Raw genomic sequence first — 112,981 nt, 5'->3', positions numbered from 1 at the left:
GTAATGCCCTTGCTGAGCCAGGCCTCGATGGTCGCAAGATCGCGGATGCCGCCGCCGAGCTGCACCGGCATCTTGATGGTGGCGAGCATCGCTTCCACGGCCTGCGCATTGACCGGCTTGCCGGCGAAGGCGCCGTCGAGATCGACGACGTGGAGATATTCGAAGCCCTGGCTCTCGAAGTCACGCGCCTGCGCGGCGGGATCGAGATTGAAAACCGTGGCGCGCGCCATGTCGCCCTGTTCGAGGCGAACGCACTGGCCGTTTTTGAGATCGATGGCGGGAAAGAGGATCATGATGAAATAGTCCATAAACCAAGAGCGCTGTCGCTCCCTCCCCCCTTGCGGGGGAGGGTCGGGGAGGGGGGTAGCCGCAGGTGCCGTCGCTGGTGGACCCCCACCCCCGACCCCTCCCCGCAAGGGGGAGGGGAGCACTGCGGCCATACCGCTTTGACAGAAGTGCTCACGGCTTCCACTTCAAAAAATTCTGGATCAAAGCCAGGCCGAAGCGCTGGCTCTTTTCGGGGTGAAACTGGGTGCCGATCATGGTGTCGCGGCCGACGATGGCCGTCACCGGTCCACCATATTCGGCACGCGCCAGCACGTCGGCTTCGTGGACCGCGTTGAGCTGATAGGAGTGCACGAAATAAGCGTGCCGGCCTTTTTCGCCGAGCGGCAGGCGCTCCAGCACCGGATGCTCGCGCACCATCTCCAACGTATTCCAGCCCATATGCGGGATCTTGAAATTCTCTTCGCGCGGCGCGATTCTTTCGACGTCGCCTTCGATCCAGTTCAGCCCGTTGGTGGTGACGTGCTCCTTGCCGCGCGTCGCCATCAACTGCATGCCGACGCAGATGCCGAAAAACGGCCTGGCCTTGTCGCGCACGGCTTCGGTCATCGCATCGACCATGCCGTCCAGCGCATCCAGGCCCTTGCGGCAATCGGCGAAGGCGCCAACGCCCGGCAGCACGATGCGGTCGGCACGGAACACCGCTTCGGGATCGCGGGTGACGATGACCTTCTCGGGGGCAGCCATGCTGCGCGCGGCGCGCTCGAAGGCTTTCGCCGCCGAGTGCAGATTGCCGGAGCCGTAATCGATGATAGCAACGCTCAACGTGAAGCTCCCGGTTGCGGAAACAGGCCGATGATTTCCTCGCGCGCGGGCGGACGGGAAAACGACTGGCCGGGAATATTGCGCGTCGGCGGTGGCCCGCCACGCTCGACGCCGTTCGTGTCACCCATGAACTCGCGGCGTGTGGTCCAGCGCTCGAAGAAGCGGCGCTCGGCGGTTTCCTCATCCTCGGCGACGACGAGATCGAGCTGGAGCCATTTGCCGCGCGACAGCGTCCAGCGCCGGATGCTGGACGCCTCGAAGCCCATCAGCAAAGCGAACAGGAACATCACCACCAGCCGGGTGCCGGAACCGGCCCCGAGCATCGCCAGCGCGATGCCGCCCACGACCGACAGCACGATATAGCCGAGTGTTGCCCACCACAGCCGGTGCCAGATCAGCCAGATGAGGCTGGTCGCAAACGCCCAAAAATGAAAGCCATCGCGCACGAACCGGAACCGGTCCGGCGCGACGAGCGGCTCCGAGCCGGCGGCGCGGGGCGCGTGGATCGTATAGACCGGCATGATGGCTCTCCGCCGATGGCTGCAATCAGCCGCCGAGCTGCCCCTTGGTAGATGGCACTTCGCCGGCATTGCGCGGATCGATCGCGACCGCGGTGCGCAGCGCCCGCGCCAGACCCTTGAAGCAGGATTCGGCGATATGATGGCTGTTCTCGCCATATAGGGTCTCGACGTGCAAAGTCACGCCCGCATTGCCGGCAAAGGCGGTGAACCATTCGCGCACCAGCTCGGTGTCGAATTCGCCGATCTTCTGGGTCGGGAACGCCGATTTGAACACCAGGAACGGCCGGCCGGAGATGTCGATCGCGACCCGGGTCAGGGTCTCGTCCATCGGCATGTGAACCCCGGCATAGCGGGTGATGCCGGCCATGTCGCCGAGCGCCTGCTTGACCGCCTGGCCGAGCGCGATGCCGACATCCTCGGTGGTGTGGTGGAAATCGACGTGCAGGTCGCCGACCGCCTTGACGGTGATGTCGATGCGGGAATGCCGGGCGAGGAGGTCGAGCATGTGGTCGAAGAACCCGATTCCGGTGTGCGAATCGGACAGGCCGGTGCCGTCGAGGTTCACGGAGACCTCGATGGCGGTCTCCTTGGTCGTGCGCTTGATCGTCGCCTGACGCATGACGCCCTCTCCACCCAGTGAAAACGCGCCCTTTTAACAGGGTGATGACGGAGGCGCCACCACGGGCGGCCGGTTTCGGAACCTATGGTGAGCGAAAAGAGCATCCCCGCACGCCGTCGCTTCCTCCACCGCAAGCCGGAGAGGGAAAAAGTGCCGCATTTGCAACGCCGGCAGGCAGTGCCTAGATCAGGCGCTCACGAGGTACCCATGAACGCATCCTATTCGGCTTCCCATGACGGATCGTCCCCGGTCTGGCACGGCACCACCATCCTGACCGTCCGCAAGGGCGGCCGCGTCGTGATCGGCGGCGACGGCCAGGTCTCGATCGGCCAGACCGTCATCAAGTCCAACGCCCGGAAGGTGCGAAAGCTCGGCCGCGGCGACGTGATCGGCGGCTTCGCCGGCGCGACCGCCGACGCTTTCACGCTGTTCGAGCGGCTGGAGGCCAAGCTGGAGCAATATCCCGGCCAGTTGACCCGCGCCGCCGTCGAGCTCGCCAAGGACTGGCGCACCGACCGCTATTTGCGCCGGCTGGAAGCCATGATGATCGTCGCCGACAAGGACGTCTCCCTGGTGCTGACCGGCACCGGCGACGTGCTGGAGCCGGAAGCCGGCGTGATGGCGATCGGCTCCGGCGGCAATTATGCGCTGGCCGCGGCGCGCGCGCTGGTCGACACCGACAAGGACGCCGAGGCGATCGTGCGCAAGTCGCTGGATATTGCTGCGGATATTTGCGTCTACACGAACAGAAACGTGACGATCGAAGCGCTGGAAAGCTGAGACTCTACTTCCCCTCTCCCCCGCGCGAAGCGAAGCTTCGCTAGGTGGGAGAGGGTGGACGCGCGACAGCGCGGCCGGGTGAGGGGTGCCACCAACTCCGAGCCCAGTGACCCCTCATCCGTCACGGCCTTCGGCCGTGCCACCTTCTCCCACAAGGGGAGAAGGAAGAAAAAGCGAAGCCCTATGACCGACTTTTCTCCCCGTGAAATCGTCAGCGAACTCGACCGCTATATCGTCGGCCAGCACGACGCCAAGCGCGCCGTCTCGATCGCGTTACGCAACCGCTGGCGGCGGCTGCAGCTCACAGGCCAGTTGCGCGAGGAAGTGCTGCCGAAGAACATCCTGATGATCGGCCCGACCGGCGTCGGCAAGACCGAGATCGCCAGGCGTCTGGCCAAGCTCGCCGGCGCGCCGTTCATCAAGGTCGAGGCCACCAAATTTACCGAGGTCGGCTATGTCGGCCGCGATGTCGAGCAGATCATCCGCGACCTCGTCGAGGTCGGCATCGCGCAAACCCGCGAGCGCAAGCGCAAGGACGTGCAGGCCCGCGCGCAGCAGGCCGCCGAGGAGCGCGTGCTCGATGCGCTGGTCGGGCCGGGCTCGGGCCCCTCGACCCGTGAATCGTTTCGCAAGAAATTGCGGGCCGGCGAGATGAACGACAAGGAAATCGAGATCGAGACCACCGCCTCCGGCGGCGGCCCGTCGATGTTCGAGATTCCCGGCATGCCCGGCGCGCAGATGGGCGCAATCAATATCGGCGACATCTTCGGCAAGATGGGCAATCGCACCAAGACGCGACGCCTGACGGTGGAAGCGTCCCACGAGCTGCTGGTCAATGAGGAATCCGACAAGCTGCTCGACAGCGATCAGCTGACGCAGGAAGCGATCAGCGTCGTGGAGAATTCGGGCATCGTGTTTCTCGACGAGATCGACAAGATTTGCGTACGCGATGGCCGCAGCGGCGGCGACGTCTCGCGCGAGGGCGTGCAGCGCGACCTGCTGCCGCTGATCGAGGGCACCACCGTCTCCACCAAGCACGGCGCGGTGAAGACCGACCACATTCTGTTCATCGCGTCGGGCGCGTTTCACATCGCCAAACCCTCCGACCTGCTGCCCGAATTGCAGGGCCGCCTGCCGATCCGCGTCGAGCTGAATGCGCTGTCGCGCGACGACATGCGGCGTATTCTGACCGAGCCGGAAGCCTCGCTGATCAAGCAATATGTCGCGCTGCTGGCGACCGAAGGCGTGACGCTGGAATTCGGCGATGATGCGATCGACGCGCTGGCCGACGTCGCGGTGGCGGTGAACTCCAGTGTCGAGAACATCGGCGCACGGCGATTGCAGACGGTGATGGAGCGCGTGCTCGACGAGATCTCGTTCGTAGCACCCGACCGGCATGGCGAGACGATCCGCGTTGACGCGGCGTATGTGCAGAAGCACGTCGGCGATCTCGCGAAAAACACGGATCTCAGCCGGTTTATTTTATAGCAACCAAGTTGTCATTCCGGGGCGCGAGCGCATCAGCGCGAGCGAACCCGGAATCCCGATATGTTTAGCGCGCAAAACATGCTGAGGTTCCGGGTCTCCATCAGCCGGCTCCGCCGTCTGCTGCATCCCGGAACGACAGTGTGGGGCGGCCTTGCATTACCTCGCCCGCCTGATCCGCACATAGATCGCGCCTTCGCCGCCGTGTCCGATGCTGGCCTGCTCGTAGCCGACCACGAAGCCGCGAAACTCCGGCAGGCTTAGCCACAACGGCACCTGGCGACGCAGGATGCCGCGTTCGGATTCCGGGCCGACGGTGCGGCCCTTGCCGGTGATCACCAGCACAAAGGTGCAGCCGTCATGATGGCAGCGGTGCAGGAAGGCCTGCAGCGCAGAATGCGCGCGGGTCTGCGTCATGCCGTGCAGATCGAGCCGGGCGTCGATCTCCTTCTTGCCGCGCGACAGTTGCGAACGCTCGCGGCGACCGAGCGAGGCCAGCGGGGCAGGCGCGGGCAGCGCGGACTTGATCGGCGCCGCCATGGTGGAAAGCCGGCGCGGCTTTGCGGTCACCGGCTTTTCCACCATGGCCGGCGCTTCGACGACCGGCAGCGCAGCCTTCACGACGCGCTTCCTGCGCAGCGGTCTGGTCTGTTTCGCTACTCTGTTCCATAGCTCGCGCTCTTCCTCGCTCAGCGCGCGCTTGCGGCGCGACACGACGGGACCCGGCAATTGCGGTGGACGGCGCGCGCCTTTCATTGCCAGAAGAAACGATGGCGATGCGGACGCGCGCGACGGCGTTCGCGGCGCGGCGGCTTGGCCTCGGTCTTGAGCTCGGCCTTGATCTCGGGACGCGGCTCCGGCAGCGGCACGGCCTTGGTGGCAACGAGGGCCGCAACGGTGGCGGGCGCCACGATGGCAGCAGGGGCGGGCGGCCCGATGAAAGTTGCAGCCTTGTCCGGCTCTTTGGCAGGCGTCGTTTCTTTGCCGGTCGGCGGCGTGGCGGCGGCAGACGGGGCAGGGGCAGGCGCAACGGCAGGCGCCGGGGTCGTCGTGGCCACGGCAGGACCGGCCAGCTTTGCGGTGTCCGGCGCCGGCTCGCCTTGCGGATACAATTTGGCGATCAGCTCCGACGGCCGCGCCATCGGCAACGGCAGGCTGCGGCCGGCCTCCACCGGATCGAGCGCCTTCGGCACCAGCATTACGAAGCGCGCGGCCTGCTTGATCCGCCCGGAGACTTGCCCCGCCCAGGCGCCGGCGCCGAAATAGATGTCGGCGCGGGCCGGGCCGACGATCGCGGATCCGGTATCCTGCGCCACCATCAGCCGGCGGAACGGCGTCTTCGAGATTTCGGTCTCGATCGGCAATTCGCCCTCGATGAAGAACGGCGTGCCATAGACATGCAGCGCCTTGTCGACGGCGATCGAGCGGCCGGCCGTCAAGGAGACGCCCTGCGCGCCGACCGCTTCGGCCTCCGGCGGCAACTGCACTTCTCGGAAGAACACATAGGAACGGTTGGTGCGGCGCAGCTCGTTGGCGCCGTCCGGGTTCTCTTCCATCCACTGCCGGATGCGCTGCATCGACATCTGCTCGCGCGGGATGATGCCGCGGTCGATCAGTGCGCGGCCGACCGGCGTGTAGCCGAAGCCATTATGCGAATCATAGTTGATCCGCACCGAGCCGCCGTCCTCGAAATGAATTCGCGCCGAGCCCTGAATCTGGGTGAACAGCAGATCAGTCTGGTTCTTCAGCCAGGCGATCTCCAGCCCGCGGCCGGCGATGGCGCCGTCCTCGATCTGGCCGCGGTCGTAATAGGGCACCAGCTTGCGGCGGCCGATCTTGCGAAACACCTCGCCGCCATTGGGCATGCCCAGGCTCGCCTGCGATCTGCCGCGCACGAACAGGTTCGACGGCCGGCGATACACCGGCACGGGGTAGGCGTCGGATCGGGTCCGCGAGCCCTCGAGCACCGGTTCGAAATAGCCGGTCACAAAACCCTGCTCGTCGCCGAGCTTCGAGACCCGCAGCGGCAGGAAATGCTTTTCGAAAAAATGGCGTGCTTTCGCCGGATCGGAAATCGCCGCATCCCGGGCCGCCAGGCAGGGCTCGCGCAGCGAGCCGCCGAGCGCTTTGGAATCGGGCGGCGGGTTGCGCGGGCCGGCGATAGGACCGCAGCTCACCCGAAACGTCTTCAGCGCCTGGAGGTGATCGTCGTCGTGCCAGCCGGCGATTTCCGCAAAATCGACCGGCGCATATTGCGCGCCGGCGAGTTCGAACGGCCAGTTACGGCCGGAATGGTCCGTCCGCGCAGCGGCGGACGCGGGCCACGCCGCAGCTGCGCCGAACACGCAGAGCGCCGCCCATCGGGTGGCGTTACTGGCCGGCGTCGGTGCCAACAAGCTTCCAGTTCGGATCGCGCGAGGTGATGTCGCGGGCGAATGTCCAGACATCGGTGACATCCGTAACCTTCTCAGCGTTGCCATCGACGATGGCGCCGGTCTTGTCGCGGGTCACCGTGATCATCTGGGAGACGAAGCGCGCCGTGATCAGCGCCGAGCGGTCGCGGACCTCGGCGGCGGCCAATTCGGCCTTGTCGATCGCGACGAAGCGGGTCTCGGTCTTCCACTCGTTGGTCTCGCGATCCTTGATCACGCCGTCGAAGCTCTCGAACACTTCCGGCGAAACGAGGTCCTTGAGCGAACGGCGGTCGCCATTGGCGAAAGCCAGCACGATCATCTCATAGGCGCCCTTGGCGCCGGTGATGAAATGGCGGGGGTCGAAGGAGGGGTCCTGGGCGACGATGGCATCGAAGCCCATCGCCAGCGGAGTGCCGGGTTCGGCCACGCCCTTCCAGCGTTCGGCGGGCGACACGTCGGCTGTCGGCGCCGGGGCGCCGTGGTCGATGACGCTGCCCGGCATCGGCACGACATTGTTGTCGGCGCCGGCGGCATCGCGTGCCACGCGCTCGAAGGGCGGCCGTTCCTCGCCGGTGCGTTGACCGAGCACATTGCGCAGGCGGATGAAAATGAAGACCGCCAGCGCCAGGAAGATGATGGTATAAATATCCACGTCGCATCGCTTTCTGATCGGCGCCGGCATTGAGCCGGCGGAATGTCCCGCCCGCGGGCGGTCGTGAGGGAACGTCCAAAACGGCGACAGTTCCCGAAGAGGGCCTGCTTCATCTAGGCACGAAACCATGCCCAGCCAATGGCGCGTTCCGGCTCCACCCTGCGGCAAAGCGGCCGTTTTTCAGCGCCCGCCCGCCCGAAACGGCGTGTCACCGGTTTAACGCGTTTGCAGGCGATTGCGAATGGCTTTTTGCGGATGTGGCCGCCAGGGCTGCCGGTCGTCCTTGTCGAGTACCGCAGGCCTATGATAGCCACTCCGCCCGACAGGGCATTTACCGTTCGGAAGGCATTGCCCGGCCGGAACCCACCTCGCCCGACAGCGCTTCAGGAGATTTTCGATGACCAACGGCAATGGCACCCCTCCCGAGGCAGCCCAGGCTCCCCAGCTCAACGTGCTGGCGCAGTACACCAAGGACCTGTCGTTCGAGAACCCGAACGCGCCGGCCTCGCTGGCGCCGCAGGACAAGCAGCCCAACATCAACATCCAGATCAACGTCGCCGCCAACAACATCTCCGAGACCGAGTATGAAGTGGTGCTGTCGGTCGAGGGCAAGGCCGACAGTGCCGGCTCGGTGATGTTCTCGTTCGAGCTGGCCTATGCCGGCGTGTTCCGGATCGTCAACGTGCCGCCGGAAAACCTGCACCCGCTGATCATGATCGAATGCCCGCGGCTGTTGTTCCCGTTCGCCCGCGAGATCATCGCGACCTCGGTCCGCGACGGCGGCTTCCCGCCCTTGATGCTGGACCCCGTGGATTTCGTCGGCCTGTACCGGTCGAACATGGAGCGCCAGGCACAGGCCGAGGCCGGCCCGGCGAACTAACTTTACACTGTCGTTCCGGGGCGCGAACGGCGTCAGCCGAGCGCGAACCCGGAACCTCGGCATGTTCATCGTCCCATCTCGGGATTCCCCGCCACTCCAATTGGAGTGGCTGAGGTTCGCTCGAGCTTCGCTCTCGCGCCCCGGAATGACAGCCTAGGCCAAAAACTCACTCCATATCGGCTTCTCGCCGAGCGTCGCGATGAACGCGCGGTGATCGGCACGGTCGGTTTCCGTCACGCGCGGCAATAGCGGCGTCGGGCGCTGGCGGCGCGGAGCGTCGTTGATGCCGCCGGTCTGCTGCGCAGGAACGTCATCCGCCAGGATCAGTTGCGACTGCCGGGCGCCGATCAGGTCGATATAGACCTCCGCCAGCAATTCCGAATCGAGCAGCGCGCCGTGCTTGGTGCGGCGTGAATTGTCGATCGCGTAGCGCGAGCAGAGATCGTCGAGCCGGTTCGACACGCCGGGATGTTTCCGGCGCGCCAGCATCAACGTATCGACCAGCCGCTCGCGCGGGATCGGCGGCCGCTTGATACGGTCGAGCTCGGCATTGATGAAACCGATGTCGAACGAGGCGTTGTGGATCACCAGCGGGGCATCCCCGATGAATTCCAGAAAGTCGTCGACCACCTCGTGGAACAGCGGCTTGGTCGACAGGAACTCCGCCGACAGGCCATGCACGTTGAAGGCTTCCAGCGGCATGTCGCGCTGCGGATTGATGTGGCAGTGATAGGTCTGCCCGGTCGGCATCCGGTTGAGGATCTCGACGCAGCCTATCTCGACCAGCCGATCGCCGCGCAAGGGATCGAGGCCGGTGGTTTCGGTATCGAGAACGATTTCGCGCATGTTCAGCCAGTCCAACGAATCACGGCTGCCATCAGGGGCGCCGTCGCGGCATCCTAACAGCCTGGCTGAGAATTTCACGGATGCTGATCCGCACGGGCTCCAGTCCGTGCGATGTATCCACCACGAAATCCGCCCGCTTGCGTTTTTCGGCGTCGGGCAACTGCCGCGCCAGAATGGCGTCGAGCTTTTCCGGCGTCATGGTGCCGCGCGCCAGAATACGCTGACGCTGTTGTTCGGCATCGGTGGTGACGACGACGACGGCATCGACGCGCTGGTCGCCGCCCGTCTCGAACAGCAGCGGCACATCGACCACCGCGACCGCGGCGCCGGAGCGCTCGGCATCGTCGAGGAATTTCCGGTGATAGGCCGACAATAGCGGATGCACGATCTGCTCGAGCCTTTTCATCGCGGCGTCGTTGCCGACCACCTGCTCGGAGAGTTTCGCGCGATCGACCTTGCCGTCGGCCGTGGTGCCGGGAAACGCCGCCTCGATCAGCGGCGCGGCCTCGCCCTCATAGACGTGATGCACGGTAGCGTCGGCGTCATAGACCGGAACGCCGGCTTCCGCGAACAGTTTGGCGGTGGTCGATTTGCCCATGCCGATCGAGCCGGTCAGTCCCAGGACACGCATTGAAACTCCGATGCCTCAGATCGCGATCATGTCGTCGCTGCGCAGAAATTTCAGCAGCGGCAGCAGCGGCAGGCCGAGAATGGTGAAATGATCGCCTTCGATCAATTCGAACAGATGCACGCCGAGCCCTTCGAGCTGGTAGGCACCGACGCTTGACGTCACGACGTCACCCGCCGCATCGAGATAGGTCTCGATCGCGGAATCGTTCAGCGCGCGCATCGTCATGTGCGCGACCGAGACATCGCTGAACAGCGTGGCGCCGTCGCAAACCACGGCGATCGCCGAATGCAGCTCATGGGTCTGGCCAGCCAGCGCACGCAATTGCTGCGCCGCCTCGATGCGACCGGCGGGCTTGCTGAACAAGTGGGACCCCCGCGCGAGCGTCTGGTCGGCGCCGATCACGTAGCGGCCGGGGTGGCGCAGCGAGACGAAGGCGGCCTTGCGTTCGGCCAGCAAGGACGCGACCTCGCCGGGCGAAGTCAGGCCAGATGCTTTCTGGATCTCGCGCTCGTCGATATCCGCCGGCAGCGCCTCGAACGAAATCCCGGCATTGTACAGCAGGGTTTTGCGCGCCGCGCTTTGCGACGCCAGGATCAGCGGCTGTTGACCGCGCCAGATGGTCATTCGGCAAGCCTCTGGCGCTGACGGTCGGCGAGCAATTTCATGATCGCCGCCGCGGTTTCCTCGATCGAGCGGCGCGTCACTTCGAGCAACGCCCAACCATATTTGGCGCTGAGTTTTCGCGCATAGGTGACTTCCTCGGTGACCGACTGCCGATCGATATAGTCCTCATTGCCGGTATCCGCCCCCAGGCTGAGCAGCCGATTCTGACGGATCTGGATCAGCCGCTCCGGTGTCGCGTGTAGTGAAACGACCAGCGGCTTGACCAGTTTTTCGAGCTGCGGCGGAATCGGAATGCCCGGCACCAGCGGCACGTTGGCGGTACGTACGCCGCGATTGGCGAGATAGATCGAGGTCGGCGTCTTCGACGTGCGTGACACGCCGACCAGCACCACGTCGGCATCCTCGAGACCGTCGACGTGCTGGCCGTCATCATGCATCATCGAATAGTTCAGCGCATCGATGCGCTTGAAATATTCCGCGTTCAGCGTGTGCTGCGCGCCGACGCGGCCGGTGGTGGACGCGCCGAGATAGGCCTGGAACAATTGCATTACCGGGCCGATGATCGACAGGCTCGGCGAATTGATCTCCTGGCACTTGGCCTCTAACCGCCCGACCAGATCTTTCTCCAACAGGGTAAACAGCACGATGCCCGGCGCTTCCTCGATCTCGGTAAGTACGCGGTCGAGCTGCTTCTGGCTTCGGACAAGCGGATAGACATGCTCGACGGCGGTGACGTTGGCATATTGGGCGGCGACCGCGCGCGCCACGGTGATCAGCGTCTCGCCGGTCGAATCGGAAACCAGATGCAAATGAAAATAGCTGCCGGTGGTGGGCACCATGGCCATGTATGTCCTGTGGATCGCTGTGGATGAATGCCGGGTTTCCCGGACCGGCCAGAGCGGCTCCGGGATAACTCGGTTTTTTCTGCACAGGCCTCATGAAGGGGAAACGTTTCGGCGGTTGCCGGGATGATAATGGGGTTATGGGGATTTGTCGCTCGCTAAACCGTCCGCAAGGCGACCGAATCGGCTGCGGCGATTGAGGCTGCGATAATCAAGAGAGAGACGCGAAAATCGCGCCGCGATGTGCATAAGCCCGGGATAAAACGGGACAGCGTTGCGTGGGCCTAATCCACTGCTACTTAGACTCAAACCTAAGAATCTATAAGTATTGATTAAGGAAAGGGACGCTTGCGGATATCGCGTCGATCGGGTCTTTATCCGTCATCGCTGCAACGCGGATATCTCTCCGAATGTTCCAGCGACGACCATGCACCCGTAGCCGTTACCAATTGATTAAAAGTTGAAACATGTACGAATGGGCCAAGGCGCTGCACGTGATCGCCGTCATCGCCTGGATGGCCGGAATGCTGTATCTGCCGCGGCTGTTCGTCTACCACGTCGATGCGCCCCCGGGATCGCAGCAATCCGAAACGTTCAAGATCATGGAACGCCGGCTGCTGAAAGCAATCATCAATCCGGCGATGGTCGTGACCTGGATCGTCGGGCTATATCTGGCCTGGGCCGGGCAGTGGTTCTCGGCACCCTGGTTTCACGGCAAGTTGGCCATGGTGCTGGCGATGAGTGCCGTGCACGGCATTCTGACCGCGCGGGTGCGCGAATTCGCCGAGGACCGGAATACGCGCTCAACGAAATACTACCGCATTATCAATGAGGTACCAACGGTCCTGATGATTGGCATCGTGATCCTCGTGATCGTCAAACCGTTCTGAGCACAGGCCTCTCCACGTCGTCCCTGCGAACGCAGGGACCCATATCCACCGTCCTTTCGGTTGAGACGCAGGAGGCCATGGTGTTTCTACTTGGCGGCGGAGGTTATGGGTCCCTGCGTTCGCAGGGACGACCCGGAGTTAGACGCGCGGTCTCACGGCATCCGAAGCCCCTGCTTGCGACGCTTGCGTGAACCTCGCGAATTTTATATGTTGATGTTTCCCACCCCACGCAGGCGATGTGGTTTCGTCCCGGTTGTGTAACCTGACCGGCCGCCACATCAGGCTTGAAGCTTCTTCGGCACCTTCCTTGCTCAAGGCTTCTTCCTGAAGACCTGCGGACTTTCCTGATTTCGGCGTCCGCACTCTTCCGGCCACCTCGCACCCCACTCCTCCCCGACTTCCACAGGACCTCTCCCAATGCGGGAAATGAAACTCCAGGACCTCAAGGCCAAGACGCCAGCCGAGCTCGTCTCGTTTGCGGAAGAGCTTGGGGTCGAGAACGCCAGCACCATGCGCAAGCAGGAGCTGATGTTCGCCAGTCTCAAGCAGCTGGCGATCAAGGAAACCGACATCATCGGCGAGGGCGTCGTCGAAGTGCTGTCCGACGGCTTCGGCTTCCTGCGTTCGCCGGATGCCAACTATCTGCCGGGCCCGGATGATATCTACGTCTCGCCGTCGCAGATCCGCCGCTTCGGCCTGCGCACCGGCGATACCATCGAAGGCCATATCCGCAGCCCGAAAGAGGGCGAACGCTATTTCGCTCTGCTCAAGGTCAACACCCTCAATTTCGAGGATCCGGAAAAGTCCAAGCACAAGGTCAATTTTGACAATCTGACCCCGCTGTTTCCGGACCAGCGCTTCCGCCTCGAGCTGGAAGATTCCACCCGCCGCGACCTGTCGGCCCGCGTCATCGACATCGTGGCGCCGATCGGCAAGGGCCAGCGCGCGCTGATCGTGGCGCCGCCGCGCACCGGTAAGACCGTGTTGATGCAGAACATCGCGCACTCGATCACCGCCAATCATCCGGAATGCTATCTCATCGTGCTCTTGATCGACGAGCGGCCGGAAGAAGTCACCGACATGCAGCGTTCGGTGAAGGGCGAGGTCGTATCCTCGACCTTCGACGAACCTGCCGTTCGTCACGTCCAGGTCGCCGAGATGGTGATCGAAAAAGCCAAGCGTCTCGTCGAGCATGGCCGCGACGTCGTGATCCTGCTGGATTCCATCACCCGTCTGGGCCGCGCCTACAACACCGTGGTGCCGTCGTCCGGCAAGGTGCTGACTGGCGGCGTCGACGCCAATGCGCTGCAGCGCCCGAAGCGTTTCTTCGGTGCCGCGCGTAACATCGAGGAGGGCGGTTCGCTGACCATCATCGCCACCGCGCTGGTCGATACCGGCTCGCGCATGGACGAAGTGATCTTCGAAGAGTTCAAGGGCACCGGCAATTCCGAGTTGATCCTCGACCGCAAGGTGTCCGACAAGCGCACCTTCCCGGCGATCGACATCTCGCGCTCCGGCACCCGCAAGGAAGAGCTCATCACCGATCCACAGCTTCTCAAGAAGATGTATGTGCTGCGCCGCATCCTCAACCCGATGGGCACGATGGACGCGATCGACTTCCTCTTGGACAAGCTGCGCAACACCAAGAACAACTCGGAATTCTTCGAGTCGATGAATACCTGATCCGGCCAGGCGGATTGGTTGAAGGGCGTCCTGCGAAAGCAGGGCGCCTTTTTCTTTCAGCCAACACTGTCGTTCCGGGGCGCGGACGCCGCCAGGCGGATGCGAACCCGGAACCCCGGCATGGTTGGTACGCGGAACATTACGGGATTCCGGGTTCGCTCGGGCTGCGCCCTCGCGCCCCGGAATGACAGTTTGCGGTTGCGCTCTCGCTGCCAGGACGACAAATAAGCCATGCATCCCCGCGACCAGACCATTTTCGCCCTGTCCTCCGGTCGGCCCCCGACCGCCATCGCCATCGTCCGAGTATCCGGAGCCGAAACCGGCCGTGTGCTGGCCGGGCTTTCGAGGAAAATCGCCGTACCGCGCCTGGCGACACGCACTTTGCTCACCGACCCCTCCGGCGGCGAACCCATTGATGACGCTGTTGTTTTATGGTTTCCCGGGCCCGCCAGCGCAACCGGCGAGGACGTCGCTGAATTCCACATCCACGGCGGCCGGGCGGTATTGGCGGCGCTGTTCGCAGCGCTTTCCAGATTCGATCATGTCCGCCCGGCCGAGCCCGGCGAATTCACCCGTCGCGCGTTCGAAAACGGCAAGCTCGACCTCACCGAAGCCGAGGGCCTCGACGACCTCATCCATGCCGACACCGACCGGCAGCGGCGGCAGGCGCTGCGCCAGCTCAAGGGCCTGCTCGGTGATCGCGCCCGCGACTGGCGCCGCGAGATCATCGAGGCGTCGGCGCTGATCGAGGCCGGGATCGATTTTTCCGACGAAGGCGACGTGCCGACCGAGCTGATCGAGCCGGCGCTTGCGCGCATCCGTGTGCTGTTGCTGGACATCGAGAATGCTCTCGCCGTCGCAGGCCGCAGCGAGCGGCTGCGCGACGGGCTCGTCGTCGCCATCACCGGCCCGCCGAACGTCGGCAAATCCACGTTGCTCAACCAGCTTGCCCGCCGCGAGGTGGCGATCGTCTCGCCGCATGCCGGCACCACGCGCGATGTGCTCGAAGTACATCTCGACCTCGACGGCTACCCGGTGACGGTGATCGACACCGCCGGACTGCGCGAGGCCGTCGATCCCGTCGAGCAGGAGGGTGTTCGCCGTGCCCGCGCCCGCGCCGCCGAAGCCGATCTGCGGCTGTGGCTGGTCGATGCCCAGGCTGGACCGGCCGGCGAGGACGACCTGAAGCAATGGATGTCCGAAGGGCAGGCCGGTTTCTGGGTCATCCGGAACAAGGTCGATGATGTCGTGGATACAAGCGCTGTGCGATCGGAGACCGGCTGGCCGTGCCATTCGATCTCTGCGGCCAACGGTCGGGGCATTCCCGAGCTGATTACGGCCCTGGCGCAGTTCGCCGCGGCCCATTTTGCCGACGAATCCTCGCTGATCAGCCGCGCCCGGCACCGCGAATTGTTGCGCGAGACCGCCGATGCGCTCGGACGAGCGGTCGATCTGCCGGAGCAATCCGAGCTGATAGCGGAAGATTTGCGTGTTGCAGCACACCGGCTCGGGCAGCTTTTAGGGCGCGTCGATGTCGAGGACGTTCTTGACGTAATCTTTAGAGATTTCTGTATTGGGAAGTAGGGCGGAACACTGACGTTTCACGTGAAACAATAGCCTCGCAGCCGTCATTGCGAGGAGCGAAGCGACGCGGCAATCCAGAGGGCCGCAAGCTCTGCAAGAATTGGATTGCTTCGTCGCAAGGGCTCGCAACGACGGCGTACCGGCCGATGCTTCACGTGAAACACTAAGTAGTATCGCGGGCGACGTGTTTCACGTGAAACACCTCTAAACTTCCCGCTTCCCGGCCTTCCGATCCCGCGCTAGAAGTCCCGCCATGCAAAACGCTTGGGATGTCATTGTCATCGGAGGAGGCCACGCCGGCTGCGAAGCCGCTTCTGCCTCCGCACGTTTCGGTGCTAAAACCGCGCTGGTGACGCATCGCTTTGCCACCATCGGCGCGATGTCCTGCAATCCTGCGATCGGCGGTCTGGGCAAGGGTCACCTCGTCCGCGAGATCGATGCCCTCGACGGGTTGATGGGGCAGGTGGCGGACGCATCCGGCATCCAGTTCCGGATGCTAAACCGCAAGAAGGGTCCGGCCGTACGCGGCCCGCGGACCCAGGCCGACCGCAAGCTCTACGCCGCTGCGATGCAGGTCGCGATCCTCGCCACGCCCAATTTGACGGTGATTGAGGGCGAGGCCGACGATCTGCTCACTTCGAATGGCCGAGTGACCGGTATCCGTCTGGCCGATGGCCGCGAATTCTCGCCCGGCGCGGTGGTCATCACCACCGGCACCTTTCTCTGCGGGCTGATTCACCTTGGCGAGAAGAGCTGGCCGGCCGGAAGGGTCGATGAAGCGCCGGCGCTCGGCCTGTCCAAGGCTTTCGAGCGTATCGGCTTCACCCTAGGTCGCCTGAAGACCGGCACCCCGCCGCGGCTCGACGGCACCACGATCGACTGGGGCGCCGTCGAGATGCAGCCCGGCGATAACCCGCCGGAGCCGTTCTCGGTGATGACCGATCGCATCACCGTGCGGCAGATCGAATGCGGCATTACCCGCACGATGCCGGCGACGCACGACGTGATCCGCGCCAACGTGCACCGCTCCCCGATGTATTCCGGCCAGATCAAGAGCTCCGGCCCGCGCTATTGCCCCTCGATCGAGGACAAGATCGTCCGCTTCGGCGACCGCGACGGCCACCAGATCTTCCTTGAGCCGGAAGGCCTGGACGACTCGACGGTCTATCCCAATGGGATTTCGACCTCGCTGCCGGAAGAGGTGCAGCTCGCCATCCTCGCCACCATCCCCGGGCTGGAGCGAACCCGGATGGTTCGGCCGGGCTATGCGATCGAATATGATCACGTCGACCCCCGAGAACTCGATCCGACCCTACAGGCCAAGCGGATACCGGGCCTGTTCCTGGCCGGCCAGATCAACGGCACGACCGGCTATGAAGAGGCCGCCGCGCAGGGCCTCGTCGCAGGCCTTAACGCGGCGCGGGTCGCCAGCGGCGCGGAACCCGTCGTGTTCGACCGCGCCGACGGCTATCTCGGTGTGATGATCGACGATCTCGTGACGCGGGGGATCACCGAGCCGTACCGGATGTTCACCTCGCGCGCCGAGTATAGGTTGACGCTCCGTGCCGACAATGCCGACCAGCGCCTGACCGACATGGGCATCGCGCTCGGCTGTGTCGGCTCGGCCCGCATGACCCGCCACATCGTCAAAATGGCGGCGCTGGCGTCCGGCAAGGCTATGGCGCAAGGCTTGACGATCACGCCGAACGAGGCCGGCAAGCATGGTTTGGCGCTGAACCATGATGGCCAGCGCCGCACGGCGTTCGAGCTGCTGTCCTATCCGGATATTGACTGGAGCAGGATCCGCGCGATCTGGCCGGAGCTATCGGCGATCGATCCCGCGATCGCGGTGCATCTGGAAATCGATGCCAAATACGATGTCTATCTCAAGCGCCAGACCGCCGACGTCGAATCCTTCCGCCGCGACGAGGGGCTGCTGCTGACCGATATCGACTATGCGCTCGTGCCCGGCCTGTCCAATGAAGCCCGCGCCAGGCTTGAGAAGGCGCGCCCGCGCACGGTGGGGCAGGCGGGTCGGCTCGACGGCATGACTCCGGCCGCGCTGGCGATTTTGGCGGCTTATTTGCGCCGCGAACAACGCAAGCGGCCTTTGGCTTTGGGCGTCTGACAAGCGGACGTTTTGTGTAAAACATCCGGCCTCTCCTCGTCTTTGCGAGGAGACCTTGCGACGAAGCAATCCAGCTCTTTCGTGGATGAAGCCTCTGGATTGCCGCGTCGCGTCGCTCCTCGCAATGACGGCGGTAAAGACAGAGCGTCGCACGCTCAGTTGCGTCAGAAAGTGCGCAAAGTCGTGGATAGATTCTCTGCGTAAGCGTAAGACTGCGCTTCCCTCATCAGCAGACTCACATGGCCCAACGCTCGCAAAAACCCGCTCCGGCGCCCCGGCTCGATGCCGACAAGGCTGCTGCGCTGAAACTCACGCCTGTTTCACGTGAAACAGAGGCCCGGCTGGATCGCTATGTCGATTTGTTCGTGCAGTGGCAGTCCAAGACCAATCTGATCTCGCCCTCCACCTTGCCCAACCTCTGGACGCGGCATATCTCTGATTCGCTGCAACTGTTGAGCCTCGCGCCATCCGCGAAGATCTGGCTCGATTTTGGCAGTGGCGGCGGGTTTCCCGGAGTGGTTTTGGCTTGCGCGATGGGCGATGTCGAAGGCGGGCATGTTCACCTCGTCGAGCGCAACGCCAAAAAGGCGGCGTTCCTGCGCGAAGCGCTACGGGTGACGCAAGCCCCCGGCACGATTCATTTAGCCGACATTGGGGATAACGTGGACAGTTTTCCGCAAGGCGTCGATTGCATCACTGCCCGCGCGGTCGCTCCGCTACACCAACTCATCGGTTATGCGGAACCCTTGATGAACAAGGGCACCAAGGCCCTGTTCCTCAAGGGTCAAGATGTAGATGCCGAATTGACCGAAGCTACTAGATATTGGAATATTATGCCGCGCCTTCATGCCAGCCTTACCGGCGGACAAGGCTGGATTGTCGAACTCGACTCCGTCGAACGGAAGCACCCGTCCGCTCCAGCATCCGCTGGTTCAACCCATGGCACCGCCCAATGACCGTTATTGATGAACATTATCAAGAAATTAACGCATCAGCCGGGCATCCGCGCATTCTCGCGCTGGCGAACCAGAAGGGCGGTGTCGGCAAGACAACGACGGCGATCAATCTCGGCACGGCGCTGGCCGCGATCGGCGAACGTGTCCTGATCGTCGATCTCGATCCGCAGGGCAACGCCTCGACCGGGCTCGGTATCGATCGCCGCGACCGCAGTTGCTCGACCTATGACGTGCTGATCGGCGAAGTCGCGTTGCGCGAGGCGGTGGTCCCGACGGCGGTGCCGCGGCTGCATATCGCGCCCTCGACAATGGATCTGTCCGGCCTCGAACTCGAACTGGGCTCGACCCGCGATCGCGCCTACCGGCTGCGCGATGCGATCGCCGCACTCAACCGCGATGCGGCGGCCGGAGAGGACTACACCTATGTTCTGATCGACTGCCCGCCGTCGCTCAACCTGCTGACCGTCAATGCGATGGCTGCGTCGCATGCGATCCTGGTGCCGCTGCAATGCGAGTTCTTCGCGCTCGAAGGCCTGTCGCAATTGCTGCAGACGGTGGAGCAGGTGCGCTCGGCGCTGAACCCGACCCTGACCATCCACGGCATCGTGCTGACGATGTTCGACTCGCGCAACAATTTGTCGAACCAGGTAGTCGCGGATGTCCGCCAGTTCATGGGCAAGAAGGTCTACGATACCATGATCCCGCGCAACGTGCGGATCTCGGAAGCGCCAAGCCACGGCAAGCCGGTGCTGGTCTACGATCTGAAGTGTCTGGGCAGTGAAGCCTATCTCAAGCTCGCGACCGAAGTGATCCAGCGCGAGCGCGAGCTGCGCACCGCGATTTGAGCGCGGAGTAGGGTGGCCAAAGCGAAGTGTGCCCACCGCTCTCACGCACCACACGAATTGGTGGACACGGCGCAAGTGCGCCTTTGCCCACCCTACGAGTAACCGAGTTCACGTATCCAACGCGGAGTATCGCAGTGAGTCCAAGGGAGCTGGCCATGGCCGATGAAGCACGTTCGCGTTTGGGCCGGGGGCTCGCCAGCCTGATCGGCGATGTCGGCGGCGAAGCCTCGCATGTCGATCGGCCGCGCGCGCAGCGCAAGGTGCCGATCGAATTCCTGAAAGCCAATCCGCACAATCCGCGGCGCAGCTTTTCCGATGCCGAGCTCGGCGAGCTCGCCGCCTCGATCAAGCAGCACGGCGTGATCCAGCCGATCGTGGTGCGCGCCGTGAAAGGCGTGCAGGACCGTTTCGAGATCATCGCCGGCGAGCGCCGCTGGCGGGCCTCGCAGATCGCCGGCCTGCATGAAGTGCCGATCGTGCCGATCGAGGTCTCGGATTCCGACGCGATGGAAATCGCGATCATCGAGAACGTGCAGCGCGAGGACCTCAACGCGATCGAGGAGGCGCAGGGCTATCACGCGCTCGCCACCGCTTTTAAACGCAGCCAGGAAGAGATCGCCAAAACCGTCGGCAAGAGCCGCAGCCACGTCGCCAACATGATGCGGCTGACCAAGCTGCCGGAAGACGTGCAGACCCTGATCTCGTCCGGCCAATTGTCGAACGGCCATGCCCGCGCGCTGATCAGCCTGCCGGATCCCTCCGCCGCGGCGAAGCGCATCATCGCGGAAGGCCTCAATGTTCGCCAGACCGAAGCGCTGGCGCATGAAGAGGGCGTGCCGGAACGCGCACCGCAGAAGCCGCGCACGACGCCGGGCAAGGCGGCCAAGGATGCCGATACGGTTGCGCTGGAGAAGCGCGTCAGCGACGCGCTCGGCCTGAAGGTGTCGGTCGAGCACCGCGATCCCGGCGGCGTGGTGCAGATCAAGTACCGCGACCTCGACCAGTTAGATGAGATCATCAAGAAACTGGAGCTGGATTTGTAGTTCGTTACACAACTAGCGCGCAGCCCGGATGAGCTGACGCCGTCGTTCGCAGCGATGGCGGCGGCGACATCCGGGGATGGCGTTTCAGTTAACTCGGCCGGTCCCGGATATCGCTTCGCTCATCCGGGCTACGGACCAATCATGCCCGCCGTCGCGCATTCACCGCGATCGCCATCAGCGCGCGTTGCGCGATGACCGCGCCGAGCACGTTCTGCTTGCGCACGTCGAGGGAGGCAACGGCGAGCTGCTCGATCACCGCCAAGAGCCGTGCCTGCGAGAAATTGCGCAGCGCCGCTTCGACGGTGTTCTTCCTGGAAAAATGCAGCCGCGGAAATCCGCTCTCCACCGCCGCCGAGGCTGAGGCGCCTTGCTCCATCGACAGGCTGGCCTTGTGCAGCAGCGCGGCCTGGCGCTGTGCGGCCATCAGGATCACGCCCGGATAGGTCCCGGCGATCATCGCCTTGTTGAACTCGACTTCGACCGCGGCCGGATTGCCGGCGAAGGCGCCGTCGACGATCGGATCGATCTTCAGTTCGGAGGCATCCGCGACCACGGCCATCACGTCGTCGAGCGTCACCTCGACGGTGCCGTGGGCGTACAGTGTCAGCTTGCGCAGCTCGTTGCGCGAGGCCTGGCGGTCGCCGCCGAGCAGCGCCATCAATGAGGCGCGGGCGTCCTGCGCGATGCGCAGGTTCGAGGCGCGCAATTCGTCGTCGATCAGCTTGGCCAGATCGCGTTCGGTGTCGGGATAGCAGGCGATCGCCACCGCGGTCCTCGCCTTCTCGCAGGCTTTTCGCAGCGGCGATTCCGGGCGCAATTCGCCGGCCTCGATGATGATGCGGCAATCCTTCAGCGGGGAGTCGGCGAGCACATCGACGGCGCTGGCAAAACTCTTCGATCCCGCGCGGACGCGGATCGCGCGACGGCCGCCGAACAGCGGCACCGTCATTGCCTCCTCCACCAGTCGTGAGGGTTCGGCGGCGAGCTCGTCGCCGTCCATCCGTACCATCGAGAACGGATCGTTGGGATCATCGACGGCGGATTTCACCAGCGCATCGGCGCGCTCGCGCACCAGGCCTGCATCGGCGCCGTACAAAAGGATGATCGGCCGCGCCGGATCGGGCCGGGCGAGAAAGGAATCGATCTCTTTACCGCGCAGCGCGACCATCAGCAGGATCCGTGGGACTTGTAGGGTGGGCAAAGCCACGATCGCGCGCAGCGCGACGGGGCGTGTCCACCACCACGCAACGAGGGTGGGCACGGCGCAACTGCGCCCTTGCCCACCCTACGACTTGGGGCGATCACGTCCCGGCGAAGAAGAACGACGCCAGCCGGGTATTGATGTTGTCGGCGATTTCCACCGCGGCGCGGTCCTCGGCGTCGCGGAAGGCGCGAGCCCGGGCGAAACGCTGGTAGCCGGGAATGTCGTAGGTCACGCGGGCAAAGGTATTGCCGGTCAGGACCTGCTTGCCGGTCGCAATCTCGATCAGGGCGTAATTGGCGTCGATGCCGTAATTCTCGGAGGTTGGCAGCTGGGTGGTCGGATCGACGATCAGCGAGGTCTTGCTCGGGTTGAAGCGCAGCACCAGCCGGTACAGCGGAGGCACGCCGGTGGCCGAACCATACAGCTTGAACTGCAGCGCGTTGCGGATCGCGACGCCGGCGCGGGCCTGCGGCGAATTATTGGGATAGGTCAGCGGCGGGACTTCCACGGTGGCCAGCTTGTCGCGCAACGCCGGCGCGCCATCGCTGCGTTCGGCGTACATCGGCTGGAAGCAGCCGGCCGTCAGCGCCGCCAGGGTGGCTGCGATGGCGAACCGGGCGACGATGCGGGATCGGATCCCAAAGCTAGCCGACGACATTCACGATCCTTTGCGGCACGATAATCAGCTTGCGGACGGGCTTGCCGTCCAAAGCCTGTTTTACTGTATCGAGGGCCAAAACGGCAGCCTCAATTTCGGAATTCGACGCATCGCGGGCCACCACGACTTCGCCACGCTTTTTGCCATTGACCTGAACCGGCAGGGTCACGGTGTCTTCAACCAGCAAATCGGGCTCGATTTGTGGCCAGCGCGCTTCCGAAACCATGCCGGGCTGCGCCAGCACGGCCCAGCATTCCTCGGCCAGATGCGGCATCATCGGGGAAAACAGTTGAACAAGGATGACCGCCGCCTCGTGCAGCGCCCAGCAGGTGTCGGGGGCAGGCGTGCCCAGGCGGGCCAAAGCCTCGCCCAGCGCATTGGAGAATTCGCGGATATGGGCCAGGCAGACATTGAAATGCAGCTTCTCGATCTCGGTCGTGACCTTGTCGAGCGCGCCGTGCGCCGCCTTGCGGATCGCCAGCGCGTCCGCGCCGAATTCGGCCGGGCGGGCGGCGGGCGCGGATTTGCCGTGCTCGGCTGATTCGTTCACCTGACGCCACAGCCGCTGTACGAATCGCGAGGCTCCCTGAACGCGCTCCTCGCTCCAGATCACGTCGCGGTCCGGCGGCGAATCCGACAGCATGAACCAGCGCGCGGTATCGGCGCCGTAGGTGGCGATGATGTCGTCGGGATCGACGGTGTTGCGCTTCGACTTCGACATTTTCTCGATAGGGCCGATGACAATGTTTTCACCGGTCGCAATCAGCGTGGCGCGTTGGCCATTGCCGCCGATCTCAATATTGATCTCGGCCGGCGAGGCGAAGGTGCCGTCCTGCTTCTTGTAGGTCTCGTGCACCACCATGCCCTGGGTGAACATGCCGGCGAACGGTTCGTCGAAGCCGACGTGGCCGGTGGCCTTCATCGCGCGCGTGAAGAAGCGGCTGTACAAGAGATGCAGGATCGCGTGTTCGACGCCGCCGATATACTGATCGACCGGCATCATGCGGTTGACCACGTCGGGCGTGGTCGGCGCCTCGGTATTCCACGGATCGGTGAAGCGCGAGAAGTACCACGACGAATCCACGAAGGTGTCCATGGTGTCGGTCTCGCGCCGCCCGGCGCCTCCGCATTGCGGGCAGGGGACGTGCTTCCAGGTCGGGTGGCGGTCGAGCGGATTGCCGGGCCGATCGAACTCGATGTCCTCGGGCAGTTCGACCGGTAGTTTCTTGATCGGCACCGGCACGACGCCGCAGACTTCGCAATGGATGATCGGGATTGGGCAGCCCCAGTAACGTTGCCGCGAGATGCCCCAGTCGCGCAGGCGGAAATTTACTTTGCGCTCACCGACTGGAGCGTCGCCAAATACAGCTGCCTCTAACCGCGTCGATACCTCTTCCTTAGCCTCGGCAATCGTCATGCCATCAAGGAAGCGCGAATTGATCATGCGACCGTCACCGTCATACGCCACGTCGGTGACAACGAAAGTTTCCGGATCTAGGCCTTCGGGGCAAACCACTGGCGTATTGCCGAGGCCGTATTTGTTAACGAAGTCCAAATCTCGTTGGTCATGAGCCGGGCATCCAAAGATGGCGCCGGTGCCGTATTCCATCAGTACGAAATTTGCGACGTAGACGGGTAACTGCCACGATGGATCGAACGGGTGCAGCGCTTTTATGCCAGTGTCAAATCCCTGCTTCTCGGCGGTATCGATGGCAGCCTGCGCAGTTCCGGTGTGGCGGCAATCTTCAATGAAATCTTTCAGTGCCGGATTGATCTTTGCTGCCGCTTCCGCAAGCGGATGATCCGGCGACAGCGCTAAGAATTTGGCGCCGAACAGAGTGTCAGGTCGCGTAGTAAAGATATCGACGCTAACGGTCTCGTTCGCTGAAATAAGTCCGAGAAGCTGATCTTTCCCCTCGCTCAGAGCGAAGCGTACTCGCAGCCCTTCCGACTTGCCGATCCAGTTGCGCTGCATGGTGCGGACCTTGTCGGGCCAGCGGTCCAGCCCATCCAGCGCGCTCAACAACTCGTCGGAATATTTGCTGATCTTGAAGAACCACTGCGTCAGCTCGCGCTGTTCGACCTCGGCGCCGGAGCGCCAACCGCGGCCGTCGATCACCTGCTCATTGGCCAACACGGTCATATCGACCGGGTCCCAGTTCACCTTGGACTGCTTGCGCTCGACCAGGCCTGCACCGAGAAAGTCGATGAACATGCGCTGCTGATGCTTGTAGTAGCCGGGGTCGCAGGTCGCGAATTCACGCGCCCAGTCGAGCGACAGGCCCATCGACTTGAGCTGCTTCTTCATCGAAGCAATGTTCTCGTAGGTCCACGCCTTGGGATGCACCTTGTTGGCCATCGCGGCGTTTTCCGCCGGCATGCCGAACGCGTCCCAGCCCATCGGGTGCAGTACGTTGAAGCCCTTGGCGCGCATCGTCCGCGCCACCACGTCGCCCATCGTGTAGTTGCGGACGTGGCCCATATGGATGCGGCCCGACGGATACGGGAACATCTCGAGCACGTAGTATTTCTGCCGGGGATCGTCGTTCTTGGTGGCGAAGATCGCCTTCTCGTCCCACAGGCGTTGCCAGCGCGGCTCGGTTTCGCGGGCGTTGTAACGTTCGTTGATCATGCGATTTGGCAGTCTGTTCCGGGGCTTAAGGCCGGGGACTAGGCCATAGAAGACCGTGCGGGGTCAATGCTTTGGGGCTACGGTAGCCCGGATGCCAATCCGGGGCCGGCCCATCCCGGCGCGCCGTTCCCGGATTTCGCTGCGCTTCATCCGGGCTACAGATCGTCACACCGCCAGCGACACCGTCGATGTGTCGATTGCGCGGACGAAGCCATGCTGGACTACCGTATTGCGGCCACGGCGCTTGGCGGCGTAGAGCGCGGCATCGGCGGCCTCGATCAGGTCCACCGGACTATCGCACTCGGTCGGGGTCGCCGACGCCACGCCGATGCTGACGGTGACCTGCTGAAACGCGCTGGTGACATGCGGGACCGAGAGGTTCCAGATCGCGGTACGAACCATTTCGCCGACCTGGATGGCGCGGCCCATATCGCCGTCGGGCAGTAGCAGGCAGAACTCCTCGCCCCCATAGCGGCCGGCGAAGCCCGTCACCTCGCTCGCCAGCGCGGCCAGCGCCTCGCCGAGCTGCGTCAGGCAGGCGTCGCCTTCGGGATGGCCATAGGTGTCGTTGAACAGTTTGAAGTGATCGACGTCGATCATCAGGAGGGCCAGGCCGTGGCCCGACTGCTGACCTTTGAGCCATTCCAGGTCCAGCCGGTCCTGGAAACCGCGGCGGTTGGCGAGGCCGGACAGCATGTCGATCGAGGCCAGCACGGTCAGCTGTTCGTTGCTGGCGCGCAGCTCGCGCTCGCGGCCGCGCAATTTGGCCGCCATGCCATACAAAGCGCGCGCCAGCGGCGCGAACTCCGCGGGCAGCTGATCGCGCGGTACCCGCGACGACCAGTCGCCGCGGCCGAAACACTGCGCCGTCACTTCCAGCATCTCGATCGGTTTCATGATCAGCCGCTCGGCCACCACGAGCGCGCCGAGCAGCACGAACAGGCACACCAGTCCGAGCTGCAGATAGGCGGTGCGGATTTCATGGTCGGCCGTTGCCGAGATTTGCGCTTCGTCGATGCTGACGATCAGTTGCGCGCCAGTACCGGCGAGGGCCGCAAAGGACACCGAGCGCGGCGTTCCGTCGTCGGCCGTAAACGACAGCGAGCCGGATTTTTGAGGCGAATTCGCCATCTGCGCGGCAATCCGCGGCAGCAGCGACGGGTCCGCCATCGGCTTGCCGATCCGGCTGGCCTGAGCGGCCGGCGCGGCCAGCACCATGCCGGTCCGGTCCACCAGCACCGCGGTGATGCCGGGCCGGCCCCCGAGGTTGTCGATGATCTTCGACATCCAGTCGAGATTGACCGCCGCCAAAATCACGGCGTCATCATCGCTGGTGATGCCCGGCGCCAGATAGGCGGCCATCACAGTCGGCTGATGGGTCATGCGGCTGAAAAGGTAATCGCTGACCACGAATTCGCCGGTGGCGAGCGCTTCCTGGAAATAGGAGCGGTCGCTGAAGTTCAGGCCTTGCTCGACCGCTTCGGACCAGGTCGAGCACCGAGCCGTGCCGTCCTTGCCTGCCACTGTCAGGCTGCGAATCCAGGGCATGTCGCCGCGCAGGCTGGCGCGCATGATGGCGCAGCTACGATTGACCTGGGCTGCCGACGTATAGATGTAGGCGGATGACTTCAGCACCGCCTCGACGGAGGCAACCACCTCGCTCTGCGCATTGGCGCTATGCCGGGCGATGCTCGAAAATTCCTTTTCGGCAGCAGAAATCTGCCGGGACCTCGTCTCGTCCAGAGACCGGATCCGCTCCACCATCAGCGGACCCACGACGATCAACGCCAGCAGCACGAGCCGCGCGCGAATCCCGAAGAGTTCCCTGATTTTCGCTTTGTTGCGGTTGAACCCGATGCGTGACATCTTCGACCCCTAGCCCCGACGGTAAAACTAGCTCCAATGGGTCAAAAAGCCTTTCCCGGATTAGCTAAAATTCGACCGATCTCACCGAAAGTTCTCGCCTTGGTTGAAAATAATGCAGTGCAAAACGCGGGTGACTTAACGCGTTCTTTACCAACCGACGGACTCTCCGCCGTGGAGTACGACGTATTCCGCGCCTGCAATGAAGCACGCCGGGACAGGTCTTCCGTGACACTTATCGCGGTTTCCAAGACCTTCGAGGCCGATGCCATCCGTCCGGTGATCGAAGCGGGACAGCGCGTGTTCGGCGAAAATCGCGTCCAGGAGGCTAAGTCCAAGTGGCCGGCGCTGCAGGCGGCTCAACCCGGAATTGCGCTGCATCTGATCGGGCCCTTGCAGTCCAACAAGGCGAAGGAAGCCGTCGCTCTGTTCGATGCGATCCACTCGGTGGACCGGGCGAGCCTGTGCGAGGCGCTGGCGAAGGAGATCGCGGCGCAGCAGCGGACGCCGGAACTGTTCGTGCAATTGAACACCGGCGAGGAGCCGCAGAAGGCCGGCATCGCCCCCAGCGACGCGGACGCGTTTCTGGCCCGCTGCCGCGACGGTTATGGCCTGACCATTGCCGGCCTGATGTGTATTCCGCCGGTCGATGACGCTCCGGCGCCGCACTTCGCGCTGACCGCCAGGATTGCCGCCCGCAACGGCCTCAAAGGGCTGTCGATGGGCATGAGCGCCGATTTCGCGATCGCAATCCAGTTCGGCGCGACGCATGTGCGGGTGGGTTCGGCGATTTTCGGGAAACGGTAAGGCAGTCAAACCTTACCTGCAATCTCAAGTCACCCTATTAAGATTCTAGTCCGCGGCCCGATCCGTGCCAATAGTTGCAATATGGCCGACCGCTTCATGGAGATACAACCGGCCGTCGGGCCGTATCCTGGTCGCGCCAGGTGCAGGAACACGGCGCTGCCACGCCCGGCGATGCGCGGTCGGGTGTTCTGGTCGATTTCGATGATGAAATCATAAAGATGGTCGTCGCGGCGTAGCCGGTCGGCGGCGGAATGATCCGCCAGCCGGACCGGGCGGTTATAATGCCGGTCGGCGGGGTCTTCGCACCAGCCGTCCGCCGGCGTGATGGCGCGGACCTTCAGGCGCGTTCGCGGCCGGCTGTGCCGGTCGGCGCGCCACCACAGCCGCAGCGGATGAAATATGCCGCGCGGGGTGGCACCGTCGCCCTCGCGTTTGTTCGCCTTGATTCCGCCGCGCCCTAACGCCACCGGTATCACCAGATGTTCCGCGATCAGCCAGCCGCGGCGCGGATTACCGGCAGCCGCGCGAATGCGGATCGCCGAAACCGGCCGGTCACGTAAGGTTGTTCGATAAGTGTCTGAAATGAAAAGGCTTCCCATCCGAATCGCCGAGTCCGTATTGCTCTATTCACCGCAAATGTTCTATCTGCGCCGGCGCGGCGCGTTCCCTGACATTGCTTCGGGAATGCAGCCGGTTATGCGCTAGGATATCCGGCGATTTCAAACTTCGTCATGATTTCTGACTGACGGTCAGCTTGTCGGACGCTTCCACCGCTCAGCCGCCCAAAGGATTGTCGCAATGCCCAATGCCCGCAAGATCTTGATCGTGGATGACGATACTGATTTGCGCGAGGCGCTGGTCGAGCAATTGTCGCTGCATGAAGAGTTCGAGGCCTCCGCCGTCGATACCGGCGCCAAGGGCGCTTCGGCCGCCAAGGCCAATTCGCCGGACCTGGTGTTGATGGATGTCGGCCTGCCCGATACCGATGGCCGCGAAGTGGTGCGCAGCTTGCGCAAGGCCGGCTTCAAGGCGCCGATCATCATGCTGACCGGGCACGACACCGATTCCGACACCATTTTAGGTCTCGAATCCGGCGCCAATGACTATATCGCCAAGCCGTTCCGCTTTGCGGTGTTGCTGGCGAGGATCCGCGCCCAGTTGCGCCAGCACGAGGCCAGCGAGGACGCGGTGTTCACCGTCGGCCCCTACAGCTTCCGCCCCGGCTCCAAGATGCTGACCGGTGCCAACGCCAAGAAGGTGCGGCTGACCGAGAAGGAGACCGCGATCCTGCGCTTCCTGTACCGCGCCGGGCAATTGCCGGTCTCGCGCGAGACGCTGCTGCAGGAGGTCTGGGGATACAATTCCGGCGTCACCACCCATACGCTGGAGACGCATATCTACCGGTTGCGCCAGAAGATCGAGAACGATGCCGCCAACCCGGAAATCCTGGTTACGGAAGCCGGTGGCTACAAGCTGGTGCCGTGATACGATTCCAGAAGCCGATTCGTCGCTGTGGTTGGCTTTGTTGATGCGTCCCGCTCTCACGGTCCTGCATGTCGATCGATGATGACCTTGCTCTGCTCGAGAGCGTCCCGACAATGCGCCTGTTGGGCGACACGGCGTTGCGCGTGCTCGCGATCGGCTCCGAGCAACTCGAATTCGCCCGCGGAGCGGTCCTGTTCCGCGCCGGGGACGATTCCGATTGCGGCTATATCGTCAAGCGCGGCTCGTTTCGCGTCACCCTCGATGACGGCACCAATTATGAGACGATCGCGGGCCCGGGCACGCTGATCGGCGAACTGGCTCTGCTGGTCGCCATGCCGCGGCCATCGAGCGCGGTGGCGCTGGAATTTTCCAGCGTCATCCGCGTTACCCGCGGCGTGTTCCAGCGCGTGCTCGAAAGCGACCCCGCCGCCGCGCGCCGCCTGCGCGACGACATGGCCGCCCGCGTCAGCCAGCTCGCGAGCGATGTGATGCTGGTGGGCTCGAAACTGAGTTTGTAACTCACGCCGCCTTCAGCCCGACATCCGGCAGCACCGGGCGGTTGTCCAGCGCCTTGGCCATCATCGCCTCGACCTCGGCCTTCTCGTGCGGCAATAGCGCCAGGCGGGGCGGGCGGGTCAGCGCGGTGCCGCGGCCGATGACCTGCTCGCACAGCTTGATGCACTGGACGAGATCCGGCCGCGCGTCGAGATGCAGCAGCGGCATGAACCATTCGTACAGCGGCATCAGCTCCTTGAAGCGGCCGGCGCGCGCCAAGCGAAACAGCGTCTCGCCCTCGCGCGGAAACGCATTCGACATGCCGGACACCCAGCCCACCGCGCCCATCGCCACCGACTCGACGATGACGTCGTCGAGGCCGGCGAACAGGACGAAGCGATCGCCGACCATGTTGCGGGTGTCGATGAAGCGCCGGGTATCGCCGGACGAATCCTTGAAGCACACCACGGTGTCGACATCGGCCAGTGTGGCGAGGATGTCGGGCGTGACGTCGTTCTTGTAGATCGGCGGATTGTTGTAGAGCATCACCGGCAGGTCGGTGGCGCTCGCCACCGCGCGAAAATGCGCGGCGGTCTCGAACGGCTTCGACGAATACACCAGCGCCGGCATCACCATGATGCCGTCGATGCCCACTTTGGCGGCTTCCTTCGCGGTCTCGACGGCGAAGGCGGTGGTGAACTCCGCGATGCCCGACAAGACCGGCACGCGGCCGCGCGAAACCGCTTTCGCCGTCTCCATGATGGCGATCTTCTCCTTACGCTCCAGCGAAGTGTTTTCACCGACCGAGCCGCAGATGATCAGGCCGGAGACGCCGTCGCGGATCAGGCCCTCCATCACCTTGGCGGTGGAGTCGAGATCAAGCGACAGGTCGTCGTGGAATTGCGTGGTGACGGCGGGGAAGACGCCTTCCCAGGAAATGCGCGGGCTCATTGAGGACTCCAAAGAAAATCGCGGGCGGAGCCTGCGCTCCGCCGGGTGAGACGGGACAGGCGGTGATATCAGAGCGTGGCGCCGACCTTGCGCAGCTCGGCGAGCACCGGCGCTTTCGGCAGCCAGATCTTGTCGAACTCGGCAATGACGGCTTCGGTATCGGCGGTGGCGACCTGGCGGATCGGGATCGGCGCGTTCTTGAAGTTCTCGATCAGCTTCGGCTCGTTGCCGGCCAGCTCGTCGATCTGCGCATCGAGATTCTGCTTCACGAGCTTGGTGATCAGCTCTTTGTCGGCGGCGGGCAGCGCCTGCCATACGCGGCCCGAAACCACCGCGGCCATCGGCATGAAGACGGCGTTCATCTGCAGGATCACTTTCGATACCTTGTCGAAGCGCTGGTTCCAGGAGAACTCCAGATCGGCCTCGAGCCCGTCGACCTGGCCGTTGGCCATTGCGTCGAATACGGCGGGCGTCGGGATCGGCGTCGGCGCAGCACCCAGAGACGAATAGAAGTCGCGATACACCGGCGTGGGGTTGATGCGCAGCTTCATACCCTTGATGTCGGCGAGGCTGTTGAGATCCTTCGACGAGAAGATCGCGCGCATGCCGGTGATGCCCCAGCCGAGCCCGATCGTGCCGGTCTCCTGCGGCAGCACGTCGAACAGTTTGATCGCCGCGGGATGGCGTACGAATTTGGCGACGGCCGGCGTCGAGCGCACAATATAGGGCGCGTTGATCGCCGCGATATGCGGCACGCGCGAGCCGAGTTCGGCGGCCTGGATGAATCCCATGTCGAGCGCGCCGGTCTGGAGCTGCTGCATCATCGCGGATTCATTGCCGAGCTGGCCGGAGTGAAACACCGTCATGGTGAGCCGGCCGTTGCTGGCGGCCTTGAGGTCCTCGCCGAGCTTCATGGCCGCCTTGTTCCAGGAATGGCCGTTCGGCGTGATCAGGCCGAGACGAAACTCCTTGGCCTGTGCAAGCACCAGCGATGGCGCGAACAGCGGCACGGCGGCGGATGCAGCGAGGAAGTGGCGACGGGACATACGCATGGCAGGGCTCCGTGTTGGATCAGTTGATGAGGACGAGCGACAGGATCGGGTACAGCGACAGCAGCACGAGCAGGATGCAGGAGATGAAGAAGAACGGCAGCGTGACGATGAACATCTTGCCGGGCTTGGCGCCGGTGACGGCGGCGGCGACGAAGAAGCACAGCCCGACGGGCGGCGACAGCAGGCCGAGCACGAGATTGATCACCACCACGACGCCGAAGTGGCGGGGATCGATGTGATAGATCTCGGTCGCGACCGGCAACAGGATCGGCACGGTCATGATCAGGCCGGGAATGCCGTCGATCACGGTGCCGATGATTAGCAGGATGACGTTGCAGATCAGCATAAAGCTGATGGGATCGTGCGCGACGGTCTGGATCCAGGCCGCGGTCTCCTGCGGCACCTTGCCGAAGATCAGCACCCAGGAGAACACGGCGGCCGCCGCGACCAGAAACAGCACGATCGCCGAATAGATGCCGGACCGCAGCATCATCTGCGGCAGATGCGACCACTGGAACTCTTTCGTCCAGTACCGGCCGATTAACGCCGCTGCGACAGCGCCGACCGCGGCGGACTCGGTGGCATTGGCGAGGCCGCCGAGGATCGAGCCGACGATGACGATCGGGATCAGCAGCGTCGGACAGGTGACCAGAATGGTTCGGATACGCTGCCGCGGCGTCTGATAGTCGGCGCGCGGATAGTTGTAGACATAGCCCATCAGCGCGATGACGACGCAGAACATCACGGTGAGGATGACGCCCGGCACGATGCCGGCGATCAGCATGTCGCTGACCGAAACCTGCGCCAGCACGCTGTAGACCACGAACATCACCGAAGGCGGGATGATCGGGCCGAGCATACCGCCATAGGCGGTGAGGCCGGCGGCGAAGGTCTTGTCGTAGCCCTTCTTCTCCATCTCCGGGACCATGATCTGCGCCATGATCGCGACCTGCGCGGTCGCAGATCCCAGGATCGAGGAGATGAACATGTTGGCGAGGATATTGACGTAGGCCAGCCCGCCCTTCAGCGAGCCGACGAAGGCCATCGCCATGTCGACGATACGCCGCGTGATGCCGCCGCCGTTCATGATCTCGCCGATCAGGATGAACAGCGGAATGGCGATCAGGCCGTAGCTGTCGACGCCGCCGAACAGTTGCAGCGGGTAGGACTGGAACAGCACCGGATTGCCCGACGCCATGATGTAGACGAAGCCGGACAGGCACAGGCAGAGCCCGATCGGCACGCCGACCAGCATGAAGACCATAAAGGCAGCCGAGGTGAGCATCAGTTCACCCCGTCGAGTTCGGAAAGCTCGAAGCCCTTCGGCGGCGTTCGCGGCACCCATTCGAGATCCTCGAGCAGGTTGGCGATGCCGTGGATGGTGATCGACACGGCGAAGATCGGGAGCGTCAGGTAAACCGCCCAGGTCGGCCAGTTCAGCGTCTGGGTGCGTTCGGTGTAGAGGAAGTTGAAGGTGGCGCCGGCGAACTTGCGGGCGTCGAAGCCCGCGCTGGCGATGCCGATCGGGTCCATCCACAGCACGCAGGTGATGATCAGCCCCGTGCCGAACGCCACCACCAAGCCTGTCGAGATCACCTTGGCGATCTTCCGGTTCCGCGCCGACAGGTTCTCGGTCAGCATCGTCACCGCGAAATCGAGCCGCAGCCGAGTCATCACGGATGCGCCGATGAAGGTCAGCCAGACCACCGAATACACCGCCGATTCGTCGATCCAGTACAGCGGGAAGCGAGTGTAGCGGGTGACGACGTTGATCAGGATCAGCGCGGTCAGCAGCCACATCAGGCCCATCAGAGCGTACCGCTCGATCGTCAACAGCCCACTCGACGCCTTGATGATGGCTCGCCACAGCGGGGAACTCGGGGCGGGTGAAATCGTCTGATCGACCATGAGCGCCCCGAAATGCAACAAATGTGATGCTTTCCCGGATCGTATAATTTATACAATCCGGGTGTCAAACCAGAATATGCACAAATCTGCACCTTTTCCAATTTTGCGCGTTGGGTGAGCATTGGCGGCGAGAGGCATCAACAAGTCGCTGCGGCCAAGCCGCGAACGGAAGTCATGATGAGCGCCCTGAAGCATCGGACCCTCTCGGCCGCGATCGTCGACCAGCTTCGGCAATCGATCCTCGACGGCACCCACAAGGCCGGCGCGCAACTGCGCCAGGATGCTTTGGGCGAAGCCTATGGCGTCAGCCGGATCCCGGTGCGCGAGGCGCTGTTTCAATTGGAAGCGGAGGGGCTGGTCCGCATCGTGCCACAGAAGGGCGCCATCGTCGCCGAACTGTCGCTCGGCGAAATCGAGATCAACGACGTGTTCGACCTGCGCTGCCTGCTGGAGCCGCGCATGCTCGCGCAATCGGCGCCGCGCTTCGAGGCGGAGGATTTCACCCGGCTCGACGATATTCAGGCGGGGTTCGAACGCGCGATCGCGGTACGCAACGTCAGCGACGGGGGCCAGTTGAACGCCGACTTCCACATGGCGCTATACGTCCGCGCCGAGCAGCCGCGCACCCAGTCGATCGTCGCCTCGCTGCTGCAGACCAGCGACCGCTACACCCGCGTGCAGCTCTCGACCACGGCGTCGATGGGCACCGCCGAGACGGAGCATGCCGAGCTGATCGAACTGTGCCGGGCCGGCAAGGTCACGGACGCCTGCCGCTTGTTGGAACGCCATATCGAAGCGGTGCGTCGGGATTTGCTGCGCGTGGTGGGGCGAAAAGGCGCGGCGTCGACCTAGGCTGTCATTCCGGGGCGCAAGTAGCTTCCTCCTAGGGAACCGGGAATCTCGAAGTGTGTCGCATGTCGAGTTTCCCAGTTCGCGGTCGGCTGGCGCCGTCCGCGCTCCGGAACGACAGCTACCTACAGCTCCAGCACCGTCGTTACCGGCACGTGGTCGGACGGTCGTTCCCAGCTACGCGCCTCGCGCGTGACCGCGAATTCGCGGATCATGTCGCGCATCGCCGACGACACCCAGATGTGGTCGAGACGGCGGCCGCGATTGGCGGCAGTCCAGTCGGCGGCGCGATAGCTCCACCAGGTGTAGATCTTTTCCGACAGCGGGATCTGCGCCCGGGCGACGTCGATCCAGTTGCCCTCGGCCTGCACCGCCAGCAACTTTTCGCACTCGATCGGCGTGTGCGACACGACCTTGACCAGCTGCTTGTGCGACCAGACGTCGTTCTCATGCGGCGCGACGTTGAGGTCGCCGACCAGGATGTGGCGCGCCTCGCCGCGTGGATGCAGTCCTTCGCAGGCCTTCATTTCGTCGAGGAACATCAGCTTGTGGGCGAATTTCGGATTGGCGACCGGATCGGCAATGTCGCCACCGGCCGGCACATAGAAATTATGCACCACCAGCGGCACCGTCATGCCGGCCTTCTCGCCGAACGACACCGAGATGTGACGCGAATCGACGTTGTTGCAGAATACCCGGACGTCGCTGGACTCGAACGGCAGTTTCGAGATGATGGCGACGCCGTGATAGCCCTTCTGGCCGTGGATCGCGATGTGCTCATAGCCGAGCTGCCTCAGCCGCTTCAGCGGAAACGCGTCGTCCGGCGTCTTGGTCTCCTGCAGGCACAGCACGTCGGGCTGCATCTCCTCAAGGAATTTCGCCACGAGCTCGATGCGCAACCGCACCGAATTGATGTTCCAGGTCGTCAGCTTGAATTGCATGGGGGACCGCAGGTTCTTCCCCTCTCCCCTTGTGGGAGAGGGTGGATCGACCGCTCTTGCGAAGCTTGCTTCGCACGGGCGGTCGAGACGGGTGAGGGGTAGCCGCACGCCCGGAGGCCGATGAACCCCCTCATCCCACGCCGACTTCGTCGACGCCACCTTCTCCCACAAGGGGAGAAGAGAAGGAAGAGCTACAGTAACTTCAGAGCGCTAGTTGTTGCCGCCGGGATATTTGGTGAAATCGATCTTGAACAGCGACGGATCGGGCTTCTTCGACGCGTCGAGATTGTAGATCGCCACGGTGGTGTCATAGCCCTGCGGGTCGGTGACGGTCCATTGCTTGAGCTGGCCGTCCTTGGTGCCGATCATCAGCATCAGCCGCGAGGTGCCGACCAGCGCATTCTTCTCCTCGATCGTCACCGAGGTATAGAGCTCGTCGCCGGTGATCGCGACCACGTTGGTGTCGCGCAGCAGGTCGATGCGGTCGGACAGCAGGTAACGCAGCGGGGTCTGCGACAGCGGGTAGATGTCCTGGGTCGCCAGCCTGGTGTCGCGCACCGCGAGCGACGAGCCGTCGGCGACCATCGCGATGGTGGTCGGCGCGTCATATTCGAACCGCACCTTGCCGGGCTTCTGGATGTAGAAATCGCCCTTGGTGCGGCTGCCGTCCGGGCCGACCTGGACGAAATTACCGGTGAGCGTGCTCAGCGACGACAGATAGGCGCTGACCCGGCCAGCCTGGGCTTTCTGGGTGGCGTCGAAGCTGGAAAAGAAATTGGCCGGCACGTTGCGGCGCGGGTCGGGGATCACCGGATTGGGTGGCGCCGAGTTACTGGCGGCGGCGAGCGTCATCGACGGCCGGGGCGCAGCCGGCGGCTCGGCCGCCGACACCTGGAAGCTGCCGCGGACTTTCGGCGCCGGGCGGGGCAGGGGAATCGTCTCGCCAAAGGCGGCCGGCACCAGCAGGCCGGTCACGAAGGCCGCGACGAGCCCGGCGGTGCCGATGCGAATGCTCGGCCGGTTGGCGGCGTGATGGGTCGCGGGTCTCATCGAGGCGTCGTCCTGTTCGGCTTCCGGGGCCCAATTTACCGCGATTTGCTGCAAAAAGGGGAGCAGTATTACGGCCGGATCGATGGCGGATGCCGCCGTCGTCCCGGTCTGCGCTAACCCGGCGCTGTGGCGATTTCGCGTCACCGTCGCCCGAATCTGATCGCGAGGGCGGCGCGTCAAAAGCCGCTCTCTTCTTCTTCGATCAGGATCTCACGCTTGCCGGAATGATTCGGCTGGCCGACGATGCCCTCGTTCTCCATCCGCTCCATCAAGGACGCCGCCTTGTTATAGCCGATCTGCAGCCGGCGCTGGATGTAGCTGGTCGAGGCCTTACGATCGCGCTTCACGATCGCCACGGCTTGCGAGAACAGGTCGCCCGCGCCGCCGCCATCGGCGCCCATGCTGGTACCATCGAATACCGCGCCGCCGTCCTCGCCCTCGGCCGGCTCCTCGGCGGTGACCGCCTCGAGATATTCCGGCTGGCCCTGGCTCTTGAGGTGGCGGACCACCTTCTCGACTTCCTCGTCGGACACGAACGGGCCGTGCACGCGCGAGATCCGGCCGCCGCCTGCCATGTACAGCATGTCGCCGCGGCCGAGCAGCTGCTCGGCGCCCATCTCGCCGAGAATGGTTCGGCTGTCGATCTTCGACGTCACCTGGAAGGAGATGCGGGTCGGGAAGTTCGCCTTGATGGTGCCGGTGATGACATCGACCGACGGCCGCTGCGTCGCCAGGATGACGTGCAGGCCGGCGGCGCGGGCCATCTGCGCGAGACGCTGCACGGCGCCTTCGATGTCCTTGCCGGCGACCATCATCAGGTCGGCCATTTCGTCGACGATGATGACGATATAGGGCAGCGGCTCTAGGTCGAGCTTCTCTTCCTCGTAGATCGCCTTGCCGGTCTCCTTGTCGAAGCCGGTATGCACGGTGCGGGTGAGTTCCTCACCCTTGCCCTTGGCTTCGAGCAGGCGTGCATTGTAGCCGTCGATGTTGCGGACGCCGAGCTTGGCCATGCGCTTGTAGCGCTCTTCCATCTCGCGCACCGCCCACTTCAGGGCAACCACGGCCTTCTTCGGATCGGTCACCACCGGTGTCAGCAGATGCGGGATACCGTCATAGACGGACAGCTCAAGCATCTTCGGATCGACCATGATCAGCCGGCATTGGTCCGGCCGCAGCCGGTACACCAGGCTCAGGATCATGGTGTTGATGGCGACCGACTTGCCGGAGCCGGTGGTGCCGGCGATCAGCATGTGCGGCGTGCGAGCTAGATCGATGATGATCGAATCGCCGCCGATGTTCTTGCCGAGGCACAGCGGCAGCTTGATGCTGCCGTCATTGGTGTCCTTCACCGTCAGCAGTTCGCGCAGATAAACGTTCTCGCGATGTGCGTTCGGCAGTTCGATGCCGATCGCGTTGCGGCCGGGCACCACGGCAACGCGCGCCGACAGCGCGCTCATCGAGCGCGCGATGTCGTCGGCGAGGCCGATCACGCGCGACGATTTGATACCAGGCGCCGGTTCCAGTTCGTACAATGTGACGACCGGGCCGGGGTGCGCCTTGACGATTTCGCCGCGGATACCGAAGTCGCTGAGCACGCCTTCCAGGGCGCGCGAATTGGCTTCCAGCTCGGCCTTGCTGAGCGGCTGGCGATCGGCAGCCTTCGGCGCCGTCAGCACCGACACCGATGGCAGTTCGAAGGTGCCGGACTTGTTTTTTCGCGATGGCTCCTTCGCCGGCTTGCCGCGTGGCTTGCTCGCGACGGGAGCCGCCTCTTCCTCTTCTTCGTCCTCGTCGTCGAACTCTTCCTCGACGTCGTGATGATCTTCCGCTTCCTCGTCATCGCGGCTTTGCGGCGCAATCGACGGGCTGGAGCGGCGGGCGCCGAGCGTCGGCTCATGGCGCTCGAAAGAGCTCGCGCGGGCATCCGGCGCGGAGGTGACGAATTTCGAATACAGGATCGACAGCAGCCGTCCGATCCGCGCCTTGGCGCTCATCGCGCCATGCACCAGCCAGCCCAGCGACACCGAACCGCGGTCGTTGTCTTCTTCCTCGAACGGTGCGTCGTCTTCCTCGATCGGATCGAACGCTTGCTTTGGCTTCGAGCCGAGGCCGCAGGCGATCAGGAAGGCAGCGACCATGGCACTGCCGAGGATCAAACCGAGCACGAAGCGATAGATGAAGCCGACCGGGCCGAAAACCACCGCCGGCGCGCGAAACAGCGCATCGCCGACCACACCGCCGACGCCGGTCGGCAACGGCCAGGAGCCGCCATGCTGCCAGCAGCTGGCGAAGCCCGCCGCGATCACCGTGCACAGGATCCAGCAGGCGATGCGCAGCGCCTCGCGGTCGAAATGCCGGTGCGTCATCATCCGCCAGCCCCACACTGCGACCGGCAGGATCAGCATGATCGAGCCGAGCCCAATAATTTGCATCAGGAGGTCTGCGCCGATCGCCCCGGGATAGCCGGCGATGTTGCGGATCGCCCGCGAGGTGGCGTGGCTGAGGCTCGGATCCTGCACCGACCACGTCATCAGCGCGGCGGCGGCGACGCCGGCGACGCCGATCAGCGCAAAGCCCGCGAGCTCGCGCAGCCGTCGCGCCAGCATCTCGCGAATCGACGCGGGCAGATGGCCGACCAGGGGAATCACGCGTTCGATCGTGGTGCTCATATCGTGGTGCTCAAGGCCCTTGCGATCACTTCAGAATTTCAACCAGCCGGCGCAACGCCTCGGCTGTGGTTTCAGTGTCCTGCACCAGCGCCAGCCGCAAATAGCCGTCGCCGGGATTGCTGCCGCCCGGCTGCAGCCGTGCCAGATAGGAACCCGGCACCACGCGCACGCCGCCGTCGCGATACAGCCGGATCGTCGCGTCCTCGTCGCCGCCATGCGCGGAAACGTCGAGCCAGAGGCAGAAGCCGCCGGCCGGGCGCTTGTATCCGTAGCGGTCGCCGAGGATCTGGTCGGCGAGATCGAACTTCAATCCGTACAGCCGGCGGTTTTCCGCGACATGCGCCTCGTCGCTGTAGGCGGCGACCGCGACCTGCTGCAACGGCACCGGCACCTGGGGCGCGGCAACATTGCGCAGCTCGTGGAACGCGGCGAGAAATTTCTTGTCACCGGCGACGAAGCCGACTCGCATGCCCGGCAGGTTGGAGCGTTTCGACAACGACTGGAACGCGACGACATTCGTGAAGTCAGGTCCGGCGAGTTCCAACATGCTGCCGGGCGCCGCGCCGGTATAGATCTCCGAATAGCACTCGTCGGACAACACGATGAAGCCATGGCGCAGCGCGAGCTGATGCAGCCGGCGGAAGTAGTCTGGCGTCGCAACTGCGCCCTGCGGGTTGGCCGGCGAGGCGATGTACATCGCCACCGTGCGCGACAGCGTGGCGTCGTCGAGCGCGTCGAGGTCTGGCAGGAAGCCGGTGTCGCGCGTGGTCGGCATGAACACGGCTTCGCAGCCGGCGGCACGGGCGCCGGCACCATAGGCCGGATAGAACGGATTGGGCAGCAGGATCGCCGGCGTGCCGTTACGCGGGCCGACGAAACGCGCAGCCGTGATGGCGGCAAAGAACAGCCCCTCGCGGCTGCCGTTCAGCACCAGCAGTTCCGATTCGGGATCGAGCGGACGCGGCAGGCTGAAGCGCGTTCCCATCCACGCCGCGGCGGCGCGACGAAACGGCTCGATACCCTTGGCGATCGGGTAGCGGCCGAAATCGGCAATGTGTTTCGCCAGCACCGGGCCGACGAAATCCGGAACCGCATGCTGCGGCTCGCCGAGCGACAGCGTGATCAGTGGCTTGCCGGGCTGATACGGCGCCAGCAGTTCGGTCAGCCGCGCGAACGGCGAGCGTTCGCTGTCGCGGCCAGCGGAAGCGCTCGCACCGTGGGCCGCGCGGGAAGAAGCGGTCATAGCCATCCTGGAAGCCAGTTAACGGGAGCGGCCGACCGCTTGAACGGTCAACCCAACATGATTGAGCCACCATGATACGCCGAGGTTAAGGCGCGATTAACCATCGACGGATGGGGCCGGCATGCCTGTTTTTCGTAGGCTTCACGCCCCAAAAAAAGGTGAAGGGCCCCAGCTTGCGCTGGAGCCCTTCGGCGGTTGTGGCATTGCCGGGTATTGCCGCAACCGATCTCGGGAGCTGCGAAGGACCGGGTGATCCTCCGCAGCCTCGTGGCGCTTACATGTTGTAGGCGCGTTCGGTGTGCTCGGTGACGTCGAGGCCTTCGCGCTCGACTTCGACATTGACGCGCAGGCCGACGATGACATCGACGACCTTGAACAGGATCGCCGAGCCGACGCCGGACCACACCAGTGTGGTCAGCACAGCTTTGCTCTGTGCGACCATCTGGGTGACCAGGTCGTAATCGCCGATCTTGCCGGCGACGTAGTCCATGACGCCCGTGCCGCCGAGGGCCGGGTTGACCAGGATGCCGGTAGCCAGCGCGCCGAGGATGCCGCCCACGCAGTGGACGCCGAACACGTCGGCGCTGTCGTCATAGCCGAGCGCGTTCTTGATCACGGTGCAGGCGAACAGGCAGATAAAGCCGGCCAGCAGACCGAGCACCAGCGCACCCATCGGGCTTGCGAAGCCGCAGGCCGGGGTGACGGCGACGAGGCCGGCGACCGCACCCGACACGGCGCCGAGCAGCGACGGGTGACCCTTGGTCATCCACTCCGCGAACATCCAGGCCATGGCCGCAGCAGCGGTGGCGAGGAAGGTGTTGACCATCACCAGGCCGGCCGCGCCGTTGGCTTCCAGATTGGAGCCGACGTTGAAGCCGAACCAGCCGACCCACAGCAGGCAGGCGCCGATCATGGTCATGGTCAGGGAGTGCGGAGCCATCAGCTCCTTGCCGTAGCCGGTGCGCTTGCCGATGATCAGGCAGCCGACCAGGCCTGCGATACCGGCATTGATGTGCACCACGGTGCCGCCGGCGAAGTCGAGTGCGCCCCACAGGAAGATCTGGCCGGCATCGGCCATCACTTCATCGAGCTTTGCCTGCGCCGCGGTCTTGGCGGCGGCGTCTGTCGCGGCGGCGACGGCCTTGGCGGCGGCCACGATGGCGTCCGGTCCAGCCCAGTACCAAACCATGTGAGCGATCGGGAAGTAGATCAGCGTCACCCAGAGCGGGACGAACAGAGCGATCGCCGCGAACTTGGTGCGTTCGGCGAAGGCGCCGATGATCAGGCCGGGGGTGATGGCGGCAAAGGTCATCTGAAAGCAGAGGTAGATCAGTTCCGAGATGTTGACGTCAGCGGAGAAGGTGGCTGCCATCGAATCGGTGGTGATGCCGGACAGGAAGGCCTTGGAGAAGCCGCCGATATAGGCCGAGCCGCCGGTGAAGGTGATGCTGTAACCGTACAGCGCCCAGAGGACCATCACGATGCAGGCCGTATAGAACACCTGGATCAGCACCGAGAGCATGTTCTTGGAGCGAACCAGACCGCCATAGAACAGCGCGAGGCCGGGAATGGTCATCAGCAGCACGAGCACCGTCGATGTCATCATCCAGGCGTTGTCGCCCTTGTTGATCGTCGGGTCGGCATAGGCCGACGTTGCGGCAAACAGGCCGACGGCGAGTGCCGCCAATCCCGCGCCAGAGGGACGCTTGAACGTCATTTGTTTGACTCCTGATTGGTAAAAAAGGTGAGCGCGAAATCCAGGGGGCTCGATTTAAAGGGCCGCGGCATCGGCCTCGCCGGTGCGGATGCGGACCGCGTGGTCGAGGGCGATGACGAAGATCTTGCCGTCGCCGATCTGGCCGGTCTTGGCCGCGGAGGTGATGGCTTCGATGGTTTTCTCGACCTGGTCGGAGGCGACCGCCACCTCGATCTTGATCTTGGGCAGGAAGCTCACCGCATATTCTGCGCCGCGATATATTTCCGTGTGGCCCTTCTGCCGGCCATATCCTTTGACTTCCGTCACCGTCAGACCATGAACGCCTATGGCGGTCAGGGCATCACGGACTTCCTCAAGCTTGAATGGCTTGATGATCGCCATAACAATTTTCATGGGTCCTATCCCCGCTTGGGCCCGGCCAAAACACGGTCGGGCGATCTCGACTGAGGTTCACCACGCGGAGAAGTTCACTACGCGGGCACAGCCAGCCCAGATAGAATCAAATGCCGTGCCAGATCGATGAAATTCCGTAACAGTTTATGAAATCGAAGCTTTTCGGGCTTTTGGCATCGACGGCCGCCCTGCGCCATTCGGTCGCGCCCAAAAAATAGTCATTGCCGCTCAAAAGCAGCGCATGACAGGCTCTCGACATAATCCTGCTTATGAGGCAGGCATCATAGAGGTATTCAGGTAGCTCAAACTTCTGCAAAACTGGCGATTCTGCGTAATCCAAAGGCCTTCCAACTCAGGCGGGAAAGGCGGTGGGACGCAACTCAGCGGCTAAAGCGCGTCGCTGTCGGTTTCGCCGGTGCGGATCCGGACGGCGCTGTCGATCGGGACCACGAAGATCTTGCCGTCGCCGATCTGGCCGGTGCGGGCGCCCCGGGTAATGGCCTCAACGGCCTGGGCGGCAAGGTCGGTGCTGACGGCGATCTCGAGCCGCAGCTTGGGCAGGAAGTTCACCACATATTCGGCGCCGCGGTACATTTCGGTATGGCCCTTCTGGCGGCCATAGCCCTTCACCTCGGTGACCGTCATGCCATGCACGCCGATCGCGGTCAGCGCCTCGCGCACTTCGTCCAGCTTGAAGGGTTTGATCATCGCAACGACGAGCTTCATGAAACGACTTCCTGTTGAACGACTTTGCACGGCACCGCGGGCCGGTCGGTGTCGTAAACTGCTGAACATCCTATCGGCATAGCGCGCGAAAAATAAGCTAAATCGCCACGTGGCCAACGACTTGCCCCGGCTTCTCCATCGGGACGCCCGATTTGGCCAAGGACGCGGACTACTCGCGCCGCTCGCGCATCGAGCCTTCTTGCGCCACGGACGCCACCAGCGTGCCATCGGGTTTGAAGATCAGGCCGCGGGCGAGGCCGCGGCCGCCTTGCGCGCTCGGGGAATCCTGGCTGTAGAGCAGCCATTCGTCGGCACGGAACGGGCGATGAAACCACATCGCATGGTCGAGGCTGGCGGCCATCACGCGGCCGTCAAACAAGGTGCGGCCGTAGCGCGCCATCACCGAATCGAGCAGCGAGAAGTCGGAGGCATAGGCCAGCGCGCACATGTGCAACGCCGGATCGTCCGGCAGCTTGGCCGCGGTGCGGATCCAGATGTTGATCCGGCCGTCGGGTATTTCGGTGCCGAAATAGCGCTGGAACTCGACCGGCCGCAGCTCGATAGGCCGGTCCGATTCGTAATAGCGCCGGATGAAGTCCGGCATCTCGATGGTCGGATGCTTGGCCAGTTCCTCGGCGGTGAGTTTTTCCGGCGGCGGCACATCCGGCATCTGGTCCTGATGATTGAACGAGCCGGCCTCCTCGACGTGAAACGACACCATCATCGAGAAGATCGCCTGGCCGTGCTGGATCGCGGTGACGCGGCGGGTCGAATAGCTCTTGCCGTCGCGCAGCCGCTCGACCTCGTAGATGATCGGGATGGCGGGGTCGCCGGGCAGGATGAAATAGCAGTGCAGCGAGTGCGGGAAGCGCCCCATGACGGTGCGGCACGACGCCACCATCGCCTGGCCGATCACCTGGCCGCCGAACACCCGCTGCCATCTCGTCTTCGGGCTGGTGCCGCGGAACAGGTTCAATTCGAGGGTCTCGAGGTCGAGAATATCCAGCAGGTCGATCAGGCTCTTGGACATGGACGTCTTTCCGTCAGCGGCGGCGCCAGGGCGAAACGGCATGCGCCACCCTCTCGCCCTTGTTTCCGTTCCTGTTTCGCCCAGCTATAAGCGCGAGGCAACAGCGGGACCTGAAATCATGGCGGCACAACGAGGCATTGTCATCGGCGGCGGCGCATTCGCCGGACTGGCGCTGGCGCTGGCGCTGCGCCAGGGGCTTGGCGACAGCATCCCGATCATCGTGGCCGACCCCAGCTTCTCCCTGCAGGTGAGCCGCGACAAGCGCGCCACAGCGATCGTAGCCGGCTGCCGGCGGCTGTTCGAGTCGCTCGGCGTATGGCAGGCCGTGGCGGCCCATGCCCAGCCGATCCTCGACATGGTGGTGACCGATTCCCAGCTCGAGGATGTCACCCGCCCGGTATTCCTGACCTTCGCCGGCGCCGTCGAGCCGGGCACGCCGTTCGCGCATATGGTGGAGAACCAACTCCTGATCGATGAGCTGGTCACGCGTGCCACCGCCGCCGGCATCGATCTGCGCCCCACCGCGGTAACCTCCTATACGTCTCGTCCCGATGGCATCAGCGTCACGCTCGGCGATGACCAGGTGATCGAGGCGAGCTTGCTGGTCGCCGCCGACGGGGCCCGCTCCAAGCTGCGCGCCCGCGCCGGCATCGCGACCCATGGCTGGGATTACGACCAGTCCGGCATCGTCGTCACCGTCGGCCACGAGCGCGACCATCAGGGCCGCGCCGAGGAACATTTCCTGCCGTCGGGCCCGTTCGCGATCCTGCCGCTGACCGGCAATCGCTCGTCGCTGGTATGGAGCGAGCAACGCGACGAGGCTGCGCGCATGGTCGCGTTGCCGGACGAGGAATTCCACGCCGAACTGGAGCGCCGCTTCGGCCTGCATCTCGGCGAGCTCCGCGTGCTCGACAAGCCGAAGGCGTTTCCGCTCGGCTATTTCGTGGCGCGCTCCTTCATCGCCGAGCGCCTCGCGCTGGTCGGCGACGCCGCGCACGTCATCCATCCGATCGCGGGGCAGGGGCTCAACATGGGGCTCAAGGATGTCGCCGCGCTGGCGGAATGCATCGTCGATGCCGCGCGGCTCGGGATAGATTTCGGCAGTGCCTCCGTGCTGGAGCGCTATCAGAGCTGGCGCCGCTTCGACACCATGGCGATGGGCGTCGCCACCAATGCGCTGAACCTGTTGTTCTCCAACAAATCGACCGTGCTGCGCGGCATCCGCGACATCGGCCTCGGCCTGGTCGACCGCCTGCCGCCGCTGAAAAGCGTGTTCATCCGCCAAGCGGCGGGACTGTCGGGCGAAATCCCGCGGCTGCTGAAGGGCGAGGCGCTGTAGCAGCTTTGTAGCCCGGATGAAGTCGGCGCGCGCATCGCGCGCGGCGACGCAATCCCGGGCGGCCTTTGTGTTGATCGGCCGGTCCCGGATTGCGCCTCGCTGCATCCGGGCTACGAAAGCTCAGTCAATCTTCCGCGCTTCTTCCGGCAGCATGATCGGGATGCCGTCGCGGATCGGGTAGGCGAGCTTGGCCTTGCGGGAGATCAGCTCCTGGCGGTCGGCGTCGTATTCCAGCGCGCCCTTGGTGAGCGGGCAGACCAGGATCTCCAGCAGCTTGCGATCGACGCTGGCATTGGGGCGTTCGGCGGATGTGGTCATGGTGGCTCCGGCAGGCGGTCGATCAGGTGGTCATGGTAGCAAGACAGTGTGGCGCGGACCATCGCCGTTTTATTGCAGGCCGGGATCGCCCGACGTGCGCTTCTTGGCCAGATCCATCTCGGTGACGGCGATCAGGATCTCGGCCCGCGTCTTGAGGTCGGGGGCTTCCAGCATTGCCTGTTTTTCCGGCGTGCCGTAGGGCGACATCATGGCCAGCGCGTTGACCAGCGCCTCGTTCGGCGCGTTCTCGATGCCGTCCCAGTCCACCTTGAGATCGTTGGCCTTGAGGAAGTCCGTCAGAACCGCCAGCAGCGCTGTGCGATCGACGTCGTCCTCGCCCTTGCGCGCAGTAAAGTCGTCGATGAACGGGAAGTAGTCGACCTTGCACTGCCGATAGGCGGTCAGCACGGTCAGCTCGTCCTTCACCTTGAAGCGCGCGACGCCGGTGAGTTCGAGGATGTAGCGGCCATCACCGGATTCGGCGAGCTGGGTGATGCGGCCGACGCAGCCGACCTTGAACAGCTTCGGGTGCTCCTCGTCCGGCGAGTGCGACATATCGGGCTGGATCATGCCGATCAGCCGATGCCCGTCGCGAAACGAATCATCGATCATCGCCAGATAGCGCTCTTCGAACACGTTGAGCGGCATCTGGCCGCGCGGCAGCAACAGCGCGCCCGGCAGCGGAAACACCGGGATCACCTCGGGAAGGTCTGAGGGTCCCTGATAGTCGGCATTGATGGGCATGTCCGGTTCCGATCTGGCCAAAGGGGGTGCTTTACGAGAACAGGATGGTGGAGAGCCGCTTGCGTCCGTCGAGGGTAGCTTCGTCAGTCGGCCCCCACGCTTCGAAGAACTGGATCAGCTGCTTGCGGGCGCCGTCGTCGTCCCACTTGCGGTCACGCTTGAAGATTTCCAGCAGATGGCTGATCGCCTCGTCGCGTTTGTTGGCCGCGTTGAGCGCGATGGCAAGATCGAAACGCGCCTGGTGGTCGAGCGGATCGGCGGCGACTTTTTGCTCCAGTTCGGTGACCGGGCCGAGGGCCGAGGCCTGATCGATCAGGTCGATCTTGGCCTGCACGGCCTTGACGGCAGCATCCTCGCGCTGCGCGGCGGGCACCAGCTCCAGCGTCTGCCGTGCCTGCTCGAGCGCGCCGGTCTCGACATAGCAACGCGCCAGGCCTGCCAACGCTTGCACCGAGGCCGCGTCGGCCGCGATGATCTCGCCATAAATCGAGGCGGCGGTGGCCGGATCGCCCTCCGCCAGAATGGCTTCTGCTTCCTGCAGCAGTTCGGCGGCGGTGGGTTCCGCGCCGGGCATGCCCGCCGTCAGCTTGTCGATGAAGGCGGTGACCTGGCTCTCCGGCACCGCGCCCATGAAGCCATCCGCCGGCTGGCCGTTGACGAAGGCAATCACGGCCGGAATCGACTGAATTCCCATCTGGCCGGGAATTTCGGGATATTCGTCGATGTTCATCTTGACCAGCTTCACCTTGCCCTTTGCGGCGGTGACGGCCTTCTCGATGATCGGCGTCAGTGTCCGGCACGGACCGCACCACGGCGCCCAGAAGTCGATCAGCACCGGCTGGATCTTGGATTCCTCGATCACGTCCTTCACGAAGCTCTGCGTGGTCGTCTCCTTGATGAGACCGGCCGCTGCCTGCGGCGCTGCGCCGCTTTGTTCCAATATGGTCACGTGAACCTCACCCGATGTCGGAAAATAGGGACCGCCTCGACGGCCTGACGAATTAAATGGCGTTCGCGGCAGCATTTTGCAATCGGGCGCCATCACCGCGCACCCGCCAAATCGCTCCAACCGGCGCGAATCTGCTGTTTGCGGGGTGATTCGATGCAAATTCGGCGCAGAATCCCGTTGCTGCAGCGATTTACCCCGGTTTTCCCGGCTTGAAGTCTGGCTGTTGCATTCGCCGCCAGCATTTGGCATAGGTCTGCGCGTTGACGGCGCGCAAGCGTTGTCCAGCTTCTCGGATGCGGGTGTAGCTCAGTGGTAGAGCACGACCTTGCCAAGGTCGGGGTCGAGGGTTCGAATCCCTTCGCCCGCTCCAGAATTTCTTGGCTCGATATTTCGTACGATGACAGGCCGCCGCAAGGCGGCCTTGTCGTAGGTGGGGGCTCACGCTCGCTTGAAATCGCCGGGCGTTGGGCAGACAATCGCCGTCCTCACTGGGTGCGGGACCTGACAATGCCGGCTAAAACGGATTCCAACCTCGAGATTGCCCGGCGAGCCCATGACGAGGCGCGCGCCGACTTTGCGACCTGGTTGATGATGGCCAAGCTCAACAGCATCGATGCGCTGCCGCAGCAATCGCAGGATTTCTTTGCGGGCTATCTGGCGCTGCTGGCGCGCGGCAAGGTGGCCGAGGCCGCTGCCGCCGAAACCACCATTCAGCTCGTGTACCGGAGCTATTACTCCCGCATGGGCGGCACCGGCACGGCCCCCATTCCCCCCACCGCGCCGAAAGCCAGACCCATGCCCGACGATCTCGGTGGCGACAACGTCACCCCGTTCCGCAAGATCAAGCAGCCGCCGCCCAAGCCCGAGAAAAAGAAACTGCCGGTGGCGCTGATCTTCATCGGCCTGATCGTTCTCGCCGTGGCCTGGAAATATCTCAGCCAGGGGATGCTGTAGCGGCGACGGCGGTGGTGCGTCGTTCAATGCATGACATCGCAGCGACGCGCGCCCTGATCGATTGCCGGGAGCGCTTCCATGTACGCGATTTCGGGTCTAAAAACACTTTTAGGTTGAATTTCTGATTTTGTGGCGCAATTCTCTGCGGCCGGCAGCCTTTTTTGTCGTTCGGGGGAGCGCATCGATGGGCAGAAGCATCGTCCTGCTATCGGATGGCACCGGCAATTCCGCAGGCAAGGTGTGGCGCACCAACGTCTGGCGCACTTTTGAGGCGCTCGACCTGTCGGGGTCGGATCAGGTCGCCTATTACGATGACGGCGTCGGCACGTCTTCATTCAAGCCGTTGGCCATTCTCGGCGGCGCCTTCGGTTTCGGGCTGCGCCGCAATGTGATCGAGCTTTATAAATTTGCCTGTCGTAATTATCGCGATGAAAGCGATAAATTATACGGCTTCGGGTTCAGCCGCGGCGCCTTCACCATCCGCATTGTGATGGGATTGATCACCAATCAGGGCTTGGTGCGGGCTGATACAGAAGCCGAACTGCATAGTCTCGCAAGCGCAGCCTATCGGGCCTATCGGAAGCAGCGCTACGAAAACCTGCGCCTCGAACGTCCGTATCAATTTCTGCGTAACCTGTTCGGGCCGCACTATCCGCCGGCGAACATCCGCAGCAACATCAAGATCGAGTTCATCGGCGTGTGGGACACGGTCTCCGCCTATGGCCTGCCGATCAAGGAAATGAACGATGGCGTTCATGAGTATCTGTGGCCCATCGAATTGCCCGGCGACAAGCTCAGCCAAAGCGTGGCGAGGGCTTGTCAGGCGCTGGCGCTCGACGAAGAACGGACCACGTTTCATCCGCAGCTATGGGATGAGACCGACGAAAATCCGAAGACCCGCAGGCTGACCGAGCGTCGTTCGATCGAGGACGAGCGCATTACGCAGGTCTGGTTTCCCGGCGTGCACTCGAATGTCGGGGGCGGTTATCCCGATGATTCCCTGGCCTATCTTTCGTTCTTCTGGATGCTCGGCGAGGCCAGGCGTAGCGGCTTGAAGTTCAAGTCCGATCACATCGACGCACCGCCCGACGCCGATGTCATGCGGGCCGACCCCGATACGTTCAAGAATGCCATCGCGAAGCGCGACAAGGACGGCCGGCTCTACGATCCGCGTAAGGGACTTGGCGGCTACTATCGCTACGGTCCGCGAAAACTCGTTCCGGGATTCTATCCGGACTCCAGCAAGGGCGAAGGCGACGAGGTCGAGGTCGGTCGCGCCAAGATTCACGAGAGCGTTTTCAAACGCATCGAAAACAACGCCCATGCCTATGCCCCCGTAGGCCTGCCGCCGCTGTACGACGTCGTCAGGGACAATGGCGAGATCGTCACGCCGGATCAGTTCAGGATTCCAGCGGCGACACGTGCCTTCGAGGACAATGCTGCCGCCGCAGATCGCGCGGAAGCGCAGGAGCATATCTGGAACGAAATCTGGAAACGGCGGGCGGTGTATTTCCTGACCCTCGCCGCGACGCTGTGGCTGTTGCTGTTTCCGCTGGTGCGCAATGCCCAGCCGGTCGATGAATTGACGAGCCGGTTTCGTTGGGTGTCCGACATCCTGCGCGTGATCCAGGGCTTCCTGCCTTCGCATCTGCGCTTCTGGTTCGACGGCTACTCCCGCGAGCCCGGTCTGTTCCTGGTTTCGGCATTGCTGGTGGCGGGGCTGCTGTTGCTCGGCGGACGCATTGCAGCGACCACGAATGGCAAGATGAGCGCAATCTGGCGCAAGCTACCCGGTGCGCCGCAAGGACTGCCGAACAATCTGCTGTACAGGCTGCGCAGCAGCCCGGCCTACGAAACGACGCTCGTGACCCTCAAGTCGCGAATTGCCCCGGCGGTGTTCGCCATCTTCTTTGTCTACATCGGATTGGCCGTTGCCAGCCACCTGCTGTTCAACATTCAGGATGTCTGGGGCGCCACCTGCAAGGAGACGCCGCAAGCCAGCCTTGTGGCGCTGAAGCCCGGCGTCAAAGTCGAACTGCCGAACGCATTCCACACCAAAGAGCTCTGCCATGCGACGGGGGTCATGCTGACCGCTCGGGAGCGCTATGTCATCGAGATGGCACCCACCGCGTGGGACGATGGCGGCATCCCGGTGGAGCCGGGCGATTCTCCATGGGAGGCCGCCAACTGGATGCAGAAATTGCTCTTCATTGCCGCCGTTCCGCTGCGCCGCGAATTGTTTCAGGACTGGTTCGAGGTCGTGGTGCGCTACGGCCGGACCGGCGGTGAGGAAGCGTTCTATATTTATGACCCGACGGCGTCGAAGATCGAGTTTCCGATGCGGCCAACGCGGGACGGCGAGTTGTTCGTCTTCGTCAACGACGCGGTCATTGGCCTACCGCTGCTGTATGATCGCCTCTATCGCAACAATCACGGCAGTGCCAAAATCTTTGTGACGCTAAAGAAAAAAGACTGAGCGGCAATCCGGAGCGCCGCATTGCAACACGACGCAATGCATCACTTTGCAGTGCATACCGCTCGTCATGCTTGGCGCTCTCTTTTCTTGTGGTAGCATTGCGCCGCCTGACCGAGAAAAACGGCAGGCGCGTTTCAGCGTCCAACGAGACATTGCAGCCAAAACGTGCTGCCCAGGGAGTGACACGATGACATCGATGTTCCGTCGATCCGTGCTCGCATGTGCCGCCGTCCTTGCATTCGCCGGGATCGGTCAGGCCAGCGCTCAGGAAAAACTCAAGAGCTACAAGTCCGATACCAAGGAGTTCTGGACCAACCCGCCGCCGGACTGGTTTCTCGGCGACGAGACCGAGGCCCAGAAAGGTCTGGCGCCGCCGTCCGGCCCGCCGACCGGCATCTCCGATGCCGAACTGGCGGCGACGATGAAGAAGATCAAGCTGCCGGATGGCTTCAAGATCGAGGTCTATGCCTCCGGCGTGCTGGCCGCTCGGCAAATGGCCTGGGGCGACAAGGGTACGCTGTTCGTCGGTTCGTTCGACCTCGGCAACATCTATGCGATCACCGAGAGCGGGGGCAAGCGGCAGGTCAAGACCGTGGTCAAGGGCCTGAAGATGCCGACCGGCGTCGCGTTCCAGGACGGCGCGCTCTACGTCATCGATATCAACCGGCTGATCAAATATGACAATGCCGAGGCCAATCTCGATAAGCTCGGCGACGGCAAGGTGGTCTATGACGACATGCCGTCTTATGTAGCGCATGGGTGGAAGTATCTCGCGCCGGACAAAGATGGCTGGTTCTACGTGCCGTTCGGCCCGCCCTTCAACATCGGCATCCCGCCGACTTCGCTGTCGCAGATCCGCCGCGTCGATCCCAAGACCGGCAATGCCGAGATCGTGGCCCTCGGCGTCCGCAACAGCGTCGGCGGCGACGTCGATCCGCGCACCGGCAAATACTGGTTCACTGAAAACGCCCGCGACTGGATCAGCGACGACATGCCGAGCGACAAGCTCAACATGATCTCTAGGCTTGGCGAGCATTTTGGATATCCGCATTGCCATCAGGGCGATATGGAAGATCCGAAATTCGCCATGGGTCACAAGTGCTCGGAGTTCACGCCGCCGGTGCTGAACCTCGGCGCGCATGTGGCCCCGCTGGGGATGAAGTTCTACACCGGCAGCCAGTTTCCTGCCGAGTACAAGAACAACATCTTCATCGCCGAACATGGCTCTTGGAATCGTCGCAAATATCAGGGCGCGCGCATCAAGCGGGTGATCGCCGACCCCGATGGCAAGAACGCCAAGCAGGAGATTTTTGCGTCAGGCTGGCTCGAAGGCGACCAGGGCTATCTCGGCCGTCCCGCCGACATCGTGATCGCCAAGGACGGATCATTGCTGGTGGCGGATGACTGGGCCGGTGCGATCTACCGGATCAGCTACGCGAAGTGACGGCCGGCCGTCGTTTCGGGGCGTGAGCCGCAAGCAAACCTCAGCCGCTCCTTTTGGAGCGGCTGAGGACCCCGAAAGCATGTCGGTGTTCCGGGTTCAGTCGCAGCTGGCGCTGCGCCTGCCCGGAACGACAGCAACAAAATGGGAATGCCGTCAATGCACCGCGCGCCTCGTTTCGGACTGACCCTTCTCGTCGGTGCGTTTTTCGGCCAACCCCTGATCGCTGCCGATCTCGTCGCGGGCCAGGAGAAGGCTCAACTTTGCACGGCGTGCCACGGTGACAACGGGCAGTCTCAAATCCCGAACATTCCCTCGCTCGCTAGCCAGCTCGACGCCTTCATCCAGTGGCAGCTGGTGTATTTCCGCAGCGGCACGCGCAAGAACGAACAGATGCAGCCGATCGTCGAGCAATTGGGCAATGAGGACATCCGCAACCTCGCCGCCTGGTTCGCCTCCCTGCCACCCGCGGCGAAAAAGCCCGACGACAATCCCGACCTGTCCGCCAAGGGCGCGCAGGCCGCCGCCGGCCGCCGCTGCGGCCTGTGCCACGGCGACGACTATGCTGGCATTAAAGGCGTGGCCCGGCTTGCCGGACAGCGCGAGGAATATCTCGCCAAGGCGCTGCACGACTTCAAGTCGGGTGTCCGCTCCGGCGGCGGCCGGGCGGCGATGGCCGATGCCGCCTATCCGCTCAGCGATGAAGAGATCGAAGCGCTGGCGCATTATCTCGCGCATCTGTGAGGGGCATTCTTACCCTCTCCCTCAGAAGGGGAGGGCGAAGAAGTTATCCCCTCGACGCCTCATAGGCCCTGAGATGCGTATAGGTCACCCGCAGCTTCGGCACCGGCATTTTGGCGGCGTCGGCGCGGGCGATCAGATCACCGATGATCTGGTCGGCCTCGATCGGCGCGCCATTGAGAATGTCGCGGAACATCGACGCTGTTAGCTTGGAGCCTTCCGCCGTCAGCGTGCCTTCGGTGCGCTCCAGGAATGCCGCGCGCGGCGCGTAGCCATTGGCCGAGGCCACCGAGGCGCATTCGTCGCGGACACCGAGGATGAAGTCGCGCCCGCCGGGCGCGCCGACGATATCGCCGACCGAAGCGCGCATCAAACTGGTAGCGCCGGCGATCGTTGCGAGAAAAACCCATTTTTCCCACATGTCGTGCAGGATCGTCGCGCTCGGTCTGCCGTCGAAATTGCCGGTGGCCATGATCGCGGCGAGCTTGTTCACCCGGTCGGACATCGCGCCGTCGCGCTCACCAAAGCTGAGCGACTGCATCGGCGCGAGTTGCACCACTTCGCGCTGCGCGTTCAGCGTCGCCGCGATCTGGCACTGGCCGCCCATCACGTTGGCTGCGCCGAAGCGCTGCTCCAGCACATCGAGATGCCGCATGCCATTCAGCATCGGAATGATCGCGGTGTCCGGCCCGACCGCCGGCGCGAACGAGGCGATGGCGTCATCGAGATCGAAGGCCTTGCAGCTCAGCAGCACGACGTCGAAGGTGTCGCTAAGCCGGTCGGCCAGAACGGTCGGCGGATTGGCCAGCGTCACGTCGCCATGCGGGCTCTTGATGACGAGGCCGGCGCTCGCCAGTTCGGCGGCGCGCTTCGGCCGCACCAGAAACGTGATGTCATTGCCGCCCGCCAGAAGCCTGCCGCCGAAATAGCCGCCGATGGCGCCGGCGCCGACCACGAGGATACGCATGGGAATGTCCTTGATTGTCAGTTGTTTGCTTTGACCGTGAAGCTGTCATTGCGAGCGTAGCGAAGCAATCCAGAAAGTCGCACGCTCTGCAAGAGCTGGATTGCTTCGTCGCTTCGCTAAGGGGAAAGCCACTTGGCTTTCCCTGACCTCGCAATGACGGCGGAGAGCGTTTAGCGAATCACCACTTTTCCCCGAACGGCCGGATCTCCATCTCGAACGTCCAGGCGCTGCGCGGCTGCTGATAAAGCTGCCAATAGGATTCGGCGACCGATGAAGGCGGCATCAAGAGGTCGGGATTGTCGAGCGCTTCCTTGCCCCAGAGCTGTTCGCGGCGCTCGCGCACCCAAGCGGTATCGACGCCGGAATCGATCACCAGATGCGCGACATGGATGTTCTGTGGGCCGAGTTCGCGGGCCATCGATTGGGCCAGCGCGCGTAACCCGAACTTGGCGGAAGCAAAGGCGGCGAAGCCCGCGCCGCCGCGCAGGCTGGCGGTGGCACCGGTGAAGAAGATGTGGCCTTGTCCGCGCGCCAACATCAGCCTCGCGGCCTCGCGCCCCGCGAGAAAGCCGGAATAGCACGCCATCTCCCAAACCTTCCGGAACACCCGCTCGGTGGTTTCCAGGATCGGGAAGTTGACGTTGGCGCCGACATTGAAGATGCAGACCTCCAGCGGCGCATGCGCGTCGGCGTCGTCCAGAAACGCCGCGACCTCGTCTTCCTTGCGCGCATCGAGCGACCGCGCGACGATCCGGCCGCCCGCCGCCTCAATCTCTGCGACCAGCGGTGCGAGCTTGTCGCCATTGCGGCGGCCGGCGAACACCGTGAAGCCCTCGGTGGCGAATTTCTTGGCGATCGCCGCGCCGATGAAATCGCCGGCGCCGATCACGGCGACGGTGGCGTTACGCTTCGGCGCGGTCATTTGCCGGCGCCCGCGAACAGATCCTCGATGTCGCGCAACTGCTCCTTGCCGTAATACATCTCGTTGCCGACGAAGAAAGTCGGCGAGCCGAACGCGCCGCGTTCGACCGCGTCCTGCGTGTTGGCGACCAGCTTTGCCTTCACCTCCGGCTCCTGCGCGCGGGCAAACAGTTTTGCGGCGTCGAGTCCTGACGCGTGCAGCGCGGCGGCGGCGATCTCCGGATCGTCCATCTTCTTCGGCTCGCGCCACATGTGGTGGAACGTCGCCTCCACATATTTCTCGAACACGCCTTCGAGCTGCGCGGCGATCGCCGCGCGCATCAGGTTGAGCGTGTTCACAGGAAAGGACGGATTCCACACATAGGGCGCGACGTTGAAGCGCTTGAGAAAGCGCGCGGTCTCGATGGCGTGGAATTCCCGCTTGTTCTTGATTCCGGCGAGCGTCTCAGCCGGCGACTTGTTGTTGGTCGCCTTGAAGATGCCGCCAAGCAGCACCGGCACGTACTCGAACTTCGCGCCGGTGCGCGCTTCGATCGCCGGGATCGCCCCGTGGGCCAGAAAGGCGTTGGGACTGCCAAAGTCGAACAGGAATTGCGGAGAGGGCATGGGTGGCTCCCTGACTGGCGGCTTGTCTGCCGCCTTATATGATGACTGTCATCCAAGCGAGCCTAGCTGTTCGATTCGCCGGGATCAACTGCCGAAAGCAGGCGCAGGAGATGGCTACGGATGTCAGTAGGCCACGCCGCCGTCAGATCCTGGAGGCGCGCGACATTGCCGGCGAACAGCGCGCGTGAGGCCTCCTCGAAGCCCGGCCGGTCGCCGGCCATCGCCGACATGAAATGATAGGCGGCGTCGCGGGCGGCCCGCATCCGGTCGGCGTCGGCAGTGGCGCGGCGGGCGTCGTCGACCAGTTTTCGCAGCGCGACCGAGGCGCCGCCCGGGCGGGCGTTGAGCCAGTCCCAGTGCCGCGGCAGCAGCGTCACCTCGCGCGCCACCACGCCGAGCTTCGGCCGGCCGCGCCCGCGCGCCTCCGGCGCCGTCGGCGCCGCCGGCTGCACCGGCGGTGGCAGCCGGGCGACGATGTCGCGGTGGCTACCGCGCAGGTCGAGGTCGATGGCGCGGCCGCTGGCATCGTCGAAGATCAGGACCGGCGCCGTGGACGCGGTGCCGGACGCCATCTTCACGGCGATCGCCACTTCCGCGAGGGATCCGGAGGCCAGCAGCCGGTCGCCTGCAAACGCGCTGAATTGGCTCGAAGTCGTTGCATTCATGGTGATAACCTGCGGTCTACTGGAGCGAACTGAGGTCTTTATTTAAACCCGGATAATATCCCCGTCAATAACACCCGGGTAAAACAAAGCGCCGTTCTCGCCCTCAAAGGACCCTTCATGATCACGCTTCACCACCTGAATAATTCCCGCTCGCAGCGGGTGCTGTGGCTGCTCGAAGAACTCGGCGTGCCCTACGAGATCGTGCGCTACCAGCGTCAGTCCAACATGCTGGCGCCGCCGGAATTGCGCGCCATCCATCCGCTCGGTAAGTCGCCGGTCATCACCGACAATGGCAACACGATCGCCGAATCCGGCGCGATCATCGAATATCTGGTCGAGACCTATGGCAACGGCCGGCTGATCCCACAGGCGGGCACGCCGGCGCGGCTGCGCTTCACCTACTGGCTGCATTATGCCGAAGGTTCGGCGATGCCGCCGCTATTGATGAAGCTGATTTTCGGCCTGCTGCCGAAGCGCGCGCCGCTGTTGATGCGGCCGCTGGTCAACGCGATCTCGGCCAAGGTGCAGGACACGATGATCGATCCGCAGCTCAAGAATCACATGGCGTTCTGGGAAGGCGAGCTGGGCAAGAGCGAATGGTTCGCCGGCCCCGAATTCACCGCCGCCGACATCCAGATGAGCTTTCCGCTGGAAGCCGCAAGCGGCCGCGCCGGTCTGAAGCAGGGCCACCCCAAGGTGATGGCCTTCCTGGAACGAATCCACGCCCGCCCGGCCTATCAGCGCGCGCTGCAGAAGGGCGGGCCCTATTCGATGGGGGGCTAGACGGCTGGAAAGCCGAACAGCCGCTGCGGATTGTCGACGAGTACGCGCTGCCGCAGTGCGTCGTCCGGCACCCAGTCCGCCAGCAGGTCCAGCAGGTCGTTGACGCCCATCATCGCGTCCCAGTTCGCTACATGCGGCCAGTCGGAGCCCCAGACGCACCGTTCCGGCGCTGCTTCGGCGAGAAGCCTGGCGAACGGGATCGTGTCGCCATAGGGCGGGCCGCCTTCGGTACTGGTGCGGTAGGCGCCGGACAGCCGCACCCAGCCGCCATCGCGGACCAGCGACAGCAAAACCTGAAAGCCGGTGTCGGCCGTGCCACGGGTGGTCGGGAAGTGCCCCATATGGTCGATCAGGAACGGCACTGGCAGCTTTGCAAATCGCGACGCCAACGCCGGAAGATCCCCGGCATCGATCAGGAATTGCAGGTGCCAGCCCATCTCGCGGCACACCGCGGCATAGTCCTCGAGCTGGGAAAAGCCGACACCGCCGCCATACAGCACGTTGATACGCAGACCGACGACACCGGCCTCCTTCAGCGCGGCCTTCTCGTTGTCCGGGCAGTCCAGCGGGATCACTGCGATGCCCCGCAGCCGTTGGCGGTTTGCCTGCAGCGTCTCGACGAGGAGGCGGTTATCGGTGCCGTGCACGCTGACCTGCGTCAGCACCCCATAGGTCATCGCGGTAGCATCGAGCATGGCCAGGTAGTCGGCGGCCGAAGCCGCCGGTGGCGTGTAGCTGCGGCTTGCGACAAAGGGATATTCGGGCGGCAGGCCGATGACGTGGGCGTGGGTGTCCACCGCGCCGGGCGGCACAATGAAGCGCGTCGTGGTGCGCTGCACCGGCTGCGGGCCGGGGCAGGCGCGTGGCTCGCTGTTTGAATCAAGCGTCGGCATAGAGAATCCGTCCGCGGGTTTCAGGCAGCGCGAAGGCTGCGATGAAGAACAGTCCATAGGCAAGCACGGCGAAGATGGCGATCGCATTGCCGAGCGTCGTGGTCGTCGACAATGCGCCGACCAGGAATGGAAATAGCGCGCCGAAGCCGCGTCCGAAATTGTAGCAAAACCCCTGGCCGGAGCCGCGCAACCGCGTCGGATACAGTTCGGTCAGGAACGCGCCCATGCCGGAGAAGTAGCCGGAAGCAAAGAAGCCGAGGGGGAAACCGAGAACCCACAGCACTTCATTGGTTAGCGGCACCTGGGTGTAAATAAGGATCACCGCGATGGCGCCGAGCGAGAAGGTCAGGAATAGGTTGCGGCGGCCGATCCGATCCGCGAGCCAGGCCCCGACCAGATATCCGATAAAGGAGCCGATGATCAGCGCCGAGAGATAACCGGTCGAGGAGACGATCGACAGCTTGCGTTCTGTGGTAAGAAAGCGCGGCACCCAGAAGGTGATAGCGTAGTAGCCGCCCTGACAGCCGGTCGCCGCCAGCGAGGCGAGGATCGTGGTCTTGAGCATCGGACCTGCAAAGATCTCGCGCAGTTTCGGCCGATCGCCGGTCGCATTCTGGCGCGCGCGCGTCTCCGCGGCAATCTTCGGCTCCTCGACATAGCGGCGAAGATAGAGCACCAGCAGCGCCGGCAGCGCGCCGATCGCAAACATCCAGCGCCATGCGATCTCCGGCGGCAGATAGGAGAACAGGATCGCCTGCGACAGCACCGCAAGGCCCCAGCCGATGGCCCAGCCGGACTGTACCGAGCCCACCGCGCGGCCGCGATATTGCGGGCGGATCGCTTCGCCCATCAGCACCGCACCGGCGGCCCATTCGCCGCCGAAGCCCAGTCCGAGCAGCGCGCGGGCCACCAGGAGCTGATCGAAATTCTGCACGAAGGCACAAACCAGCGAGAAGAAAGAGAACCACAGGATGGTGATCTGCAAGGTGCGGACGCGGCCGATACGGTCGGCGAGATAGCCACCGAGCCAGCCGCCAATGGCGGACGCCAGCAGCGTCACGGTGCCGGCGAGACCGGCCGTGCCGGGATCGACGTTCCACATCACGATGATGGTGCCGATCACCAACGGGTAGATCATGAAGTCCATGCCATCGAGCGCCCAGCCGGTGGCACAGGCCCAGAAGGTGCGCCGCTCGGGCACGTTCATGTCACGATAGAACGCGAGAAGACTGGTGTCTTCGATGGCCGCCACGTCGATGCTGCCCGTAACTTCGGGCCGACCCTTATTCATGTAGATGCTCCCCAGACTAGTCATTCACGGCCGGCGTCCAGGCCGGCTCAGGGCATCCGACATGTCAGTATCCGGATGCTGCAGCCCCACGCGTACGCGGATCGGGCGCACCGAGCAAGCCGCCCGGCGTCACGGCGATGGAGTTGGCCGAGGTCTGTCCCATCGGCTCCAGTACCCGGTGGCCCATCGCCGTCAGCGCCGCCAGCGTCGCATCGGAGAAACCGCGCTCGATGCGGACCTCGTCGGGCAGCCACTGGTGGTGGAGCCGCGGCGCGGCCACCGCGGAGGCCACGTCCATCTGATAGTCGAGCACGTTGACGACCACCTGTAGCACCGTGGAGATGATCCGGCTGCCGCCCGGCGACCCGGTGACCAGCACTACCTTGCCGTCCTTCAGCACGATGGTCGGCGACATCGACGACAAAGGCCGCTTGCTAGGTCCGGGCAAATTGGCCTCGAAGCCGACCAGGCCGAAGGCATTAGACGCGCCGGGCGCGGCGGTGAAATCATCCAGCTCGTTGTTGAGCAGCACGCCGGTGCCTTCCGCAACAAGGCCCAAGCCGTAGGGAAAATTCAACGTGTAGGTGTTGCTCACCGCATTGCCGGCGGCATCGACCACCGAATAATGCGTGGTGTTCTCGCCCTCGCGCGGTGGCACCGCGGAGAGCGCGTCGGTCCAGGGCGTCGCGCGCGCAACGTCGATCGAGACGCGCTGCCGGGCGGCATAGTTTTTTGATAGCAGCGTGGCAATCGGTGCGGTTACAAAAGCGGGATCGCCGAGATAGCGTGCGCGGTCGGCATAAGCGCGCTTCATCGTCTCGATCAACAGATGCAGCGAGGGCGCGCTGCCCTGCGCCTTGTCCTGCATCGGAAAGCTTTCGAGAATGTTCAGCGTTTCCATCAGCACAATGCCGCCGGAAGAGGGCAGCGGCATCGAGACGATGTCGTACCCGCGATAGCTGCCGCGCACCGGCGGGCGGATCACCGGCCGGTAGTTGTTGAGGTCGTCGAGCGTGAAAATGCCGCCGGCGGCGCGAATGCCATCGACGAGTTTTGTGGCGACAGGTCCCTCATAGAAGCCGTGCGGCCCCTGCGCCGCGATCGCGGTCAGCGTTGCCGCCAGATCGGTTTGCACCAGCGTATCGCCGGGGCGCAGCGCGGCGCCGTCGGCGCGGGCGATCATGCGCAATGATGCCGGCCAGCGCGATAGCCGACGGCGCCAGTCAGGCAGCGTGTCGGCGAGGTCATCATCGAGCACGAAGCCGTCGCGCGCCAGCGCGATCGCGGGCTGCAGCATGTCGGACAGCGTGAACTTGCCGGAGCCATATTTTTCCAGTGCCAGCGCCAGCCCTGCAACGGTGCCGGGCACGCCGATGCCGAGTGCCGAGTCGCGCGACTTCGCGATGTCGGGCTGCCCGTCGGCACCCAGGAACATGTCGCGAGTCGCCGCCGCCGGCGCGGTCTCGCGATAATCGATCGTGATGTCCTCGCCGGTTACGGCGGAATGGATCACCATGAATCCGCCGCCGCCGATATTGCCGGCGCGCGGATAGGTCACCGCCATGGCAAAGCCGGTGGCCACCGCGGCGTCGATGGCGTTGCCGCCGCGTGCCATCACATCGGCGCCGACTCGTGCCGCGATTTTTTCCTGCGCGACAACCATGCCGTGCTTTGCCGCGACCGGACGGATGGTGCCGGGCGGCGCCGGCGTGTAGACGCCGCGCTCCTGCGCGAGAAGCGGCGCGCCATTTGCCATGCTGCCCAGCACGGCGGCGATCACCAGCAGACGGCGAAACGAATTCAATAGCAGCATCGGCGCTCCTGACGGCGGCCGTGATCGCACCACCTTGCTGAATCCTATATGGATTGCGATCGAGATGGCACAATCATGCGATTCGCGGAGACCTTTCTGGATGGCCCCGGCCGCCGTTGCACACGCTGTCGATGAGACCCCCCGGGTCTACCCGCCACGCTCCGCCGTGGTCGGCTGGATGCTGTTCGACTGGGCCGCGCAACCCTATTTCAGCCTGATCACGACCTTCGTGTTCGCGCCGTATTTCGCTACCCGCGTGGCGTCGGACGCCGCCGCCGGCCAATCGATGTGGGGCTTCGCCACCGCCGCGGCGGGTCTGGTGATTGCGCTGGCGTCGCCGGTGCTCGGCGCGATCGCCGATGCCAGCGGCCGCCGCAAGCCGTGGATCGCGGTGTTCGGTGGCGTGTTCGTGATCGGCGCCTGCATCATGTGGATCGGCAAGCCCGGCAATCCCGACATCATCCTGCCGCTGCTGATCGCCTATGGCTTTGCCACCATCGGCATCGAATTCGCCACCGTGTTCAATAATGCGATGATGCCGCAGCTGGTGCCGCCCGACCAGATCGGCCGGCTGTCCGGTTCCGGCTGGGCGCTGGGCTATGTCGGCGGCATTCTCAGCCTGATCGTGGTGCTCGGCTTCATGGCCGCCAGCCCGACGACCGGGCGCACCCTGTTCGGTCTGGTGCCGCTGTTCGGGCTCGATCCTATGAGCTTCGAAGGCGATCGCATCTCCGGGCCGCTCAGCGGATTGTGGTTCGTCGTCTTCGTGCTGCCGATGTTTTTGTTCACGCCGGATTTTCCGGCGAAGCTGTCGGCGCGCAAGGCGTTGCAGGAAGGCCTGAGCGATTTGCGCCAGACGTTGCTTGAATTGCCGCAGCATCGCTCGATGATGGCGTTCCTGATCGCCAACATGATCTACACCGACGGGCTGGTATCATTGTTTGCCTTCGGCGGCATTTATGCGGCCGGCACCTTCGGCTGGAATACGATCCAGATTGGCACTTTCGGTATCACACTGGCGCTGGCCGGCACGGTGGGCGCCTTTCTCGGCGGCCGGCTCGACGTCCGGCTGGGCCCCAAGCGCGTGATCGCCGGCAGCATGTCGGTGCTGCTACTTTCTATCGTCGGCATGTTGTGCATCGACAAGGACCGTATCCTGTTCTGGAGCGTGACGCCGCCGGCGCCGGGTGGCGGGCTGTTCGCGGCACCTGCGGAACAGGCCTATCTCGTACTCGGCTGCCTTATCGGCATGGCCGGTGGCCCGCTGCAGGCGGCCTCGCGCACGTTGCTGATCCGGATGGCGCCGCGCGATCGCATCGCGCAATTCTTCGGGCTGTTTGCGCTGACCGGCAAGGTGACGTCGTTCATGGGCCCGCTCTTGATCGGCATCGTCACCGCCGTCACCGCGAGCCAGAAAGCCGGCATGGCGGTGCTGGTGCTGTTCTTTGTTGCCGGCCTCGTCCTGCTGTCGCGGGTACGGGTCAAGCCGGTCGTGATCTAGCGCGAACCACACCACCCGCTGCGATGGCCGCCGCCATAGCTGCGGACATGGCCGCTGCCGAGCAAGGCCGCCGAGACATTCGGTGTGCGCCTTGTGGCGACGTCGGCGACGACGCGGCCGGGATATTTGTCGGGGCCGATATTGAAGATCGTCACGCCGCCTTCGCGCAGCACCTTGTTGAGCGCGTCGCCGGCGGCTTCCGCCAGCCGGACCTCCTGCGCGCATTGTCCCTTCAGCTCCGGTGCGTCGATGCCGCGCAGCCGGATTCGGGTCGTCAGATCGATGCCGGCTTCCAGATGAACGCGCGCGGCGAAGGTATCACCGTCGATGCCATGCAGCACATCGACCGCTTGCGGCGCGGCGGTATTGCCGGCGCGTCTCACGATGGCGTCGGCGTCGCGCGCCGCCGGCGTGTTCCACTCCTGCGTCGAGGGGGCCGGCCCGCTCACCCAGCGCTTGACCGGCAGCATCGCGCCCGCCGCCATGCCGAGCACGAACACCCACGGCAGCGCCGCGGAAAAGCGTCGGCGCCAGGGCGACGACGAATGGATGTGGGACGACCGAGCCATCTATCGGGTCTCGTTGGAAGGGCAGTCGGAACTCCGTCGTTAATATCCGGGGAGGATGGTTGTGCGTCTAAAAATCCGACGCGATGCCCTTGCGTTCCCAGTCGCCGTAACGTGTCGGCTCCGGCCCGGCGGGGCCTTGCAGCTCCTTCGCCAGCCTCTCGGGATCTCCTTTGGCGACGTGGCGCGCTTCGGCTTCGGCCAGCGCGCGCTGCGCGGCGGGCGACAGTATTTTCTTCGGCGCGGGTTCCGGTTCGGCCGCCTGCGCCGGGTTGCTGGATGAGTCGTGGGAAGTGTCGGTCATCTCGGTTCCTGCCGTGTGCGGAGTATCAGGCGATGCCTTATCGCTCAGAAATAGTGAAGCCCACCGTGTACGATATGTATATAAAGGCGATTCTTACATTTGGCATATTCGCATGCGAGTAAATTTTTGCTCGCTGGCGCGCGCAGGCCGGCCCGCGCTGATGATATTGATCCTCTTTCGTGAAGTTTTGCATGTCGCAAGTCAGATACGCCCCGCCCACCGAGGTGCCCGGCCTCGCCGCGCGTCGCATTGCGGCCGATATTCTCGATGGCGTGCTGCACAAGCGCCGCACCCTCGATGACCAGCTCGAGGGGGCTGCGGCGCATCCCGGCCTCAAGGCGCTGTCGGACCGCGACCGCGCCTTGATGCGCCGGCTGGTGGCGACGATCTTGCGCCGCATGGGCACGCTCACCCACGTCTTGTCGCGGATGCTCGATCGCGGCATCCCGACGGACGCGCCGCGCGCGCAAAGCGCGCTGATGATCGGCGCTGCGCAGATTCTCTGGATGGATGTTCCCGATCACGCCGCCGTCGATCTGTCGGTGCGGATGGTGCAGTCCGACCGCCGGGCGGCGAAATATGCCGGCCTCGTCAATGCCGTGCTGCGCCGCTGTGCCCGCGAGGGCCAGCCGCTGATTGACGAGATCGCCGCGCAGACGCTCGACGTGCCGGCGTGGCTGATGGCGCGCTGGAACGCGAATTATGGCGAGGCCGTCGCGCGCGACATCGCGCAAGCGCTCGGCCATGAGCCGTCGCTCGACCTCACGGTGAAATCCGAGGTCGAGGCCTGGGCAACGCGGCTGCACGGCGAGGTGCTGCCGACTGGCTCGGTGCGTACGCTGCTGCAGGGCTCGGTGACCATGCTGCCGGGCTTCTCCGACGGCCAGTGGTGGGTGCAGGACGCCGCCGCAGCACTTCCGGCGCGGCTGTTCGGCGACATCAAGGGCAAGCGCCTGCTCGACCTCTGTGCTGCCCCGGGCGGCAAGACCGCGCAATTGATCCACGCCGGCGCCGAGGTCACCGCGGTCGATCGCTCGCACAACCGGATCGCGCGGCTGCGGGAAAACCTCAGCCGGCTGTCGCTGCAGGCCGAGACCGTGATTTCCGACGGCACCGAATATCCCGGAGAGGGCTTTGACGGCGTGCTGGTCGATGCGCCCTGCTCGTCCACCGGCACCATCCGCCGGCATCCCGATGTCGCCTGGCTGAAGCAGGAATCCGATATTGTTTTGCTTACCGCGCTGCAGCGCCGCTTGCTGCAGAAGGCCGTGACCATGCTGAAACCCGGCGGAACTCTGGTCTATTGCACCTGTTCGCTGGAACCTGAAGAAGGCGAACACGCGGTCGCCGCTTTGCTCGATGCCGATCCCAGCCTGAAACGCGCGCCGGTCGATGCCAGCGAGGTCGCGGGTCTGACCGACATCGTCACGGCGGACGGCGACCTGCGCACGCTGCCCAGCCACCTGCCGCACGCCGATCCGCGGCTGGCCGGGCTCGACGGTTTCTATGCGGCGCGGCTGGTTAAATCCTGATTCCGCAGGTCTATCGGCTGATTTTGCCAAGTTCCACCGGTGATGGTCTTATAGTGTGCGCTCGGCGCGTTTCCGGATAAAAGGGATTCGCAACAAATTGTTCTTATCCCGATATCCCTCGTCCAAAGGCGCGCGTGGTCGCTCATCGCCAACGTATCTCGAAGCTGATCCTGCGCCGCTTTGCGCGGACGGCGCTGTCGCGCGCTTCGGGTGGCTCGGTGGCGCTGTCCCGTCTGTGGCCGGGGCGCGCTGACCGGCTGATCATCGCGCCGCACGACCTGCGCACCGCCGACGCCACCCGCGCGGCTGAGATCTACGCCGGCCGCTTCGTCTTTGCCGGCAAGATCGTTACCTGCCACGGCCGCTCGATCTTCGACCTCGAGCCGCCGTCGGAAGACTGGGAAGTGGCCCTGCTCGGCTTCGGCTGGCTGCGCCATCTGCGCGCCGCCGACACCGCCATCACCCGCGCGAATGCCCGGTCGCTGGTCGACGACTGGATCACCAACCCGTCGCGAAAGCGGCCGGTCGGCCGCCGCGCCGATGTCACCGCGCGCCGCGTGATCTCGCTCTTGTCGCAGGCGCCGCTGGTGCTCGGCGACACCGACGGCAAGTTTTACCGTCGATATCTGCGCGCCTTGACCCGCGAGATCCGCACCCTGCGCTATACATTGTCCGACGTGCCGGACGGCGTGCCGCGGCTGCAGGTGCTGATCGCGCTGTGCTATGCCTCGTTGTGCCTGGCCAACCAGGCCCGCCACGTCCGTACCGCCACCAAGAAACTGTCCGACGAGTTGCAGCGCCAGATCCTGCCGGATGGCGGCCACATCTCGCGCAATCCCGGCGCGCTGATCGAGCTGCTGATCGACCTCTTGCCGCTGCGCCAGACCTTTGCAGCGCGCAACATCGCGCCGCCGCCGGCGCTGCTCAATGCGATCGACCGCATGATGCCGATGCTGCGCTTCTTCCGCCATGGCGACGGCAGCTTTGCCCTGTTCAACGGCATGAGCAATGCGCCGTCGCATCTGTTGGCGACGCTGCTGGCCTATGACGACACCCACGGCACGCCGATGGTGAACATGCCGCATACCGGCTTCCAGCGCCTCGACGCCGGCGCGACGACTGTGATCATCGACACCGGCCCGCCGCCGCCGGCGAAGCTCAGCCAGGAGGCGCATGCCGGCACGCTGTCGTTCGAATTGTCCGCCGGTCCCAGCCGGATCGTGATCAATTGCGGCATGCCCGCCACCGGGCGCGACAACTGGCGCGCCTTTGCCCGCAGCACGCCGGCGCATTCCACCGTGACCTATCACGAGACCTCGTCGTGCCGCTTTGTCGAACGCTCGTCGATGAAGAAGTTCCTACAGGGCGCGCCGATCGTCGATGGGCCGCGCGTGGTCGAGAGCTACCGCGAGATCAACGAAAACGGCACCATGCTGACGACGTCGCATGACGGCTACCAGGGTCGCTTCGGCGTGGTGCACCGCCGGGTGCTGATGATGGCCGAGGACGGTTCGCGGCTCGATGGCGAGGACACGATGTCGATGGCGCCGGGGGCGCGGCTCAAGGCCAGCAATACCGACTATGCGATCCGCTTCCACCTGCATCCGTCGGTCAAGGCGAGCCGGCTGTCGGACGCCCGCGGCGTCATGCTGGTGCTGCCGAACCGCGAGGTCTGGACCTTCGAGGCGCTCGACGACAAGGTCGAGCTGGAGGACAGCGTGTTCCTGGCGGGCAATGACGGACCGCGCCGTACCGCGCAGATCGTGATCCGGCAGGATTCCAAGAACACGTCCAGCGTGCGCTGGAGCTTTGCCCGCTCGGCCTCCTCCCCTGCCGCCACCAACGCCCGTCGCAACGCGCGCCGCGAGCCGGAATTGCCGCTGTAGGGGTTCTATCCCAGGCGCTATTCGGTCCACGTTGTGCAGGACGGCGAAAACTGCTAATCGACCCTCGCTCGCGCGACTGGCGACCTTGGATGGAGCACCATCGGGAAGCGCGAGCCACATCTGCCGCGCGCCTGGGCATCACATTCCTTCAACCAGAGGATTTTGCCCATGACCGATCACCCGCGCAAGATCACCCGCGCATTGCTGTCCGTTTCCGACAAGTCCGGACTGATCGAATTCGCCCGCGCGCTGGCCGCCCACGGGGTTGAGCTCGTGTCCACCGGCGGCACCGCCAAGGCAATTGCTGCTGCCGGCCTCAAGGTGTCCGACGTCTCCGACCTCACCGGCTTTCCCGAGATGATGGACGGCCGCGTCAAGACGCTGCATCCGAAGGTGCATGGCGGGTTGCTGGCGATCCGCGGCAATGCCGAGCACGTGCAGTCGATGACCGAGCACGGCATCAAGCCGATCGATCTCCTGGTGGTGAATCTTTATCCGTTCGAGGCGACCGTCGAGAAAGGCGCGTCCTACGAGGACTGCATTGAGAATATCGACATCGGTGGTCCCGCGATGATCCGCGCTGCCGCCAAGAACCATGACGACGTCGCGGTGGTGGTCGAGGCGTCCGACTATCAGTCGGTGCTCGACGAGCTTGCCACGAACAACGGCGCGACCACGATCACGCTGCGCCGCCGCCTTGCCGCAAAAGCCTATGCGCGCACCGCGGCCTATGACGCCGCGATCTCGAACTGGTTCGCCGCGCAGTTGAAGATCGAAGCGCCTGACTTCCGCAGCATCGGCGGCAGGCTCGTCGAGGCGTTGCGCTACGGCGAGAACCCGCACCAGTCGGCCGCGTTCTACCGCACCCCCGAGCAGCGCCCCGGCGTCGCCTCGGCGCGCCAGGTGCAGGGCAAGCAATTGTCCTACAACAATCTCAACGACACCGACGCGGCCTATGAGTGCATCGCCGAGTTCAACGCGAAGCGCACCCCGGCCTGCGTCATCGTCAAGCATGCCAATCCCTGCGGCGTCGCCGAAGGCAGCGACCTGGTCGAGGCCTATCGCAAGGCGCTGGCCTGCGACTCCACCTCGGCGTTCGGCGGCATCGTCGCATTGAACCGCACGCTGGATGCGGAGGCCGCGCGCGCGATCACCGAGATTTTCACCGAGGTCATCATCGCGCCCGATGCCACCGACGAGGCGATCGCCATCGTCGCTTCGAAGAAGAATTTGCGGCTGCTGCTGGCCGGCAGCCTGCCCGATCCGCGCGCGCCAGGCCTGACCTACAAGACCGTCGCCGGCGGCCTGCTGGTGCAAAGCCGTGACAACGCCGTGGTCGACGACATGACGCTGCGCGCGGTGACGAAGCGGCAGCCGACCGAGGCCGAACTGCGCGATCTGAAATTCGCGTTCCGCGTCGCCAAGCACATCAAGTCCAACACCATCGTCTATGCCAAGGATCTCGCCACCGTCGGCATCGGCGCCGGCCAGATGAGCCGGATCGATTCTGCCCGCATCGCCGCGCGCAAGGCGCAGGATGCGGCGGTGGAAATGAAGCTGGCGGAGCCGATGACCAGGGGTTCTGTGGTGGCGTCGGACGCGTTCTTCCCGTTCGCCGACGGTCTCCTGGTGGCGATCGAGGCCGGCGCCACCGCGGTGATCCAGCCCGGCGGCTCGGTGCGCGACGACGAGGTGATCAAGGCCGCCGATGACGCCGGCATTGCCATGGTCTTCACCGGGGTGCGGCACTTCAAGCACTGAGTTTCGACTGGACGGAGCGACGGCGTTCCGTTCACCTCTCCCCATTGGGGCGAGGTCGGCCCGGCGAAGCGTAGCGAAGCCGGGGCGGGTGAGGGGGCACAGCTCCATCGAGAGGTCCCTGACCCCTCACCCGGCCGCGCTTGCTTTGCTCGCGCATCCGACCTCTCCCTCCGGGGATAGGTGAACGGAGCCCGGCCGCAAAGCTCAGCGCTGCGTCACGACCACGGGCGTACCGACCGGGACGCGGCCGAACAGGTCGCTGATGTCCTCATTGTACATTCGCACGCAGCCATAGGAGACGAAGCCGCCGATCGAGCCCGGACGGTTGGTGCCGTGAATGGCGTATTCGCCGCCGGCCAGCGTCAGCGCGGCGACGCCCATCGGGTTGGACGGCGATCCGCCGGCGATCACGTCGGGAAGTCGCGGATTGTCGCGCTTGACTTCCGCCGGGGGTGACCAGGCCGGTTCTCGATACTTGCCGTCGATCTTGGTGACGCCTTCCCACTGCTTGCCGGGCCGGCCGACGCCGACCGGATAGCGCACCGCGGTGCCGTCATCGAGCACGAGATACAGCCGGCGCTCGCTGGTCTTCACCACGATCGTGCCGGGTGCATAGCCGCCCTGGAACACGACCCGCGCCGGGCTGGCCTGCACCGGATGCGAAGCCAGCGCCCCCGCGGCAAGAGTAGCGGCCAGCGCAACGGCGTACTTCGTCGGCATCAATCCCTCCCATGAATGAACGAAATGGTGCCGGGATCATCGAGCGATCGCCTTAAGCATCCGGTATCATCCGGCGCCGGCGGCGATCGAACGGCGCGATCAAGGAGAAATCCTGCCGACAAAGTAAATGATCTGGAAATCACAGCGGCGGGCAAACCGCGCGGCGAAAGGTGAAGTCGATGATCAGGCAGGGAACGGTGCGCTGCGGGTCACAGCAGAAAGGGGGGCACCAGCAGTGCCACCGTCGTTGCGAGCGCAGCGAAGCAATCCAGAAAGCGGAAAGCGCAGTAAGAACCGGATTGCTTCGTCGCAAGGGCTCCTCGCAACGACGGCTGATAGGCCAAAGCTTAATCTCAAGGTAGTCGCCAGAGAAGACTGGCGACCGTATTCGGCGTCAATTACACCCCCGGCCGCTTGTTCTGACGGTGCTCGACGAGATCATCCACCACCGCCGGATCGGCCAGCGTCGAGGTGTCGCCCAGCGTGCCGGATTCGTCCTCGGCGATTTTTCGCAGGATGCGCCGCATGATCTTGCCGGAGCGGGTCTTCGGCAGGCCCGGCGCGAACTGGATGAGGTCCGGCGAGGCGATCGGGCCGATGTCCTTGCGGACCCAGCCGACCAGTTCCTTGCGCAGCTCCTCGGTCGGCTCCACGCCCGTCATCAGCGTGACATAGGCGTAGATGCCCTGACCCTTGATGTCGTGCGGATAGCCGACCACCGCGGCCTCCGAGACTTTTGCGTGCGAGACCAGCGAGCTCTCGACCTCGGCGGTGCCCATGCGGTGGCCGGAGACGTTGATGACGTCGTCAACCCGCCCGGTGATCCAGTAGTAACCGTCGGCGTCGCGGCGGCAGCCGTCGCCGGTGAAGTACTTGCCGGGATAGGTCGAGAAATAGGTCTGCTCGAAGCGCGCATGGTCGCCGTAGACCGTCCGCATCTGGCCGGGCCAGGACCGCGCGATGCACAGATTGCCCTGAGTCTCGCCGGCCTGCACATGGCCGTCGGCATCGACGATCTCCGGCACCACGCCGAAGAACGGCCGCGTCGCCGAGCCCGGCTTGAGTCGGGTCGCGCCCGGAAGCGGCGTGATCAGGATGCCGCCGGTTTCGGTCTGCCACCAGGTATCGACGATAGGGCAGCGCTTCTCGCCGACCACGTTGTAGTACCACTCCCAGGCCTCCGGATTGATCGGCTCGCCGACGCTGCCTAGCAGCCGCAGGCTCTTGCGGGAGGTGAGGTGCACCGGATCGTCGCCGGCCTGCATCAGCGCGCGGATCGCGGTCGGCGCGGTGTAGAAGATGTTGACCTTGTGCTTGTCGATGACTTCCCAGAACCGCGACATCGTCGGATAGCTCGGCACGCCCTCGAACATCAGCGTGGTCGCGCCGTTGGCCAGTGGCCCGTACAGGATGTAGCTGTGGCCGGTGACCCAGCCGACGTCGGCGGTGCACCAGTAGATATCGCCCTCGTGATAGTCGAACACGTATTTGTGCGTCATCGAGGCGAACAGCAAATAGCCGCCGGAGGTGTGCAGCACGCCCTTGGGCTGGCCGGTCGAGCCCGACGTGTAGAGGATGAACAGCGGATCTTCCGCATTCATCGCCTCGCACGGGCATTCGGCGGTGACCATCTCGGCGGCTTCGCGGTACCAGAAGTCGCGCGCCGGATCCATGGTGACCGCACCGCCGGTATGCTTGACCACGACCACCCAATCGACGTCGCCGGCCTTGGCTACGGCGGCATCGACATTGGCCTTCAGCGGCACCTTCTTGCCGCCGCGCAGGCCTTCATCCGCGGTGATGATGATCCTGGACTGGCAATCGGTGATGCGCTGGGCGAGCGAGTCCGGCGAGAAGCCGGCAAACACCACCGAATGGATCGCGCCGATTCGCGCGCAGGCCAGCATCGCATAGGCCGCCTCGGGGATCATCGGCAGATAGATGGTGACGCGGTCGCCCTTCTGGACGTTGCGGGTGCGCAGGATGTTGGCGAAGCGGCATACCTCGTCGTGCAGTTCCTGATAGGAGATGTGGCGCGACTGTGAGGGATCGTCGCCCTCCCAGATGATCGCGGTCTGCTTGGCGCGCGCCGGCAGGTGGCGGTCGATGCAATTGTAGGCGACGTTGAGCACGCCGTCCTCGAACCACTTGATCGAGATCTTGCCGGGCGCGAACGAGGTGTTCTCGACGGTGGTGAACTTCTCGATCCAGTCGAGGTTTTCGGCCTGCTCGGCCCAGAAGGCGTCCGAATCGTGCACCGAGCGATCGTACATCGCGAGATATTTGGCATCGTCGACGTAGGCGCGCGTAGTCCATTCGGCTGGCACGTCGTAGATTTTCTCGGACATGTTCCCCTCCTTGCACTGCGATCACGGCCGCGGGTGGCCGCAACGGCTGTCGTTGTTCCCGCGATTATGCGCCCGCGCGGGGTACCGCGACAAGGCACTCGTCCTAGGCCTTTTGTAGGTCGGCAAGTCGTCCTGCCGCCCACACGGCAATTCCGGCCTTACCGGCCCCGAACCCGGCAGAGGCGGATAACGTCATGATGGAACAGTCGAATTTGTAGCCTCGTGGCGCAAGCCCGGCGGCGTGAAGCGCGTGCCACGGAATTCCAACGGTTATCCGTGCCGTTATCTTCCGGGCCACGGCGGAGCCGGCAAGGCTACGCCAAGCCCCATACGGCGGTGAGCTTGATGTCGGCATCTTCCAGTTCGCGCGACACCGGCACCCTGTACTCCGCAATCCTGTGCAGCCGGGCCTTCGGCAGGAAGCTGCGACCGGGGTCGCCGATCAGGACGGTCGCGCCGGCTACGGCTTTATCGTCGAGGAAGTCGAAGGCGCGTTTCGCCGTGTCGCTTTCATAAAAGATATCGCCGGCTAAAATGGTTTCGGCCACAGGCGCGGTCGCGCCCGCCAGCAGATCGTCGCCGCTGACCTCGATCACGACCTTGTTGACGCGCGCGTTCAGTGCGATCGCCATGCGGGCAAAGCCGTCGATGTCATAGGCGATGACGCGGGCGGCGCCGGCTTTCGCGGCGGCGATGGCGACGATGCCGGAGCCGGAGGCGAGATCGATCACGGTTTTGCCGGCAACTGTCTCGGGATGATCCAGGATATAGCGCGCCAGCGCCTGGCCGCCGGCCCAGGCAAAGGCCCAGAAGGGCGGTGGCAGGCCGATCTCGTTGATCTCGTCTTCGGTCTTGGTCCATAGCGGCACCGCCTCGTCGGCGATGTGCAGCCCGATTTCCGGCACCAGCGGCACCGGGAGCAACAGCGTATTGGCGATGATGAAGACGGCCGGATCGCCGACCGCCGCAGGCACGAGCATGTTGTCGGCGCTCACGTCGAAAGAAGCGTCTGCGCGCGCGCGCTCACAGTCCGCCCAGCTTGCAGATCATCTTCCATTCGGCATCCGTTACCGGCTGCACCGACAGCCGCGAATATTTTAGCAGCGCCATTTCTGCGAAACGCTCATCGGCCTTGATCGCAGCCAATGTCACCGGCGTCTTCAGCGGCTTGTCGGCCTTGATATCGACGCAGACGAATTTCGAGGATTCATCGGTCGGGTCCGGGTAATGCTCCTTGATGATCTCGGCGATGCCGACGATCTCCTTGCCCTCGTTGGAATGATAGAAGAAGGCGCGGTCGCCCTTCTTCATCTTCATCATGTATTGCTTGGCGGTGTGGTTGCGCACGCCCGTCCAGGCTTCGCCCTTCGCGCCTTTGGCGACCTGTTGGTCCCACGACCATGTCGAGGGCTCCGATTTAACCAGCCAGTGCGCCATTAGTATCCCTCTGCCTTGAACGGCCGCGTCAGCAGGCCCTCGATCGCCTGGTCGATGGTGGCCGCGCCGCTGAGAATCGCGGCAACGGCATTGGCGACCGGCATATCGATGTGTCTGGAAGCTGCCAGTTCAACCAGAACCGGCGCGGTGAATTCGCCCTCGGCGAGCCTGTCGCGCGCGGGTTGCTCGCCACGGCCGAGTGCGGCGCCGAGAGAAAAATTGCGCGACTGCGCGCTGGAGCAGCTCAGGATCAGATCTCCAAGCCCGGACAGGCCCGACAGCGTCTCGCTTCGCGCGCCGCAGGCGCGGCCGAGCCGCAGCAATTCGCTGAAGCCGCGCGTCGTCAGCGCCGCGAGTGCGGAGGCGCCGAGCTTGCGGCCGGCGACGATACCGGCGGCGATCGCCAGCACGTTTTTTGCAGCACCGCCGATCTCGACGCCGCGCACGTCGGTGGAGTGGTAGGGCCGGAAGGTCGCCGAGCCCAGCGCCTTCACGAGATCGATCGCCATGGTCTCATCGGCGCAGGCCAGCGTCACGGCCGTCGGCAATCCCCGCGCGACGTCGTCGGCGAAATTCGGTCCCGACAGGATCGCCGGGACGGCGTTCGGCGCCACCGCTGCGATCACCTCGGTCATGAACAGCCGCGTGCCGCGCTCGATGCCCTTGGCGCAGGCGACCACGGGCTTGCCGTCGGAGAGCAGCGGCGTCAGGGCCGTCAGCGCGTCGCGCAATTGCTGCGACGGTACGGCGAGCAGAATGACATCCGCACGCGCGGTCAGCGCGAGATCGGCCGTCACAAAAACCGAGGCATCGATCGCCACGCCCGGCAGCCGCGGGCTTTCGCGCGTGATCTGCATTTGCTCGGCGGCGGCGGTCGAGCGCGCATAGAGCACGACCTCACGCCCGGCGCGCGCGGCAACGTCGGCTAGCGCCGTGCCATAGGCCCCGGCGCCGATCACCGCGACTGAACTGAAGTTCACCATCGCGCTATCCTCAATACGCTGCGCGGGTTTTGCCGTAACCGGCCGGCGCGACCGCATCGGCATCGAGCAGCCAGCGGGCGCGCGGCGCAGCTTCCATCGTGTCGGTGAGGCCCAGCGCCAGGCGTTCGGCGCCGGCCCAGGCGATCATCGCGCCGTTGTCGGTGCACAATTCCGGCGGCGGCATGATCAGGATGGTGCCGGCCTTGGCCGCCACTTCCAGCAGCGCGCCGCGGATCGCCTTGTTGGAGGCGACGCCGCCGGCCGCCACCAGCGCCGTCGGCTCGCCGAAACGTTCCTTGAACAGGCGCAGCCCGACGCTGAGCCGGTCGGCGGTAGCATCCAGCACGGCGGCCTGGAAGCTGGCGCAGAGATCGTTGATGTCCTGCGGCTCAAGCGGCGCGATGCGGCCGGCCTCGTTGCGCACCGCGGTCTTGAGGCCGGACAGCGAAAAATTGGCGTCGGGGCGACCCAGCATCGGCCGCGGAAACGCAAAGCGTTTGGCATCGCCGGAAGCGGCGGCGTGCTCGACCTGCGGCCCGCCGGGATAGGGCAGGCTGAGCATTTTTGCCACCTTGTCGAAGGCCTCGCCCATCGCGTCATCGACAGTGGTGCCGAGCCGTACATAATCGCCGACGCCGAGCACCGCGACGATCTGGGTGTGGCCGCCGGAGGCCAGGAACAGGCAATAGGGAAACGACAGCGCGTCGGTCAGCCGCGGCGTCAGCGCATGCGCCTCCAGATGGTTCACCGCGATCAGCGGCGTGTCATGCACCATCGCGATCGCCTTCGCCGTGGTGAGGCCGACGATCACGCCGCCGATCAGGCCGGGACCGGCGGCGGCGGCGACCGCGGAAAGATCGATGAAGCCGGTATCGGCCTCGGTCATCGCGCGGCGCACGATACCGTCGAGCAGGTCGATATGGGCGCGCGCCGCGATCTCCGGCACCACGCCGCCATAGGGCGCGTGGTCGGCGATCTGCGAATGCACGATGTTGGACAGGATGCGGCCGGAACCGTCCGGGCGGCGTTCGATCACGGCCGCGGCGGTCTCGTCGCAGGTCGTCTCGATTCCCAGCACGCGCATCGGCCTACCCGTCAAAATTCAATCCTTGCACAATCCGCCCGAGCGGGCTTTTGCTGCCCCGGCGTAGCATTGCGGGGTTGCACGGTGCAATCTCCGAAGCTCCTTCACCTCTTCCGCCGATCGATCGGAAAGCGTCGCCGCATGGCCATTCTCGTCACCCGCCCGCAGCCCGACAATGATCGCACCGCAAGCGCGTTGCGGGCCCGCGGGCTCGACGTCTTGCCGGCGCCGATGCTGCGCTTCGAGAAGGTGATCGTGCAGGACGACCATGCCGACGACGCGCAGCCGCATTACGGCGCGGTGATCGTCACCTCCGCCAATGCGCTGCGCGCGATAGAGGACCAGCCGATCAAGGCTGCCCTGCTTGAGCTGCCGCTGTTTGCGGTCGGCGAGCGAACCGCCGAGGCGGCGCGGGACATCGGCTTCACGAACGTGATCTCCGCCGATGGCGACGCCCATGCGCTGCGCGACCTCGTGGTTGCGCAGGTCAAGGCGAAGCTACTGAAGAATTCTGCCACGCTTTTGTATCTCGCCGGCGCCGATCTGGCCCGCGATCTCGCCAGTGAACTCGGGCAACGCGGCTTCAGCGTCGTTACCCACACCGCCTACCGGATGGCGCCGGTGACCGAGCTGCCCGCCGCGGTATCCGACGGCTTTGCCGCGGGAACCATCCAGGCCGTGCTGCACTATTCAAGGCGCAGTGCGCGCGCGTTCTTCGCCGCGTCGCGCGCCGCCGGCGTCGAAATTTCGGCACTTGCGGTACCTCATATCTGCCTGTCCGATTCCGTGGCATCGATCGTGCGCGATGCCGGCGCCACCCAGGTGCTGCTGGCGGCCACGCCGGATGAAAATGCCCTGTTCGCGGCGCTGGACCGTGCCATCGCGCTTTTATCGCGCTAAGAGAAGATGGCGAACCTGACCGGGTTCGCCCCTGCCAAGAGGAACCCGCGCCATGGTCGATGACAGGCCCGAACCGACTGGACCGCTGGACCCGAACCGGCCGCGCCGCGCGCCATCGACCATCGAGTTGCCGGCCTCCGAGGTGACCAGCGCGACCTCCGGGCCGACGGTTTCCGAATCGGCCGACGAGCCGAAGATGGCTCCCGAGCTGCCGGAGGAAACCGCCGCCGAATCGATCGCCGATCCGGTCTCCCCGGAGGAGACAGCGCTGCCGTCTGCGAAGCGCCCCTCGGTGGTGCTGCCCGCTGCGACCGGCGCGCTGACGGCGGCTTTGCTGCTTGGCGGTGCCTGGCTGGCCGGCTGGCCCGGTGCGCCGGCGCCGGAACCGCAGGACAATTCCGCGCTCGATGCCCTGGCCGCGCGCGTTGCCCGGATCGAGGCTCGTCCGGCCGCACCGGCCAATGCGGGTACCGCGCCGGACTCGGCGCAGGCCGCCCGGCTCGACACTCTGGAAAAATCGCTGGCCGCGCTGCGCAGTGACCTCGCCGCGGCGAAATCCCAGACCGCCGTCGCCGTCGCCGCGGTTTCCGAGCTGAAATCCGCAGCGGCCGGGCCGGCAGTCGACCTTTCGCCGATCACTGCCCGGCTCGGCGCGGTCGAGCGCGCCGCCGGCGCCCTGAAAACCGAAATCGTCGAGCAAAGCGCCAAGCCGGCCGACGACCGGCCGCTGCGTCGCGTCGTCGCCGCCTCGCTGCTCGACAGCACCGTGCGGCAAAGCGAGCCTTATGCTGCGGCCCTTGCTGCAGCAAAACCGCTGGCCGATGATGCCGCGGCGCTGAAACCGCTCGACGGCTTTGCCGCCACCGGCGTGCCGAATGCCGCCGCACTTGGCCGTGAGCTGCTGGCGTTGCTGCCGAAGCTGGTCCCCGCGGCCGAGCCGGTGTCGACCGGCAGCATCGTCGATCGCCTGCAGGCCGGCGCCGCCCGGCTGGTCCGCATCGAGCGGACCGACGCCGTCGCCGGCCCCGACAGCGCGGCGATTGCGTCGCGCGCCGCCGCCGCCGCGCGTCGCACCGACCTCGCCGAGGCCAGGCGCGAACTCATGACCTTGCCGCCGGCAGATCGCGCCACCGTGCAGCCGTGGATCGACCGCGTCGATGCCCGCGACCTAGCCCTTGCCACCTCCCGTCAGTTCGCCGCCGACGCGATGGCGGCGCTGTCCAAGCCGGCGCGATAGGAAACCCATGCTGCGTCTCATCTCGTTTCTCGTATTGATCGCGCTGGCCGGCGCCGGTGCCGCCTGGGTGGCCGAACAGAGCGGCGACGTCGTGCTGTCGTGGGGCCACTGGCGCGCCGTGACCTCGCTGCCGGTGTTCGCGCTGGCCGTTGGCCTCGTCATCGTCGCCGCATTGCTGGCCTGGTCGCTGCTGCGCGGCATGTGGCGGATGCCGGCGCGGTTGCGCCGCAATCGCCGCGACAAGCGCCAAGCGCGGGGCCGCCAGGCCATCACAAGGGGCCTGCTGGCGATCGGCCATGGCGACGGTGCTGCGGCCCGCAAACATGCCGACGCGGCGGCGCGCCTCGTCGCCAACGATCCGCTGGCGCTGCTGCTGCAGGCGCAGTCGGCGCAGCTCGAGGGTGACCACCATGGCGCCAACCGTGCGTTCCGGACGATGGCCGAGCGCGAGGATACTCGCCTGCTTGGCCTGCGCGGCCTGTTCATCGAGGCGCAGCGCAGCGACGATCCGCATGCCGCGGTGGCGATCGCCGAGGAGGCCTTGAAGCTGGCGCCGGGCTCGACCTGGGCCTCGCAGGCGCTGCTCGGCTTCCGCTGTTCGCAGGGCGACTGGAACGGCGCGCTGGCGATCCTCGACAACAACCTGTCCTCCGGACTGATCGACCGCGCCGCGTTCCGTCGCCAGCGCGGCGTGCTGCTGACCGCGCGGGCGCAGGAGCTGGAAACCGTCGACCGCGACCTCGCCCGCGAGAGCATCAGTGAGGCCGTCAAGCTGGCGCCGACCCTGGTGCCGGCCGCGGTACTGGCCGCCCGGTTTCAGAGCGAGGCGCAGCAGATCCGCCGCGCCCTCAAGATCCTCGAGGCTGCCTGGATCGCGCAGCCGCATCCGGATCTCGCGGACGCCTATGCCCATGCCAAGCCGGGCGATGCCGCCCGCCAGCGGCTGGCGCGGATCGAGACACTGGCGGCCAAGGCCCCCGGCCATGTCGAAAGCGCGCTGGCGCTTGCGCGCGCCGCGATCGACGCCGCCGAATTCGGCCGAGCGCGCGAGACGCTGGCGCCGTTCACGCAGGACCCGACGCAGCGCGTCGCGATCCTGATGGCCGAAATCGAGCGCACCGAAAACGGCGACAGCGGCCGGTCCCGCGCCTGGACGATCCGCGCGGTGCGCGCCCGGCACGATCCGGTGTGGACCGCGGATGGCTATGTCTCGGACATCTGGCGTCCGGTGTCGCCGCTGACCGGCCGAATCGATGCCTTCCAGTGGCAGACGCCGCTGGCGGCGCTGCCGTCGGACCGGATGTCGACCATCGAAGCGGATATCTTGCGCGAAACCGTGCTGGCGCCGCCGCCGCGCGCGGTGCCGCCCCCCGCTGCCGCTACCGCCACCGAGGCTGACGGGCCCGAACAGGCGTCGTCGGAGGCCCCGAAAGCTGCTGTGGCAACCGAGTTGCCCTCCCCGCAGACCCGTCCCGCGACCGAAACGGCGCCGGAGCCCAGGCAGGAGCTAAAGCGGGAGCCCAAAATCGAGATTCAGCCGGAACCGGAACTGGCGGAAGCGGATCCGGAACCTGCGGTCGAGCCCGCCCCGCCCGCTCCGCCGCCCGCGGCCCCGCCGCTATTTTTTCGTCCCCGTCCCGACGCCGCCGGCAAGCCGCCGGGCGCCACCATGCCGCCCGCCGCCATGCCGCCGATCCGTCCGCCAATCCCTGCGGTGATCCCGATCGTGCGCGCGCCCGATGATCCCGGGGTGGACGAGGAAAATCCGCGCGACGAATTCGCCGAACTCAACGCCGGCCAGCAGGCCGGCGGCTGGCGCGGCTTTATTGGCCGCATCGGCGGCTGAGCCGTCCGATCACGACACGGGATCGGACGCTTTTGCGCGCCGATCGGCGCGCCGCTTCTTGCAAAGCGCCGCCCCGAACGATATCAGATGCGGCAGCGTTTCCGGCCTACAGGCCGAATCGCCGCTTGGTTCGCCGCAATAGCTCAGTTGGTAGAGCACGTCATTCGTAATGACGGGGTCACAGGTTCGAGTCCTGTTTGCGGCACCATTTTGCCATCCAAATCAGGCCGATATAGTCCAAAATCTACTGTAAATCAGTAGGTTACGTGATATTTGTGTCCAGCGCCGTCCAAGGCGGTGCGTTGGTATCTGAAGATTTTTGTTGGTGTATCTGTTGGTAACGATCCGATGCAGCGGGGGATGTACCAACATGGCACTGACCGATCGTGAAATCCGAAAAATTGAACCGGGTACTACACGGGCAAAGTTGTCGGACGGCGCCGGATTGCAGCTCTGGGTAATGCCGGACGGTGCGATGGCGGCTCGCCTACCGTTACAACGGCAAGCAGAAGACCCTCGCCATCGGCGTATACCCGACGACCAGCCTTCGAGAGGCGCGCGACGCGCGCGATGACGCCAGACGCCTGCTTGGCTCGGGACAAGACCCCTCGCTGGTCCGAAAGCTGGCCAGGGCCGCAAAAGCGACGGCGTCGGCCAATACCTTCAACTCGCTGGCCGACGAACTCCTCGAAAAGAAGCGCGCGGAAGGAAAGGCGGAGCGCACCTTCGACAAGGTTGAATGGCTCCTGAACCTTGCTCGCCCTGATCTTGGGGAGCGCCCTATTGCGGAGATCGTCGCCCCTGAAGTGCTACGGGTCCTGAAAACGGTAGAGGCTCGGGGTCGACTCGAAACCGCCAAACGGCTGCGGGCAACCATCGGGCAGGTCTTTCGCTTTGCCGTCGCGACCGGGCGAGGAGATACGGACCCGACGGCCTCCCTTCGGGGAGCTATCGCGTCGCCAGTAGTCCAGCACCGTGCGGCCATCATCGAACCTAAAGCCTTCGGTGGCTTGCTCAGGGCCATTGCTATCTACGAGGGGTCGCCAGAAACGAAGGCCGCTCTAGAACTGTCGGCCCTGACTTTTGCACGTCCCGGTGAGGTCCGTGCAGCGGAATGGAGCGAAATCGATCTCGATGGCGCAACCTGGTCCATCCCGGCCGCAAAAATGAAGATGCGACGGCCGCATCGCATTCCGCTGGCACCCCCGAGCAGTTACCTTGCTGCGTGAGCTTCACGGCATCACCGGGAATGGACGCTTCGTTTTCCCGTCCAATCGCTCGCGCGAGCATTGTATGAGCGAAAACACCATCAATGCCGCCTTGCGCAGACTCGGCTTCACAAATGCGGCTTGTGGAACGCAGACGCCATCGAGCGTCAGCTGGCTCACGTCGATAACGATAGTGTGCGGCGCGCTTATGCTCGCGCCGACTATTGGGATGAACGGGTCCGCATCATGGACTGGTGGGCAGAAAGATGCAGGGAGATGGAGGCGGGCGGCACGATCGTCCCCCTGCGGGCAATCTGAGAAATCGTCGGCTCAGGGCGTTAGCCTACAAATTTGGAGTAGCGCTGGGATGTCCGCTTTCGTGCGAATAGCGGACTCAAGTCTGACATCGCGCAACGTCCGTTATGTGCCAAATCCAGAAATCCGCTGCATCTTGGTATAAGGTTCGTCGGTATTCTTTGCAGTAATCTATCTGGTTGAGAAGGTCCTTTGGCGAATATGGCAGACTGGCTCACGCGAACTATTCGGGTTGCTGGGGTCGAACGCGCGTTCCGGGCTAAACAAGTTCTGTTTCGCACGGGTCAACGAACTGCAGGCTTCTATGAGGTGATCACCGGGAATGTTTGTCTCGTGCGTGTGGATCGCGCGGGGCGCGAGGCTGTGCTGCAGATCGCTGCTGCTGGCGAGACACTCGGTGAGGCCTCGCTGTTCGCGTCGGCGTATCACTGTGATGGGATTGCGACGACCGATGCCGTCGTTCGCTTGTATCCCAAGACAATCGTGCTCGCCGAATTCGAGCGCGATCCAAAAGCCGCACAAGCTTTTATGGCGATGCTGGCACACCAAGTAATGAACCTACGCACGCGCGTTGAACAGCGCAATATTAACTCCGCCCACGATCGTGTTCGGCACTATTTGGCCCTCAATACTGGCACCGATGGACGTACTATTAGGGTGACCGGCACACTCAAGGACCTGGCCACTGAACTCGGCCTTACACATGAAACGCTCTATCGAACGCTCGCGGACCTGGCGGCCGCCGGAGAGATCGAAAGATCCAAAGGAAAGATCAAGCTGATGTGACCGCCAGCATGACCGTCGTATGATCAAGGTCATATGCAATTCCAACGCAAATGGCGTATTCGAGCAACTAGGGCAAGCTTTTAGTATGAGGTCGACGATGTCATCTTGGTTATCTAAGGCCGGCTTAGTCGGCATTGCGATCGTTGCCGCGACCGCTTATGCGGCAGCGCAAATGCCTAACCATGCCCGTATGCATGAGCAGATGAATTCGGGTAGTCCCGATCAGCATCAACAGATGATGCAGCAGGGTGGCCCCACGATGCATGGCATGCAAGGCGGGATGGGTCAGCATGGTATGATGGGAACCAAATCGGCCGGTCAGCAAACACTTCCTGGCCAAGAGGCATTCGGCACGATCCAACAAGTCGTGCGCATCCTGGATGAGGATCCAGCGACCGACTGGTCGAAAGTTAACATCTCAGCGTTGCGCGAGCACCTCATCGATATGGATGAGGTCACGATGCGCGCCACGGCTGTGGATCATGCCCTCGACAACGGAATTGAAATCGCCGTGACCGGAGAGGGCCGCACCATTGACGCTATCAAGCGAATGGTCCCCGCGCATGTGCACGAACTTAGTCAGCTAGGCTGGAATGCAAAAACAGAAAACATACCCAATGGGGTGAAGCTCACCGTTATCAGCCAAGATGCCAAGCAGGTCACGAAGCTCAAGGCACTTGGCTTCATGGGCATCATGGTGCAGGGATCGCATCATCAGTTGCACCACCTGATGATGGCGAAGAACGAGTTCGTCCACTAACCGAAGCGCCTCCCGCTACGGCTTAACGCTGGCGACATCGACCGCCGGCGTGTCTGGGCGATGTTACGTGATCTCTCAACTGGCATAAGCGCATGCCGGCCCAATGCTGAATTTGGGCACGACGTCCGTTAGGGGTCAAACTCGGAAGTCGGCGACCGGAACCGTGAGGTCTGCTACACCCCCAACACCGGACATCGTCATGCCTTTGCCCGGTTAGGAGCAGTCAGCCGTCCTGGCGCTGGCCAGGAAGGTTTCCAGCGCGCTGATGTCGAGCCCGGCGAGCCGCGTCATGGGCTAGACTGCACCACGGTTGGCAACAGTTGGTATATTTGTTGGTGCGGTCGCGGATTATAGAATTAAAAATCCATGATTCCATCATGTTAGTAATAGAATGTGATGCCTGTTTGCCTATTCGCCCTGCCGGGTTTCCGTCAGGCGGGGCTGACGTCCACCGGCCATTCCGAACGAACATTTTCATCGCTCTCCGCTGCGAGATGCTGCTGCGCGAGCGCGCCAAACGCCTCCGGCGCCATCAATTGCGACAGCGCCCACACCGCCGCGCCGCGCACGGTGGGGCTCTCATCGCCGAGCAGTCGCTTCGCATCATCCATCAAAGCGACATCGCCCGAATTGCCGATCGCGATCAGCACATTTCGGATGAAGCGGTCGCGCCCGATTCGCTTCACCGGCGACTTGGTGAACAGCGCGCGAAACTGCGCGTCGTCCAGCTTCGACAACGCATGCAGCGATGGCGCACGGAGTTCGTCGCGCGCGGCGAGTTTGATCTCGCGGCCTTGTTGCGCAAACTTGTTCCACGGGCACGCGGCGAGGCAATCGTCGCAGCCATAGATGCGATTGCCCATCGGCTGGCGGAATTCGCGCGGGATCGGTCCTTTGTGCTCGATGGTGAGATAGGAGATGCAGCGCCGCGCGTCTAACTGGTACGGCGCGGGAAACGCCGCCGTAGGACAAGCGTCGAGGCAGGCGCGGCACGAGCCGCAGTGATCGACCACTGCGTCGTCGCGCGGCAGCTCCAGCGTGGTGAAGATCGCGCCGAGGAACAGCCAGGAGCCGAATTCGCGCGAGACGAGATTGGTGTGCTTGCCCTGCCAGCCAAGCCCGCCGGCCTGTGCCAGCGGCTTCTCCATCACCGCTGCGGTATCGACGAATACTTTGACGTCGCCGCCGGCCTGGCCGATCAGCCAGCCGGCCAAGAGCTTCAGCCGCTTCTTGATGATTTCGTGATAGTCGTCGCCCTGCGCGTAGACCGAGATCGCAGCCTTCGATCGCTGCGCCAGAATTGCCAGCGGGTTTTCGTCGGGTCCGTAATTGACGCCGAACATGATGACCGAGCGCACATCCGCCCACATCACCTTGGGATCGGCGCGGCGGCCGGGATTGTCGGCTAGCCATGCCATCTGGCCATGCGCGCCGGCGGCGAGAAACGCCTCGAGCCTTTCGCGCACGCCGGCGATCGCATCGGGATCGGCGATGCCGATCGAGTCGAAGCCGAGTGACAGGGCTTCGCGGGTGAGGGCGTCTCGCAGGTCGGGCGTCATGGCGCGCGCGTCGCCGCAGGCGCAATTATATCGCTGCCGAACGCCAAGCCCATCCGCTTGTCGTCCCCGCGAAAGCGGGGACCCATAACCTCCGGGATCGTCGTGACGCAGGGTCGCTGCCACAGCGTCATCCATGCACGCCAGCGTGTATGGGTCCCCGCTTTCGCGGGGACGACGGGCTGAGAGTTAGGAGATCGACGGCGCGAACAACCTGGCAATGCGTCGAGCGGAATCAGAAATCCAGATCCACATAGGTCCGCGACGCCGGCACGCCGGCCAGCCACTCGCTGAGCAGCGGACGGAACGACGGGCGGGATTTCACCCGCGCGTACCAGGCCTTTGCGGCGTCGTCCTCGCTCCATGGCACATCGCCCAGATAGTCGATCGCCGACAGATGCGCCGCTGCGACCAGATCCGCATAGCTCAACCGGTCGCCGGCGAGAAAATTGCGCGTCCGCGCCAGCCAGCCAATATAGGCCAGATGATAGCGCACATTGGCGGTGGCTGCGCGAATCACATCCATCGACGGCGCGCCGCCGCCGAGTTCCTCGGGCATGAAGCGCTTGTAGATGCGTTCGTTGACCAGCGGGCCGGAGGCCTCCTCGAAGAATTTTTCGTTGAACCAGGCCATCAGCCGGCGCACCTCGATGCGCTCCTCCATCGCCACCGGCAGCAGCCGGCGATCGGCCATCGCAGGCCCATGGGTCTCGTCGAGATATTCGGCGATGATGCCGGCGTTCGGAATCGGCGGAAAGCCGTCGGTCAGCAGGACCGGCGTGGTTCCAGCCGGATTGAGCGCCAGAAACGCCTCGCGCCGGTCCCAGGCGCGTTCTTCCACCAGCTTCACGTCAAGGCCGTACTCGCCGAGGACAAGGCGGATGAAGCGCGACTGCGGACAGAACGAGTGGTGGTAAAGGGTGTACATGAGGGCCTTGATAGTTATGCGGTCGTTAACAAAACGTCTCGTTTTGAGCAATGCATGGCAGCCCGCCGGCGCGCGCCAACCTAGCGAAGCGCGCTAGCGAGGCAACCCGCGATGGCCGGCTTTTTGCGATTGCGGCGGTGCGGGATATAGGCGAGAAGAACCCGGCTTTTTGAGGCCGGGGACCAGCAGAACGGACCAACAGCATGATGTCTGATGCGATCAGGGCGGTGATTCTCGGCATTGTCGAGGGTGTCACCGAGTTCCTTCCGGTGTCTTCCACCGGCCATCTGCTGCTGGCCGAGCGGTTCTTCGATCTCGGCGAGGACAGTTTCTGGAAGAGTTTCGCCGTGCTGATCCAGCTCGGTGCGATCCTGGCCATTCTGGCGCTGTATTTCGGCAAGTTGTGGCATATCGCGCAGGGCCTGTTCCGCGGCAATATGGAGGCCCGCCGCTTCGTGATCGGCGTGCTGGTGGCGTTTCTGCCGGCCGCCATCATCGGCGCTTTGATGGGCGGCTACATCAAGAGCTATCTGTTCAATCCGTGGGTGGTGTGTTTCTCGCTGATCGTCGGCGGCGCGATCCTGCTGTGGATCGACCAGCTCGATCTTGCGCCGGTCCACGACGACGCCACCACCTTTCCGCTGCCGATGTATCTGAAGATCGGCTTTGCGCAGTGCGTCGCGATGATCCCCGGCGTGTCGCGCTCCGGCGCCACCATCGTCGGCGCGATGCTGCTCGGCGCCGAGAAGCGCGCGGCGGCGGAGTTCTCGTTTTTCCTGGCGATCCCGACCATGGCCGGCGCCTTCGTCTATGATCTCTACAAGAGCCGCGGCGATCTCTCGATGGATCACGGCGTCATCATCGCGATCGGCTTCGTGGTGTCGTTCGTCACCGCGATCATCGTGGTGAAGAGCTTCCTCGGCTACGTCACCCGCCACGGCTTCACGCTGTTCGCCTGGTGGCGCGTCATCGTCGGCACGCTCGGCCTGATCGCGCTGGCGCTGGGGTATTGATCCCGCCACAAACTCCGTGTCGTCCCCCGCGAAAGCGGGGACCCATAACCACGGTAGCGAAAGAATAGACTCGGACGTCAGCCGCAGCGTTTAACCAGCACGACAGCGTATATGGGTCCCCGCGTTCGCGGGGACGACATTCGGAGAGGCCGGTGTTAATTCGTGCCGTTATGGGCGAACTGGCCGGTCGCGCGGTAGCGCCACAGATATTGCGGGGCGATCGCTTCCAGCGAATCGGGCGTGATGCCCAAGCCTTCCAGCGTCAGCCCGGCCGCTTTGGCGGCTTCCGACACCACATTGTCCGACCGTAGCATAGTGACCTGGTCCGGCGTCAGCTTCAGCGCGCCCGGCGCGAATTGCAGCGCCATCGCCTGCAGCTTGGCAAGGCCGAACGGCACCGGCACGAGCACGCGCTTGCGCTCGATGGTCGCCAGAATTATCTCGATGATCTGCCGCATCGTCAGCACTTCCGGCCCGCCGAGCTCATAGGTGGCGCCGGCCTGCGCCTTGCCGTCGACGGCATCTGCCACCGCGGTGGCGACATCGCCGACATAGACCGGCTGCATCCGGGTATCGGCGCCGAACACCGGCACGATTGGCATCATCCGGGCAAGGCCGGCGAATCGGTTGGTGAACTGGTCCTCGGGGCCGAACACGACCGACGGGCGCAAAATCACGGCCGAGGGCACCGCGGCCAGCACGGCCGCTTCGCCCTTAGCCTTGGCGCGGGCATAGCCGGCCTCGGAATCGGCGTCGGCGCCGATCGCCGAGACATGCACCATGCGCGCGCCGATCTCGGCGGCGGCCTGGGCGATCGCTTCGGCGCCCTTGGCCTGCACGGCATCGAAGGTCTGCTTGCCGCCCTCGGTAAGCACGCCGACCAGGTTGACGACGACCGAGGCGTCGCGCATCGCGGCCTTGATCGAGGCCGGAAAGCGCAGATTGGCCTGCACGGCGTGGATCTGGCCGACCCGGCCGATCGGCTGCAGGTGGCCGGCCATCTCCGGCCGGCGTACCGCGACCCGGATCCGGTAATCGCGCTTCACCAGCGCGCGCACGACGTGGCGGCCGAGGAAGCCGGAGCCGCCGAAAACCGTAACGAGGGTGTCGATGGGCGCTGCCATGATCGTATCCTTAATCCGTTTTCAACAACCGAATCGCCGCCCGGAAGGCGGCCGAAACCCGGCGCCAGCAGGCTGTTTCGCGATACGCCAACCCCGCCTGCCTGTACAGCGGATTTGCCGCCCGACAAGCGATTTGACAAGCGCGTTCAGGGTCCCTACTAACCGGCTCCATGCTCTCGGGCATGCCCAGGTGGCGGAATTGGTAGACGCGCTGGCTTCAGGTGCCAGTAGCTTAACGGCTGTGAAGGTTCGAGTCCTTTCCTGGGCACCACACCCATTTCAAACCATTGGTTTGAAAGTAAATAAGCAAGGTCAGGGCCCGGTTCGGCCTGCCATCTGCGGTACTTCCCCGCGAGGCCTCTTGCCAGGCGACCGCCCCGCATCATCCCATCATCCTCTGCTACGACACACCGTTTTGCGGTGCCCCTGCGCTGCCGCGGCTGACATAACGTCCCGACGTGCCGCCCACGAGCGCGCCGTCGCGGACGATGAAGCGGCCGCACAGTAGCGTGGCGACCGGCCAGCCGGTGATCTCGATGCCCTCATAGGGCGTGTAGTCCGCGCCGTGGTGCAGGCCGGCTTGCGACAAAGTCGCCTTGCGCGCCGGATCCCACAGCGCGATGTCGGCGTCATAGCCGATCGCGATCGAGCCCTTGCCGGCGAGGCCATAGGTCCTGGCATGGTTGGTCGAAGTCAGCGCCACGAACTGGTTCAGCGTAATGCGGCCACGGCTGACGCCCTCCGAGAACAGGATCGGCAGCCGCGTCTCGATGCCGGGAATGCCGTTCGGGATCCAGCGGAAGCTGCTGCGCGCGTTCGGCGGCTGCTTGCCCTGGATGTCGTCGTAGCGGAACGGGCAGTGGTCCGACGAGAACAGCGTGAACACGCCCTGCTGCAGCCCCTCCCACCACGCCTGCTGCGAGGCCAGATCGCGCGGCGGCGGCGAGCAGACATATTTGGCGCCTTCCATGCCGAGGTCTTTCAAATCCTCGGCGGTCAGCACCAGATATTGCGGGCAGGTCTCGCCGACGATTTTCAGCCCGCGTTGCTGCGCGCGGCAGATCTCTTCCATCGATTCGCGGTTCGAGACGTGGACCACCACGATCGGCACGTCGATCAGTTCGGCCAACGAGATCGCGCGGTGGGTGGCCTCGCGCTCCACCGCGATGGGGCGCGACTTCGCATGGAAATACGGCCCGGTATCGCCGGCGCGCTCCAGGCGGTCGGCGAGAAAGCGGATCGCATCATCATTCTCCGCATGGACCTGCACCAGCGCGCCGGTCTCGCGCGCCACTGCGAGCACGTCGAGGATCTGATAGTCGGACAGCGCCAGATCGGCATAGGTCATGAAGATTTTCAGCGACGTATAGCCATCCGCGACCAGCGCCGGCAGTTCCTGGCCGAGCACGGCCTCGGTGGGGTCGGCGATGATGAGGTGGAAGGAATGGTCGACGTAGCAGTTCTGCTCCGCCAGCGCGTGATAGTCCTTCAGCGCCTCGCGCAGGGGCTGTCCCTTGGCCTGCAGGCAATAGGGCATCACGAAAGTGTTGCCGCCGAATGCCGCCGCGCGTCGCGCTTTCGAAATCGTCGGCCATCACGATGCCGGGTCCCGACGGCTGCGAAATGTCGACGTGGCTGTCGATGCCGCCGGACAGCACCAGCAGGCCGCTGGCATCGACGACCTCATCCGCATCGGTGAGCGCCTCGCCGATCGCCACGATGCGGCCGTCGGTGATGCCGACATCCGCCTGGTAGGTGTCGCTGGCGGTGGCGATGGTGCCGTGGCGAATGACGGTGTCGAAGGCGGCCATGCCGGCTTTCTCCGTGAAGGGGAATATCCACCAAGGAGCGCGAAAATTCCGTCGCCTGTCAAATCCAACCGGTTTGACGGCTGCCTGCGTCTTGGGCGATGCGCGCACGCAAAACGTGCTTGGCGGGATTGCGGTCGATGGTCCAAACAGGGGCCCTGCGCCTCCCGCGGTTTTCGGATCGATTCATGCACATTCTGGTTTTCGGCGGCACCGGCTTTGTCGGTCTCAATATCGCAGCCACGATGCTCGCCCGCGGCCATGCCGTCACGCTGTATGACCGCGCCGGGCTGCCGCCGGCGGCGCAGCGCGCCTTTGCCGTCCATGGCGATCGGCTGAGGGTGCTGCAGGGCGACGTGCTCGACCGCGCGGCGGTGGAGGCGGCGATCGGCGCCGCCGTCGATGTGATCGTGATGGGGGCGGCGATCACCGCCAGCGCCGAACGCGATGCGGCCGACCCCGAGACGATTCTGCAGGTCAACCTGCTGGCGCAGGTGCCTATCCTCGTGGCAGCGCGACGTGCCGGCGTGCGGCGCGTCATCAACCTTTCGTCGGCCGGCGCCTATGGCGCAACCGCCTTTCGCCACGCGCTGCTCGACGAAGACATGCCCTGCGATCCCGTGTCGCTCTACGCCATCACGAAATTCGCCTCCGAGCGCGTCGCCGCACGGCTCGCGGCGCTGTGGTCGTTCGACCTCATCAGCGTCCGCCTCAGCGGCGTGTTCGGCCCGTGGGAGCGCGCCACCGGCGTGCGCGATACGCTGAGCCCACAGGTGCAGATTCTCGACGCGCTGCAGCAACGCCGCGAAGCGCTGCTGGCGCGCCCCGGCGTGCGCGACTGGGTCTATGCGCCGGATGTCGCCGACGCGGTGGCGCTGCTGGCCGAAGCGCCGAAGCTGCAGCATGCGCTCTACAATATTTCCAGCGGCCGGGAATGGTCGGCGCTGCAATGGGGCGAGGCGCAGGCGGCGCTGCATCCCGGCTTCATTTGCCGGCTTGCCAGCGACGGCGAGACGCCTACCATTAATCTGCACAGCGACACCGACCGCGCGCCGCTGTCGGTGGCGCGGCTGGCACAGGAATTCGGCTGGCGCGCGAAATTCGGTTGCGCCGATTCCGCCACCGATCTCACGACGTGGTCGGTGACCCATCAGGAAGGAAGCTGACATGAGACTGCAGGGACGCACGGCGATCGTCACCGGCGGCGGCTCCGGCATCGGCCGCGCCAGCGCGCTGTTGTTCGCGCGCGAAGGCGCTGTCGTCGCCGTGGTCGATCGTGACGAGGCGATGTTGCAGGAAACCGTCGCGGAGATCCGCGACGCCGGCGGCACCGCCTCGCTGCATGTCGGCGACGTCGGCGATGGCGATTACGCGCAGGCCACCGTCGATTACGTCGTCGGGCAGCACGGCCGGCTCGACATTCTCATGACTTCGGCCGGCTTCTCGGTCGGCGGCACCGTGCTGACCACCTCGCCGGCAGACTGGGACGCGGTATTCCGCACCAATGTCGGCGGCACCTGGCTGTGGGCGCGCGCGGCGATCCCGCAGATGCAGAAGCAGGGCAAGGGTTCGATCGTCACCGTGGCCTCGCAACTGGCGATCGCCGGCGGCAAGGGCAACGCGGCCTATATTGCCTCCAAGGGCGCGATCATCAGCCTGACCCAGACGATGGCGGTGGATTTTGCGACCGACGGCATTCGCGTCAACGCGATTGCGCCCGGCGCCATCGACACCCCGCTGCTGCGCCGCAGCTTCGCGCGCCACGCCGATCCCGATCCGGTCCGCGAAGCCTCGCGCAACCGCCACGCCATGAAGCGATTCGGCGAGGCGGTGGAAGTCGCCGAGGCCGCGTTGTTCCTGGCGAGCGACGCATCGTCCTTCACCACCGGCACGGTGCTACCCGTCGATGGCGGCTGGCTCGCGGCATGACCGACGCGCTCACCGCCCTCGAAGCACGGGTGCGCGACGATCTGTACAAGACCGCGCATCCCAACATGCCCTGGCTGAAGCCGAAGCAGGGCGCCAACGGCCAGCCCGCGCTCGATGTGCTGGTGGTCGGCGCCGGCCAGTCGGGCCTCGCCATCGGCTTCGGCCTGCTGCGCTCGCAGGTCACCAATTTCGTCGTGCTGGACAAGGCCGAGGAAGGCCAGGAGGGCCCGTGGCTGACTTACGCCCGGATGCCGACGCTGCGTAGCCCGAAGCATTTCACCGGCCCCGATCTGGATATTCCGAGCCTGACCTATCAGTCCTGGCACGAAGCCTCGTTCGGCAGAGCGAATTGGGAGCAACTCGACCGCATCCCGCGCGGCCACTGGTTCGACTATCTCACGTGGTTCAGGCGCATGGTCGATGTCCCGGTGCGCAACGGCTGCGACGTACTCGACATCGCGCCGGCCGAAAACGGGCTGCTCGCGGCCATCGTGCAAAGCGCCAGCGGCACCGAAACGCTTTATGCGCGAAAAATCGTGCTGGCGACCGGGCAGGAGGGCATGGGTAACTGGATCATGCCGGAGCCGCTTCGCCATCTGCCGTCGTCGCTGTGCGTGACCGGCAACCAGCCCGTGGACTTCGCCGCATTGCGTGGCAAGCGTGTGGTCGTGATCGGCGCCGGGGCATCCGCCTTCGACAATGCCGCCACCGCGCTGGAAGCCGGCGCCGAAGTGCATCTGCTGTGCCGGCGTGCCGAAGTGCAGACCGTGCAGCCGTATCACTGGCTGACCTTCCGCGGCTTCCTGCGGCATTTCAGCGATCTCGACGACGCCTGGCGCTGGCGCTTCATGAAGACCGTGCTGGAGATGCGCGAGGGTTTTCCGCAGCCGACCTGGGACCGTTGCGCGCGCCACGCCGGCTTTCATCTGCACGAGGGCTCGCCCGTCGAATCGGCGCGGCAGGTCGGCGACGCGGTTGCGCTGCAAACTCCGACCGGGGTTTACGAGGCAGACTTCGTGATCTGCGGCACCGGCATCGCGATGGATTTCGCCGGGCGGCGCGAGCTGCAGAACTGCGCCGGTAATATCGCCAGATGGAATGATCGCTACCTGCCGCCGGAAGATGAGCGCAACGCGCGCCTCGGTGAATTTCCGTATCTCGCCGACGATTACGCGCTGACCGAACGCGTCAAGGGCGAAACGCCGTGGATCGCCGACATCCATCTGTTCGCAATTGCGTCGAGCATGAGCTTCGGGGCGTCCGGCTCGTCGATCAACGCCATGACCACCGCCGTACCCAAACTGGTCCAAGGCTTGACGCGCGGATTTTTTCGAGCCGATATCGAGGATCACTGGTGCTCGTTTCAGGCCTATGACGTGAAGCAGGCCAAGATGACAAGGCCCGCTTGAAGGAGCTGCAGATTCTGGCGCACTATTTGCTTTAGGTTTCGAATAATTGGCGCGTCAGACCGCGCAATCTTCCGGGATATTTCCATTCAGAGGATCGAGCCATGACACTCTCGTTTTCGAAGCAGATGCTGGGCGCGGCAGCGGCGCTAGCCTTTTTTACGGCCGCCGTCCCGGCGCAGGCGCAGACCCGAGCGGAAACGCTGCGCTACGTGACCGGCGCGTCGGTCAATACGCTCGATCCCAACATTCCCGGCTCGACCCGCGAAGCTTTCGCCGTCAGCCTCTCCACCTATGACCGGCTGGTGTCGTTCGGCCGCAAGCAGCTCAACGGCAAATGGGTGTTCGATCTCGACACCGTCCGCGGCGAGCTCGCCGAATCCTACGACGTCAGCCCTGATGGCCTGAAGATCACCTTCAAGCTGCGCAAGGACGCCAAATTCCAGGACGGAACGCCGGTCACCGCCGACGATGTGAAATGGTCGCTCGACCGCGCCGTCACTGCCAAGATCCTCGGCAAGGCGCAGTTGCTGACGGGCTCGCTGACCGACGCCAGCCAGTTCAAGGTGATCGATCCGCACACCTTCGAAGTGACGCTGCCGAAGCCCGACAAGCTGGCGCTGCCGAACCTCGCCACGGTCTATCCGATCATCATCAATTCGAAACTCGCCAAGTCGCACGCGACCGAGGAAGATCCCTGGGCGCAGGCCTGGCTGAAGGACAACACCGCCGGATCGGGCGCCTATATTATCGAGAGCTTCAAGCCCGGCGAGCAGGTCATCCTGAAGCGCAACGATGCCTGGAATCGCGGCGCCGGCGGCAAGCAGGCCGCCTTCAAGCGGCTGATCGTGCAGTCGGTGCCGGAAGCGGCGACCCGCGCCAATCTGGTCGAAAAGGGCGACGTCGATATCGTCATCGACCTGCAGGCCAGCGACGCGCAATCGCTCGAAGCAAAGGGCAAGCTGCAGGTGGTCTCGACGCCGCAGTATAACGCCATCACCTTCATCTCGATGAATAACCAGATGCCGCCCTTCGACAAGGCGGATGTGCGTCGCGCGGTCGCCTATGCGCTGCCCTATGACGATATGTTCAAGGCGGCTCTGTTCGGCCGCGGCGACCTGCTGGCGGGTGCGACCTGGACCGACGGCAAGCCGCCATCAGGCGCGTTCCCGATCAAGCAGCCGATCAAGCTCGATCTCGAAAAGGCCAAGGGTTACCTGAAGGCAGCGGGCTTTCCGGATGGCTTCTCCACCACCTTCAGCTTTAATGTCGGACAATCCGCGACCGCCGAGCCGATGGCCGCGCTGCTGAAGGAATCGCTGGCCAAGATCGGCATCAAGGTCGATATCCAGAAGCTGCCGGACGCGCAGATGTCGACGCAGATCACCGAGAAGAAGCTGCCGTTCTTCACCGAGGGCATCGTCGCCTGGTTGCCATCGACGGACTATTTCTACCGCAACTTCTACACTGGTAACCAGCGCTGGAACTACTCGTCGATCGACAATGCCGAACTGACCGCCATCGCGCAGGAAGCCCGCTTCGAAGCCGACAAGGCCAAGTACGAAGCCGCCGGCGTCAAGCTGAACGCGATCAACTTCGACCAGATTCCGCAGATCCCGCTGTGGCAGCCGAGCCAGGACGCCGTGATGGCGCCGACGCTGACCGGCTACACCTACCAGTTCCACCGTCAGGTCGACTATCGCGATCTCAGCCGGAAGTGATAGGGCTGCAACGGATCGAACCGCCAAGGCGCCGCTCGCGGCGCCTTGGGAATTTAGAGAATTCGCAATGACGGTTGTAGGCATTGCGATTCCATTCCACGCAACAGCTTAAGGCGAACTATTGGTGTTGATGAAGCTGGCCTCGACTGCGAAACGCGCCGCCCGGCGCTTTGCTTCGTCATTGCCGGCGCTGTTCGGTGTGCTGGTCTTTACTTTCCTGCTGATGCGCGTGCTGCCCGGCGATCCCGCGGTGTTCTTCGCCTCCGGCCCCAATGCCGGCAAGGAGGAGATCGAGACGATCCGCAAGCAGATGGGCCTCGACAAGCCGGTGCCGACCCAGCTCGTGCTGTATCTTTACGACGTCGGTCGCGGCAATCTCGGCCGCTCGCTGATGACGGGGCAGGCCGTCACCAAGGATCTGAAAGAGCGGCTGCCGGCCTCTCTGGAGCTCACCTTCTCGGCGCTGCTGATCGCGCTGGTGCTGGCGATCCCGCTCGGCATTCTCGCCGCCTTGCGCCCGGGATCCATGATCGATCACGGCGTGCGAATGTTCTGCGCGCTCGGGGTCTGCGTGCCGACCTTCGTGTCCGGCCTGCTGCTGATCTACGTGTTCTATTATCTGCTCGGCATCGCGCCCGATCCGACCGGTCGCGTCGATATTTTCATGACGCTGCCGCCGTCGCGCACCGGCTTTCTGTTGATCGACTTTGCGCTCGCCGGCGACTTCGACGGCTGGTGGGCGGCGTTCAAGCAATTGATCCTGCCGGCCTGTACCATGGCGCTGTTCGTGATCGCGCCTCTGGCGCGCATCACCCGCGCCTCGATGCTGGCGTCGCTGGGCAGCGATTTCGTCCGCACAGCGCGCTCGGTCGGGCTGTCGTGGTGGCGCATCGTCGTCACCTATGCGCTGCGCAACGCCATCCTGCCCGTCATCACCATCGCCGGCATCGTGTTCTCCACCATGCTCGGCGCCAACGTGCTGGTCGAAAAAGTGTTCTCGTGGCCCGGCGTCGCCTCTTATGCGCTCGATGCGCTGCTGTCGTCGGATTACGCGCCGGTGCAGGGCTTCGTCCTCCTGATGGCGTTCGTGTTCGTCATCGTCAATCTGGTCGTCGATGTGCTCTATGGCATCGCCGACCCCAGGATTTCCATCGGATGAACAGCGCCACCTTGCAACATGCCGCCTTCGTCCTGCGCGGCAATCCGATCACCGGCATCGCCGCCGTGGGCTCGACCCTGCTGATTCTGGTCGGCCTGTTCGCGCCGTGGCTCGCGCCCTACGATCCGATCGCCTCCGACGTCGCCAACGCGCTGCAGGCGCCGAGCGCGGCGCATTGGGCCGGCACCGATCAGCTCGGCCGCGACGTGTTCAGCCGCATTATCGTCGCCACCCAGCTCGATCTGGCGATTGCGGTCTCGGCGGTCAGCATCTCTTTCGTGCTGGGCGCGGTGATCGGCGCGCTGTGCGGCTACACCGGCGGTCGGCTCGACCGCTCGGTCGGCCGCTTCGTCGATGTGCTGATGGCGTTTCCGCTGTTCGTGCTGGCGATGGCCATGGTGGCGGCGCTCGGCAACCGCGTCGAGAACATCGTGATCGCAACCGCGATCATCAATTTGCCGTTCTACATCCGTTTCGCGCGGGCCGAAGTGAACGTCCGCCGAAATCTCGGCTGGGTCGAGGCCGCGCGCGCCAGCGGCGAGAGCCACGTCTCCGTCGTGTTGCGTTTCCTGCTGCCCAACGTGCTGCCGGCGATGGTGGTGCAGATGTCGCTCAATCTCGGCTGGGCGATCATCAACGCTGCCGGGCTTTCCTTCATCGGGCTCGGCGTCAAGCCGCCGACGCCGGAATGGGGTATCATGGTCGCCGAGGGCGCGCGCTTCATCTCCACCGGAAAATGGTGGCTGGTGGCGTTCCCCGGCCTGGCGCTGATGCTGGCCGTGCTGTGCTTCAACCTGCTCGGAGACGGGCTCCGCGACATCCTCGATCCCCGTCAGCGGACGTAAGTCAGCGCACATGACGCAGCCTTTGCTCGACATCGACAATCTGTACGTCACGTTTTCGACCCGGCGCGGCCCGGTCGAGGCGGTGCGCGGCGTCTCGCTCTCGCTCGCTGCGGGAGAAACGCTTGGCATCGTCGGCGAGAGCGGCTCCGGCAAGTCGGTCACCGGCTTTGCGGTGACGCGGCTGCTCGATACGTCCGGCAAGATCACCGCCGGCCGCATCACCTTCCGCGACCGTGACATCACCAAGATGTCCAGCGCCGGGCTGCGCGAGATGCACGGCGCGGCGATGGCGATGATCTTCCAGAACCCGCGCGGCGCGCTGAATCCGATCCGCGCCATCGGCCAGCAGATTGCCGACGCCATCTTGGCGCATCGGAAAATCTCGGCGAACGAAGCGCGTGCCGAAGCGCTCGACCTGTTGCGCGCCGTGCAGATCCGCGATCCGGAAAAGCGCATGAGTGCCTATCCGCATGAACTCTCCGGCGGGATGTGCCAGCGCGTGATGATCGCGATGGCGATCTCCAGCAATCCCGCGCTCCTGATCGCCGACGAGCCGACCACCGGCCTCGACGTCACCACGCAGAAGATCGTGATGGATCTGTTGGCGAGCATCGCCGCCGCCCGCGGCATGGCGACGATCCTGATCACCCACGACCTCGGCCTTGCCGCGCGCTACTGCCGTCGCGTGGTTGTGATGGAGCAGGGCAAGCTGGTCGAGCAGGCGGACGCGCTGACGCTGTTCCGCTCGCCGCAGCATCCGTACACGAAGCGGCTCGTGGCGGCGTCGCCGACCGCCACGTCGCGCGTCGAGGATCTCGTCACCGGCGACGAGAATCTGCTGGCGACCGTGCCGGCGTTGCCGCGCGCCGTGCCGGCGAATGGCGCGCCACCGCTGCTGGAGGTCCGCGATCTCGTCAAGCGTTTCGACGACGGCACCATTGGGCTGAAGAGCTTCTCGATGGTGATGGCCGCCGGCGAGAGCGTCGGGCTGGTCGGCGAGAGCGGCTCCGGCAAGAGCACGACCTCGCGCATGATCTGCCGGCTGCTCGACCAGAGCGAAGGCAGCATCAATTTCAACGGCGAATCGATCAGCCATATCCCGTCGCGCGACTTTCACCGCGCGCCGCAGCGCCGCGATATCCAGATCGTGTTTCAGGATCCCAACGACAGCCTCAATCCGCGCTTCACCGCCTTCGATTGCATCGCGCATCCCCTGATGCGCCTCGCCGGGATGCGTAACGGCGACGCTTTGCGCCAGCGCGTGCAGGAATGCGCGCATCGCGTAGGCCTCCCGGCCCATCTGCTCGAACGCTTCCCGCACCAGCTGTCCGGCGGCCAGAAAGCGCGCATCGGTATCGCTCGCGCGATCGCCTGCGAGCCGCGTCTGTTGGTGCTGGACGAGCCGACCGCCGCACTCGACGTTTCCGTTCAGGCGGTGGTGCTGCAACTGCTCGACAAACTGCGTCGCGAGGACGGGTTGGCCTTCCTGTTCGTCAGCCATGATCTCAACGTGGTTCGCATGATGTGCCAGCGCACCATCGTGCTGCGGCTCGGCGAGATCGTCGAGGAGGGCGAAAGCCACGCGCTGTTCGAAAATCCCCAGACGGCGTACACGCGCGAGCTGGTGGAAGCCGTGCCGAATATCGAGCTACTCGAGGCGGCAGTCGCCGGTTAGTTGTCCGCACGCGAGCTTCGAAGGGCGATACTTCGTCCAACCATAGATTGTGCGTCAACTACACGCCGAAGTACGTTTGCTAGGCAATTGGCTGCCTCGCGGACGGGGCAGATGCCGGAACATTGATCTTGTAACCAAAGCTATCTTCTTCAGATTATCATCCGACCGCTAAGATAATGATTTCAAAGGGTGGAAGATGATTTCGGTCAATCGATTGACCTGTGTTGCATTGCTGACCGCCCCTTGGCGCGAACCTTGGTCTGGCGCTTCCCGCCGCCGCCGAAAAGACGCTGCGGATAGGCATGACGGCCAGCGACATTCCGAAGACCCACGGCCAGCCCGACCAGGCCTTCGAAGGCAACCGCCTCACCGGGTTGACGCTGTATGATGCGCTGACCGCCTGGGACTACGAGACCGGCACGAGCATCATGCCGATGCTCGCCACCGAATGGGCGGTGGATGCGACCGACAAAACCAAATCGCTGTTCAAGCTGCGCCCCGGCATCACCTTCAAGGACGGCTCGGCGTTCAACGCCGACGCCGTGGTATGGAACGTGCGCAAGGTGCTCGACAAGGCATCGCCGCACTACGATCCGAGCCAGGTGGGCTGGACTGCGCCGCGCATGCCGACGCTGCGCTCGGCGCGCAAGGTCGACGACATGACGGTGGAGTTCACGACCTCGGAGCCGGATTCGTTTCTGGCAATCAACCTCGTCAATCTGTTCATGGCGTCGCCGACACAGTGGCAGGCGAAGTTCGACAGGGTGGCCGGCGAAATCACCGATCCCGCGCAGCGCGCGGCCACGGCCTGGCGCGAGTTCAACGCCGACCCGTCGGGTACCGGCGCCTTCCATCTGGCGAAACTGGTGCCGCGCGGGCGGCTCGAACTGGTGCGCAACGACAAATACTGGGACAGCAAGCGCGTCGCGAAAATCGACCGTCTGGTGATGGTCCCGGTTCCGGAAGTCAACGCGCGCACCGCCGCGTTGCTCACCGGGCAGGTTGACCTCATCGAGGCGCCGGCGCCGGACGCGGTGGCCTCGATCCGCGCCCGCGGCTTCAAGATTGCGACCAGCCAGAGTTCGCATGTCTGGCCGTGGCAGCCGTCGATGCTGGACGGCTCGCCGTGGCAGGGCAAGCGCGTCCGCGAGGCCGCCAATCTGTGCTCCGACCGCAACGACCTCGTGGTGCTGAATGGCGGCCTCGCCGATCCCGCCTTCGGCATGATGCGGCCGAACCACCCCTGGTTCGGCAAGCCTGGCCTTAAGCTGCGCTTCGACGGCGACGAAGGCCGCAAGCTTATGAAGGCGGCCGGCTATTCCGAGCAGAAGCGCGCCACGGTGAAGATCCTGACCACCACGGTCGGCTCTGCGATGATGCAGCCGCTGCCGATGAACGAGACGCTGCAGCAGGCATTGGCTAAGTGCTACTTCGATGCCGAAGCCCGCGACGCGGCACTTGCCAAGGTGCATGAGCGGCTGGTCGACGAATCGATGTTCATCTACATGGTCCACGAAGTCGCCCCGCGGGCGCTGTCGCCGCGCATCAAGGATTTCTCGGCGCCGAACGGCTTCTACGTCGACTGGTCGCGGATCGACATGGCGTCGGACTAGGGGCTACAGCGAAGGCCGATCCGCATGGCGTGCGTCGTCACCTCGTGGCTGAACTCGCGCAGCGAGCAGGCCAGCATCTCGAAGGCCTCGGCGCCGAATTCGGCATGAACCAGATGGGTACTGACGCGGCGGTCGGCGATTCGGCGGCGCAAATGGTCGAGGCGCGCCGTCTGCTCGCTCCATAGCTGGTCGAGCAGCGCCAGCATCAGCGTGCGGAGCGCCTCGGCAAGCGGTACCTCTCCGAAGGCGACGATCTTGCCGGCCATCCATTCGTCCGCGGCCGAAACCAGCCGGCGGCGCAAGCGTGCCTGTTGGACGTCGTCGGCGATCGCTGGCGGAAATTCGATGGCGAGTGTCAGGATCGCGCGGACCTGCAGATCGAGGTTGATGAGATCCGGCGCCTGTCGTCCATTGGCAAATCGCTGCAGCAGGTCGTCGATCGTGTCGTCCCGCAAATCCCGTGCGAGGCCCAGCGGATCGGCGGTATCGCGGATGATGTCGCGCTGGGCGAGCATCGTTGCGCGCTGCTGCTCGACAATGCCGTCGAAGCGCATCAACGCGCGGCGATCGTCGAATTTTCGGCTGCCATTGCGCCGCTGCGCCGCCGCGATGGCGCGGTCGAGGCGCGGCTCGTGCGAGGCAGGCCCGCTCTCGCCGGGCTGGAGGATATCGTCGTCCCATGCGGCGTGCAGCACGGTTCGTCCCGGATCGCCTTGCCGTCCGGCCCGACCCAGCAACTGCCGGTCGAGCCGGCCGGTTTCATGCGGCTGCGTCGCGATGACCAGCAGCCCTCCCGCGGCGATCACCTGCTCGCGCTGCGCGGCGTCGCCGCCCAGCCTGATGTCGGTGCCGCGGCCGGCCATGGCCGTGGCGATGGTGACGGCGCCGGGCGCCCCGGCGCGGGCGATGATGCGCGCTTCGGCTTCGTGGTGCCGGGCGCTCAGGACCGCGAAATGCCGGTCGCCCGGCCGCAGGCTGGCGCGCCATCCGCGGGATTGCAGCGCCGAGGCCAGGCGCTCGGACTGGGCGATATCCGGCACGCCGACCAGAACCGGCTGCCCGCTGCGATGGGCATGCTCGAGCTGCGCGACGATGGCCGACAGCCTGTCGGCCTGTGTCGCATGGTCGACCCGCTCATCGATGCGGCGCGAAGGTCGGTGCGACGGAATCGGCAGCACGGTCAATCCATAGACTTCGCGATATTCTTCCGCATCCTCGACCGCGGTGCCGGTCATGCCGGCCAGCGAATCATATTTGCGAAAGAACGACTGGAAGGTGATGGATGCCAGCGTGCGCGTCTCCTCGCCGATCGCGCAATTCTCCTTGGCCTCCAGCGCCTGGTGCAGGCCATCATCGTAGCGACGACCTTCCAGAAGGCGGCCGGTCAGTTGATCGACAATGACGATGCCGCCGTCCTTGACGACATAGTCCCGGTCGCGAACCAGAATCGTGCGCGCACTCAATGCCTGGACGACGTGGTGCAGCAGGCTGATCGATTGCGGGACATGCAGCGACAGGTCGGGCTTCAGCAGGCCGGCCTGCTTGAGCCCCTCATCGATCCGGTCGTAACCGTGCTCGGTCAGCGCGACGCGGCGCCGTCCGTCGAGCTGGAAATCGCCTGCGGTCAACCGCGCGACATGCGCGTCGATGGTCCGGTAGAAATCAGAATGATCGCCGAGCGGCCCGAACAAAGCGAGCGGCATCGCCGCCTCGTCGATCAGCACCGCGTCCGCTTCGTCGATCAGCGCGAACCAGCGACCGCGCTGCACGGTCTCTGCGACGCCATATTTCATGTTGTCGCGGAGGTAGTCGAAGCCGAACTCGCTGGCCACGCCATAGGTGACGTCGCAGGCATAAGCATGCCGCCGGCCGTCGTCGTCCATCTCCGGATTGACCAGTCCGACGCTGAGACCGAGCGCTTCGTAGACCGGTCGCATCCAGGCGGCGTCACGCGCGCTCAGATAGTCGTTCGGCGACGCGATGTGCACGCCGCGCCCGGTCATGGCCCGCAGCGCGCAGGTCAACGTCGCGGCCAGGGTCTTGCCCTCGCCGGTCGCCAGCTCGGCGATGTAGCCGTCGTGCATCGCGAGGCCGGCTATGAGCTGGGTCGGCGTGTGCAATTCGCCGAGGGTGCGCCGGCTGGCTTCGCGCACCAGCGCAAAGGCGGGCGCGACGATGGCGTCGAGGCCGGTGCCATCGTCGATGTCCTGGCGCAAGGCCCGCGCGCGGTCGCGCAAGGATGCGGCCGGCAACGCGCGGTGCGCGGCCTCCTGGCGAAGGATCGTATCGACGATGTGTTGATAGCGACGTAGCGTCCGCTGGGATCGGGACGTAAACGCGCGCTTGGCGAAACGGAAGATCATCTGTGCTCTGGTGGCGCGCCGTCGGTCCGCTCGCAACGGCGCAGCGCACGGCTCGTCACTATGTCGATGGCGCGGCGTCGAGGGTCAAACAAAAAGTGAAATGCAAAATCTACAATCGATCTAAATCGGCGGCGATAAGCCGGTGCATCGTCCGTCCGGCCTCGCCAAAATAGAAGCTCTATAAACAGCGGCATCCGGCACGCCGGACCGATTGCTCCGTCGCATTCCGAAAGATAGTAACCCGACGGGGCGAGCGCGCGTCGTGTTGTGCCGTTGCGTGGAATGACGATCATGGGAAATATAGCGATGGGCATCAGTGCGGCAGGGTCAGTCGGTCGTAGCAAGGTGTACGGTGTTTCGAAGGCCGCCTGGAGCCGGACGACTGTCGGAATCGCGTCCGCGATGCTGATACCGAGTTCGGCGGATGCGCAGGCCGCGCCGCCGTCCACGCCGCAGGAGCTGCCGCCGGTGCGCATTACGGCCCCGCAGCGGCAGGCCGCCAAGCCTAGGCCTGCGCAGCGCGGTGCCGCATCAACCCTGCCAAGACCGGTGGCGGCCGCCGCTCCCCGAGGCGCTGTTGCATCGCCGATCATCGGTGATGGTGCCGGTATCTCCGGCTACATGACGCCGTCGCAGGCCGGCGTGTCGCGCTACTCGGTGCCGCTGCGCGACGTGCCGCAGACGGTGAATGTCGTCAGCCAGCAGCTGATGCAGGACCAGCGCACGACCTCGGTGGTCGAAGCGCTGCGCAACGTGCCCGGCATCACCTTCACCGCGGGCGAGGGCGGCGTGCAGGGCGACCAGATCAATATCCGCGGCTATACCGCGCGCAACGACATCTACCGCGACGGCATCCGCGACCCCGGCTGGTATGCCCGCGATGCGTTCAGCTTCGACCGCGTCGAAGTCTACAAGGGGCCGTCGTCCTTCGCGTTCGGTCGCGGCTCGACCGGCGGCGTCATCAACATCGTCTCCAAGCTGCCGCAGGCCCGTGACTTCTACGTGGTCGAAGGCACCGGCACCTCGGCGGCCGGTGGCCGCGCCACGGTCGATGTCAACAAGACGCTCGGCGACTGGGCGGTGCGGCTCTCCGCGCTGGCCTATGAGACCGACACCGCCGGTCGCGGCTTCGCTAACACCAAGCGATACGGCTTTGCACCTTCGATTTCGTACCAGATCAACGACAAGGCCAAGAACACGCTCAGCTACATCTACCAGAAGGACGACAACATCGCCGACCGCGGCATCCCGATGCTGCCCGGTTCCTATTTCGGGACCAGCTACCGCCAGCCCGCGCCGGTGCCGCGCAACACCTATTACGGGGTCGCAACGCCCGGCCAGGACGATGTCGAGAAGACCGAGGCGCACAATCTGATCAACAAGTTCGAATATGATGTCGTGCCGGGCCTGAAGTTCACCAACACCACCGGCTATTCCTATGTCGACCGCTTCAACCGCACCCGGCCGGTGCAGCTCAGCAACCTCAATACCGCGACGTCGAATCTGTGGAATGCCCCGAGCGGCGGCACGCAGCTCGCTACTCCGGGCAATCCGCTGACCAGCGCCACACCGCTGAGCAGCATCTGGATCGCCAACACCAATCATTTCCAGAATCAGACCAACAACGAACTGATCAGCAACGTCAGCGATCTCAACGCCAAGTTTGCGACGGGCTTCCTCGAGCATAATGTGCTGGCCGGCGTCGAGGTCAGCCACGAAAACCGCGAGCAGTACCGTTCCGAATTCGGCGACGGCTACCGCGTCAATGTTGCTGCTCCCAAGCCCTACGTTTCTGGCGCGCTGGATCCGAGGACAGGTGCCACGCTTTCCAGATCGGACACGGTGGGTGTCTATATTCAGGATCAGATCAAGGTCACGGAGTGGCTGGAGCTGCTCGGCGGCGTCCGCTTCGATAATTTCGAGGCCAACACCCGGGCCTACTCGTTCGACCGGGGCACGGGCGCCGTTGTTAGCAGCGGAACGTTCGTCAACGGCCGGGCCATTGCCGCCCCGACGAACCTGTCGTCCAACAACAGCTTCGTCACGTACCGCGCCGGCGCCGTTCTGCATCCGACGCCTAATTCGAGCGTCTATTACATGCATGGCACCTCGGCCAACCCGCCGGCCGAATTCCTGACGACCACCAATGGCCAGCAGTCGCTCGCTCCGGTGCTGTCCGAAACCGACGAGATCGGTACCAAGATCGACCTGCTGAACAACCGCCTCAACGTCAATGCGGCCGTGTTTCGCACCAAGAAGACCGGCGATTACGAGTCGGTCAGCACTTCGCCGCCCGCCTATGTCGCGATCGGCGATTCCCAGGTGACCGGCTTCGAAATCGGCGCCTCGGGCAAGCTGACGGACCTGTGGAGCATCTATGGCGGCTATGCCTATCTGAAGTCGGAGCTCGTGAGTTCGCTGACCACGGCCAACATCGGCCACGAACTGGCCAACACGCCGCAAAACTCGTTCTCGATCTGGTCGACTTACGACGTGACTCCGCTGTTCACGCTCGGCGGCGGCGCGGTATTCGTGGACTCGCGCTGGACCAGCGTCGCCAACGATGCCCGCGTTCCCAGCTACTGGCGGTTCGATGCCATGGCTGCCTACAAGGTTACGAAGAACTTCAAGCTGCAGCTCAACATCTACAACCTCACCGACGAGTACTATTTCGACTCGCTGGCGGGCGCTGGCTACGCGATCCCCGGTCAGGGCCGCTACGTTTCGCTGTCGGGCCGCGCGTCGTTCTGACGCCGATCCTGACCGTCGCAGCCGGCGCCGCGAGGCGCCGGCTGTAGTTTTCAAGGAATCCCCATGCTGGTCCATATCCCCGAAGTCTTGACGGCCGAGCAGGTCCGCTATTGCCGCGATCTGATGGCGCGCGCCAATTGGGTGGATGGCCGGATCACGGCCGGGCACCAGTCGGCGCAGGTCAAGCGCAACCTGCAACTGCCCGAGAACACGCCGGAGGCGCAGGAGCTTGCCGAGATCGTGCTCGACGCGCTGGGCCGCCATCCGCTGTTCATGTCGGCGGTTCTGCCGAAGAAGATCTTTCCGCCGCTGTTCAACCGCTACGATGCCGAAGGCGAAATGAACTTCGGCTCGCATGTCGACAACGCTATCCGCACCGTTCCCGGCACGTCGGTGCGGGTGCGGACCGACGTGTCATCGACGCTGTTCCTGTCGTCTCCGGAGGAATATGACGGCGGTGAGCTGATGGTCGAGGATACCTACGGCACCCATGCCGTGAAGCTACCGGCGGGCGACATGATCGTCTATCCCGGCACCAGCCTGCATCACGTCACCAAGGTGACGCGCGGATCGCGGATCGCGTCGTTCTTCTGGACCGAAAGCATGATCTCGGATGTGACGCGGCGGGCGATGATGTTCGATCTCGACATGTCGATCATCCGCCTGAATGGCGATCATCCCGAGCATCCCTCGGTGGTGTCGCTGACCTCGCTGTATCACAACCTGCTGCGGCAGTGGGCCGCGACCTGACTCAGTCCAGCATCGCCTGCAGTGCCGGCGACAGCCGCTCGTCGAGGGCGATCGTGTCGCGATGGAAACGGATGGCGGCGGCGAGCTTGTGCCGCGTGGCAAAGGCGATGCCGGCGTCAAAGCCCATCACCATTAGGGCCGTGGCATAGGCGTCCGCTGCCATGCACGATTGATGCAGCACGGTGGCGGTGACCATGGCGTTGTCGATCGGCACGCCGCTGCGCGGATCAATCGTATGCGACAGATGCCGGCCGGGGCCATCGTAGCCGCGCTCGCAGCCCGACGTGGCGATCGCCAGCCCGTGCAATGCGACGCGCAACGCAGGCACGCCGGACGACGCCGAAGGCCTATCGATATCGACCCACCACGGCGTGCCGTCCGGCTTGAGGCCGGCGCCGGCGAGTTCGCCGCCGATCTCCACCAGTGCATGGTGGATGCCGTGCTGACGCAGCGTCGTCATCGCGAGGTCGACGGCGAAGCCCTTGGCAATGCCGTTGAGGTCGATTCTACAGGCCGAGAGGCGGCGCAGTCGTCGTGATGATGCGTCGAATTCGAGTTGCCGCCAGCCGCAGATGCCGCGCTGCTGCGCGATGTCGGCGGCGGACGGCAAAGCCGGCGGTCGCCCCTGTGGCCCGAAGCCCCAGAGATCGACCAGCGGTCCCATCGTCGGGTCGAACGCGCCGTCGGATTCGCCGGCGATGCGAAGCGCTTCTGCCATCACCGTGGCGAACTCGCGCGGCAGCTCGTGCCACTCGCCCAAAGGTCCGTCGTTAAATTCGCTGAGCGCGGAACCGGCGTCCCACGGGCTCATCTGCATCACGACCCGTTCGAGCACGCCCACGATGGCCCGTCGCAGCGTCTGCGCCGCGGCGGCCGAGCCGACGAATTTCACCGACCATGACGTGCCCATCGTGCGGCCGGCAATATCCTGCAGCGGCGCCAGCAGCGGAGCGGCGCGGGAAAGCTGCAGGGGGATCGCCACCCGGGTCGGTGCCATCGTCGTCACCGCTACAGATCCGACCGCTTTATTGCGGCAGCACTTCGACCGTGGTGGTGTAGGCGGCGCGGCGCTTGGCGTCCTTGATCTTGCTCTTGCTGTCCTCGATGGAGGCATTCATCCAGTACATGCCGGGGCCCGGCCAGGTCACGGTGAAGGTGCCGGACTCGTCGGTGGTGGCCTTGAAGTCGTTCAGCTTGTCGCGATAGCGGATGCCGCCCGGCACGATCTCGATCGGCAGGCCTGCGGCGGGCTGGCCGTCCAGCACCATGCGGAACGTCGCTTTCTCGCCGGCCATCAGATTGTTCGGGTGGGTGACCGGCACCATTTCGAGGCCAACCCCGGTTGGCTTGAACGTGTCGGAAGATGGCTTGCCCGACGTGACGAAGATCTCGATCCGTCCCTGCGTTTCGGAGATTTTCACATCGGTGGCATTGGCCGGTATTTCTGTCGCGACCTGCTCGGCCTTGCCGCGCCAGCGCTTGTTCTGGCCGTCGAGCTTGTAGTTCGCGAACACGCCCTGGTTCAGCACCATCATCTTGTAGGTGCCGGGCTGGTCGAGCTTGACGTCGAACGTGCTGCGGTAGCGCCCCTTGGCCTGGTTCTGCACCGCGGCCGCCTTGCCGTCCGGGGCGAGCACCGAAAGGCCATCAAGCTGCAACGGGAAGTGTTCGAAGTAGAATAGGTCGTTGGACACCGCGCCATCCACAGTGACCCAGGCGTCGGTGCCGGACAGTACCGTGGCGGAGGGCAGCAGCCACTGCCGATGCGCTTGCGCTCCGACGGAGCCGAGCGTGATGGCGGAGGCGAGCAAAGCGAGCTTGAGATAGTTGTTCATGGCGATGTCCCTTGTCGTCGGTTGCTGCAATGTTCGATTCAGGGGGCTGCCGATCAAGGCACCAGTTTCAGCGTCACGACGCCAAGCTCGCTCTCGCCCTTGGCGTCGAGCGTCACCGGCGCCTTCGGCGGCCATTCGAAGGGGACGCGGAGCAGTTCGCGACCGCCGACTTCGCGCGCCGCCTCGACCACCAGGCTGTAGCTCCCCGGCGCCAGTTCGGTGAGCGGCTTGGCGTCGGCCTTGAAGCCGATCCGGTGCGTGCCCGGCGCCCGGGTCGGGCTGCTCAGGCCATCGACGGGCAGCGTCAGTTCGCGGCCCGTGCGCCGCCACCACTGCCGCATGTCCTTCAGCCATTTGCTGCCCTCATTGTCCTTGTGCTTGACGTCGTACCAGACCGCCAGATTGGTGACCTTGCCGCCATCGGCGCCTTCCAGCCAAAAGGCCACGTAGGGCTTGTGATACTCGACCACGTTGAGGCGGGGGATATCGATGCTGATGCTGGCTTCGCTGGCGATGGACGGGCCGGCGGCAAGGGTCGAGATGGCGGCAGTGACGACGAAACGCATCGATAACCTCTAGCGGTGGATGAAGATGACGAGCAGCAAAGCAGGGATCACGAAGCCGAGGCCGACCACCGGCCATGTCGCGGGGCGTTTGGTGGCGTGCAGTTGCAGCAGCAAGAGGCCGGTCAGGCAAAACACGATCGCCGCGCCGGCGAAAAGATCGAGAAACCAGCTCCAGACGCCCCCGGTATGGCGGCCCTTGTGCAGATCGTTGAGATAGGCGATCCAGCCGCGATCGGTGCGCTCATAGGCGATTGTGCCGTCATCGCGATCGATGCTCATCCAGGCATCGCCGCCAGGCCGTGGAAGCGCCACATAGACTTCCCTGGCCGACCATTCGGTGTCGCGGTCCGCCACGTTGATCCTCATGTCGCGCTGGATCCAGGTCGCGACCGATGCCGGAAGCGGCGCCTTGGCGACAGCGGGCTGCTGGCGAAGCGCGTACAGACCCTCCGCGGGCAACCGGCCTTCGCGCGTCACGACCGATGGAGACGATTCCATCTGTCCGGCATGATTGAGCGTGATCCCCGTCACGGCGAACAGCACCATTCCAATCAGGCACAATCCGGAGCTGATCCAGTGCCACTGATAGAGTTGCCTCAGAAAGAAAGCGCGCTGCTTCTTCTTGAAGGCGCTCGGCCGCCCATCCATCGACACAGTCCGCGATATTGATTCCGGTGAGCGGGACGCCTGGAGCGCAAGCCACTTCAAAAAATGTCTAACGGTAAAGACCAGGCTGCGCCACGGAAACAGTTTAGGTTAGTTCTAAATGCCGGGCGTCTGTTATCACGCCGCAACCATGTCCCATTCGACATGCCATGGGCTTGGATAATCGCGGGGCCGGCTTTGTTTGACAGGCGACAGGGCTCGCGGCGGCGGCGCGTCGCGCGCTCATGGGGTGAAGATCGCATCGCGAGTTCGATCGTTTCGGTCGGATGCCTCCCGTTGCAGGAAGACAATCAGGTACCCGCCGGGGCGCCGTCACGTCGGTGAACGGGGTGATCGCCCGCGACCCACGCTCCCTGAAGGCCCCACGAAAATGTGTACACGGATACCCCGCCACCGTCAGGTGGTATCGCGCGCTGCTTAGAAACGGGTTTCGTGGCCATGCTGCAGATGCGTCGAAATGGCCTCGAACCATCCACGGTCCTTCGCGTTGAGTGCCCTGTAAAGCGGACGGACTTGCCGTTTTCCGTCAACAGAGGTGTTTACCCATGGAGAAACCCGGTGACCTATCCATTTCACGGCGGGACCTTTTGATCGTGGCCGGGGCATCGGTCGCGGCAGGCGCGGCTCCGTCATCCGCACAGGCGCAGGGCAGCGCGCCGGCGGCAGCGACGGCGGGACCGACGTCCAAGGTGTCATTCAACGTCAACGGCGCGGCTCAGAATCTCGACGTCGATACGCGCACCACGCTGCTTGATGCCCTGCGCGAACATCTGCATCTGACCGGCACCAAGAAGGGCTGCGACCACGGTCAGTGCGGCGCCTGCACGGTGATGGTCAACGGCCAGCGCATCAATTCCTGCCTCAGCCTCGCAGTGATGCACGAAGGCGACAAGGTCATCACCATCGAGGGGCTCGGCACGCCGGATAAACTGCATCCGATGCAGGCCGCCTTCATCAAGCATGACGGCTACCAGTGCGGCTATTGCACGCCAGGCCAGATCTGTTCGGCGGTCGCGGTTCTCGACGAAATCAAGGCGGGCCAGCCCAGCCATGTCAGCGCCGATCTGATGGAGCCGATGCAAGCGACCAACGAGGAAATGCGCGAACGCATGAGCGGCAACATCTGCCGTTGCGGCGCCTATTCCAATATCGCCGAAGCGATGACCGAAGTGTCCGGGAGGCCCGCATGAGACCGTTTACATACGAACGCGCGGCGTCACCGGCGGCTGCCGCCAAGGCCTCTGCCGGCAATGAAGCCGCCAAATTCATCGCCGGGGGCACGAATCTCCTCGACCTGATGAAGCTCGAGATCGAAACGCCGACGCATCTGATCGACGTCAATGGTCTCGGCTTCGACAAGATCGAACCGACCCCCGAAGGCGGTCTGCGCGTCGGCGCATTGGTGCGCAACACGGCGCTGGCGTCGGACGAGCGCGTGCGTCGCGATTACGGCCTGCTGTCGCGCGCACTTCTCGCCGGCGCGTCCGGTCAGCTGCGCAACAAGGCGACGACCGCCGGCAATCTGCTGCAGCGGACGCGATGCCCGTATTTTTATGACACCAATCTGCCGTGCAACAAGCGCACGCCGGGTAGCGGATGCTCGGCGATCGGGGGCGTCAGCCGGCAACTCGCCGTGGTCGGTTCCAGCGACGCCTGCATCGCGACACATCCGAGCGACATGGCGATCGCCATGCGCGCCCTCGATGCGACGGTGGAGACAGTGAAGCCGGATGGCCGGACCCGTGCGATTCCGATCGCCGACTTCCATCGCCTGCCGGGCGACACGCCGCATATCGAAACGACGCTGCAGCCGGGCGAGCTGATCACGGCCGTGATGCTGCCGAAGCCGGTCGGCGGCACGCATATCTATCGCAAGGTGCGCGACCGCGCGTCCTACGCCTTTGCGCTGATCTCGGTCGGCGCCATCGTGCAGAAGGACGGCAGCGGCCGGGTCGCCGTCGGCGGCGTGGCGCACAAGCCGTGGCGTGTCGAGGCCGCCGAGGCTGCCATGCCGAAGGGCGCCAAGGCTGTCGCGTCACGGCTTTTGGCCGATGCCAAGCCGACCCACGACAACGCATTCAAGCTTACGCTGGTCGAACGCACGCTGGCGTCGGTCCTCGCCGAAGCGAAAGGCTGAGCCATGAAATTCGACACACCCGCCACGACCAACCCGATCGACCAGCTCAAGGTGATCGGACATCCCGCTGACCGTATCGACGGTCCGCTGAAGACCACCGGCACGGCGCCTTATGCCTATGAGCGGCACGACGACGTACCCAACGCGGCCTATGGCTATGTCGTCGGATCGGCCATCGCCAAGGGCAAGATCATTTCGATGGATATCGCCCGGGCCAAGGCCGCGCCGGGGGTTCTGGCCATTGTCACGGCCGAGAACGCCGGCAAGCTCGGCAAGGGTAAGATGAACGTTGCGACGCTGCTCGGCGGCCCGGCCATCGAGCATTATCATCAGGCGGTCGCCGTTGTGGTCGCCGAGACCTTCGAGCAGGCCCGCGCCGCGGCGCAGCTGGTCAAGGTCAGCTACAGCCAGGAAAAAGGCTCCTACGATCTTGCCGCCGGCAAGGCCGGCGCCACCAAGCCGAAGGGCGAAGGTGAAGAGGCACCGGACTCGTCGTTCGGCGATTTCGCAGGCGAGTTTGCATCCGCGCCGGTCAGACTAGATACGACCTATTCGACGCCCGATCAGAGCCACGCGATGATGGAGCCACACGCGTCGACCGCGAAATGGGACGGCGACCGGCTGACGCTGTGGACGTCGAACCAGATGATCGCCTGGGGCGTCGGCGACGTCGCCAAGAACCTCGGCATCCCCAAGGAGAACGTACGCCTGATCTCGCCCTATATTGGCGGTGGTTTCGGCGGCAAGTTGTTCGTGCGCTCCGATGCGGTGCTCGCGGCACTCGGCGCGCGCGCGGCCGGCCGGCCCGTCAAGCTGACGCTGCAGCGGCCGTTGATCGCCAACAATACCACGCACCGTCCGGCGACCATCCAGCGCATCCGGATCGGCGCCGAGCGGGACGGCAAGATCACGGCGATCGCCCATGAAAGCTGGTCGGGCAATCTGCCGGGCGGCGACCCGGAAACGGCCGTGTTTCAGACGAGGCTGCTTTATGCCGGCGCGAACCGGATGACGGCGATGCGGCTTGCCGAGCTCGATCTGCCGGAAGGTAATGCGATGCGCGCACCGGGCGAAGCGCCGGGCCTGATGGCGCTGGAAATCGCGATGGATGAAATGGCCGAGCGTATCGGCATGGACCCGGTCGCGTTCCGCGCGCTCAATGATACGCAGGTGACGCCGGAGAAGCCGGAGCGGAAGTTTTCGCAGCGCCAGCTTAACGAGTGCATGAGGATCGGCGCCGAAAAATTCGGCTGGAGCGAACGCAACAAGGAGCCGGGACAGCGCCGTGACGGGCGCTGGCTGATTGGCACGGGCGTTGCCGCCGCCTTCCGCAACAATATGCTGATGAAATCCGGCGCGCGCGTGCGGCTCGATGGCAAGGGCATCGTCACCGTCGAGACGGACATGACCGATATCGGCACCGGCTCCTATACGATCATTGCGCAGACCGCCGCCGAGATGATGGGCGTCACGCTCGACAAGGTCGTGGTCAAGCTCGGCGATTCGTCGTTCCCGGTGTCCGCCGGATCGGGCGGGCAGTGGGGCGGCAATAACTCGACGTCCGGCGTCTATGCGGCCTGCGTGAAGCTGCGACAGGCCGTGGCGCAGAAACTCGGGTTCAATTCGGCCGATGCCACGTTCAGCGACGGCAAGGTGTCATCTGGCAACCGCAGCGCGCCGCTCGGACAGGCGGCATCTGATGCCGAAATCGTCGCGGAAGATTCCATCGAATACGGCGATCTTTCCAAGAAGGAGCAGCAATCAACCTTCGGCGCGCATTTCGTTGAAGTCGGCGTCGATATCGCGACGGCGGAGATTCGCGTCCGCCGCATGCTCGCGGTGTGCGCGGCCGGCCGCATCCTCAACCCGAAGACCGCACGTAGCCAGGTGATCGGCGCGATGACCATGGGCGTCGGTGCGGCCCTGATGGAAGAACTCTTCATCGACAAGCGGTACGGCATGTTCATCAATCATGATCTGGTAGGCTATGAGGTGCCCGTGCATGCCGATATCCCGCATCAGGAGGTGATCTTTCTCGACGAGACCGATCCGATGTCGTCGCCGATGAAAGCCAAGGGCGTCGGCGAACTCGGCATCTGCGGCGTCGCCGCCGCGGTGGCCAACGCCATCCATAATGCGACCGGCGTGCGGGTGCGGAATTATCCGATCACGCTGGACAAGCTGATCGATCAGATGCCCGCAGTGGGCTGATACGCAACGCGTTCAAAACGAGCCGGCGGCATGACATCCATGCCGCCAGCTTTTTCGTTTACGGCACAGCCAGTGCTGACTGACGCTCCAGCCACTGCGTGGCAACCGTCAGGTGCCGCGAGATCGTAACGCTTGCGGGCCTTGAGCGCGAAGTCCGCCAGCTCGTTGGCGCGACGGCGAACGTCGTCTTCGTCGAACACGCCCTCAGCAAGCCTGCGAAAGAAGCGCGGCATGCCGTGTTCCAGCACCTTGCCGCGCACCGACAGCAGCGATGCTCCCGGTGCGACCGCCTGGCCGAGCGGCAGCAGATCGTTCTCGTCGCCGCCGGTGCCGTGCAACAGCAGCAGGGGTGCAGCCTCGCGCCGGTTGCCCGGGGCGATGCGATGGATGTGGGACAGCTCGTTGCTCATGCGCGCTCCCTTTCCAGCGACGGCAATACCTTCTCGATTTCCGCGCGGTACTTCTCGAGGAAGGCCGGCAGCTTCAGGTGCTCGCCGAGCGATTCGACGGGCTCGTCCACATTGAACCCGGGGACATCGGTGGCGATCTCGAACAGGATGCCGCCAGGTTCGCGGAAGTACACCGAGCGGAAGTAGTTGCGGTCCTTCTGCTCGGTCGGATGCTGGCCGTGCGTCTCGATC

Annotated in this window: 100 protein-coding genes, 3 tRNA genes, 2 pseudogenes and 1 riboswitch (2 of these 106 cut by a window edge); of the genes and pseudogenes, 47 read left to right on the top strand and 58 right to left on the bottom strand. The window is 64.5% G+C overall.

The annotated features are described in order from the left end of the window. The 4 genes from hisA to hisB all read right to left on the bottom strand — a co-directional run. Positions 1–293, bottom strand: the start of a protein-coding gene (hisA, locus tag FIU28_RS01515) for a 1-(5-phosphoribosyl)-5-[(5-phosphoribosylamino)methylideneamino]imidazole-4-carboxamide isomerase (RefSeq protein ID WP_143571343.1). Its footprint begins 448 nt before the window's first position; the window shows 293 of its 741 coding nt (coding positions 1–293); its start codon is at positions 291–293; the stop codon falls past the left edge of the window. 166 nt (positions 294–459) lie between these two features. Continuing rightward, positions 460–1,110: an imidazole glycerol phosphate synthase subunit HisH gene (gene hisH, locus FIU28_RS01510; protein WP_143571342.1), complete on the bottom strand. Its 651-nt coding sequence runs from the start codon at positions 1,108–1,110 to the stop codon at positions 460–462. Next, positions 1,107–1,631 (bottom strand): DUF2628 domain-containing protein, encoded by a 525-nt coding sequence (locus FIU28_RS01505; RefSeq protein ID WP_143571341.1) that lies wholly within the window; start codon positions 1,629–1,631, stop codon positions 1,107–1,109. Before FIU28_RS01505 ends, hisH begins: the two co-directional genes overlap by 4 nt. Positions 1,632–1,656: 25 nt before the next feature. Next, on the bottom strand, positions 1,657–2,250 hold the full coding sequence (gene hisB, locus FIU28_RS01500) for an imidazoleglycerol-phosphate dehydratase HisB (protein ID WP_143571340.1): 594 nt from the start codon (positions 2,248–2,250) through the stop codon (positions 1,657–1,659). A 207-nt stretch (positions 2,251–2,457) separates the two neighbouring features. Here hisB and hslV point away from each other — a divergent pair, with 207 nt between their 5' ends. Together hslV and hslU are read left to right on the top strand one after the other, a co-directional pair. Further along, positions 2,458–3,030: an ATP-dependent protease subunit HslV gene (gene hslV, locus FIU28_RS01495; RefSeq protein ID WP_143571339.1), complete on the top strand. Its 573-nt coding sequence runs from the start codon at positions 2,458–2,460 to the stop codon at positions 3,028–3,030. A gap of 183 nt (positions 3,031–3,213) precedes the next feature. After that, positions 3,214–4,518, top strand: coding sequence for an ATP-dependent protease ATPase subunit HslU (gene hslU / locus FIU28_RS01490; protein ID WP_143571338.1), 1,305 nt, complete (start codon positions 3,214–3,216; stop codon positions 4,516–4,518). Between the two features lie 156 nt (positions 4,519–4,674). Here the strand turns inward: hslU and FIU28_RS01485 are convergent, their stop codons facing one another. From FIU28_RS01485 to FIU28_RS01475, 3 genes are read right to left on the bottom strand one after another with little or no spacing between them, the layout of a single operon-like run. Next, positions 4,675–5,271, bottom strand: coding sequence for a Smr/MutS family protein (locus FIU28_RS01485; RefSeq protein WP_143571337.1), 597 nt, complete (start codon positions 5,269–5,271; stop codon positions 4,675–4,677). Then, entirely contained in the window at positions 5,268–6,962 is a 1,695-nt protein-coding gene (mltA, locus tag FIU28_RS01480; RefSeq protein ID WP_143571336.1) for a murein transglycosylase A, read from the bottom strand. Before mltA ends, FIU28_RS01485 begins: the two co-directional genes overlap by 4 nt. Continuing rightward, positions 6,886–7,581, bottom strand: a complete 696-nt coding sequence (locus tag FIU28_RS01475) for a Tim44/TimA family putative adaptor protein (protein ID WP_143571335.1) — start codon at positions 7,579–7,581, stop codon at positions 6,886–6,888. Before FIU28_RS01475 ends, mltA begins: the two co-directional genes overlap by 77 nt. Positions 7,582–7,978: 397 nt before the next feature. Here FIU28_RS01475 and secB point away from each other — a divergent pair, with 397 nt between their 5' ends. Then, positions 7,979–8,461 (top strand): protein-export chaperone SecB, encoded by a 483-nt coding sequence (gene secB / locus FIU28_RS01470; RefSeq protein WP_143571334.1) that lies wholly within the window; start codon positions 7,979–7,981, stop codon positions 8,459–8,461. Positions 8,462–8,614: 153 nt separating this feature from the next. On the opposite strand, the gene dnaQ is transcribed toward secB, so the two are convergent. Genes dnaQ through FIU28_RS01450 form a run of 4 tightly spaced genes read right to left on the bottom strand, consistent with a single transcriptional unit; the run spans position 8,615 to position 11,398 of the window. Further along, positions 8,615–9,307 (bottom strand): DNA polymerase III subunit epsilon, encoded by a 693-nt coding sequence (gene dnaQ, locus FIU28_RS01465; RefSeq protein ID WP_143571333.1) that lies wholly within the window; start codon positions 9,305–9,307, stop codon positions 8,615–8,617. Positions 9,308–9,338: 31 nt separating this feature from the next. Further along, positions 9,339–9,938 carry a dephospho-CoA kinase gene (coaE, locus tag FIU28_RS01460; protein WP_143571332.1) on the bottom strand — a complete coding sequence of 200 codons (600 nt, stop codon included), beginning with the start codon at positions 9,936–9,938 and terminating at the stop codon, positions 9,339–9,341. A 15-nt stretch (positions 9,939–9,953) separates the two neighbouring features. Further along, positions 9,954–10,562, bottom strand: coding sequence for a Maf family protein (locus tag FIU28_RS01455; protein ID WP_143571331.1), 609 nt, complete (start codon positions 10,560–10,562; stop codon positions 9,954–9,956). Further along, positions 10,559–11,398: a pyruvate, water dikinase regulatory protein gene (locus tag FIU28_RS01450; RefSeq protein WP_143575980.1), complete on the bottom strand. Its 840-nt coding sequence runs from the start codon at positions 11,396–11,398 to the stop codon at positions 10,559–10,561. The genes FIU28_RS01455 and FIU28_RS01450 overlap by 4 nt, the downstream gene beginning before the upstream one ends. A gap of 473 nt (positions 11,399–11,871) precedes the next feature. On the opposite strand from FIU28_RS01450, the gene hemJ reads away from it, so the two are divergent. The 7 genes from hemJ to FIU28_RS01415 all read left to right on the top strand — a co-directional run bounded on the left by hemJ (position 11,872) and on the right by FIU28_RS01415 (position 20,533). Then, positions 11,872–12,294, top strand: a complete 423-nt coding sequence (gene hemJ / locus FIU28_RS01445; protein ID WP_143571330.1) for a protoporphyrinogen oxidase HemJ — start codon at positions 11,872–11,874, stop codon at positions 12,292–12,294. 417 nt (positions 12,295–12,711) lie between these two features. Beyond that, entirely contained in the window at positions 12,712–13,977 is a 1,266-nt protein-coding gene (gene rho, locus FIU28_RS01440) for a transcription termination factor Rho (protein WP_143571329.1), read from the top strand. A 231-nt stretch (positions 13,978–14,208) separates the two neighbouring features. Beyond that, complete coding sequence (gene mnmE / locus FIU28_RS01435) at positions 14,209–15,561, top strand: tRNA uridine-5-carboxymethylaminomethyl(34) synthesis GTPase MnmE (protein ID WP_143571328.1); 1,353 nt, start codon at positions 14,209–14,211, stop codon at positions 15,559–15,561. Between the two features lie 253 nt (positions 15,562–15,814). After that, positions 15,815–17,689, top strand: a complete 1,875-nt coding sequence (gene mnmG / locus FIU28_RS01430) for a tRNA uridine-5-carboxymethylaminomethyl(34) synthesis enzyme MnmG (RefSeq protein WP_143571327.1) — start codon at positions 15,815–15,817, stop codon at positions 17,687–17,689. Between the two features lie 239 nt (positions 17,690–17,928). After that, positions 17,929–18,645, top strand: a complete 717-nt coding sequence (gene rsmG / locus FIU28_RS01425) for a 16S rRNA (guanine(527)-N(7))-methyltransferase RsmG (RefSeq protein WP_143571326.1) — start codon at positions 17,929–17,931, stop codon at positions 18,643–18,645. Then, on the top strand, positions 18,642–19,490 hold the full coding sequence (locus tag FIU28_RS01420; RefSeq protein ID WP_143571325.1) for a ParA family protein: 849 nt from the start codon (positions 18,642–18,644) through the stop codon (positions 19,488–19,490). Before rsmG ends, FIU28_RS01420 begins: the two co-directional genes overlap by 4 nt. Positions 19,491–19,645: 155 nt before the next feature. After that, positions 19,646–20,533: a ParB/RepB/Spo0J family partition protein gene (locus tag FIU28_RS01415; RefSeq protein WP_168202834.1), complete on the top strand. Its 888-nt coding sequence runs from the start codon at positions 19,646–19,648 to the stop codon at positions 20,531–20,533. A gap of 139 nt (positions 20,534–20,672) precedes the next feature. Here the strand turns inward: FIU28_RS01415 and holA are convergent, their stop codons facing one another. The 4 genes from holA to FIU28_RS01395 all read right to left on the bottom strand — a co-directional run bounded on the left by holA (position 20,673) and on the right by FIU28_RS01395 (position 26,893). Further along, positions 20,673–21,701, bottom strand: coding sequence for a DNA polymerase III subunit delta (gene holA / locus FIU28_RS01410; RefSeq protein WP_143575979.1), 1,029 nt, complete (start codon positions 21,699–21,701; stop codon positions 20,673–20,675). 133 nt (positions 21,702–21,834) lie between these two features. Further along, a complete protein-coding gene (gene lptE / locus FIU28_RS01405; RefSeq protein WP_143571323.1) occupies positions 21,835–22,395 on the bottom strand; it encodes an LPS assembly lipoprotein LptE in 561 nt (186 codons plus the stop codon). After that, positions 22,382–25,027: a leucine--tRNA ligase gene (leuS, locus tag FIU28_RS01400; RefSeq protein ID WP_143571322.1), complete on the bottom strand. Its 2,646-nt coding sequence runs from the start codon at positions 25,025–25,027 to the stop codon at positions 22,382–22,384. Before leuS ends, lptE begins: the two co-directional genes overlap by 14 nt. Positions 25,028–25,192: 165 nt before the next feature. Next, entirely contained in the window at positions 25,193–26,893 is a 1,701-nt protein-coding gene (locus FIU28_RS01395; protein ID WP_143571321.1) for a sensor domain-containing diguanylate cyclase, read from the bottom strand. Positions 26,894–26,992: 99 nt separating this feature from the next. On the opposite strand from FIU28_RS01395, the gene FIU28_RS01390 reads away from it, so the two are divergent. Next, positions 26,993–27,697 (top strand): YggS family pyridoxal phosphate-dependent enzyme, encoded by a 705-nt coding sequence (locus tag FIU28_RS01390; protein WP_441351323.1) that lies wholly within the window; start codon positions 26,993–26,995, stop codon positions 27,695–27,697. Between the two features lie 29 nt (positions 27,698–27,726). On the opposite strand, the gene FIU28_RS01385 is transcribed toward FIU28_RS01390, so the two are convergent. Further along, positions 27,727–28,296, bottom strand: a complete 570-nt coding sequence (locus tag FIU28_RS01385) for a L,D-transpeptidase family protein (RefSeq protein ID WP_143571319.1) — start codon at positions 28,294–28,296, stop codon at positions 27,727–27,729. A gap of 199 nt (positions 28,297–28,495) precedes the next feature. On the opposite strand from FIU28_RS01385, the gene FIU28_RS01380 reads away from it, so the two are divergent. Further along, positions 28,496–29,182, top strand: a complete 687-nt coding sequence (locus FIU28_RS01380) for a response regulator transcription factor (RefSeq protein WP_143571318.1) — start codon at positions 28,496–28,498, stop codon at positions 29,180–29,182. A 68-nt stretch (positions 29,183–29,250) separates the two neighbouring features. Next, positions 29,251–29,700, top strand: coding sequence for a Crp/Fnr family transcriptional regulator (locus tag FIU28_RS01375; RefSeq protein ID WP_143571317.1), 450 nt, complete (start codon positions 29,251–29,253; stop codon positions 29,698–29,700). A 1-nt stretch (position 29,701) separates the two neighbouring features. On the opposite strand, the gene FIU28_RS01370 is transcribed toward FIU28_RS01375, so the two are convergent. The 4 genes from FIU28_RS01370 to FIU28_RS01355 form a co-directional block, all read right to left on the bottom strand. Then, on the bottom strand, positions 29,702–30,628 hold the full coding sequence (locus tag FIU28_RS01370; protein WP_143571316.1) for a dihydrodipicolinate synthase family protein: 927 nt from the start codon (positions 30,626–30,628) through the stop codon (positions 29,702–29,704). A 68-nt stretch (positions 30,629–30,696) separates the two neighbouring features. After that, the gene (locus tag FIU28_RS01365) at positions 30,697–31,680 is read right to left on the bottom strand and encodes a TRAP transporter substrate-binding protein (RefSeq protein ID WP_143571315.1); all 984 of its coding nucleotides are present in this window, start codon (positions 31,678–31,680) and stop codon (positions 30,697–30,699) included. 19 nt (positions 31,681–31,699) lie between these two features. Continuing rightward, positions 31,700–32,965: a TRAP transporter large permease gene (locus FIU28_RS01360; RefSeq protein ID WP_143571314.1), complete on the bottom strand. Its 1,266-nt coding sequence runs from the start codon at positions 32,963–32,965 to the stop codon at positions 31,700–31,702. Beyond that, a complete protein-coding gene (locus FIU28_RS01355) occupies positions 32,965–33,588 on the bottom strand; it encodes a TRAP transporter small permease (protein WP_143571313.1) in 624 nt (207 codons plus the stop codon). Before FIU28_RS01355 ends, FIU28_RS01360 begins: the two co-directional genes overlap by 1 nt. 174 nt (positions 33,589–33,762) lie before the next feature. Here FIU28_RS01355 and FIU28_RS01350 point away from each other — a divergent pair, with 174 nt between their 5' ends. Next, a complete protein-coding gene (locus FIU28_RS01350; protein WP_143571312.1) occupies positions 33,763–34,440 on the top strand; it encodes a GntR family transcriptional regulator in 678 nt (225 codons plus the stop codon). Between the two features lie 122 nt (positions 34,441–34,562). Here FIU28_RS01350 and FIU28_RS01345 read toward each other — a convergent pair whose 3' ends face one another. The 9 genes from FIU28_RS01345 to tesB form a co-directional block, all read right to left on the bottom strand. Further along, positions 34,563–35,378, bottom strand: coding sequence for an exodeoxyribonuclease III (locus FIU28_RS01345; protein ID WP_143571311.1), 816 nt, complete (start codon positions 35,376–35,378; stop codon positions 34,563–34,565). 210 nt (positions 35,379–35,588) lie between these two features. Further along, complete coding sequence (locus tag FIU28_RS01340; protein WP_143571310.1) at positions 35,589–36,428, bottom strand: outer membrane lipoprotein carrier protein LolA; 840 nt, start codon at positions 36,426–36,428, stop codon at positions 35,589–35,591. A gap of 176 nt (positions 36,429–36,604) precedes the next feature. After that, positions 36,605–39,100, bottom strand: a complete 2,496-nt coding sequence (locus FIU28_RS01335) for a DNA translocase FtsK (protein WP_143571309.1) — start codon at positions 39,098–39,100, stop codon at positions 36,605–36,607. A 25-nt stretch (positions 39,101–39,125) separates the two neighbouring features. After that, positions 39,126–40,349 carry an aminotransferase class I/II-fold pyridoxal phosphate-dependent enzyme gene (locus FIU28_RS01330; RefSeq protein ID WP_143571308.1) on the bottom strand — a complete coding sequence of 408 codons (1,224 nt, stop codon included), beginning with the start codon at positions 40,347–40,349 and terminating at the stop codon, positions 39,126–39,128. 268 nt (positions 40,350–40,617) lie between these two features. Beyond that, on the bottom strand, positions 40,618–42,060 hold the full coding sequence (locus FIU28_RS01325) for an ammonium transporter (protein WP_143571307.1): 1,443 nt from the start codon (positions 42,058–42,060) through the stop codon (positions 40,618–40,620). A gap of 54 nt (positions 42,061–42,114) precedes the next feature. Continuing rightward, positions 42,115–42,453, bottom strand: a complete 339-nt coding sequence (locus FIU28_RS01320) for a P-II family nitrogen regulator (RefSeq protein WP_143571306.1) — start codon at positions 42,451–42,453, stop codon at positions 42,115–42,117. Between the two features lie 106 nt (positions 42,454–42,559). Beyond that, the gene (locus FIU28_RS01315) at positions 42,560–42,793 is read right to left on the bottom strand and encodes a hypothetical protein (RefSeq protein WP_143571305.1); all 234 of its coding nucleotides are present in this window, start codon (positions 42,791–42,793) and stop codon (positions 42,560–42,562) included. A gap of 47 nt (positions 42,794–42,840) precedes the next feature. Then, entirely contained in the window at positions 42,841–43,179 is a 339-nt protein-coding gene (locus tag FIU28_RS01310) for a P-II family nitrogen regulator (protein WP_143571304.1), read from the bottom strand. A 169-nt stretch (positions 43,180–43,348) separates the two neighbouring features. After that, positions 43,349–44,209: an acyl-CoA thioesterase II gene (tesB, locus tag FIU28_RS01305; protein WP_143571303.1), complete on the bottom strand. Its 861-nt coding sequence runs from the start codon at positions 44,207–44,209 to the stop codon at positions 43,349–43,351. A 118-nt stretch (positions 44,210–44,327) separates the two neighbouring features. Here tesB and FIU28_RS01300 point away from each other — a divergent pair, with 118 nt between their 5' ends. Further along, positions 44,328–45,548, top strand: a complete 1,221-nt coding sequence (locus FIU28_RS01300; protein ID WP_143571302.1) for a ubiquinone biosynthesis hydroxylase — start codon at positions 44,328–44,330, stop codon at positions 45,546–45,548. A gap of 120 nt (positions 45,549–45,668) precedes the next feature. Here FIU28_RS01300 and FIU28_RS01295 read toward each other — a convergent pair whose 3' ends face one another. The 3 genes from FIU28_RS01295 to trxA form a co-directional block, all read right to left on the bottom strand. Then, on the bottom strand, positions 45,669–45,866 hold the full coding sequence (locus tag FIU28_RS01295; RefSeq protein ID WP_143571301.1) for a Trm112 family protein: 198 nt from the start codon (positions 45,864–45,866) through the stop codon (positions 45,669–45,671). A gap of 69 nt (positions 45,867–45,935) precedes the next feature. After that, complete coding sequence (locus tag FIU28_RS01290) at positions 45,936–46,610, bottom strand: LON peptidase substrate-binding domain-containing protein (protein ID WP_143571300.1); 675 nt, start codon at positions 46,608–46,610, stop codon at positions 45,936–45,938. A 31-nt stretch (positions 46,611–46,641) separates the two neighbouring features. Then, positions 46,642–47,559 carry a thioredoxin gene (gene trxA / locus FIU28_RS01285; protein ID WP_143571299.1) on the bottom strand — a complete coding sequence of 306 codons (918 nt, stop codon included), beginning with the start codon at positions 47,557–47,559 and terminating at the stop codon, positions 46,642–46,644. A gap of 295 nt (positions 47,560–47,854) precedes the next feature. On the opposite strand from trxA, the gene FIU28_RS01280 reads away from it, so the two are divergent. The 5 genes from FIU28_RS01280 to FIU28_RS01260 all read left to right on the top strand — a co-directional run bounded on the left by FIU28_RS01280 (position 47,855) and on the right by FIU28_RS01260 (position 53,174). After that, positions 47,855–47,929, top strand: a tRNA-Gly gene (locus FIU28_RS01280). Between the two features lie 137 nt (positions 47,930–48,066). After that, the gene (locus tag FIU28_RS01275) at positions 48,067–48,513 is read left to right on the top strand and encodes a hypothetical protein (RefSeq protein ID WP_143571298.1); all 447 of its coding nucleotides are present in this window, start codon (positions 48,067–48,069) and stop codon (positions 48,511–48,513) included. A 184-nt stretch (positions 48,514–48,697) separates the two neighbouring features. Further along, the gene (locus FIU28_RS01270) at positions 48,698–50,989 is read left to right on the top strand and encodes a DUF2235 domain-containing protein (RefSeq protein ID WP_143571297.1); all 2,292 of its coding nucleotides are present in this window, start codon (positions 48,698–48,700) and stop codon (positions 50,987–50,989) included. A 187-nt stretch (positions 50,990–51,176) separates the two neighbouring features. Beyond that, positions 51,177–52,433, top strand: a complete 1,257-nt coding sequence (locus FIU28_RS01265) for a PQQ-dependent sugar dehydrogenase (RefSeq protein WP_143571296.1) — start codon at positions 51,177–51,179, stop codon at positions 52,431–52,433. A 156-nt stretch (positions 52,434–52,589) separates the two neighbouring features. Further along, on the top strand, positions 52,590–53,174 hold the full coding sequence (locus tag FIU28_RS01260; RefSeq protein ID WP_143571295.1) for a c-type cytochrome: 585 nt from the start codon (positions 52,590–52,592) through the stop codon (positions 53,172–53,174). 43 nt (positions 53,175–53,217) lie between these two features. On the opposite strand, the gene panE is transcribed toward FIU28_RS01260, so the two are convergent. The 4 genes from panE to FIU28_RS01240 form a co-directional block, all read right to left on the bottom strand. After that, complete coding sequence (panE, locus tag FIU28_RS01255) at positions 53,218–54,138, bottom strand: 2-dehydropantoate 2-reductase (RefSeq protein WP_143571294.1); 921 nt, start codon at positions 54,136–54,138, stop codon at positions 53,218–53,220. Between the two features lie 178 nt (positions 54,139–54,316). Then, positions 54,317–55,060: an SDR family NAD(P)-dependent oxidoreductase gene (locus tag FIU28_RS01250; RefSeq protein ID WP_143571293.1), complete on the bottom strand. Its 744-nt coding sequence runs from the start codon at positions 55,058–55,060 to the stop codon at positions 54,317–54,319. Next, complete coding sequence (locus FIU28_RS01245) at positions 55,057–55,665, bottom strand: 2-hydroxychromene-2-carboxylate isomerase (protein WP_143571292.1); 609 nt, start codon at positions 55,663–55,665, stop codon at positions 55,057–55,059. Before FIU28_RS01245 ends, FIU28_RS01250 begins: the two co-directional genes overlap by 4 nt. Before the next feature lie 62 nt (positions 55,666–55,727). Then, positions 55,728–56,330: a DUF2239 family protein gene (locus FIU28_RS01240; protein ID WP_143571291.1), complete on the bottom strand. Its 603-nt coding sequence runs from the start codon at positions 56,328–56,330 to the stop codon at positions 55,728–55,730. A 117-nt stretch (positions 56,331–56,447) separates the two neighbouring features. On the opposite strand from FIU28_RS01240, the gene FIU28_RS01235 reads away from it, so the two are divergent. Then, on the top strand, positions 56,448–57,113 hold the full coding sequence (locus FIU28_RS01235) for a glutathione S-transferase family protein (RefSeq protein ID WP_143571290.1): 666 nt from the start codon (positions 56,448–56,450) through the stop codon (positions 57,111–57,113). Here FIU28_RS01235 and FIU28_RS01230 read toward each other — a convergent pair. From FIU28_RS01230 to ggt, 3 genes are all read right to left on the bottom strand, one after another. Continuing rightward, positions 57,110–58,006 (bottom strand): amidohydrolase family protein, encoded by an 897-nt coding sequence (locus FIU28_RS01230; RefSeq protein WP_143571289.1) that lies wholly within the window; start codon positions 58,004–58,006, stop codon positions 57,110–57,112. The genes FIU28_RS01235 and FIU28_RS01230 overlap by 4 nt on opposite strands. Continuing rightward, on the bottom strand, positions 57,993–59,297 hold the full coding sequence (locus FIU28_RS01225; protein ID WP_143571288.1) for an MFS transporter: 1,305 nt from the start codon (positions 59,295–59,297) through the stop codon (positions 57,993–57,995). Before FIU28_RS01225 ends, FIU28_RS01230 begins: the two co-directional genes overlap by 14 nt. A 64-nt stretch (positions 59,298–59,361) precedes the next feature. Then, a complete protein-coding gene (ggt, locus tag FIU28_RS01220) occupies positions 59,362–61,110 on the bottom strand; it encodes a gamma-glutamyltransferase (protein WP_143571287.1) in 1,749 nt (582 codons plus the stop codon). Between the two features lie 100 nt (positions 61,111–61,210). Here ggt and FIU28_RS01215 point away from each other — a divergent pair, with 100 nt between their 5' ends. Next, entirely contained in the window at positions 61,211–62,611 is a 1,401-nt protein-coding gene (locus FIU28_RS01215) for an MFS transporter (RefSeq protein WP_143571286.1), read from the top strand. On the opposite strand, the gene FIU28_RS01210 is transcribed toward FIU28_RS01215, so the two are convergent. Both FIU28_RS01210 and FIU28_RS01205 read right to left on the bottom strand, forming a co-directional pair. Then, positions 62,608–63,180, bottom strand: a complete 573-nt coding sequence (locus FIU28_RS01210; protein WP_143571285.1) for a thermonuclease family protein — start codon at positions 63,178–63,180, stop codon at positions 62,608–62,610. The genes FIU28_RS01215 and FIU28_RS01210 overlap by 4 nt on opposite strands. Before the next feature lie 67 nt (positions 63,181–63,247). Further along, on the bottom strand, positions 63,248–63,481 hold the full coding sequence (locus FIU28_RS01205) for a DUF1674 domain-containing protein (RefSeq protein WP_143571284.1): 234 nt from the start codon (positions 63,479–63,481) through the stop codon (positions 63,248–63,250). Between the two features lie 191 nt (positions 63,482–63,672). Between FIU28_RS01205 and FIU28_RS01200 the strand changes: the two genes are divergently transcribed. From FIU28_RS01200 to purH, 3 genes are all read left to right on the top strand, one after another. Beyond that, positions 63,673–65,013: an RsmB/NOP family class I SAM-dependent RNA methyltransferase gene (locus FIU28_RS01200; RefSeq protein ID WP_143571283.1), complete on the top strand. Its 1,341-nt coding sequence runs from the start codon at positions 63,673–63,675 to the stop codon at positions 65,011–65,013. A gap of 170 nt (positions 65,014–65,183) precedes the next feature. After that, positions 65,184–66,899 (top strand): heparinase II/III family protein, encoded by a 1,716-nt coding sequence (locus FIU28_RS01195; RefSeq protein WP_143575978.1) that lies wholly within the window; start codon positions 65,184–65,186, stop codon positions 66,897–66,899. Positions 66,900–66,961: 62 nt separating this feature from the next. Further along, positions 66,962–67,043: riboswitch (ZMP/ZTP riboswitch) on the top strand. 24 nt (positions 67,044–67,067) lie between these two features. Further along, a complete protein-coding gene (gene purH / locus FIU28_RS01190; protein ID WP_143571282.1) occupies positions 67,068–68,660 on the top strand; it encodes a bifunctional phosphoribosylaminoimidazolecarboxamide formyltransferase/IMP cyclohydrolase in 1,593 nt (530 codons plus the stop codon). Between the two features lie 204 nt (positions 68,661–68,864). Here the strand turns inward: purH and FIU28_RS01185 are convergent, their stop codons facing one another. From FIU28_RS01185 to tsaD, 6 genes are all read right to left on the bottom strand, one after another. Then, positions 68,865–69,380 carry a L,D-transpeptidase gene (locus FIU28_RS01185; RefSeq protein WP_143571281.1) on the bottom strand — a complete coding sequence of 172 codons (516 nt, stop codon included), beginning with the start codon at positions 69,378–69,380 and terminating at the stop codon, positions 68,865–68,867. A 398-nt stretch (positions 69,381–69,778) separates the two neighbouring features. After that, entirely contained in the window at positions 69,779–71,728 is a 1,950-nt protein-coding gene (acs, locus tag FIU28_RS01180) for an acetate--CoA ligase (protein WP_143571280.1), read from the bottom strand. Positions 71,729–72,042: 314 nt separating this feature from the next. Next, complete coding sequence (locus FIU28_RS01175; RefSeq protein WP_143575977.1) at positions 72,043–72,708, bottom strand: class I SAM-dependent methyltransferase; 666 nt, start codon at positions 72,706–72,708, stop codon at positions 72,043–72,045. 43 nt (positions 72,709–72,751) lie between these two features. Further along, positions 72,752–73,165, bottom strand: coding sequence for an EVE domain-containing protein (locus tag FIU28_RS01170; protein ID WP_143571279.1), 414 nt, complete (start codon positions 73,163–73,165; stop codon positions 72,752–72,754). After that, positions 73,165–74,148, bottom strand: a complete 984-nt coding sequence (locus tag FIU28_RS01165; RefSeq protein ID WP_143571278.1) for an NAD(P)H-dependent glycerol-3-phosphate dehydrogenase — start codon at positions 74,146–74,148, stop codon at positions 73,165–73,167. Before FIU28_RS01165 ends, FIU28_RS01170 begins: the two co-directional genes overlap by 1 nt. A gap of 10 nt (positions 74,149–74,158) precedes the next feature. Then, positions 74,159–75,232, bottom strand: coding sequence for a tRNA (adenosine(37)-N6)-threonylcarbamoyltransferase complex transferase subunit TsaD (tsaD, locus tag FIU28_RS01160; RefSeq protein ID WP_143575976.1), 1,074 nt, complete (start codon positions 75,230–75,232; stop codon positions 74,159–74,161). A gap of 141 nt (positions 75,233–75,373) precedes the next feature. Between tsaD and FIU28_RS01155 the strand changes: the two genes are divergently transcribed. The 7 genes from FIU28_RS01155 (at position 75,374) to FIU28_RS01125 (ending at position 82,284) form a co-directional block, all read left to right on the top strand. Continuing rightward, positions 75,374–76,132: a uroporphyrinogen-III synthase gene (locus FIU28_RS01155; RefSeq protein ID WP_143571277.1), complete on the top strand. Its 759-nt coding sequence runs from the start codon at positions 75,374–75,376 to the stop codon at positions 76,130–76,132. Between the two features lie 52 nt (positions 76,133–76,184). Continuing rightward, positions 76,185–77,369, top strand: a complete 1,185-nt coding sequence (locus tag FIU28_RS01150; RefSeq protein ID WP_143571276.1) for a hypothetical protein — start codon at positions 76,185–76,187, stop codon at positions 77,367–77,369. A gap of 7 nt (positions 77,370–77,376) precedes the next feature. Continuing rightward, positions 77,377–79,215: a heme biosynthesis HemY N-terminal domain-containing protein gene (locus tag FIU28_RS01145; RefSeq protein ID WP_143571275.1), complete on the top strand. Its 1,839-nt coding sequence runs from the start codon at positions 77,377–77,379 to the stop codon at positions 79,213–79,215. A gap of 132 nt (positions 79,216–79,347) precedes the next feature. Then, positions 79,348–79,423, top strand: a tRNA-Thr gene (locus FIU28_RS01140). Positions 79,424–79,685: 262 nt separating this feature from the next. Then, entirely contained in the window at positions 79,686–80,444 is a 759-nt protein-coding gene (locus FIU28_RS01135; protein ID WP_368039327.1) for a tyrosine-type recombinase/integrase, read from the top strand. 495 nt (positions 80,445–80,939) lie between these two features. After that, positions 80,940–81,524, top strand: coding sequence for a Crp/Fnr family transcriptional regulator (locus FIU28_RS01130; protein ID WP_143571274.1), 585 nt, complete (start codon positions 80,940–80,942; stop codon positions 81,522–81,524). 19 nt (positions 81,525–81,543) lie between these two features. Next, positions 81,544–82,284, top strand: a complete 741-nt coding sequence (locus tag FIU28_RS01125; RefSeq protein ID WP_143571273.1) for a hypothetical protein — start codon at positions 81,544–81,546, stop codon at positions 82,282–82,284. A gap of 431 nt (positions 82,285–82,715) precedes the next feature. Here FIU28_RS01125 and queG read toward each other — a convergent pair whose 3' ends face one another. Together queG and FIU28_RS01115 are read right to left on the bottom strand one after the other, a co-directional pair. Next, entirely contained in the window at positions 82,716–83,843 is a 1,128-nt protein-coding gene (queG, locus tag FIU28_RS01120) for a tRNA epoxyqueuosine(34) reductase QueG (protein ID WP_143571272.1), read from the bottom strand. Positions 83,844–84,075: 232 nt separating this feature from the next. Continuing rightward, positions 84,076–84,768 carry a glutathione S-transferase family protein gene (locus FIU28_RS01115; RefSeq protein WP_143571271.1) on the bottom strand — a complete coding sequence of 231 codons (693 nt, stop codon included), beginning with the start codon at positions 84,766–84,768 and terminating at the stop codon, positions 84,076–84,078. 203 nt (positions 84,769–84,971) lie between these two features. Here FIU28_RS01115 and FIU28_RS01110 point away from each other — a divergent pair, with 203 nt between their 5' ends. Next, entirely contained in the window at positions 84,972–85,781 is an 810-nt protein-coding gene (locus tag FIU28_RS01110; protein WP_168202833.1) for an undecaprenyl-diphosphate phosphatase, read from the top strand. 155 nt (positions 85,782–85,936) lie between these two features. On the opposite strand, the gene FIU28_RS01105 is transcribed toward FIU28_RS01110, so the two are convergent. Further along, positions 85,937–86,905 carry a complex I NDUFA9 subunit family protein gene (locus FIU28_RS01105; RefSeq protein ID WP_143571270.1) on the bottom strand — a complete coding sequence of 323 codons (969 nt, stop codon included), beginning with the start codon at positions 86,903–86,905 and terminating at the stop codon, positions 85,937–85,939. 184 nt (positions 86,906–87,089) lie between these two features. Here FIU28_RS01105 and FIU28_RS01100 point away from each other — a divergent pair. Next, positions 87,090–87,176: transfer RNA gene (locus FIU28_RS01100), tRNA-Leu, on the top strand. A gap of 129 nt (positions 87,177–87,305) precedes the next feature. On the opposite strand, the pseudogene hydA reads toward FIU28_RS01100, so the two are convergent. Continuing rightward, a pseudogene (gene hydA / locus FIU28_RS01095) lies at positions 87,306–88,716 on the bottom strand (dihydropyrimidinase). Positions 88,717–88,901: 185 nt separating this feature from the next. Between hydA and FIU28_RS01090 the strand changes: the two are divergent. From FIU28_RS01090 to FIU28_RS01055, 8 genes are all read left to right on the top strand, one after another. Next, entirely contained in the window at positions 88,902–89,879 is a 978-nt protein-coding gene (locus tag FIU28_RS01090) for an NAD-dependent epimerase/dehydratase family protein (RefSeq protein ID WP_143571269.1), read from the top strand. Between the two features lies 1 nt (position 89,880). Next, positions 89,881–90,642: an SDR family oxidoreductase gene (locus FIU28_RS01085; protein WP_143571268.1), complete on the top strand. Its 762-nt coding sequence runs from the start codon at positions 89,881–89,883 to the stop codon at positions 90,640–90,642. Then, entirely contained in the window at positions 90,639–92,051 is a 1,413-nt protein-coding gene (locus FIU28_RS01080; RefSeq protein ID WP_143571267.1) for an NAD(P)-binding domain-containing protein, read from the top strand. The genes FIU28_RS01085 and FIU28_RS01080 overlap by 4 nt, the downstream gene beginning before the upstream one ends. A 101-nt stretch (positions 92,052–92,152) precedes the next feature. Beyond that, on the top strand, positions 92,153–93,769 hold the full coding sequence (locus FIU28_RS01075; protein ID WP_143571266.1) for an ABC transporter substrate-binding protein: 1,617 nt from the start codon (positions 92,153–92,155) through the stop codon (positions 93,767–93,769). Positions 93,770–93,899: 130 nt separating this feature from the next. Beyond that, entirely contained in the window at positions 93,900–94,928 is a 1,029-nt protein-coding gene (locus FIU28_RS01070) for an ABC transporter permease (protein WP_143575974.1), read from the top strand. Beyond that, complete coding sequence (locus FIU28_RS01065) at positions 94,925–95,773, top strand: ABC transporter permease (protein ID WP_143571265.1); 849 nt, start codon at positions 94,925–94,927, stop codon at positions 95,771–95,773. The genes FIU28_RS01070 and FIU28_RS01065 overlap by 4 nt, the downstream gene beginning before the upstream one ends. A gap of 10 nt (positions 95,774–95,783) precedes the next feature. Then, complete coding sequence (gene nikE, locus FIU28_RS01060; RefSeq protein WP_143571264.1) at positions 95,784–97,448, top strand: nickel ABC transporter ATP-binding protein NikE; 1,665 nt, start codon at positions 95,784–95,786, stop codon at positions 97,446–97,448. Between the two features lie 302 nt (positions 97,449–97,750). Continuing rightward, positions 97,751–99,061 carry an ABC transporter substrate-binding protein gene (locus tag FIU28_RS01055; RefSeq protein ID WP_143571263.1) on the top strand — a complete coding sequence of 437 codons (1,311 nt, stop codon included), beginning with the start codon at positions 97,751–97,753 and terminating at the stop codon, positions 99,059–99,061. Here FIU28_RS01055 and FIU28_RS01050 read toward each other — a convergent pair. Continuing rightward, entirely contained in the window at positions 99,058–101,424 is a 2,367-nt protein-coding gene (locus tag FIU28_RS01050) for a preprotein translocase subunit SecA (RefSeq protein WP_143571262.1), read from the bottom strand. The two genes, FIU28_RS01055 and FIU28_RS01050, sit on opposite strands and share 4 nt — an antisense overlap. A gap of 402 nt (positions 101,425–101,826) precedes the next feature. Between FIU28_RS01050 and FIU28_RS01045 the strand changes: the two genes are divergently transcribed. Further along, on the top strand, positions 101,827–104,175 hold the full coding sequence (locus FIU28_RS01045) for a TonB-dependent receptor (RefSeq protein ID WP_168202826.1): 2,349 nt from the start codon (positions 101,827–101,829) through the stop codon (positions 104,173–104,175). Between the two features lie 63 nt (positions 104,176–104,238). Then, positions 104,239–104,925 carry a Fe2+-dependent dioxygenase gene (locus tag FIU28_RS01040; RefSeq protein WP_143571260.1) on the top strand — a complete coding sequence of 229 codons (687 nt, stop codon included), beginning with the start codon at positions 104,239–104,241 and terminating at the stop codon, positions 104,923–104,925. Position 104,926: 1 nt separating this feature from the next. Here FIU28_RS01040 and FIU28_RS01035 read toward each other — a convergent pair whose 3' ends face one another. From FIU28_RS01035 to FIU28_RS01020, 4 genes are read right to left on the bottom strand one after another with little or no spacing between them, the layout of a single operon-like run. Beyond that, entirely contained in the window at positions 104,927–105,922 is a 996-nt protein-coding gene (locus FIU28_RS01035) for an FAD:protein FMN transferase (protein ID WP_143575973.1), read from the bottom strand. Positions 105,923–105,950: 28 nt separating this feature from the next. Continuing rightward, complete coding sequence (locus FIU28_RS01030; RefSeq protein WP_143571259.1) at positions 105,951–106,760, bottom strand: DUF4198 domain-containing protein; 810 nt, start codon at positions 106,758–106,760, stop codon at positions 105,951–105,953. Between the two features lie 53 nt (positions 106,761–106,813). Beyond that, on the bottom strand, positions 106,814–107,326 hold the full coding sequence (locus tag FIU28_RS01025; RefSeq protein WP_143571258.1) for a DUF2271 domain-containing protein: 513 nt from the start codon (positions 107,324–107,326) through the stop codon (positions 106,814–106,816). A gap of 9 nt (positions 107,327–107,335) precedes the next feature. Further along, positions 107,336–107,974 carry a PepSY-associated TM helix domain-containing protein gene (locus tag FIU28_RS01020; RefSeq protein WP_143571257.1) on the bottom strand — a complete coding sequence of 213 codons (639 nt, stop codon included), beginning with the start codon at positions 107,972–107,974 and terminating at the stop codon, positions 107,336–107,338. A gap of 563 nt (positions 107,975–108,537) precedes the next feature. On the opposite strand from FIU28_RS01020, the gene paoA reads away from it, so the two are divergent. From paoA to paoC, 3 genes are read left to right on the top strand one after another with little or no spacing between them, the layout of a single operon-like run. Further along, positions 108,538–109,182, top strand: coding sequence for an aldehyde dehydrogenase iron-sulfur subunit PaoA (gene paoA, locus FIU28_RS01015; RefSeq protein ID WP_143571256.1), 645 nt, complete (start codon positions 108,538–108,540; stop codon positions 109,180–109,182). Then, a complete protein-coding gene (locus FIU28_RS01010; protein ID WP_143571255.1) occupies positions 109,179–110,129 on the top strand; it encodes an FAD binding domain-containing protein in 951 nt (316 codons plus the stop codon). Before paoA ends, FIU28_RS01010 begins: the two co-directional genes overlap by 4 nt. Positions 110,130–110,132: 3 nt before the next feature. After that, complete coding sequence (gene paoC / locus FIU28_RS01005; RefSeq protein ID WP_143571254.1) at positions 110,133–112,340, top strand: aldehyde oxidoreductase molybdenum-binding subunit PaoC; 2,208 nt, start codon at positions 110,133–110,135, stop codon at positions 112,338–112,340. A gap of 74 nt (positions 112,341–112,414) precedes the next feature. Here paoC and FIU28_RS01000 read toward each other — a convergent pair. Beyond that, positions 112,415–112,750: pseudogene (locus FIU28_RS01000) on the bottom strand (alpha/beta hydrolase); the annotation flags it as partial. Next, positions 112,747–112,981, bottom strand: the 3' portion of a protein-coding gene (locus tag FIU28_RS00995) for a ring-cleaving dioxygenase (protein WP_143571253.1). Its footprint extends 701 nt past the window's final position; 235 of the gene's 936 nt are visible here — the last part of the coding sequence; its start codon lies beyond the right edge, outside the window; it ends in the stop codon at positions 112,747–112,749. The gene FIU28_RS00995 and the pseudogene FIU28_RS01000, both read right to left, overlap by 4 nt.

It is taken from the genome of Tardiphaga sp. vice154, from assembly GCF_007018645.1.
In the GTDB taxonomy this organism is placed as follows: Bacteria; Pseudomonadota; Alphaproteobacteria; order Rhizobiales; family Xanthobacteraceae; genus Tardiphaga.
Note: the sequence above shows the minus strand (reverse complement) of the source record. Positions and strands in the feature narration are given on the sequence as shown.

What these genes read in the sequence shown, in the direction of transcription:
- FIU28_RS01075 (WP_143571266.1), top strand. Translation starts at nt 92,153, where the DNA reads ATGACACTCTCGTTTTCGAAGCAGATGCTGGGCGCGGCAGCGGCGCTA.
- secB (WP_143571334.1), top strand. Translation starts at nt 7,979, where the DNA reads ATGACCAACGGCAATGGCACCCCTCCCGAGGCAGCCCAGGCTCCCCAG.
- FIU28_RS01045 (WP_168202826.1), top strand. Translation starts at nt 101,827, where the DNA reads ATGCTGATACCGAGTTCGGCGGATGCGCAGGCCGCGCCGCCGTCCACG.
- FIU28_RS01230 (WP_143571289.1), bottom strand. Translation starts at nt 58,006, where the DNA reads ATGCCGACGCTTGATTCAAACAGCGAGCCACGCGCCTGCCCCGGCCCG.
- FIU28_RS01395 (WP_143571321.1), bottom strand. Translation starts at nt 26,893, where the DNA reads ATGTCACGCATCGGGTTCAACCGCAACAAAGCGAAAATCAGGGAACTC.
- FIU28_RS01340 (WP_143571310.1), bottom strand. Translation starts at nt 36,428, where the DNA reads ATGAGACCCGCGACCCATCACGCCGCCAACCGGCCGAGCATTCGCATC.
- FIU28_RS01105 (WP_143571270.1), bottom strand. Translation starts at nt 86,905, where the DNA reads ATGGCAGCGCCCATCGACACCCTCGTTACGGTTTTCGGCGGCTCCGGC.
- FIU28_RS01040 (WP_143571260.1), top strand. Translation starts at nt 104,239, where the DNA reads ATGCTGGTCCATATCCCCGAAGTCTTGACGGCCGAGCAGGTCCGCTAT.
- dnaQ (WP_143571333.1), bottom strand. Translation starts at nt 9,307, where the DNA reads ATGCGCGAAATCGTTCTCGATACCGAAACCACCGGCCTCGATCCCTTG.
- FIU28_RS01385 (WP_143571319.1), bottom strand. Translation starts at nt 28,296, where the DNA reads ATGGGAAGCCTTTTCATTTCAGACACTTATCGAACAACCTTACGTGAC.
- FIU28_RS01020 (WP_143571257.1), bottom strand. Translation starts at nt 107,974, where the DNA reads ATGGATGGGCGGCCGAGCGCCTTCAAGAAGAAGCAGCGCGCTTTCTTT.
- FIU28_RS01370 (WP_143571316.1), bottom strand. Translation starts at nt 30,628, where the DNA reads ATGAGCCCGCGCATTTCCTGGGAAGGCGTCTTCCCCGCCGTCACCACG.
- FIU28_RS01070 (WP_143575974.1), top strand. Translation starts at nt 93,900, where the DNA reads ATGAAGCTGGCCTCGACTGCGAAACGCGCCGCCCGGCGCTTTGCTTCG.
- holA (WP_143575979.1), bottom strand. Translation starts at nt 21,701, where the DNA reads ATGGTCGCGCTGCGCGGTAAAGAGATCGATTCCTTTCTCGCCCGGCCC.
- hslU (WP_143571338.1), top strand. Translation starts at nt 3,214, where the DNA reads ATGACCGACTTTTCTCCCCGTGAAATCGTCAGCGAACTCGACCGCTAT.
- FIU28_RS01345 (WP_143571311.1), bottom strand. Translation starts at nt 35,378, where the DNA reads ATGCAATTCAAGCTGACGACCTGGAACATCAATTCGGTGCGGTTGCGC.
- FIU28_RS01415 (WP_168202834.1), top strand. Translation starts at nt 19,646, where the DNA reads ATGGCCGATGAAGCACGTTCGCGTTTGGGCCGGGGGCTCGCCAGCCTG.
- leuS (WP_143571322.1), bottom strand. Translation starts at nt 25,027, where the DNA reads ATGATCAACGAACGTTACAACGCCCGCGAAACCGAGCCGCGCTGGCAA.
- FIU28_RS01275 (WP_143571298.1), top strand. Translation starts at nt 48,067, where the DNA reads ATGCCGGCTAAAACGGATTCCAACCTCGAGATTGCCCGGCGAGCCCAT.
- hslV (WP_143571339.1), top strand. Translation starts at nt 2,458, where the DNA reads ATGAACGCATCCTATTCGGCTTCCCATGACGGATCGTCCCCGGTCTGG.
- FIU28_RS01030 (WP_143571259.1), bottom strand. Translation starts at nt 106,760, where the DNA reads ATGAACAACTATCTCAAGCTCGCTTTGCTCGCCTCCGCCATCACGCTC.
- FIU28_RS01240 (WP_143571291.1), bottom strand. Translation starts at nt 56,330, where the DNA reads ATGAATGCAACGACTTCGAGCCAATTCAGCGCGTTTGCAGGCGACCGG.
- coaE (WP_143571332.1), bottom strand. Translation starts at nt 9,938, where the DNA reads ATGCGTGTCCTGGGACTGACCGGCTCGATCGGCATGGGCAAATCGACC.
- FIU28_RS01110 (WP_168202833.1), top strand. Translation starts at nt 84,972, where the DNA reads ATGATGTCTGATGCGATCAGGGCGGTGATTCTCGGCATTGTCGAGGGT.
- FIU28_RS01420 (WP_143571325.1), top strand. Translation starts at nt 18,642, where the DNA reads ATGACCGTTATTGATGAACATTATCAAGAAATTAACGCATCAGCCGGG.
- FIU28_RS01335 (WP_143571309.1), bottom strand. Translation starts at nt 39,100, where the DNA reads ATGAGCACCACGATCGAACGCGTGATTCCCCTGGTCGGCCATCTGCCC.
- panE (WP_143571294.1), bottom strand. Translation starts at nt 54,138, where the DNA reads ATGCGTATCCTCGTGGTCGGCGCCGGCGCCATCGGCGGCTATTTCGGC.
- tesB (WP_143571303.1), bottom strand. Translation starts at nt 44,209, where the DNA reads ATGTCCAAGAGCCTGATCGACCTGCTGGATATTCTCGACCTCGAGACC.
- FIU28_RS01325 (WP_143571307.1), bottom strand. Translation starts at nt 42,060, where the DNA reads ATGACGTTCAAGCGTCCCTCTGGCGCGGGATTGGCGGCACTCGCCGTC.
- FIU28_RS01225 (WP_143571288.1), bottom strand. Translation starts at nt 59,297, where the DNA reads ATGAATAAGGGTCGGCCCGAAGTTACGGGCAGCATCGACGTGGCGGCC.
- FIU28_RS01485 (WP_143571337.1), bottom strand. Translation starts at nt 5,271, where the DNA reads ATGAAAGGCGCGCGCCGTCCACCGCAATTGCCGGGTCCCGTCGTGTCG.
- FIU28_RS01260 (WP_143571295.1), top strand. Translation starts at nt 52,590, where the DNA reads ATGCACCGCGCGCCTCGTTTCGGACTGACCCTTCTCGTCGGTGCGTTT.
- FIU28_RS01050 (WP_143571262.1), bottom strand. Translation starts at nt 101,424, where the DNA reads ATGATCTTCCGTTTCGCCAAGCGCGCGTTTACGTCCCGATCCCAGCGG.
- acs (WP_143571280.1), bottom strand. Translation starts at nt 71,728, where the DNA reads ATGTCCGAGAAAATCTACGACGTGCCAGCCGAATGGACTACGCGCGCC.
- FIU28_RS01215 (WP_143571286.1), top strand. Translation starts at nt 61,211, where the DNA reads ATGGCCCCGGCCGCCGTTGCACACGCTGTCGATGAGACCCCCCGGGTC.
- mnmE (WP_143571328.1), top strand. Translation starts at nt 14,209, where the DNA reads ATGCATCCCCGCGACCAGACCATTTTCGCCCTGTCCTCCGGTCGGCCC.
- FIU28_RS01035 (WP_143575973.1), bottom strand. Translation starts at nt 105,922, where the DNA reads ATGGCACCGACCCGGGTGGCGATCCCCCTGCAGCTTTCCCGCGCCGCT.
- FIU28_RS01320 (WP_143571306.1), bottom strand. Translation starts at nt 42,453, where the DNA reads ATGAAAATTGTTATGGCGATCATCAAGCCATTCAAGCTTGAGGAAGTC.
- hemJ (WP_143571330.1), top strand. Translation starts at nt 11,872, where the DNA reads ATGTACGAATGGGCCAAGGCGCTGCACGTGATCGCCGTCATCGCCTGG.
- nikE (WP_143571264.1), top strand. Translation starts at nt 95,784, where the DNA reads ATGACGCAGCCTTTGCTCGACATCGACAATCTGTACGTCACGTTTTCG.
- FIU28_RS01350 (WP_143571312.1), top strand. Translation starts at nt 33,763, where the DNA reads ATGATGAGCGCCCTGAAGCATCGGACCCTCTCGGCCGCGATCGTCGAC.
- FIU28_RS01175 (WP_143575977.1), bottom strand. Translation starts at nt 72,708, where the DNA reads ATGCTCGTGCCTGCGGCGGTCGGCGATCCGGCCGTCTTCATCATCGCC.
- FIU28_RS01295 (WP_143571301.1), bottom strand. Translation starts at nt 45,866, where the DNA reads ATGACCACATCCGCCGAACGCCCCAATGCCAGCGTCGATCGCAAGCTG.
- FIU28_RS01235 (WP_143571290.1), top strand. Translation starts at nt 56,448, where the DNA reads ATGATCACGCTTCACCACCTGAATAATTCCCGCTCGCAGCGGGTGCTG.
- purH (WP_143571282.1), top strand. Translation starts at nt 67,068, where the DNA reads ATGACCGATCACCCGCGCAAGATCACCCGCGCATTGCTGTCCGTTTCC.
- tsaD (WP_143575976.1), bottom strand. Translation starts at nt 75,232, where the DNA reads ATGCGCGTGCTGGGAATCGAGACGACCTGCGACGAGACCGCCGCGGCC.
- FIU28_RS01210 (WP_143571285.1), bottom strand. Translation starts at nt 63,180, where the DNA reads ATGGCTCGGTCGTCCCACATCCATTCGTCGTCGCCCTGGCGCCGACGC.
- hisB (WP_143571340.1), bottom strand. Translation starts at nt 2,250, where the DNA reads ATGCGTCAGGCGACGATCAAGCGCACGACCAAGGAGACCGCCATCGAG.
- FIU28_RS01085 (WP_143571268.1), top strand. Translation starts at nt 89,881, where the DNA reads ATGAGACTGCAGGGACGCACGGCGATCGTCACCGGCGGCGGCTCCGGC.
- FIU28_RS01360 (WP_143571314.1), bottom strand. Translation starts at nt 32,965, where the DNA reads ATGCTCACCTCGGCTGCCTTTATGGTCTTCATGCTGGTCGGCGTGCCG.
- FIU28_RS01380 (WP_143571318.1), top strand. Translation starts at nt 28,496, where the DNA reads ATGCCCAATGCCCGCAAGATCTTGATCGTGGATGACGATACTGATTTG.
- FIU28_RS01090 (WP_143571269.1), top strand. Translation starts at nt 88,902, where the DNA reads ATGCACATTCTGGTTTTCGGCGGCACCGGCTTTGTCGGTCTCAATATC.
- paoA (WP_143571256.1), top strand. Translation starts at nt 108,538, where the DNA reads ATGGAGAAACCCGGTGACCTATCCATTTCACGGCGGGACCTTTTGATC.
- FIU28_RS01080 (WP_143571267.1), top strand. Translation starts at nt 90,639, where the DNA reads ATGACCGACGCGCTCACCGCCCTCGAAGCACGGGTGCGCGACGATCTG.
- FIU28_RS01165 (WP_143571278.1), bottom strand. Translation starts at nt 74,148, where the DNA reads ATGGTGAACTTCAGTTCAGTCGCGGTGATCGGCGCCGGGGCCTATGGC.
- mltA (WP_143571336.1), bottom strand. Translation starts at nt 6,962, where the DNA reads ATGTCTGGACATTCGCCCGCGACATCACCTCGCGCGATCCGAACTGGA.
- rho (WP_143571329.1), top strand. Translation starts at nt 12,712, where the DNA reads ATGCGGGAAATGAAACTCCAGGACCTCAAGGCCAAGACGCCAGCCGAG.
- FIU28_RS01115 (WP_143571271.1), bottom strand. Translation starts at nt 84,768, where the DNA reads ATGTACACCCTTTACCACCACTCGTTCTGTCCGCAGTCGCGCTTCATC.
- FIU28_RS01290 (WP_143571300.1), bottom strand. Translation starts at nt 46,610, where the DNA reads ATGCCCATCAATGCCGACTATCAGGGACCCTCAGACCTTCCCGAGGTG.
- FIU28_RS01125 (WP_143571273.1), top strand. Translation starts at nt 81,544, where the DNA reads ATGATCAAGGTCATATGCAATTCCAACGCAAATGGCGTATTCGAGCAA.
- FIU28_RS01310 (WP_143571304.1), bottom strand. Translation starts at nt 43,179, where the DNA reads ATGAAGCTCGTCGTTGCGATGATCAAACCCTTCAAGCTGGACGAAGTG.
- FIU28_RS01205 (WP_143571284.1), bottom strand. Translation starts at nt 63,481, where the DNA reads ATGACCGACACTTCCCACGACTCATCCAGCAACCCGGCGCAGGCGGCC.
- lptE (WP_143571323.1), bottom strand. Translation starts at nt 22,395, where the DNA reads ATGTCGTCGGCTAGCTTTGGGATCCGATCCCGCATCGTCGCCCGGTTC.
- FIU28_RS01250 (WP_143571293.1), bottom strand. Translation starts at nt 55,060, where the DNA reads ATGACCGCGCCGAAGCGTAACGCCACCGTCGCCGTGATCGGCGCCGGC.
- FIU28_RS01055 (WP_143571263.1), top strand. Translation starts at nt 97,751, where the DNA reads ATGACGGCCAGCGACATTCCGAAGACCCACGGCCAGCCCGACCAGGCC.
- FIU28_RS01245 (WP_143571292.1), bottom strand. Translation starts at nt 55,665, where the DNA reads ATGCCCTCTCCGCAATTCCTGTTCGACTTTGGCAGTCCCAACGCCTTT.
- FIU28_RS01010 (WP_143571255.1), top strand. Translation starts at nt 109,179, where the DNA reads ATGAGACCGTTTACATACGAACGCGCGGCGTCACCGGCGGCTGCCGCC.
- FIU28_RS01365 (WP_143571315.1), bottom strand. Translation starts at nt 31,680, where the DNA reads ATGCGTATGTCCCGTCGCCACTTCCTCGCTGCATCCGCCGCCGTGCCG.
- FIU28_RS01270 (WP_143571297.1), top strand. Translation starts at nt 48,698, where the DNA reads ATGGGCAGAAGCATCGTCCTGCTATCGGATGGCACCGGCAATTCCGCA.
- FIU28_RS01505 (WP_143571341.1), bottom strand. Translation starts at nt 1,631, where the DNA reads ATGCCGGTCTATACGATCCACGCGCCCCGCGCCGCCGGCTCGGAGCCG.
- rsmG (WP_143571326.1), top strand. Translation starts at nt 17,929, where the DNA reads ATGGCCCAACGCTCGCAAAAACCCGCTCCGGCGCCCCGGCTCGATGCC.
- FIU28_RS01200 (WP_143571283.1), top strand. Translation starts at nt 63,673, where the DNA reads ATGTCGCAAGTCAGATACGCCCCGCCCACCGAGGTGCCCGGCCTCGCC.
- FIU28_RS01355 (WP_143571313.1), bottom strand. Translation starts at nt 33,588, where the DNA reads ATGGTCGATCAGACGATTTCACCCGCCCCGAGTTCCCCGCTGTGGCGA.
- FIU28_RS01455 (WP_143571331.1), bottom strand. Translation starts at nt 10,562, where the DNA reads ATGACCATCTGGCGCGGTCAACAGCCGCTGATCCTGGCGTCGCAAAGC.
- FIU28_RS01145 (WP_143571275.1), top strand. Translation starts at nt 77,377, where the DNA reads ATGCTGCGTCTCATCTCGTTTCTCGTATTGATCGCGCTGGCCGGCGCC.
- FIU28_RS01330 (WP_143571308.1), bottom strand. Translation starts at nt 40,349, where the DNA reads ATGGCTATGACCGCTTCTTCCCGCGCGGCCCACGGTGCGAGCGCTTCC.
- FIU28_RS01065 (WP_143571265.1), top strand. Translation starts at nt 94,925, where the DNA reads ATGAACAGCGCCACCTTGCAACATGCCGCCTTCGTCCTGCGCGGCAAT.
- ggt (WP_143571287.1), bottom strand. Translation starts at nt 61,110, where the DNA reads ATGCTGCTATTGAATTCGTTTCGCCGTCTGCTGGTGATCGCCGCCGTG.
- FIU28_RS01130 (WP_143571274.1), top strand. Translation starts at nt 80,940, where the DNA reads ATGGCAGACTGGCTCACGCGAACTATTCGGGTTGCTGGGGTCGAACGC.
- FIU28_RS01170 (WP_143571279.1), bottom strand. Translation starts at nt 73,165, where the DNA reads ATGGCGCACTGGCTGGTTAAATCGGAGCCCTCGACATGGTCGTGGGAC.
- FIU28_RS01025 (WP_143571258.1), bottom strand. Translation starts at nt 107,326, where the DNA reads ATGCGTTTCGTCGTCACTGCCGCCATCTCGACCCTTGCCGCCGGCCCG.
- FIU28_RS01375 (WP_143571317.1), top strand. Translation starts at nt 29,251, where the DNA reads ATGTCGATCGATGATGACCTTGCTCTGCTCGAGAGCGTCCCGACAATG.
- FIU28_RS01185 (WP_143571281.1), bottom strand. Translation starts at nt 69,380, where the DNA reads ATGCCGACGAAGTACGCCGTTGCGCTGGCCGCTACTCTTGCCGCGGGG.
- paoC (WP_143571254.1), top strand. Translation starts at nt 110,133, where the DNA reads ATGAAATTCGACACACCCGCCACGACCAACCCGATCGACCAGCTCAAG.
- FIU28_RS01265 (WP_143571296.1), top strand. Translation starts at nt 51,177, where the DNA reads ATGACATCGATGTTCCGTCGATCCGTGCTCGCATGTGCCGCCGTCCTT.
- queG (WP_143571272.1), bottom strand. Translation starts at nt 83,843, where the DNA reads ATGACGCCCGACCTGCGAGACGCCCTCACCCGCGAAGCCCTGTCACTC.
- mnmG (WP_143571327.1), top strand. Translation starts at nt 15,815, where the DNA reads ATGCAAAACGCTTGGGATGTCATTGTCATCGGAGGAGGCCACGCCGGC.
- FIU28_RS01150 (WP_143571276.1), top strand. Translation starts at nt 76,185, where the DNA reads ATGGTCGATGACAGGCCCGAACCGACTGGACCGCTGGACCCGAACCGG.
- FIU28_RS01155 (WP_143571277.1), top strand. Translation starts at nt 75,374, where the DNA reads ATGGCCATTCTCGTCACCCGCCCGCAGCCCGACAATGATCGCACCGCA.
- FIU28_RS01300 (WP_143571302.1), top strand. Translation starts at nt 44,328, where the DNA reads ATGGCGGCACAACGAGGCATTGTCATCGGCGGCGGCGCATTCGCCGGA.